Source organism: Paucibacter sp. M5-1 (assembly GCF_027498415.2).
Taxonomy (GTDB): Bacteria; Pseudomonadota; Gammaproteobacteria; order Burkholderiales; family Burkholderiaceae_C; genus Roseateles_E.
In genome coordinates, this window is record NZ_JAPZLM020000001.1 from 3,914,781 (window position 1) to 4,024,770 (window position 109,990).

110 protein-coding genes and 1 riboswitch (2 of these 111 only partly in view) are annotated in these 109,990 nt (G+C 68.9%); of the genes, 56 read left to right on the forward strand and 54 right to left on the reverse strand.

The features are described from left to right. The 4 genes from O5M90_RS18465 to O5M90_RS18480 all read left to right on the forward strand — a co-directional run. Positions 1–508 carry the 3' portion of an FAD binding domain-containing protein gene (locus tag O5M90_RS18465; protein ID WP_269839883.1) on the forward strand. 281 nt of this gene lie to the left of the window's left edge, so 508 of the gene's 789 nt are visible here — the last part of the coding sequence; its start codon lies off the left edge, out of view; it ends in the stop codon at positions 506–508. Positions 509–653: 145 nt separating this feature from the next. Next, entirely contained in the window at positions 654–1,523 is an 870-nt protein-coding gene (locus O5M90_RS18470) for an AAA family ATPase (protein WP_137943852.1), read from the forward strand. Next, complete coding sequence (locus O5M90_RS18475; RefSeq protein WP_269839884.1) at positions 1,516–2,694, forward strand: vWA domain-containing protein; 1,179 nt, start codon at positions 1,516–1,518, stop codon at positions 2,692–2,694. The genes O5M90_RS18470 and O5M90_RS18475 overlap by 8 nt, the downstream gene beginning before the upstream one ends. Next, complete coding sequence (locus tag O5M90_RS18480; RefSeq protein ID WP_269839885.1) at positions 2,685–3,236, forward strand: CoxG family protein; 552 nt, start codon at positions 2,685–2,687, stop codon at positions 3,234–3,236. Before O5M90_RS18475 ends, O5M90_RS18480 begins: the two co-directional genes overlap by 10 nt. A 3-nt stretch (positions 3,237–3,239) precedes the next feature. On the opposite strand, the gene O5M90_RS18485 is transcribed toward O5M90_RS18480, so the two are convergent. The 5 genes from O5M90_RS18485 to O5M90_RS18505 form a co-directional block, all read right to left on the reverse strand. Continuing rightward, positions 3,240–4,397 (reverse strand): FAD-binding domain-containing protein, encoded by a 1,158-nt coding sequence (locus O5M90_RS18485; protein WP_269839886.1) that lies wholly within the window; start codon positions 4,395–4,397, stop codon positions 3,240–3,242. Continuing rightward, complete coding sequence (locus O5M90_RS18490; protein WP_269839887.1) at positions 4,394–5,938, reverse strand: cryptochrome/photolyase family protein; 1,545 nt, start codon at positions 5,936–5,938, stop codon at positions 4,394–4,396. The genes O5M90_RS18485 and O5M90_RS18490 overlap by 4 nt, the downstream gene beginning before the upstream one ends. Continuing rightward, entirely contained in the window at positions 5,931–6,110 is a 180-nt protein-coding gene (locus O5M90_RS18495) for a DUF2256 domain-containing protein (protein ID WP_269839888.1), read from the reverse strand. Before O5M90_RS18495 ends, O5M90_RS18490 begins: the two co-directional genes overlap by 8 nt. Positions 6,111–6,117: 7 nt before the next feature. Next, positions 6,118–6,453: a high-potential iron-sulfur protein gene (locus O5M90_RS18500; protein ID WP_440402243.1), complete on the reverse strand. Its 336-nt coding sequence runs from the start codon at positions 6,451–6,453 to the stop codon at positions 6,118–6,120. Positions 6,454–6,557: 104 nt separating this feature from the next. Further along, a complete protein-coding gene (locus tag O5M90_RS18505) occupies positions 6,558–6,926 on the reverse strand; it encodes a thiol-disulfide oxidoreductase DCC family protein (protein WP_137943858.1) in 369 nt (122 codons plus the stop codon). Positions 6,927–7,028: 102 nt separating this feature from the next. On the opposite strand from O5M90_RS18505, the gene O5M90_RS18510 reads away from it, so the two are divergent. Further along, positions 7,029–7,685, forward strand: coding sequence for a MerR family transcriptional regulator (locus O5M90_RS18510; RefSeq protein ID WP_269839889.1), 657 nt, complete (start codon positions 7,029–7,031; stop codon positions 7,683–7,685). Between the two features lie 51 nt (positions 7,686–7,736). After that, on the forward strand, positions 7,737–8,816 hold the full coding sequence (locus O5M90_RS18515) for an acyltransferase family protein (protein WP_269839890.1): 1,080 nt from the start codon (positions 7,737–7,739) through the stop codon (positions 8,814–8,816). Positions 8,817–8,823: 7 nt separating this feature from the next. Here O5M90_RS18515 and O5M90_RS18520 read toward each other — a convergent pair whose 3' ends face one another. The 4 genes from O5M90_RS18520 to O5M90_RS18535 all read right to left on the reverse strand — a co-directional run bounded on the left by O5M90_RS18520 (position 8,824) and on the right by O5M90_RS18535 (position 12,156). After that, positions 8,824–9,351, reverse strand: a complete 528-nt coding sequence (locus O5M90_RS18520) for a lipocalin family protein (protein WP_269839891.1) — start codon at positions 9,349–9,351, stop codon at positions 8,824–8,826. Between the two features lie 54 nt (positions 9,352–9,405). After that, positions 9,406–10,344: a hypothetical protein gene (locus O5M90_RS18525; RefSeq protein WP_269839892.1), complete on the reverse strand. Its 939-nt coding sequence runs from the start codon at positions 10,342–10,344 to the stop codon at positions 9,406–9,408. A gap of 19 nt (positions 10,345–10,363) precedes the next feature. Then, the gene (locus O5M90_RS18530; protein ID WP_269839893.1) at positions 10,364–11,362 is read right to left on the reverse strand and encodes a cupin-like domain-containing protein; all 999 of its coding nucleotides are present in this window, start codon (positions 11,360–11,362) and stop codon (positions 10,364–10,366) included. A 113-nt stretch (positions 11,363–11,475) separates the two neighbouring features. Beyond that, positions 11,476–12,156 carry a helix-turn-helix transcriptional regulator gene (locus O5M90_RS18535; RefSeq protein WP_137943864.1) on the reverse strand — a complete coding sequence of 227 codons (681 nt, stop codon included), beginning with the start codon at positions 12,154–12,156 and terminating at the stop codon, positions 11,476–11,478. A gap of 69 nt (positions 12,157–12,225) precedes the next feature. Between O5M90_RS18535 and O5M90_RS18540 the strand changes: the two genes are divergently transcribed. Next, the gene (locus O5M90_RS18540) at positions 12,226–13,071 is read left to right on the forward strand and encodes a 2OG-Fe(II) oxygenase (protein ID WP_269839894.1); all 846 of its coding nucleotides are present in this window, start codon (positions 12,226–12,228) and stop codon (positions 13,069–13,071) included. Further along, positions 13,071–13,553, forward strand: coding sequence for a GNAT family N-acetyltransferase (locus tag O5M90_RS18545; RefSeq protein WP_269839895.1), 483 nt, complete (start codon positions 13,071–13,073; stop codon positions 13,551–13,553). Before O5M90_RS18540 ends, O5M90_RS18545 begins: the two co-directional genes overlap by 1 nt. Positions 13,554–13,556: 3 nt before the next feature. On the opposite strand, the gene O5M90_RS18550 is transcribed toward O5M90_RS18545, so the two are convergent. Next, positions 13,557–14,030: a DUF1203 domain-containing protein gene (locus O5M90_RS18550; protein WP_269839896.1), complete on the reverse strand. Its 474-nt coding sequence runs from the start codon at positions 14,028–14,030 to the stop codon at positions 13,557–13,559. A gap of 199 nt (positions 14,031–14,229) precedes the next feature. Between O5M90_RS18550 and O5M90_RS18555 the strand changes: the two genes are divergently transcribed. From O5M90_RS18555 to O5M90_RS18570, 4 genes are all read left to right on the forward strand, one after another. Continuing rightward, complete coding sequence (locus O5M90_RS18555; RefSeq protein WP_269839897.1) at positions 14,230–14,712, forward strand: GNAT family N-acetyltransferase; 483 nt, start codon at positions 14,230–14,232, stop codon at positions 14,710–14,712. A gap of 33 nt (positions 14,713–14,745) precedes the next feature. Beyond that, positions 14,746–16,038, forward strand: coding sequence for an NAD(P)/FAD-dependent oxidoreductase (locus O5M90_RS18560; RefSeq protein ID WP_269839898.1), 1,293 nt, complete (start codon positions 14,746–14,748; stop codon positions 16,036–16,038). Between the two features lie 129 nt (positions 16,039–16,167). Beyond that, positions 16,168–18,354, forward strand: coding sequence for a phosphocholine-specific phospholipase C (locus O5M90_RS18565; protein WP_269839899.1), 2,187 nt, complete (start codon positions 16,168–16,170; stop codon positions 18,352–18,354). A gap of 32 nt (positions 18,355–18,386) precedes the next feature. Further along, positions 18,387–19,049 carry a PEP-CTERM sorting domain-containing protein gene (locus tag O5M90_RS18570; RefSeq protein ID WP_269839900.1) on the forward strand — a complete coding sequence of 221 codons (663 nt, stop codon included), beginning with the start codon at positions 18,387–18,389 and terminating at the stop codon, positions 19,047–19,049. A 7-nt stretch (positions 19,050–19,056) separates the two neighbouring features. Here the strand turns inward: O5M90_RS18570 and O5M90_RS18575 are convergent, their stop codons facing one another. After that, positions 19,057–19,446: a VOC family protein gene (locus O5M90_RS18575; protein ID WP_137943872.1), complete on the reverse strand. Its 390-nt coding sequence runs from the start codon at positions 19,444–19,446 to the stop codon at positions 19,057–19,059. A gap of 89 nt (positions 19,447–19,535) precedes the next feature. Between O5M90_RS18575 and O5M90_RS18580 the strand changes: the two genes are divergently transcribed. The 5 genes from O5M90_RS18580 to O5M90_RS18600 all read left to right on the forward strand — a co-directional run bounded on the left by O5M90_RS18580 (position 19,536) and on the right by O5M90_RS18600 (position 27,839). Next, complete coding sequence (locus O5M90_RS18580) at positions 19,536–20,879, forward strand: M16 family metallopeptidase (protein WP_269839901.1); 1,344 nt, start codon at positions 19,536–19,538, stop codon at positions 20,877–20,879. Then, positions 20,876–22,339, forward strand: coding sequence for a M16 family metallopeptidase (locus tag O5M90_RS18585; protein WP_269839902.1), 1,464 nt, complete (start codon positions 20,876–20,878; stop codon positions 22,337–22,339). Before O5M90_RS18580 ends, O5M90_RS18585 begins: the two co-directional genes overlap by 4 nt. A 27-nt stretch (positions 22,340–22,366) precedes the next feature. Further along, positions 22,367–22,543, forward strand: a riboswitch (yybP-ykoY riboswitch). 12 nt (positions 22,544–22,555) lie between these two features. Next, positions 22,556–23,137, forward strand: coding sequence for a TMEM165/GDT1 family protein (locus O5M90_RS18590; RefSeq protein ID WP_269839903.1), 582 nt, complete (start codon positions 22,556–22,558; stop codon positions 23,135–23,137). A gap of 226 nt (positions 23,138–23,363) precedes the next feature. Continuing rightward, complete coding sequence (locus O5M90_RS18595) at positions 23,364–26,138, forward strand: TonB-dependent receptor (protein ID WP_269839904.1); 2,775 nt, start codon at positions 23,364–23,366, stop codon at positions 26,136–26,138. 126 nt (positions 26,139–26,264) lie between these two features. Continuing rightward, on the forward strand, positions 26,265–27,839 hold the full coding sequence (locus tag O5M90_RS18600) for an esterase/lipase family protein (RefSeq protein WP_269839905.1): 1,575 nt from the start codon (positions 26,265–26,267) through the stop codon (positions 27,837–27,839). Between the two features lie 15 nt (positions 27,840–27,854). On the opposite strand, the gene glpK is transcribed toward O5M90_RS18600, so the two are convergent. Both glpK and O5M90_RS18610 read right to left on the reverse strand, forming a co-directional pair. Further along, the gene (glpK, locus tag O5M90_RS18605) at positions 27,855–29,348 is read right to left on the reverse strand and encodes a glycerol kinase GlpK (RefSeq protein WP_269839906.1); all 1,494 of its coding nucleotides are present in this window, start codon (positions 29,346–29,348) and stop codon (positions 27,855–27,857) included. 19 nt (positions 29,349–29,367) lie between these two features. Further along, positions 29,368–30,132 carry a DeoR/GlpR family DNA-binding transcription regulator gene (locus tag O5M90_RS18610; protein WP_137943878.1) on the reverse strand — a complete coding sequence of 255 codons (765 nt, stop codon included), beginning with the start codon at positions 30,130–30,132 and terminating at the stop codon, positions 29,368–29,370. A gap of 210 nt (positions 30,133–30,342) precedes the next feature. Between O5M90_RS18610 and glpD the strand changes: the two genes are divergently transcribed. The 10 genes from glpD to O5M90_RS18660 all read left to right on the forward strand — a co-directional run bounded on the left by glpD (position 30,343) and on the right by O5M90_RS18660 (position 40,699). After that, positions 30,343–31,929: a glycerol-3-phosphate dehydrogenase gene (gene glpD, locus O5M90_RS18615; protein ID WP_269840099.1), complete on the forward strand. Its 1,587-nt coding sequence runs from the start codon at positions 30,343–30,345 to the stop codon at positions 31,927–31,929. Between the two features lie 3 nt (positions 31,930–31,932). Further along, positions 31,933–33,015, forward strand: a complete 1,083-nt coding sequence (locus O5M90_RS18620) for an ABC transporter ATP-binding protein (RefSeq protein WP_262971886.1) — start codon at positions 31,933–31,935, stop codon at positions 33,013–33,015. Continuing rightward, the gene (locus tag O5M90_RS18625; RefSeq protein ID WP_269839907.1) at positions 33,015–34,136 is read left to right on the forward strand and encodes an ABC transporter ATP-binding protein; all 1,122 of its coding nucleotides are present in this window, start codon (positions 33,015–33,017) and stop codon (positions 34,134–34,136) included. Before O5M90_RS18620 ends, O5M90_RS18625 begins: the two co-directional genes overlap by 1 nt. Further along, on the forward strand, positions 34,133–35,014 hold the full coding sequence (locus O5M90_RS18630) for a carbohydrate ABC transporter permease (RefSeq protein WP_269839908.1): 882 nt from the start codon (positions 34,133–34,135) through the stop codon (positions 35,012–35,014). The genes O5M90_RS18625 and O5M90_RS18630 overlap by 4 nt, the downstream gene beginning before the upstream one ends. Next, positions 35,007–35,819, forward strand: coding sequence for a carbohydrate ABC transporter permease (locus O5M90_RS18635; RefSeq protein ID WP_269839909.1), 813 nt, complete (start codon positions 35,007–35,009; stop codon positions 35,817–35,819). The genes O5M90_RS18630 and O5M90_RS18635 overlap by 8 nt, the downstream gene beginning before the upstream one ends. A gap of 10 nt (positions 35,820–35,829) precedes the next feature. Continuing rightward, complete coding sequence (locus tag O5M90_RS18640) at positions 35,830–36,138, forward strand: DUF2160 domain-containing protein (RefSeq protein ID WP_137943883.1); 309 nt, start codon at positions 35,830–35,832, stop codon at positions 36,136–36,138. Between the two features lie 163 nt (positions 36,139–36,301). Beyond that, positions 36,302–38,038 (forward strand): ABC transporter substrate-binding protein, encoded by a 1,737-nt coding sequence (locus tag O5M90_RS18645; RefSeq protein WP_440402517.1) that lies wholly within the window; start codon positions 36,302–36,304, stop codon positions 38,036–38,038. Positions 38,039–38,456: 418 nt separating this feature from the next. Further along, positions 38,457–38,903 carry a CAP domain-containing protein gene (locus tag O5M90_RS18650; RefSeq protein WP_269839910.1) on the forward strand — a complete coding sequence of 149 codons (447 nt, stop codon included), beginning with the start codon at positions 38,457–38,459 and terminating at the stop codon, positions 38,901–38,903. A gap of 108 nt (positions 38,904–39,011) precedes the next feature. Next, complete coding sequence (lepB, locus tag O5M90_RS18655) at positions 39,012–39,701, forward strand: signal peptidase I (protein WP_269839911.1); 690 nt, start codon at positions 39,012–39,014, stop codon at positions 39,699–39,701. A 119-nt stretch (positions 39,702–39,820) separates the two neighbouring features. Next, positions 39,821–40,699: a dienelactone hydrolase family protein gene (locus O5M90_RS18660; protein WP_269839912.1), complete on the forward strand. Its 879-nt coding sequence runs from the start codon at positions 39,821–39,823 to the stop codon at positions 40,697–40,699. 16 nt (positions 40,700–40,715) lie between these two features. Here O5M90_RS18660 and O5M90_RS18665 read toward each other — a convergent pair whose 3' ends face one another. Then, a complete protein-coding gene (locus O5M90_RS18665) occupies positions 40,716–41,180 on the reverse strand; it encodes a GNAT family N-acetyltransferase (RefSeq protein ID WP_269839913.1) in 465 nt (154 codons plus the stop codon). Positions 41,181–41,406: 226 nt separating this feature from the next. Between O5M90_RS18665 and O5M90_RS18670 the strand changes: the two genes are divergently transcribed. Then, positions 41,407–42,432 carry a GGDEF domain-containing protein gene (locus O5M90_RS18670; protein WP_269839914.1) on the forward strand — a complete coding sequence of 342 codons (1,026 nt, stop codon included), beginning with the start codon at positions 41,407–41,409 and terminating at the stop codon, positions 42,430–42,432. A gap of 12 nt (positions 42,433–42,444) precedes the next feature. Here O5M90_RS18670 and O5M90_RS18675 read toward each other — a convergent pair whose 3' ends face one another. The 4 genes from O5M90_RS18675 to O5M90_RS18690 all read right to left on the reverse strand — a co-directional run bounded on the left by O5M90_RS18675 (position 42,445) and on the right by O5M90_RS18690 (position 44,660). Continuing rightward, entirely contained in the window at positions 42,445–42,837 is a 393-nt protein-coding gene (locus O5M90_RS18675; RefSeq protein WP_262971878.1) for a DUF1801 domain-containing protein, read from the reverse strand. Next, positions 42,818–43,882, reverse strand: a complete 1,065-nt coding sequence (locus tag O5M90_RS18680; protein WP_440402247.1) for a 2-hydroxyacid dehydrogenase — start codon at positions 43,880–43,882, stop codon at positions 42,818–42,820. Before O5M90_RS18680 ends, O5M90_RS18675 begins: the two co-directional genes overlap by 20 nt. Positions 43,883–44,079: 197 nt before the next feature. Beyond that, a complete protein-coding gene (locus O5M90_RS18685; protein ID WP_332909474.1) occupies positions 44,080–44,334 on the reverse strand; it encodes a type II toxin-antitoxin system RelE/ParE family toxin in 255 nt (84 codons plus the stop codon). Between the two features lie 80 nt (positions 44,335–44,414). Next, positions 44,415–44,660, reverse strand: coding sequence for a type II toxin-antitoxin system ParD family antitoxin (locus O5M90_RS18690; RefSeq protein ID WP_269839915.1), 246 nt, complete (start codon positions 44,658–44,660; stop codon positions 44,415–44,417). 158 nt (positions 44,661–44,818) lie between these two features. Between O5M90_RS18690 and O5M90_RS18695 the strand changes: the two genes are divergently transcribed. Beyond that, positions 44,819–45,286: a TerB family tellurite resistance protein gene (locus O5M90_RS18695; RefSeq protein ID WP_269839916.1), complete on the forward strand. Its 468-nt coding sequence runs from the start codon at positions 44,819–44,821 to the stop codon at positions 45,284–45,286. 32 nt (positions 45,287–45,318) lie between these two features. Further along, positions 45,319–46,287 (forward strand): carbon-nitrogen hydrolase family protein, encoded by a 969-nt coding sequence (locus O5M90_RS18700; RefSeq protein WP_269839917.1) that lies wholly within the window; start codon positions 45,319–45,321, stop codon positions 46,285–46,287. Position 46,288: 1 nt separating this feature from the next. On the opposite strand, the gene O5M90_RS18705 is transcribed toward O5M90_RS18700, so the two are convergent. Next, positions 46,289–48,382 (reverse strand): RDD family protein, encoded by a 2,094-nt coding sequence (locus tag O5M90_RS18705; protein WP_269839918.1) that lies wholly within the window; start codon positions 48,380–48,382, stop codon positions 46,289–46,291. A gap of 136 nt (positions 48,383–48,518) precedes the next feature. On the opposite strand from O5M90_RS18705, the gene O5M90_RS18710 reads away from it, so the two are divergent. The 3 genes from O5M90_RS18710 to O5M90_RS18720 all read left to right on the forward strand — a co-directional run bounded on the left by O5M90_RS18710 (position 48,519) and on the right by O5M90_RS18720 (position 51,204). Then, on the forward strand, positions 48,519–49,220 hold the full coding sequence (locus tag O5M90_RS18710; RefSeq protein WP_137943900.1) for a VC0807 family protein: 702 nt from the start codon (positions 48,519–48,521) through the stop codon (positions 49,218–49,220). Positions 49,221–49,378: 158 nt separating this feature from the next. Beyond that, entirely contained in the window at positions 49,379–50,380 is a 1,002-nt protein-coding gene (locus tag O5M90_RS18715; RefSeq protein WP_269839919.1) for a hypothetical protein, read from the forward strand. Positions 50,381–50,439: 59 nt separating this feature from the next. Then, complete coding sequence (locus O5M90_RS18720; protein ID WP_269839920.1) at positions 50,440–51,204, forward strand: substrate-binding periplasmic protein; 765 nt, start codon at positions 50,440–50,442, stop codon at positions 51,202–51,204. A 20-nt stretch (positions 51,205–51,224) separates the two neighbouring features. Here the strand turns inward: O5M90_RS18720 and O5M90_RS18725 are convergent, their stop codons facing one another. Then, positions 51,225–52,127 (reverse strand): LysR substrate-binding domain-containing protein, encoded by a 903-nt coding sequence (locus tag O5M90_RS18725; protein ID WP_269839921.1) that lies wholly within the window; start codon positions 52,125–52,127, stop codon positions 51,225–51,227. A 131-nt stretch (positions 52,128–52,258) separates the two neighbouring features. On the opposite strand from O5M90_RS18725, the gene O5M90_RS18730 reads away from it, so the two are divergent. Further along, entirely contained in the window at positions 52,259–52,963 is a 705-nt protein-coding gene (locus O5M90_RS18730) for a glutathione S-transferase family protein (protein ID WP_269839922.1), read from the forward strand. On the opposite strand, the gene O5M90_RS18735 is transcribed toward O5M90_RS18730, so the two are convergent. Continuing rightward, positions 52,923–53,678, reverse strand: a complete 756-nt coding sequence (locus tag O5M90_RS18735; protein WP_269839923.1) for an alpha/beta fold hydrolase — start codon at positions 53,676–53,678, stop codon at positions 52,923–52,925. The two genes, O5M90_RS18730 and O5M90_RS18735, sit on opposite strands and share 41 nt — an antisense overlap. 81 nt (positions 53,679–53,759) lie before the next feature. Next, positions 53,760–54,239, reverse strand: a complete 480-nt coding sequence (locus O5M90_RS18740; protein ID WP_269839924.1) for an outer membrane protein assembly factor BamE — start codon at positions 54,237–54,239, stop codon at positions 53,760–53,762. A 69-nt stretch (positions 54,240–54,308) separates the two neighbouring features. Between O5M90_RS18740 and O5M90_RS18745 the strand changes: the two genes are divergently transcribed. Together O5M90_RS18745 and O5M90_RS18750 are read left to right on the forward strand one after the other, a co-directional pair. Beyond that, positions 54,309–54,767: a DUF4149 domain-containing protein gene (locus O5M90_RS18745; protein ID WP_137943905.1), complete on the forward strand. Its 459-nt coding sequence runs from the start codon at positions 54,309–54,311 to the stop codon at positions 54,765–54,767. Between the two features lie 97 nt (positions 54,768–54,864). Then, the gene (locus O5M90_RS18750; RefSeq protein WP_440402249.1) at positions 54,865–56,511 is read left to right on the forward strand and encodes a PhoX family protein; all 1,647 of its coding nucleotides are present in this window, start codon (positions 54,865–54,867) and stop codon (positions 56,509–56,511) included. Here the strand turns inward: O5M90_RS18750 and O5M90_RS18755 are convergent. Further along, positions 56,508–58,355 carry a sensor histidine kinase gene (locus O5M90_RS18755; RefSeq protein ID WP_269839926.1) on the reverse strand — a complete coding sequence of 616 codons (1,848 nt, stop codon included), beginning with the start codon at positions 58,353–58,355 and terminating at the stop codon, positions 56,508–56,510. The genes O5M90_RS18750 and O5M90_RS18755 overlap by 4 nt on opposite strands. 181 nt (positions 58,356–58,536) lie before the next feature. Here O5M90_RS18755 and O5M90_RS18760 point away from each other — a divergent pair, with 181 nt between their 5' ends. Beyond that, on the forward strand, positions 58,537–59,832 hold the full coding sequence (locus tag O5M90_RS18760; protein ID WP_269839927.1) for an acetyl-CoA hydrolase/transferase family protein: 1,296 nt from the start codon (positions 58,537–58,539) through the stop codon (positions 59,830–59,832). A gap of 11 nt (positions 59,833–59,843) precedes the next feature. On the opposite strand, the gene O5M90_RS18765 is transcribed toward O5M90_RS18760, so the two are convergent. Beyond that, positions 59,844–60,884, reverse strand: coding sequence for a patatin-like phospholipase family protein (locus O5M90_RS18765; RefSeq protein WP_269839928.1), 1,041 nt, complete (start codon positions 60,882–60,884; stop codon positions 59,844–59,846). Between the two features lie 96 nt (positions 60,885–60,980). On the opposite strand from O5M90_RS18765, the gene O5M90_RS18770 reads away from it, so the two are divergent. Next, positions 60,981–61,358: a hypothetical protein gene (locus O5M90_RS18770; protein ID WP_269839929.1), complete on the forward strand. Its 378-nt coding sequence runs from the start codon at positions 60,981–60,983 to the stop codon at positions 61,356–61,358. 56 nt (positions 61,359–61,414) lie between these two features. Continuing rightward, a complete protein-coding gene (locus O5M90_RS18775; RefSeq protein WP_269839930.1) occupies positions 61,415–62,248 on the forward strand; it encodes an AraC family transcriptional regulator in 834 nt (277 codons plus the stop codon). 4 nt (positions 62,249–62,252) lie between these two features. Here the strand turns inward: O5M90_RS18775 and O5M90_RS18780 are convergent, their stop codons facing one another. Continuing rightward, positions 62,253–63,236 (reverse strand): Bug family tripartite tricarboxylate transporter substrate binding protein, encoded by a 984-nt coding sequence (locus tag O5M90_RS18780; protein ID WP_269839931.1) that lies wholly within the window; start codon positions 63,234–63,236, stop codon positions 62,253–62,255. A 180-nt stretch (positions 63,237–63,416) separates the two neighbouring features. Here O5M90_RS18780 and O5M90_RS18785 point away from each other — a divergent pair, with 180 nt between their 5' ends. Next, positions 63,417–63,947 carry a hypothetical protein gene (locus O5M90_RS18785; RefSeq protein ID WP_269839932.1) on the forward strand — a complete coding sequence of 177 codons (531 nt, stop codon included), beginning with the start codon at positions 63,417–63,419 and terminating at the stop codon, positions 63,945–63,947. A 28-nt stretch (positions 63,948–63,975) separates the two neighbouring features. On the opposite strand, the gene O5M90_RS18790 is transcribed toward O5M90_RS18785, so the two are convergent. The 4 genes from O5M90_RS18790 to O5M90_RS18805 all read right to left on the reverse strand — a co-directional run bounded on the left by O5M90_RS18790 (position 63,976) and on the right by O5M90_RS18805 (position 68,451). Continuing rightward, positions 63,976–64,689 carry a PEP-CTERM sorting domain-containing protein gene (locus O5M90_RS18790; RefSeq protein WP_269839933.1) on the reverse strand — a complete coding sequence of 238 codons (714 nt, stop codon included), beginning with the start codon at positions 64,687–64,689 and terminating at the stop codon, positions 63,976–63,978. 104 nt (positions 64,690–64,793) lie between these two features. Next, a complete protein-coding gene (locus O5M90_RS18795; RefSeq protein WP_269839934.1) occupies positions 64,794–65,141 on the reverse strand; it encodes a hypothetical protein in 348 nt (115 codons plus the stop codon). Next, complete coding sequence (locus tag O5M90_RS18800; RefSeq protein ID WP_269839935.1) at positions 65,138–67,894, reverse strand: protein kinase domain-containing protein; 2,757 nt, start codon at positions 67,892–67,894, stop codon at positions 65,138–65,140. The genes O5M90_RS18795 and O5M90_RS18800 overlap by 4 nt, the downstream gene beginning before the upstream one ends. After that, positions 67,891–68,451 (reverse strand): ECF-type sigma factor, encoded by a 561-nt coding sequence (locus O5M90_RS18805; RefSeq protein ID WP_269839936.1) that lies wholly within the window; start codon positions 68,449–68,451, stop codon positions 67,891–67,893. Before O5M90_RS18805 ends, O5M90_RS18800 begins: the two co-directional genes overlap by 4 nt. Positions 68,452–68,644: 193 nt before the next feature. On the opposite strand from O5M90_RS18805, the gene O5M90_RS18810 reads away from it, so the two are divergent. Continuing rightward, positions 68,645–69,199, forward strand: a complete 555-nt coding sequence (locus O5M90_RS18810) for a diguanylate cyclase domain-containing protein (protein ID WP_269839937.1) — start codon at positions 68,645–68,647, stop codon at positions 69,197–69,199. 14 nt (positions 69,200–69,213) lie between these two features. On the opposite strand, the gene O5M90_RS18815 is transcribed toward O5M90_RS18810, so the two are convergent. Beyond that, positions 69,214–69,357, reverse strand: a complete 144-nt coding sequence (locus tag O5M90_RS18815) for a hypothetical protein (RefSeq protein ID WP_171018335.1) — start codon at positions 69,355–69,357, stop codon at positions 69,214–69,216. Positions 69,358–69,472: 115 nt separating this feature from the next. Here O5M90_RS18815 and O5M90_RS18820 point away from each other — a divergent pair, with 115 nt between their 5' ends. Beyond that, positions 69,473–70,435, forward strand: a complete 963-nt coding sequence (locus O5M90_RS18820) for a DMT family transporter (RefSeq protein WP_137943920.1) — start codon at positions 69,473–69,475, stop codon at positions 70,433–70,435. Between the two features lie 118 nt (positions 70,436–70,553). Beyond that, positions 70,554–72,164: a S41 family peptidase gene (locus O5M90_RS18825; protein WP_440402253.1), complete on the forward strand. Its 1,611-nt coding sequence runs from the start codon at positions 70,554–70,556 to the stop codon at positions 72,162–72,164. Between the two features lie 9 nt (positions 72,165–72,173). On the opposite strand, the gene O5M90_RS18830 is transcribed toward O5M90_RS18825, so the two are convergent. Next, the gene (locus tag O5M90_RS18830; RefSeq protein ID WP_269839938.1) at positions 72,174–73,607 is read right to left on the reverse strand and encodes an aminotransferase-like domain-containing protein; all 1,434 of its coding nucleotides are present in this window, start codon (positions 73,605–73,607) and stop codon (positions 72,174–72,176) included. A 151-nt stretch (positions 73,608–73,758) separates the two neighbouring features. Here O5M90_RS18830 and O5M90_RS18835 point away from each other — a divergent pair, with 151 nt between their 5' ends. Beyond that, positions 73,759–74,100, forward strand: coding sequence for a DUF2917 domain-containing protein (locus O5M90_RS18835; protein WP_269839939.1), 342 nt, complete (start codon positions 73,759–73,761; stop codon positions 74,098–74,100). On the opposite strand, the gene pssA is transcribed toward O5M90_RS18835, so the two are convergent. From pssA to ypfJ, 7 genes are all read right to left on the reverse strand, one after another. Next, positions 73,986–74,603: a CDP-diacylglycerol--serine O-phosphatidyltransferase gene (gene pssA, locus O5M90_RS18840; RefSeq protein ID WP_269839940.1), complete on the reverse strand. Its 618-nt coding sequence runs from the start codon at positions 74,601–74,603 to the stop codon at positions 73,986–73,988. The two genes, O5M90_RS18835 and pssA, sit on opposite strands and share 115 nt — an antisense overlap. A 15-nt stretch (positions 74,604–74,618) precedes the next feature. Next, positions 74,619–75,719, reverse strand: a complete 1,101-nt coding sequence (locus O5M90_RS18845) for a nucleotidyltransferase domain-containing protein (protein ID WP_269839941.1) — start codon at positions 75,717–75,719, stop codon at positions 74,619–74,621. A 4-nt stretch (positions 75,720–75,723) separates the two neighbouring features. Next, positions 75,724–76,632, reverse strand: a complete 909-nt coding sequence (locus tag O5M90_RS18850; RefSeq protein WP_440402255.1) for an HprK-related kinase A — start codon at positions 76,630–76,632, stop codon at positions 75,724–75,726. Continuing rightward, positions 76,629–76,916, reverse strand: coding sequence for an HPr-rel-A system PqqD family peptide chaperone (locus O5M90_RS18855; protein WP_269839944.1), 288 nt, complete (start codon positions 76,914–76,916; stop codon positions 76,629–76,631). The genes O5M90_RS18850 and O5M90_RS18855 overlap by 4 nt, the downstream gene beginning before the upstream one ends. A gap of 16 nt (positions 76,917–76,932) precedes the next feature. Beyond that, positions 76,933–77,664 (reverse strand): hypothetical protein, encoded by a 732-nt coding sequence (locus O5M90_RS18860; protein WP_262971843.1) that lies wholly within the window; start codon positions 77,662–77,664, stop codon positions 76,933–76,935. Between the two features lie 167 nt (positions 77,665–77,831). Beyond that, the gene (locus O5M90_RS18865) at positions 77,832–80,360 is read right to left on the reverse strand and encodes a bifunctional diguanylate cyclase/phosphodiesterase (protein WP_440402256.1); all 2,529 of its coding nucleotides are present in this window, start codon (positions 80,358–80,360) and stop codon (positions 77,832–77,834) included. A gap of 65 nt (positions 80,361–80,425) precedes the next feature. Beyond that, a complete protein-coding gene (gene ypfJ, locus O5M90_RS18870; protein ID WP_269839946.1) occupies positions 80,426–81,310 on the reverse strand; it encodes a KPN_02809 family neutral zinc metallopeptidase in 885 nt (294 codons plus the stop codon). A 68-nt stretch (positions 81,311–81,378) separates the two neighbouring features. Here ypfJ and O5M90_RS18875 point away from each other — a divergent pair, with 68 nt between their 5' ends. Then, complete coding sequence (locus tag O5M90_RS18875) at positions 81,379–82,287, forward strand: GGDEF domain-containing protein (RefSeq protein WP_262971840.1); 909 nt, start codon at positions 81,379–81,381, stop codon at positions 82,285–82,287. On the opposite strand, the gene O5M90_RS18880 is transcribed toward O5M90_RS18875, so the two are convergent. Together O5M90_RS18880 and trhA are read right to left on the reverse strand one after the other, a co-directional pair. Continuing rightward, positions 82,284–82,733 (reverse strand): hypothetical protein, encoded by a 450-nt coding sequence (locus O5M90_RS18880; RefSeq protein ID WP_440402257.1) that lies wholly within the window; start codon positions 82,731–82,733, stop codon positions 82,284–82,286. The genes O5M90_RS18875 and O5M90_RS18880 overlap by 4 nt on opposite strands. 23 nt (positions 82,734–82,756) lie before the next feature. Further along, on the reverse strand, positions 82,757–83,410 hold the full coding sequence (gene trhA, locus O5M90_RS18885; protein ID WP_269839948.1) for a PAQR family membrane homeostasis protein TrhA: 654 nt from the start codon (positions 83,408–83,410) through the stop codon (positions 82,757–82,759). A 38-nt stretch (positions 83,411–83,448) separates the two neighbouring features. Between trhA and O5M90_RS18890 the strand changes: the two genes are divergently transcribed. Further along, the gene (locus O5M90_RS18890; protein WP_269839949.1) at positions 83,449–84,237 is read left to right on the forward strand and encodes a substrate-binding periplasmic protein; all 789 of its coding nucleotides are present in this window, start codon (positions 83,449–83,451) and stop codon (positions 84,235–84,237) included. Between the two features lie 30 nt (positions 84,238–84,267). On the opposite strand, the gene O5M90_RS18895 is transcribed toward O5M90_RS18890, so the two are convergent. Continuing rightward, positions 84,268–86,292: a hypothetical protein gene (locus O5M90_RS18895; protein WP_269839950.1), complete on the reverse strand. Its 2,025-nt coding sequence runs from the start codon at positions 86,290–86,292 to the stop codon at positions 84,268–84,270. A gap of 134 nt (positions 86,293–86,426) precedes the next feature. On the opposite strand from O5M90_RS18895, the gene O5M90_RS18900 reads away from it, so the two are divergent. Further along, a complete protein-coding gene (locus tag O5M90_RS18900) occupies positions 86,427–87,524 on the forward strand; it encodes a helix-turn-helix transcriptional regulator (RefSeq protein ID WP_269839951.1) in 1,098 nt (365 codons plus the stop codon). 7 nt (positions 87,525–87,531) lie between these two features. On the opposite strand, the gene O5M90_RS18905 is transcribed toward O5M90_RS18900, so the two are convergent. The 11 genes from O5M90_RS18905 to O5M90_RS18955 all read right to left on the reverse strand — a co-directional run bounded on the left by O5M90_RS18905 (position 87,532) and on the right by O5M90_RS18955 (position 99,760). Continuing rightward, on the reverse strand, positions 87,532–89,361 hold the full coding sequence (locus O5M90_RS18905) for an ABC transporter ATP-binding protein (RefSeq protein ID WP_137943937.1): 1,830 nt from the start codon (positions 89,359–89,361) through the stop codon (positions 87,532–87,534). Positions 89,362–89,496: 135 nt separating this feature from the next. Then, positions 89,497–91,155 (reverse strand): alkaline phosphatase family protein, encoded by a 1,659-nt coding sequence (locus O5M90_RS18910; RefSeq protein ID WP_269839952.1) that lies wholly within the window; start codon positions 91,153–91,155, stop codon positions 89,497–89,499. A gap of 363 nt (positions 91,156–91,518) precedes the next feature. Further along, positions 91,519–92,763 carry a glycolate oxidase subunit GlcF gene (gene glcF, locus O5M90_RS18915; protein ID WP_440402258.1) on the reverse strand — a complete coding sequence of 415 codons (1,245 nt, stop codon included), beginning with the start codon at positions 92,761–92,763 and terminating at the stop codon, positions 91,519–91,521. An 18-nt stretch (positions 92,764–92,781) separates the two neighbouring features. After that, on the reverse strand, positions 92,782–93,498 hold the full coding sequence (locus O5M90_RS18920; protein WP_269839953.1) for an LrgB family protein: 717 nt from the start codon (positions 93,496–93,498) through the stop codon (positions 92,782–92,784). Continuing rightward, the gene (locus O5M90_RS18925) at positions 93,495–93,851 is read right to left on the reverse strand and encodes a CidA/LrgA family protein (protein WP_137943942.1); all 357 of its coding nucleotides are present in this window, start codon (positions 93,849–93,851) and stop codon (positions 93,495–93,497) included. The genes O5M90_RS18920 and O5M90_RS18925 overlap by 4 nt, the downstream gene beginning before the upstream one ends. Positions 93,852–93,861: 10 nt before the next feature. Further along, positions 93,862–94,953 (reverse strand): glycolate oxidase subunit GlcE, encoded by a 1,092-nt coding sequence (gene glcE, locus O5M90_RS18930; protein ID WP_269839954.1) that lies wholly within the window; start codon positions 94,951–94,953, stop codon positions 93,862–93,864. 3 nt (positions 94,954–94,956) lie between these two features. Then, entirely contained in the window at positions 94,957–96,456 is a 1,500-nt protein-coding gene (locus O5M90_RS18935) for an FAD-linked oxidase C-terminal domain-containing protein (protein WP_269839955.1), read from the reverse strand. A 91-nt stretch (positions 96,457–96,547) separates the two neighbouring features. After that, positions 96,548–97,405, reverse strand: a complete 858-nt coding sequence (locus O5M90_RS18940; protein ID WP_269839956.1) for a hypothetical protein — start codon at positions 97,403–97,405, stop codon at positions 96,548–96,550. Further along, entirely contained in the window at positions 97,402–98,568 is a 1,167-nt protein-coding gene (locus O5M90_RS18945; protein ID WP_269839957.1) for an FIST signal transduction protein, read from the reverse strand. The genes O5M90_RS18940 and O5M90_RS18945 overlap by 4 nt, the downstream gene beginning before the upstream one ends. A 6-nt stretch (positions 98,569–98,574) precedes the next feature. Beyond that, positions 98,575–99,204 carry a PhaM family polyhydroxyalkanoate granule multifunctional regulatory protein gene (locus tag O5M90_RS18950; RefSeq protein WP_269839958.1) on the reverse strand — a complete coding sequence of 210 codons (630 nt, stop codon included), beginning with the start codon at positions 99,202–99,204 and terminating at the stop codon, positions 98,575–98,577. Between the two features lie 67 nt (positions 99,205–99,271). Further along, positions 99,272–99,760 (reverse strand): retropepsin-like aspartic protease family protein, encoded by a 489-nt coding sequence (locus O5M90_RS18955; RefSeq protein WP_269839959.1) that lies wholly within the window; start codon positions 99,758–99,760, stop codon positions 99,272–99,274. Between the two features lie 42 nt (positions 99,761–99,802). Between O5M90_RS18955 and O5M90_RS18960 the strand changes: the two genes are divergently transcribed. From O5M90_RS18960 to O5M90_RS18975, 4 genes are read left to right on the forward strand one after another with little or no spacing between them, the layout of a single operon-like run. Further along, the gene (locus O5M90_RS18960) at positions 99,803–100,216 is read left to right on the forward strand and encodes a VOC family protein (RefSeq protein WP_269839960.1); all 414 of its coding nucleotides are present in this window, start codon (positions 99,803–99,805) and stop codon (positions 100,214–100,216) included. A 30-nt stretch (positions 100,217–100,246) separates the two neighbouring features. Further along, the gene (locus tag O5M90_RS18965; RefSeq protein WP_269839961.1) at positions 100,247–101,602 is read left to right on the forward strand and encodes a chloride channel protein; all 1,356 of its coding nucleotides are present in this window, start codon (positions 100,247–100,249) and stop codon (positions 101,600–101,602) included. Beyond that, positions 101,599–103,185, forward strand: a complete 1,587-nt coding sequence (locus O5M90_RS18970; RefSeq protein WP_440402259.1) for a sodium:solute symporter family transporter — start codon at positions 101,599–101,601, stop codon at positions 103,183–103,185. The genes O5M90_RS18965 and O5M90_RS18970 overlap by 4 nt, the downstream gene beginning before the upstream one ends. A 43-nt stretch (positions 103,186–103,228) precedes the next feature. Continuing rightward, positions 103,229–104,605, forward strand: coding sequence for a Gfo/Idh/MocA family protein (locus O5M90_RS18975; RefSeq protein WP_269839964.1), 1,377 nt, complete (start codon positions 103,229–103,231; stop codon positions 104,603–104,605). 293 nt (positions 104,606–104,898) lie between these two features. Here the strand turns inward: O5M90_RS18975 and O5M90_RS18980 are convergent, their stop codons facing one another. Both O5M90_RS18980 and O5M90_RS18985 read right to left on the reverse strand, forming a co-directional pair. Further along, a complete protein-coding gene (locus tag O5M90_RS18980; protein ID WP_269839965.1) occupies positions 104,899–105,333 on the reverse strand; it encodes a TA system VapC family ribonuclease toxin in 435 nt (144 codons plus the stop codon). Next, positions 105,323–105,568 (reverse strand): DUF6364 family protein, encoded by a 246-nt coding sequence (locus tag O5M90_RS18985; protein ID WP_269839966.1) that lies wholly within the window; start codon positions 105,566–105,568, stop codon positions 105,323–105,325. The genes O5M90_RS18980 and O5M90_RS18985 overlap by 11 nt, the downstream gene beginning before the upstream one ends. Positions 105,569–105,690: 122 nt before the next feature. Between O5M90_RS18985 and O5M90_RS18990 the strand changes: the two genes are divergently transcribed. The 5 genes in view from O5M90_RS18990 to O5M90_RS19010 are tightly spaced (at most 47 nt apart) and all read left to right on the forward strand, a layout consistent with a single transcriptional unit that may run on beyond the window. Further along, positions 105,691–106,629 carry a M14 family metallopeptidase gene (locus O5M90_RS18990; RefSeq protein WP_269839967.1) on the forward strand — a complete coding sequence of 313 codons (939 nt, stop codon included), beginning with the start codon at positions 105,691–105,693 and terminating at the stop codon, positions 106,627–106,629. A 47-nt stretch (positions 106,630–106,676) separates the two neighbouring features. Then, positions 106,677–107,912, forward strand: a complete 1,236-nt coding sequence (locus tag O5M90_RS18995) for a helix-turn-helix domain-containing protein (RefSeq protein ID WP_269839968.1) — start codon at positions 106,677–106,679, stop codon at positions 107,910–107,912. A gap of 44 nt (positions 107,913–107,956) precedes the next feature. After that, positions 107,957–108,622, forward strand: coding sequence for a Vgb family protein (locus tag O5M90_RS19000; RefSeq protein WP_269839969.1), 666 nt, complete (start codon positions 107,957–107,959; stop codon positions 108,620–108,622). 28 nt (positions 108,623–108,650) lie between these two features. Next, on the forward strand, positions 108,651–109,442 hold the full coding sequence (locus O5M90_RS19005) for a DUF899 domain-containing protein (RefSeq protein WP_269839970.1): 792 nt from the start codon (positions 108,651–108,653) through the stop codon (positions 109,440–109,442). A 40-nt stretch (positions 109,443–109,482) separates the two neighbouring features. Further along, on the forward strand, positions 109,483–109,990 hold the 5' portion of the coding sequence (locus O5M90_RS19010) for a hypothetical protein (RefSeq protein WP_269839971.1). It continues 47 nt past the right edge of the window; only the first 508 of its 555 coding nucleotides appear in the window; its start codon is at positions 109,483–109,485; the stop codon falls past the right edge of the window.

A 109,990-nucleotide genomic window follows, 5' to 3' on the forward strand; every position in this document is an offset into this window, starting at 1 on the left:
CGGCCGCATCGGCGATCGCCAGGTGCGCAACCGCGGCACGATGGGCGGCAGCCTGGCCAATAACGACCCGGCCGCCTGCTATCCGGCGGCGGCGCTGGCCTTGAACGCCACCATCCACACCGACCGGCGCTCGATTGCGGCCGATGATTTCTTCAAGGGCCTGTACGAGACCGCGCTGGCCGAGGGCGAGATCATCAGCTCGGTGAGCTTCCCCGTCCCGGAGAAGGCCGGCTGGCAGAAGTTCAAGCAGCCGGCCTCGCGCTTCTCCATCGTCGGCGTGTTCGTCGCGAAAACGGCCGGCGGCGTGCGTGTGGCCGTGACCGGTGCCGGGTCTTGCGTGTTCCGTGCCACGGCGCTGGAGCAGGCGCTGAGCGCCAGCTGGAGCCAGGCGGCGACGATGACGGTCAGCATCAGCGAGGAGGGCCTGAACAACGATCTGCATGGCTCGGCGGCCTACCGGGCGGCGCTGATCCCGGTGCTTGCAGGAAGGGCCGTGGCCGGCGCCTGAGCGCAAAACCCAGCGCCACTCAGCAAGGGTCTGGGGTGCGCGGCTTGGCGAGGTCAAGGAGGAGACCGAGCGAAGCGAGGGCGGGGACAGGAGCCAAGCCGCGTACCCCACGCCCGCAGCCCGCCCCATGTTTGCACGACCACCCATGACGCCAAGCTCCATCGATACAACCGTTCAAGCTCTGCTGACGCAAGGCTATGTCGCCCAGCGCGAACTGGCCACCGCCGTCTTCCTGGCCCTGCGCCTGCAGCGCCCGCTGTTCCTGGAGGGCGAACCGGGCACCGGCAAGACCGAGATCGCCAAGGCCCTGGCCGCGATGCTGGGGCGGCCGCTGATACGGCTGCAGTGCTACGAGGGCCTGGATCTGGCCAGCGCGGCCTATGAGTGGAACCATGCGCGGCAGATGCTGGAGATCAAGAGCGGCGGCCTGAGCGGCGATGAGTTGTTCGCGCGCCGCTTCCTGATCGCGCGGCCGCTGCTGCAGGCCCTGGAACAGCCGGGGGTGCTCTTGATCGACGAGCTCGATCGTGCCGATGAGCCTTTCGAGGCCTTTCTGCTGGAGGTGCTGAGCGACTTCCAGCTCAGCATTCCCGAGCTGGGTGTGATCAAGGCCGCCGAGCCGCCCATCGTGGTGCTGACCAGCAACCGCACCCGCGAGATCCATGATGCGGTCAAGCGGCGCTGCCTCTACCACTGGGTCGATTTCCCCGATGCGCAGCGCGAGCTGCAGATCCTGCGGCTCAAGGTGCCCGGTGCCGGCGAGGCGCTGTCGCGCCAGATCGTCGCCTTCATCCAGGGCCTGCGCACGCTGGACCTGTACAAACTGCCCGGTGTGGCCGAGACCATCGAATGGTCGCGCGCGCTGCTGGAACTCAATGCGCTGGTGCTGGACCCGGAGACGGTCAGCAACACGCTGGGCGTGCTCTTGAAATACCAGGACGACATCGCCAAGGTGCAGGGCTCGGAGGCGGCGCGGCTGCTGGAGCAGGTGAGGGTGGCCACGCACCATGGCTGAGTCGCCCGATCTGCCGGCACACCTGGCGGCCAATGTGATGCACTTCGCCCGCGTGCTGCGCCAGTCCGGCATGGCCGTGGGCACGGACCGGGTGCAGCTGTGCCTGCAGGCGCTGCAGGTGGCTGGGCTCGAATCGCGTGCCGATTTCAAGGCCACGCTGGCTGCCTGCCTGATCGATCGCGCGGCGCACCGGCCGCTGTTCGAGCAGGCTTTCTATCTGTTCTGGCGCGACCCCGATCTGCTGGGCCGGGTGATGGCGATGATGCTGCCGCGCGCCCAGGCCCAACCCGGCACCCCGCCACCGCCGGAGAACCGGCGCCTGGCCGATGCGCTGTTTCCGCAGGGGCAGGGCCAGAAGCCGCGCGAACCTGAAGAGCAGATCGAGATCGATGCCCGGCTCAGCTGGAGCGATCAGGAGCTGCTGCGCCAGCGCGATTTCGAGACGATGACGGCCGAGGAATGGGCCGCCGCCAAGCGCCTGCTGGCGCGGCTGAGGCCCTTCGTCGAGACCCGGCCCACGCGCCGCTTCCGGCCTTCGGCCCAGGGCCGCTTCGACTGGCGTGCCACCTTGCGCGCGCAGACCCGCGAGGAGCTGGCGCCGCCGCGCTGGCGCCGGCCGCGCGTCAAGGTCGCGCCGCTGCTGATCCTGGCCGACATCTCCGGCTCGATGAGCCGCTACTCGCGCATGCTCTTGCACCTGGCCCACGGTCTGGCGAATCCGGCCGAGCGCCGTCATGCGCCCAGGGTGACGAGCTTTGTCTTCGGCACGCGACTGACCCCGATCACGCGATTGATGCAGCAGCGTGACCCCGATATCGCGGTGGCCGCCGTCGCACGCGCGGTGGCCGACTGGTCGGGTGGCACTCGCATCAGCGCCTGCCTGCACCAGTTCAACCATGATTGGGCCCGCCGCGTGCTGAGCAGCGACACGACGGTGCTCCTGATCACCGACGGACTGGAGCAGGGCGATAGTGCGGAGGCCCTGGCCTTCGAGGCGCGCCGCCTGCGCCTGTCCTGCCGCCGCCTGATCTGGTTGAATCCGCTGCTGCGCTTCGAGGGTTTCGAACCGAAGGCCGCCGGCATCAAGGCATTGCTCCCCGAGGTCAGTGCCCATCTTCCCGCCCACAATCTCGCCAGTCTTGAAGACCTGGTGAACACGCTATGCAACTGACCGGACAAGAAACACTCCCCGTCGCCCAGGCCCAGGCCTGGGCCGCGCTCAACGATACCGAGATGCTGAAGACATCGATCACCGGCTGCGAAGCGCTGACGCCCACTGGAGAGAACGAATACGAGGTCCTGCTCGCGGTCGCGATCGGTCCGGTCAAGGCGAAGTTCAAGGGCAAGTTGAAACTCTCCGACCTGCAGCCGCCGACCAGCTACCAGCTCGCCTTCGAGGGCTCGGGCGGCGCGGCCGGGCATGGCAAGGGCACGGCCCAGGTGCGGCTGGAGACGCTGGGCCCGGCCCAGACCCTGCTGAACTACACGGTGGTGGCCAGCGTCGGCGGCAAGATCGCGCAGATCGGTTCGCGCCTGGTCGATATGGCCGCGCAGAAGATGGCCGGCGACTTCTTCGCGGCCTTCAATGCGGCGCTGGCCGAGCGCTATGGGGTGGCGCCGGCCGAGCTACCGACCCCGCCCAAGAGCGCTTTCCAGCGCTTTCTGGACTGGTACCTGGGCTGGCTGGGGCGGATCTTCAAGAGCGGGCGTTGAGGGTCAGAGCGCCGCGCTGGCCCGCTTCCACCACTGCGAGAACGAATCGCAGTGCCGCGCCACCGGCGCGAACAGCTGCGGCCTCGGCCGGCAGCGTGCCAGGCCGTGCAGGGCGGGCGAGAGATGCGGGTCGGCCACCATCTGCACCGAGCGGGCGCCCGCCAGCGCCGCCGCCAGCGTAGCCGCATCACCCCACCAGCGCAGCGCGGCCAGCTCGCTCATGCGCTGGCCGACAAAGGTCCAGCGTGCCGTGCTCCAGGGCCAGCGCGCATGCAGATGGCCGGCCTCGAAGACGGCCACGCTGACGCTGTCGGCGGGCAGATCGGGAGGCGGGTCGGCCAGGGCCCAGGCGTGGACCAGCCAGACATCGCGCCCCGCCACCGCCTGGGCATCGGGCACGCTCCAGGCGGCAGGCGGCCGCTCGTGCAAGGCCGGCGCGTCGACACCCAGAGCTTGCCGCGCTTCGGCGCCGACCGGCTCTGCGCTGCGCGCGATCGCATCGAGGGCCTCGTAGCTGGTGTCGATCACCGTGCCTGGGCTGTGCCAGTCCGGCGGCGCATGGCGCACGACATTGCCGGCATTGAAGAGATAGGGCTTGTGGCTACCGGTGCCGGCCACCCACTGCCAGCTCAGGTGGTTGCTGGCCAGATCACCGTCCAGCAGATGGCCATACATCCAGTCGGCACCGCTGCGCCAGTGGATCTTGCGCAGATGGACGATGTAGCTGGCCAGCCACAGGCGCAGATGGTTGTGCAGATAGCCTTCGGCATAGAGCAGGCGCACCGCCCGGTCGATCACTGGGACGCCGCAGCGCGCCTCGCGGATGTCGGGCGGCAGCTCGCGGGCATAGGCACGGTCGGGCAGCGGACCGGCATGCAGGGAGCGGAAGATCGCGTCGCCGCGGCGCTGCCAGACATGGTGAAAGTACTCGCGCCAGCCGAACTCGTAAACCAGCTTGTGCTGCGGGCCCAGCGGCCCGTGCCGTTCGGACAGTGCGGCCATCACCGCAGGCAGGTCCAGCAGGCCATGGCTCAGATAGGGCGAGAGCCGCGTCACCGCACCGTCCAGCGCATTGCGGCTGCGCGCGTACTCGTGCGGGTCGATCGCGGCCAGCCGTGCCCGGGCGGCGGCCAGCGTGGGCGGGAAGCCGGGCTTGCTCATGCCGCGGCGGCTCGCAAGGCCTCGGCGTGCGCGCGGATGGCCTGCCGCTGCGCATCGTCCAGCCGCGCCAGATTCCTGAGCTGCATCTGCATGCGCGGCTGCTCCGCCAGCCAGCCCTCGTGGCGCAGCAGAAAGTCCCAGTACAGGCTGGTGTAAGGGCAGGCGCGCTCGCCCACGCGCTCGGCCGGGTCGTAGCGGCAGCCTCGACAGTAGGGGCCCATGCGCTGCAGGTATTTGCCGCTGGCGATATAGGGCTTGCTGGCCATCAGGCCGCCATCGGCGAACTGGCTCATGCCCAGGGTGTTGGGCAGCTCGACCCACTCGACCGCATCGACATAGACCGCCAGATACCAGGCATGCAGCTGCTTCGGGTCCACGCCCAGCAGCAGCGCGTAGAGGCCGGTCACCATCAGGCGCTGAATGTGGTGGGCATAGCCGTGTTCCAGGGTCTGCTTCAGCGCGTCGCGCAGGCAGGCCATCTCGGTGTCGCCGCTCCAGTAGCAGGCGGGCAGGGGCTGGCGGGCGTCCAGCGCATTGCGCTCCAGATAGCCGGGCATCTGGGTCCAGTAGATGCCGCGCACATACTCGCGCCAGCCGAGGATCTGGCGGATGAAACCCTCGACGCTGGCCAGCGGCGCCTGGCCATCGCGCCACGCCGCCTCGGCCGCAGCGACCACCTCGCGCGGGTTCAGCAGCTTCAGGTTCAGTGCGGCGGCCAGCTGCGAGTGGTAGAGCCAGGGCTCGTCGGGCCAGAGCGCGTCCTGGTAGCGGCCGAACAGCGGCAGGCGCTCGCTGATGAAGTCCTGCAGTGCCAACAGCGCATCGGCGCGCGTCACCGGCCAGGCGAAGTGCGCCAGCGAGCCCGGGTGATCGGCAAAGCGGCTGTTGACCAGCGCGATGACCTCGCGGGTGATCGCATCGGGTGCGAACTCCGCACGCAGCGCTCGCAAGCCGGGGCCGTTGGCGCCGAAGGCCTCGCGGTTCTCGGCATCGAAATTCCACTGCCCGCCCGCCGGCTGGCCATCGGCCTGCATCAGCACGCCGTGCCGGCTGCGCAGCTCGCGGTAGTAGTACTCCAGTCGCAGCTGCTTGCGGCCCTTGGCGTGGGCCGCGAACTCGCGCACCGTCGCGTAGAAATGCCGGTCCTCGCGCAGCGCCAGCGGCAGCCCGGCCTCGCTGGCCACCGCCTTCAGCGCCTGCAGCATCCGCCAATCCCCTGGCGCGGTCAGCAACAGGCGCTGCGGCCGCAGCTCGGCAATGCTGGCGCTGAGCTCGGCCGCCAGCGTGCCGAGATTGCCCGCATCGTCGAGCCGCCGGTAGTGCAGCGGCCTTCCGGCGGCGCGCAGCGCGGCGGCGAAATGCCGCATCGCGGCCAGGAACAGCGCGATGCGCGGCTTGCCCGACCATACATGGGTGGACTCCTCGGCCACCTCGGCCATCCAGACCGCGTCCTGGGCCGGATCGAAGTCATCGAAGGCGGCGGCCTGCAGATCGAGCTGATCGCCCAGCACCAGCACCAGATCGCGCAGGCCCTCAGCCATGGCGGCCCGTCCTGGCGCTGCGGCAGGCGTCGGAGCAGTAGCGCAGCTCCTCCCAGACCTTGGCCCAGCGCTTGCGCCAGCTCATGGGCCGGCCGCAGGCCTGGCAGGGCTTGCTGGGCAGGTATTGCTTGTTGCCCTTGAAAGCAGCGCTGGCCCCGCCCTGTCTCTGCATCGGTCGCTCAGCCCTTCTTGGCCCAGGCGCTGCACCAGCCCTTGCCGGCCACCTGCTTGCCGGCGAACAGCGGGCAGCCGCCGGCGGCATCAGTGGCCTTGCCCTGGTAGAGCGCGCAGTTGGCGCAGTTCTGACCGGCGGCGTACTTCGGGTACTTCTTCGTGTCGGTCTTGCTGGCGTCGGCCACATAGCCGAGTGCGGCCGCCTGGGCGTCCTTCTCGTCCACCAGCTTGGCCTGGGCGCGTGCCTGCAGATGCACCCCGGCGCCCAGCATCAGGCCGCCGCCGGCCAGGCCGATCAGGAAAACACGGCGTTGCTGCGGGACGGATTGGGTTTTGGACATGGTCTTGTCTCCTCGTTCACGATGGACACAGGCCTTGGGGGTGGAAGATGTGGACCGAGGGCCGGCGGGCTCGGTGCATCTGTGAGTTCAACGCGGGCAGGGGTTCAGGGTTGACGCCTCCACAGCCGGCGGGCCAGCAAGAAGGCGCGGTACAGGCCTTCCAGCAGCGCGGGCAGTGGGCCCCGGTCCAGCAGCCGGGCCAGCCAGGCCCAGCGCGGCAGCACCCGCCACAGCGCCAGAAAGCCGCGCGCCCCGCTGACAAGCCGGCCCTGGGCATCGCGTACATGCAGACGGGCCAGCGCGGCCTCGCGGCTGAGCCCCAGGCCCAGTTGGGCCGGCGGGCAATGCGCGACATCGACCCAGCACAGCTGCTCCGCACCCCGCTCGCGCTGGTACAGCGCGATTTCGCGGCTGCAGACCGGGCAGGCGCCGTCGAAGTAGACGGTCAGCGTTGAGGGCGGGGCGGTATTCATGGGGCGAGCATAGGCAGATCGCCGACACCGAGTCGTGCCCTGCGCAATGGGGGGTGCCGCGCGTCTGATAATCCGATTCAATACCGAGTCACTGGGGTGTTCATGTCCGAGTCCGATGCAGGAGCCGCCGCGCGGCGCCACTACCGCAGTGCGGCCGTGGCCCGCATGCTGCGCATGCCGGTGGCGACGCTGCGCATCTGGGAGCGGCGCTACCGGGTCAGCGCTGCGGCCACCAGCGCGGCCGGCCACCGGCTCTACAGCGCCGCCGATGTGCGGCGCCTGGCCCTGCTGAAGCAGCTGACCACGCTGGGCCATGCCATCGGTGCGCTCGCCGCGCTGGACATGGACGAGTTGCAGGCCGTGGCCCGCACCCATGCCAGCACCGTGGCCGAGCCCTTGCGTCTGCCTGTTCTGACACTGGATCTGCCGCTGGACCAGCCGAGCGACACGCCGCCGCCACGGCGCTTCGACGATGCGGTGCTCGGCGATGTGGCGGGGCTGTCCTCGACGATTGCCTGCGAATGCCCGCAGCATCTGGCCGAGATCCTGATCCGGCTGGCGCAGTTCGAGGCCTACAGCGCCGACTGCCGCCAGCGCAGCCCGGCCGATGCCGAGCTGCATGCCTATCTGCAGCAGGTCGCGGGCCAGGCGCGCGCCAGCTTCGAGACGGCGCTGGAGCGGGTGGCCATCCACGAAGGCCTGTTGCTGGGCCCCGCCTTACAATCCGGGGCTTGCGCGCCGCCCGCGCCCCGCGACTGAGCCCCCCAAGAACAAGTCAGCGCCCGCCCGATACCGGGGCGGGCGTTTTTTATGAGTGTCCCCATTTCCGCCGTTTCCTCCCGCCTGCTGCATCTCGATGCCTTGAAGGCAGTGGCCGCGCAGCTGATCGTGCTGCATCACCTGGCCGCCTACGGCCCGGTCGCCGAGACCGTGCAGGCGCTGTGGCCGGCCCTGATCGCCTGGCTGTATGACTACGGTCGCATGGCGGTGCAAGTGTTTCTGGTGGTCGGCGGCTTTCTGACGGCGCGCGGCCTGGCTCCGGCCGGCCGACCCTTGGAAGCTGCGCCGCTGAGCCTGCTGTGGCGCCGCTACCTGCGCCTGGCGCTGCCGTTTATGGCGGCCGTGCTGCTGACGCTGGCCTGCTCGGCCCTGGTCGCGCCGCTGCTGCCCGAGCTGGTGCCGGCCGCGGTCAGCGCACCGCAGCTGCTGGCCCATGCGCTGCTTTTGCACGATGTGCTGGGCCACGAGGCGCTGACGGTGGGGGCCTGGTATGTGGCCATCGATCTGCAGCTGTTCGCGCTGCTGCTGGCCCTGCTGTGGCTGGCGCGCGGCAGCGCGGCAGCGCGCTGGCTGGGCCCGGCCCTGGTCTTGCTGCTGAGCGCGGCCTCGCTGTGGGTCTTCAATCTGGATGCCGGCCAGGACATCTGGGCACCGTATTTCTTCGGTGCCTATGGTCTGGGCGCGCTGGTGCACTGGCTGGGCTTGAGCCGCCACCGCAGGCTGGGTCTCGTTGTGTTGACCGCGCTGGCCGGCGGGGCCTTGGTCTACGAGTTCCGCGAGCGCCTGGCGCTGGCGCTGGCCACCGCGCTGCTGCTGGCCTGGCTGCAGCAGCGCCACCAGCGCGGCCTGCGGCTGCTGCGCGGCCGGGCGGCGGCGGTGGTCGCCCATCTGGGCACGCACTCGTATGCGTTGTTCCTGGTGCACTTCCCGATCTGCCTGCTGGTCAATGCGCTGTTCGAGCACAAAGACCCCGAGCACCCCTGGGCCGGCGTCGCCGCGATGGCGGCCGCCTGGGCGCTGAGCAATCTGGCCGCGCTGCCTTTCTATCGCTGGATCGAGGCGCCGGCCGGGCGGCTGCGCCTGGGTTTCGCGCGCACCCAGCGGGCCTGAGCTGCGCTCAGCGCTCCAGCGGCCGGGTCTGCGGCGTGCGCTGGAAGGCGCTCTTGTCAAAGCCCAGCGATGCCGCCTTGTCGAGCAGGCGCTGCAACTGGGCCTCGTCCATCTGCGGCTCGCGCGACAGCACCCAGGCGTATTGGCGGTTGGGTGTGCCGACCAGCACCTGGCGATAGTTCTCGTCCAGATCCAGCACCCAGTAGTCGCCGTAGAACGGCCAGAAGAAGGTGACGCGCAGCCTGGCATTGCCGCTGCCGTCCACCACCTTGGCATGGCCCTTGACGTCCTCGATCTCGCCGCTGGCCGTGCGGCAGCGGTTGATCACCTCGACGCGCTCGCCGTCGGGACGGTAGCGGGCCTGGGTGTCGGCCACGCATTGGCGCTGGAAGCGATTGGGCAGCAGCGCGATCTCGTACCAGGCGCCGGCGTAGCGCGCGAGGTCGACGCTGGCGACCGTGGGCAGCGGGGCGTCGGCGGCATGGGCGGCGCTGCAGGTCAGCAGTGCGGCGGCGATCAGCAGGGGTTTGAGCATGGCGGGAGCCTACCTGATGCGGCGGCTGAGCGTCGCTCGGCCCGGGACCGCAGGCTAGGCTCGGGAGACGTCGATGCTGGAGAAGGTCCGGGCCGCCCATCGGTATATGGGATCGCGGAGCACGGTGGCAATCGCCGAGCGTGCCGTGATGCCAGCGATGCCGTTGGCCGCCATTGCCTGGATCATGCCGGCCATGTCCGCGTTCCTGATGCGGTTCTCGGCGATCCATTGGATCCAGTCGTCGGTCAGCTGCGGCTGCCGGCGCGAATGCACGAGATCGGCCGCAACATCGAACAGCTCCTCCAGCAAGACGGTATCGAGTTCGCACCGGGCCCTCAGATGCTCGCTCACCGCATGTGCCGCTCCGGGATGCAGCCGAACGGAGGTGCCTGCGAGTGCCTGGAACCGGCGCGCGTGAAACAGGTCGAGGTTCTCGGGGCCATGTTCCGGCGCATCGGGCAGGCAGCCGTAGTGAAGTCGCAGCTTCGGATGCCCCGCGCCCCTGTCCGCCAACAGACCGAGCAGATCGGTCGAGGCGCCGGGGATGCCCTGGTCTTGCAAGGCTTGCATGACCGACATCCAGCGGCGGTCGCCGAGGCGCAGTGCCGAGGCCAGATCCATGGTCGACAGAGGGCCAAAGGCGACAACGCGCTCGACGCCCAGGGCCTGGCCATAGAGGATGGCGCCATACCCACCCATCGACTGACCGAGCATGACGGTGTGTGCGGGGCGGAGCTCATCGATCAGACCCCGCAGACTGTCCAGCGTGCTCGGCAGATCCGGCCCGAGCCCCTGGATCCCCTTCAGGTACCAGGCGAGCCGCGTGTCGCGCAGATGGATCTTCTGGAAGCTGTCGCCAAGATTCCATTCGACCTTCTTGAGCCGACCTTGATAGTCGAAGGCGGGAGGGCGCTCCCATTGCGCAAACCCGAAGCTGATGACCAGGGGCCGGCCCGGCGCGCGGTCCTCGATCAGGAAATCCGGATCAGGCATGGAGGACAAACGGCCTGCGTCATGCGCAAGCCGGATCGGCATACTCGAAGCTATTCGGTATCGTCAGCCCCGTATAGCTGATCGAGACGCTGGGTTCCAGCGCGCTGACCTGGTGCCACCAGCCCAGTGGCAGGAACAGGGTTTCACCGGGGCGCACCACCACATCCAGCACGCGCGCGGCGGCGACATCCGGATAGCGGCCGTGGTCCGGCGCGTCCAGGTCGACCGGGCTGAACACATGGCTGTGGTTGTACATGCGCGCCCATTCCAGCGGCGACACCAGACGCCAGCGCTTGCTGCCGATGATCTGGGTGTGGAACAGCATGCAGGTGTCGTGATGCAGCGGCGTCTTGGTGCCGGCCGGCCCTATCCAGAGATGGGCGGCGGCGGCAAGCCGGGCCCGGTCCGCCAAGGGCGGGAGTTCGCCGACATCGTCCAGCAGCCCGGCAAAAGAGGCCTGGCGCAGCAAGCCGTTGTTGGCCGTGATGTAGGCGTTGTTGTCCCAGGCTGTCTGCTCGACATAGGCAAGAAACTCGCCGAAGCGCATCGGGCGCTTGTGCGCGACGCTGTTCTCCTCGAAGCGAGGGTCGTCGTTGCGGCCGTCCTGGACCTCGATCATGTGCTCGCCGAAGCGGGCGGCGAGCTGCTCCCAGCGCCAGTTCTGCAGCGCCGGCCAGTCGCGCGCAGGCTCGGTCAGCACGGCGGGTCGGAAGGCATGCACATGGCGGGCGAGGAAGTCGGCCGCGTCGATCCGGCCGACCCGCGGGATCTCCGCATAGCCGGGGTCCGAGGCCCAGACCGACTGCATATTGCCGACCACCGACAGCAGCTTGCCATGCTGGCGCTGGCCGCGCGCGGCCACCGCGAAGATCGGGTCCTGGGCGACCCGCTGGATGGCGGCCAGCGCTGGATCGGCGGGCAGGCCCGCATCCACCATGCCCTGCAGCATCGAGTCGACGCTGCAGCCGCGCAGCAGATTGGTGGCTATCCATTCGGTCCAGGCCGTGCCGTCGGCCATAGACCGTGTGTCAACTTGCATGTGCTCGGGCAGACTTGCGCTATCGGTCTGCAGTGTGGCCAGCGTTGATGACAGCCTGACGAAGCTGTGGTGACGACCCTGCCGGGCTGCGCTCAGCTCCCGGCCTGCGCCCGCTCCAGATCCGCCAGGGTCTTGCCCGGCTCGTCGCGGAAGCGTTCGTCCAGCAGGGTCAGGTCTTGTATCCGGTCGACCCGGAAGCTGCGGAAGTCGCTGCGCTTTTCGCACCAGGCCGCGACGGTCCAGACCGGCCCCCAGAAGAAGCAGGCCAGCGGACGCACCACCCGCTCGGTACTGGCGCCGCCGAGGTCCAGATACTGCAGACGCAGCTTGTGCCGGCTCTCGGTGGCTTCACGCAGCCGCATCAGGCGCTGGCTCAGGCCTTCGTCCATGCCGCTCAGCGGTGCATAGACCGCCAGGCTCTCGGCCGCCGCCCGCGCCGCCGGCGACAGCACGGCCAGGATCTTGGACAGCGCGCTTTCGGCCGGCGTGATCAGGCCGGCGTCCAGCGCCGGCCGCGCCAGCCGCACCACGGCCACCAGGGCCTGGGCCTCGTCCTTGGTGAACATCAGCGGCGGCAGGTCGAAGCCGGCCCGCATCCGGTAGCCGACCCCGGCCTCGCCCTCGATCGGCACGCCTTGCTGCTGCAGCGCGGCCACATCGCGGTAGACGGTGCGCACCGACACCTCCAGGCGCTGGGCCAGGAACTCGGCGGTGGAAAGGCGGCGCCCACGAATGAGCTGGACGATCTGGAACAGGCGGTCGGCACGGCGCATCCCTCCATTGTGGCGGCTTCCGATGCTCGCTTCACACTGCTGACGCCGTGCTGTCAGTAACATCCGCCCATGTCGATTCAACAGCTGACCCCTGACTGGCAAGCCTGGCTGCGCGAGAACGTCGCACGCGGCTGCAGTCGCGACACCATGCTGCCGCTGCTGGTGCAGGGCGGTTTTGCCCAGGCCGTGGCCGAGCGGGCGCTGGACGAGCTCATCGCCGGCACGCCGGCGCTGACGGCGGCGCAGGGTCAGGCCTTGCGCAAGCGGCCCGCGCCCGAGCTGCAGGCCAACCGCATCGATTGCGCCGGCCACAGCGTGCGTGTTGCGGCGGTGCTGGATGCGCCGCAGATCGCGCTGTTCGAGAACCTGCTCAGCGAGGCCGAGTGCGCGGCGATGATTGCGCTGGCCGAGACCCGGCTGGCGCGCTCCACCGTGGTCGACGAGCAGCTCGGCGAGGCGCGGGCGCACGAGCACCGCACCAGCGCCGGGGCCTGGTTCCAGCGCGGCGAGACGCCGCTGGTCGCCACCATCGAGGCGCGGCTGGCCGCGCTGCTGCGCTGGCCGGTGGATCACGGCGAGGGCCTGCAGGTGCTGCGCTACGGGCCGGGCGGCGAGTACCGCGCCCACCATGATTTCTTCAACCCGGCCCATGCCGGCAGCCAGCGTCATCTGCAGCAGGGCGGCCAGCGGGTCGGCACCTGCATCCTCTACCTGGGCGAGGTCGAGGCCGGCGGTGGCACCCGCTTTCCGCAGCTGGGCTTCGAGGTGCGGCCCTCGCGCGGCGCGGCGCTGTACTTTGCCGATGTCGATGCGCGAGGCGTCGAGGACCCGGTCACGCTGCACGCCGGCGTGCCGGTGCTGGCCGGCGTCAAGTACATCGCCACCAAATGGCTGCGCGAGCGGCCCTATATCTGATGGCCGAGCTCGCGCTGCGCCGCTGCGAGACGCGTGACCGCCCGGCGCTGGCCCGCATGCTGGAGCTCTACCAGTACGAGCTGTCCGATATCTGGGACCAGGATCTCGATGCCAACGGCGAATTCGGCTACGACCTGGAGAGCTTCTGGCGCTCGCCCACCTGCCACGCCTTCATCGCGACGGTGGCCGGCCGCTACGCCGGCTTCGCGACGGTGGACCGGCGCGTCAAGATCGGGCCCGAGGGCTGGTGGATGGACCAGTTCTTCGTGCTGAAGAAGTACCGCCGCGCTGGGGTCGGTGCGGCGCTGGCCGCCCATGTCTTCGAGGCGCTGCCGGGCGACTGGGAGGTCGGCCAGATGCCGGCCAATCTGCCCGCCCAGGCCTTCTGGCGGCGCATCATTGCGGCCCGCGGCCACTTCAGCGAACACCGGCTGGAGCAAGGACGCTGGACGGGCATCGTCCAGCGCTTTCACAGCGCCTGACGATCAGGCGCGCTCGATGCGCGCCACATAGCAGCCATGGCCGGCGTAGTGGGCATGGATAAAGGCCGTGCGGGGCTGGCCCAGCAGGTGGCCGATCAGGCTTTCGGCCATGCGGCCCTCGACGACGCCGGCATCGACGATCAGCCCCTGCGCGTCGAAAGCGCGCAGCGACAGCAGGCTGTAGCGCAGCATCTCTGGCAGCTTGTCCACCGCCTCGAAGGCGGCCTCGGCGCCCTCCCGCACAAAGATCGCGTGGCTGGCGCGGTAGGGGCTGTCGATGTCCAGATGCACATGGTTCAGCAGCAGGCAGCTTTCGCCGGGCCGGGCCGGGCGCAGCTCGATGCGGTCGGGCAGGGTCTGGCCGGCCTCGGCGCGGCGGCGCACGATATGGCGCTCGGCGAGTTCGGCATCGCTCAGGCCGAACAGCGGGCGGAAGGGCTCGGGCGACAGGCCGGTGATGCGGTAGTGGGTCGTCATGATGCAGCGGTTCAAGGGTTGAGAAGGTCTGCAGCCTAGGTCCGCCGCGCCGGCCTGGCTGGCCGGAAGCGGACCTGGAATTCGGCGCGCTGGCACGCCGCTTGCGTACAGCAGCCCATCCCAACCGCTTTTTTGACCACCGGCCGCTGCCGGCATCGTGCCCATGTTGTCCTCCCCGTGTTCACCCGAGCCGTACACCGTGAACAGTTCTGCCCTTGCTCTCGAACTCAGCCTGGCGCGCGAGCGCCCCGATCAGCCCGAGGTGCTGGCGCTGATCCATGCGCTGGACACCTTCCAGAGCCAGCTCTACCCGGCCGCCAGCAACCATCTGCTTGATATCGAGGCCTTGCTGGCGCCCGAGGTGCGCTTTCTGGTGGTGCGCGATGCACAGGCACGGGTGCAGGGCTGCGGGGCCATCGTGCTGCGCGAGGACTGCGCCGAGCTCAAGCGCATGATGGTGCGCCCCGAGGCGCGCGGCCAGGGCCTGGGCGGCGCGCTGATCGCGGCGCTGGAGGTGGAGGCCGTGTGCGCCGGCCGGCCCTTGCTGCGGCTGGAGACCGGCGTGCGCCAGCGTCCGGCGATGCGGCTCTATGAGCGCATGGGCTATCGGCGCTGCGGCCCTTTCGGCGGCTACCGTGCCGACCCCTTCAGCGTCTATATGGAGAAGCTGCTCGGCGCCTGATCCACAATGCCCCGAAACACTGTGGGAGCATGAATGCAAAGGCCTCGGGTTCTGATCATCGGTTGTGGCTTCGGCGGCCTGGAGGCCGCACGCACGCTGGCCCATGCGCCGGTCGACATCACGCTGATCGATCGCAGCAACCACCATCTGTTCCAGCCCCTGCTCTACCAGGTGGCCACCGCCGGTCTGTCGGCGCCCTCGATTGCCGCGCCGATCCGCCATATGCTGCGGCGCCAGCGCAATGTCACCGTGCTGATGGCCGAGGTGTCAGGTGTTGACAAGGCGGCGCGCCTGGTGGACCTGGCCGATGGCCAGCGCCTGCCCTATGACCACCTGATCGTCGCCAGCGGCGCCACCCACAGCTATTTCGGCCGCGATGAGTGGGCCGCACACGCACCAGGGCTGAAGACCCTGGCCGATGCCTTCAAGCTGCGCGCCAAGGTGCTGCTGGCCTTCGAGCAGGCCGAGACCTTGCAGGACGAGGCGCAGCGCCGGCCTTGGCTGAACTTCATCGTGATCGGCGCCGGCCCGACCGGGGTCGAGATGGCCGGTACCCTGGCCGAGATCGCCCGCCACACGCTGAAGAACGAGTTCCGCCGCATCGACCCGGCCAGCGCCCAGGTGCTGCTGGTCGAGGGCTCGGAGCGGGTGCTGCAGGCCTTCAGGCCCGAGCTCTCGGCCAAGGCCCAGACCCAGCTGGAGGGCCTGGGCGTGCAGGTGCAGACCGGCGCCCGCGTGGTCGGCATCGACGCTGCGGGCATCGAGGTCGAGCAGGGCGGCGAGCGGCGGCGCATCGCGGCGCGCACCGTGGTCTGGGCCGCCGGGGTGGCAGCCTCACCGCTGGGCAAGACCCTGGACGTGCCGCTGGACCGCGCCGGCCGCGTCATCGTCGACGGCGCGCTCAACATCCCCGGCCACCGCGAGATCTTCGTCGTCGGCGACCTGGCCGCCGCGCAAAGCCATGAGACGGACGGCAGCACCAAGCCGGTGCCCGGTGTCAGCCCGGGCGCCAAGCAGATGGGCCGCCATGCGGCCCGCCAGATCATGGCGGCCATCGCCGGCCGGCAAGACCTGGCCCCGTTCCGTTATCAGGACTACGGCGCGCTGGCCACGATAGGCCGCAAGGCGGCGGTGGCCGATGTCGGGCGCTTCCAGTTCAGCGGCTACTTCGCCTGGCTGTTCTGGCTGTTCGTCCACATCTACTTCCTGATCGGCTTCCGCAACCGCCTGGTCGTGCTGATGGACTGGGCCTGGGCCTACTGGAGCTTCCAGCGCTATGCGCGCGTGGTGGCCGAAGCGGCGCCGACCGCAGAGCCCGGCCACTAGCCGCACAGCGGCCGGCCGAACGGGTCCGTTCGGCCTATTGAGATTTTGTTGAGCTTCATAAAGAGCTCCTAGATTGCGTCCCGTTCGACAACCAGAACGGGACCGCCGTCCCACAGGAGCCTTCCCATCATGAAGTCCCAGCAAGATCGCCGCAGCTTTCTGCGCAGCCTCGCCGCCGGCGCCGGTGCCTCGGCCGCCCTGGCCAGTTTCCCGCCCGCCATCCAGCGTGCGCTGGCCATCCCCGCCAACCACCGCAGCGGCACGCTCAACGATGTCGAGCACATCGTGATCCTGACCCAGGAGAACCGCAGCTTCGACCATTACTTCGGCACGCTGGCCGGCGTGCGCGGTTTCAGCGACCCCTTCCCGGTGCCGGTGCTGGACCGCCCGGGCACCTTCACGCGCAAGAGCGTGTTCGTCCAGCCCATCGGCAGCGGCGCGCCGGTGCCGGGCCGTCCGGAGTGGGGCGGCGGCCGCACCGCGATTGCGCCCTTCCACCTGAACACCGAGCAGGACTTCTCGGTGATGCGCGTGGCCGGCACGCCGCACAGCTGGCCCGACTCGCAGGCCGCCTGGGACCTGGGCCGCATGAACAACTGGCCCAAGGCCAAGCAGAACCATTCGATGGGCCACTATGCCCGCGCGGACCTGCCCTTCCAGTTCGCGCTGGCCGAGGCCTTCACCTTGTGCGACCACTACCACTGCGCCACCCAGACCGGTACCAACACCAATCGCCTGTTCCTGTGGACCGGCCACAACGACCCGCTGGCCGTGGCCGGCGGCCCGTCGACCGACAACAGCCGCGACAGCTTCAACACCAATCCCGCCACCGACTACACCTGGATCACCTATGTCGAGCGCCTGCAGGACGCGGGCATCAGCTGGCAGGTCTACCAGAACATGGCGGACAACTTCACCGACAACCCGCTGGCAGGCTTCCGCCCCTTCCGCAACGCCTGGTACCAGCGTCCCGGCTACTCGCAGGTGCTGCGCGAGCGCGGCGTCAGCACGCGCGACCTCGACAAGCTCAAGGCCGACGTGCTGGCCGACAAGCTGCCCCAGGTCAGCTGGATCGTTGCCACCGCCGAAGGCTCGGAGCACCCCGGCCCCTCCAGCCCGGCCTCGGGAGCGGACTACACGGCCCGCGTGCTGGATGCGCTGACGGCCAATCCGGAGGTCTGGAGCAAGACTGTGTTCCTGATCAACTTCGACGAGAACGACGGCTTCTTCGACCATATGCCGCCGCCGGCCGTGCCGTCCTACGAGCTCTATGACGCCGACGCAAGCCGCGCCCGCCTGGCCGGCGCCTCGACGGTGGACACGGTGGGCGAGTACCACCACCACCTGAACGGCTCGAACGCGCTGTACCACCACCGTCCCTACGGTCTGGGCCCGCGCGTGCCGATGTATGTGATCTCGCCCTGGAGCAAGGGCGGCTGGGTCAACTCCCAGGTCTCGGACCACAGCTCGGTGATCCGCTTCATCGAGGCGCGCTTCGGTGTGCAGGAGCCGCTGATCAGCCCCTGGCGCCGCGCGGTCAGCGGTGATCTGCAGAGCTGCTTCGACTTCCGCAATCCGGAGGACCAGCCCTTCATCCACCTGCTGCCCGAGACCGCTGCGCTGCGCGCGCGCGCCCGCGCACTGACCCAGACCAAGACCCCGGCGACCCCGTCAAGCCTGGTAGCGCCGCAGCAGGAAGAGGGCGTGCGCCCGGCCCGCGCCCTGCCTTACGAGCTGCAGGTGCAGGCCCGCCAGGACGGCACCAGCCTGCTGCTGCGTTTCGAGAACGAGGGCGAGGCCGGTGCGGTCTTCCATGTCTACGACCGCCTGGCGCTGGGCGCGCTGCCGCGCCGCTACACGGTCGAGGCCGGCAAGCAGCTGGAAGGCCGCTGGACCCCGGCCACCGGCAGCTATGACCTCTGGGTGTTGGGCCCGAACGGCTTCCATCGCCACTTCACCGGCTCGCTGACCGCCGTGGCCAACAAGCCCCGTCCCGAGATCGAGGCCCGCAGCGACCGCGTCTATGGCGAGCTGCTGCTGCGCCTGCACAACCGCGGCAACGTGGCGGCCAGCTTCGAGCTGCGCGCGCTTAAGTACAGCGACGAGCCGGTGCAGCTGCACAAGGTGGCCGCCGGCGCCTCGCTGGAGCTGCGCCTGCCGCTGGCCGAGAGCCGCCACTGGTACGACCTCTCGATCAAGGTGCGCGAGCTGGCCGGCTTCAGCCGCCGCCTGGCCGGCCATATCGAGACCGGCGAGGCCTCGATCAGCGACCCGGCCCTCGGCGGCCCGGCCTTGCTCGACCAATACCGCCCCTGATTCCCCATTCCCTCACTCCTACTCTTCCCATCATGAAAATCAAGAACCTTATCGCCAGCACCCTGCTGGGCCTCGTCGCCGGCCTCAGCCAGGCCGCCGTCTACGACCAGAACCTGATCGTCAATGGCGGTGCCGAACAGGGCACCAGCGGCTGGAACGGCTTTGATGACTTTGACTTCGTCCAGTCGGTCAGCTATGGCAACAACTGGGTCAAGCCCAGCGAGCCGGGCCCGGTCGACCGTGGCGCCCAGATGTTCACCGGCCTGGGCGCGCGCGCAGTGGCCTGGCAGTCGCTGGACCTGGAGCAGCTCTCCGGCGCCGGCGACAGCTTCAAGCTCAGCGGCTGGCTAGGCGGCTGGCAGGCCCAGGGCGACAACGCCAAGCTCTTCGTGTCCTTCCTGGACCTGTCCGGCCAGATGCTGGGCAGCACCGAGATCGGCCCCGTCTACGCGGCCGATCGCGGCAACAAGACCGGCCTGTTCTACCGCGAGGCCAGCGGCCTGCTGCCGACCCAGACCGCCACTGTGCAGTTCTGGCTCACGATGGAGCGCCTGGGCGGCGGCGACAACGACGGCTATGCCGATAACCTATCCTTTGTGCTGACCGCCGCGCCGGTGCCCGAGCCGGCCACCTACGGCCTGATGGCCCTGGGTCTGGTGGCCGTGGGTGTGGCGGTGCGCCGCCGCAAGGCCTGAGGGAGTATCAGCCCATCGGCGTGCACAGCTCCACCAGCGAGCCGTCCGGGCAGCGCACATAGGCGACGGTCTGGCCCCAGGGCTTGACCGTCGGTGCGGCCAGGCCGGTGGCGCCGGCGGCCACAGCGCGCTCGTAGGCGGCGGTCACGTCGCCGGTGGTGAAGCCGATCTCCATGCCCAGCGGGCGTGGGCTGGCGTCGGCCGCGACATAGTCGCCGCCGACGCTGTCGCGCGCGGTTGCATGGTCGACAAAGGCCAGCGCAGTCGCGCCGGTCTCGAGTTCTCCGTAAGCGCCGGACTCGTGCAGAAAGCGGCGCTGCAGACCGAAGGCGCGCTCGTAGAAGTCCAGCGAGGCGGCGACGTCGGCGACATAGACGAGGGTGTAGGCGAAGTTCATGGGGGCTTGCTCCTTGCTGTGGATGGGTGCGACATCTTGCGCGGCCGCTGCTGACAGCGGTTGTCAGCATTGCCCTTATGCTGCGCGCCATGACTTTGCGCCACGGTGTCCCTCGACGCAGCCTGCTGATCGCGGCGGCGGGGACAGGTCTTGCCGGCCTCGCCCGCTCTGCCGGTCTGCAACTGCCATCGCTGGCCTTCACAAGCCGGCAGCTGGCCAATGGGCTGACCGTGCTGGCCTTGCCGGTGGCCAGCACCAGTGTCAGCGTGCAGCTCTGGTACCGGGTCGGCAGCAAGCACGATCCGGCGGGGCGCTCCGGCCTGGCCCATCTCTTCGAGCACCTGATGTTCAAGAGCACGCGGCATATGGCCAACGAGCAGTTCGACCGCATGACCGAGGATGTGGGCGGCAGCAACAATGCCTTCACCGCCGAGGACATGACGGTCTACCACTGCACCGTGCCGTCCAATCACCTGGAGCCGGTGCTCTGGGCCGAGGCCGAGCGCATGGCCAATCTGAATCTGGACCAGGCCAATTTCGACAGCGAGCGCGAGGTGGTCAAGGAGGAGTTCCGCCAGCGCGTGCTGGCCGATCCCTACGGACTGCTGTTCAACGCGATCTCCAGCTACGGCTATCAGCAGCATCCCTACAAGCGCCCGGTGATCGGCAATATCGCCGAGCTCGACGCCGCGACGCTGCGCGATGCGCGCGACTTCCACACGGCCTACTACCGGCCGGACAACGCGCTGCTGATCGTCGCCGGCGAGTTCGAGGCAAGCCAGCTGGATCGCTGGGTCGACCACTACTTCGGCAGCATCCGCGCACCGCTGAGCCCCGTGCCCCAGGCGGCCAGCGCCGAGCCGCGCCGAGCGCGTGACGAGTTCCATCATCTGCCGGCCCGCGCGCCGCTGCCGGCGGCCCTGGTGATCTGGCAGGGGCCCAAGGCAGCCAGCGAGCTGGCCCCGGCGCTGCAAGTGGCCCAGGCCCTGCTGGCCCAGGGGGATTCGGCGCGGCTGAGCGAGGCCCTGGTGTACCGGCAGCGGGTCGCACAAAGCGTGGGCTTCGATGCGCTGCTGAATGCCGATGCCGGCCTGCTGGCCGCCTATGCGGTCTCGACCGGCGCCTTGAGCGGCGAGCTGCTGCTGAAGCAGTTGGTGGCCGAGGTCGAGCGCCTTGCCCATGAGCCGGTGCTGCCCGCGGAGTTGGCCAAGGCCAAGGCGCAGCTGCTCAACAAGCTGCTGGTCGAGCGCGAGACGCCCGAGGGCCGCGCGCTGGCCCTGGGCTATGCCTTGCTGCTGCGCGGCGACGCGAGCCTGGCCGAGCGCGAGCTGGCGCAGCTGCAGGCGGTCGGCGTCGCCGATGTGCAGCGGGCGCTGCGCCGCCATGTCTTGCAGGGTGCCAAGGTCTCGGTGCTGTATGGAGAACGGTCATGAGGCGCCGGACCTTGCTGGGTGGCGCACTGGCGGTGCCGCTGCTGGCCGGCGCACAGCGTTTCGACCAGATGCCCGCGCCGGGTCCGGCGCGGCCCTTGCCCCAGCCCCGGCTGCAGCAGCTGCGCCTGGGCAACGGCCTGCGCCTGGTGCTGGCGCAGCGGCGCGGCATGCCGCTGGTGACGGTCGAGCTGCTGCTGGGCCAGGCCGGCAGCCTGCTGGATCCGCCGGGCAAGGCCGGGCTGTCGCAGCTGGGCCTGCTGATGCTCAGCAAGGGCGCGCGGCGCGAGGGCCAGGCGGTCGATGCGGCCGACATCGCCTTCGCCGCCGAAAGCCTGGGCGCCAGCCTCGAGATCGGTGACGGCAGCGCCTCGGGGAGCCTGGGCCTGACCCTGGCGACGCCGCAGCTGGACGAGGGCCTGGCCCTGCTGGCCGATCTCTTGCAGCGGGCCACGCTGCCGCCGGCCGAGATCGAACGGGCCCGCGCCGAGCTGATTGCCAGCTTCCGGCTCAGCCTGTCCGATCCGGCCCTGCTGGCCCAGCTGCTGGGCCAGCGCCTGTTCTGGGGCGACAGCCCGGCCGGCCAGATCGCGACACCGGCCAGCCTGGCGCGGCTGCGTCGCGAGGATTTGCTGGCCTTTCAGCGCCAGCAGCTGCGGCCGGAATCCACCACGCTGATACTGGCCGGCGACCTCGATGGGGGCCAGGCGCGCGCGCTGGCCGAGTCGCACTTCGGTGATTGGCGCAGCCTGCGCCCGGCCGGTCCGGCGCTGCAGCCGCTGCGCGCACAGCCGCTGCCGGTGCGGACCGTGCTGCTGGATCTGAGCGGGGCCGGCCAGAGCGCGGTGCAGCTGCTGGCGCCCTATCCCGGCAGCGAGGATGAAGCCGGCCAGCGCATCGGCATGCTGGCCAATGCGGTGCTGGGCCAGGGCTACTCGGCGCGGCTGAGTCATGAGGTGCGCATCAAGCGCGGCCTCAGCTACGGCGCGGTCAGCCAGGTCGAGAGCCTGCCCGGCGCCGGCACGCTGAGCGCCTATACCCAGACCCAGCACGGCCGGGCCGCCGAGGTGGCCCGGCTGATGGCCGCCGAGTTGCTGCGCCTGGGCCGAGAGCCGGTCGGCGAGACCGAGCTGGCGGCGCGCCGCGCCAGCCTGATCGGCACCTATGCGCGCCAGCTCGAGACCACCGCGGGTCTGGCAGGCCTGGTGTCCGAGCATCTGCAGCAGGGCCGCGAGCTGGCCACGCTGGCCCAGCTGCCGCAGCAGCTGGCGGCGCTGAGGGCCGAGCCGCTGCGCGAGTTCGCGGCGCGCTACTGGCGCGCCGACAGCCTGCGCACCGTGGTCGTCAGCGATCTGAAGGAGGCCGGCGCCGACCTGCGCCAGCTCGACCCGGGCGCCTGGGTGATCCCGTTTGAGCAGCTCGATCTGGGCAATCCGTCACTGCGGCGACCGGCCGGGCGCTGAGGCCCCCCAATGACAGCGGCTAGAATAGCTGTTGTCATTGGGGAGTAGCCGCTGTAGCCACCATCCCGCTGCAGGCCCGCGTCAACACACTTGGTTCGTGAGAACCATGGCGCGGGCAGTGCCCACACCTGGCAAGACCTTTGACCATGCACCCTCGGTAACGGCCGGAGGCGGCATGGTCAATGCTGCACTTGCAGGCCGTGGAGTGTTCTCGCAATGGAAGCCTTTCTCGTCTCGACCGGCATCGTGGCCCTCGCCGAAATCGGGGACAAGACCCAGCTCTTGGCCTTTTTGCTGGCCGCGCGCTTTCGCAAGCCGCTGCCGATCTGCCTGGGCATCCTGATCGCCACGGCGGTCAACCATGCCGGCGCCGGTGCGCTGGGCGCCTGGATCACCACCCAGCTGAGCCCGCAGACGCTGCGCTGGGGCCTGGGCCTGGGCTTTCTGGTGATGGCCATCTGGACCCTGATCCCCGACAAGATCGACGAAGAAGAGGAGGGCGGCAAGGGCCTGAAACTCGGTGTGCTGGGCACCACCATCGTGGCCTTCTTCCTGGCCGAGATGGGCGACAAGACCCAGATCGCCACCGTCGCGCTGGCCGCGCAGTTCCAGGCCTTTGTGGCCGTGGTGGCCGGCACGACGCTGGGCATGATGATCGCCAATGTGCCGGCCGTGCTGTTGGGCGACCGCATCGCCGGCCGCATCCCGGTGCGCCTGGTGCATGGCATCGCGGCGCTGATCTTTGCGGTGATCGGGGTGGCGACGCTGTCGGGGGCAGGGGCCCGCTTCGGTCTGTGAGGCCTTAATCCAGTCTTAAGAGATTGGCAAGTGCTATTGGTTTGGCCCGGGTGCCTGTCGATGCGGGGTCGCAACGTCAAGGGTTTCCCTCAGCGATGGTGCGGTCTGCGAGGCGAAAAATCCGCAACGCGAACTTCGCACTCCTTCCCGAACCCGTGCACAACCCGCCGGGCTTTCGGGCACTGAACCAGCACCCCCTGTTCACTTCTCTGGAGAGAGGATCCTCATGCTGAAACCATCAAGGCTTTGCAAGGCCTTGGCGCTTGCCTTTGGCGCCGCCGCGCTGGCCCATCTGTCGCCGGCCCAGGCCCAGCAGCAGTCGCTGGAGCGGGTCACGATCACCGGCTCATCGATCAAGCGCCTGGAGTCCGAGACCGCGCTGCCGGTCACCGTAATCACCCGTGAGCAGATCGAGAAGACCGGCGCCACCTCGGTGGAGGACATTCTGCGTCGCGTCTCGGCCAGCTCGGCAATGCTGTCGGACACCACCCAGGGGGTCGGCTATGCCACCGCCAATGCCAACTTGCGCGGCCTCGGCGCCAACTCGACCCTGGTGCTGCTGAACGGTCGGCGCCTGGCCAATCATCCTTTCGGCACCATCGGCGGCAATGCGGCGGTCGACCTGAACAGCATCCCTTTCGCGGCGATCGAGCGCATTGAAGTGCTACGCGATGGCGCGTCGGCCGTCTATGGCACCGACGCGGTCGGTGGCGTGATCAACTTCATCACGCGGCGGGACTACCGCAACGGCGAGTTGATGATTCGCTACGGCGACACCGAGGCCGGCATCGGCGGTTCGGAGCGCGGCGCGTCGGTCGCGGTCGGTTTCGGCGACTTGGGCAGCCAGGGCTTTAATGTGCTGTTGACCGCCAACTTCCAGAAGAACAGCCGCATCAAGGCGATCGATCAGGGCTTCTACAACCGCGGCGTGCAGGAGATTCCGGGCTCGGATCCACCATCGTCGAGCGCGCCTTATCCCGGTTTCATCGAAGGCGCGGGTGCTGCCTTTCCCGGTATCGCTCCGGGGGCCTACCCGGAGCTGAATCCAGGCGCCAATTTCGCGCCCTGCGTGGAACCGTTCGCCTTCTCCACCGTGCGCGGCACGACGCCCAGCGGCATCGATGCACGCGGCTGCCGCGCCATCTATGCCGCGACGCTGGACAATCTGCCGGACTCGAAGAAGGGCGACATCTTCGGCCGCGCCACCTTTGCGTTGAGCCAGGACCATCAGCTCTTTGTCGAGGGCTCCTATGCGCGCAACCACACGATAGGTCGGGTCGCGCCTACCCCGATCCGCTACGGCTTCGGCCCCTTCAACGCGCAGAAGTTCGACTTCGAACCGGTGCTGATGCCGATCACCAGCAAGTACTTCCCGACCGCCCTGCTGACGCGGCTGGGATTCACGGCGGCCGACTACGATCCCGATGGCGACGGTCTGGTGGGTATCGGCCTGCGCGCCTTCCCCGCCGGCAATCGCATCAGTACCAATACCAACACCCAGAAACGCATGGTGGTCGGTGCCAGCGGCACTTTCTCTGGCTGGGACTATGACGCCGGTATCAATGTATCGCGTGCCGAGGGCCTGCTGAACTATGCTGGCTATATTCACGAGGATCGTTTTCTGGCGGCACTGCGCTCCGGCAATCTGAATCCCTTCGGACCCAGCGACGATGCCGGCAATGCGCTCTGGAAGTTGGCCGGCATGGACGGCGATATGCGCAAGTCGGCCAGCACGACGACCGCGTTCGATCTGAAGGTCAGCAAGGAGTTGATGGAGATGGCTGGCGGTCGCATGGCCGTGGCCTTCGGTACCGATCTGCGCCGCGAGAAAGCCGACGACAAACCGCTGAATGCCGACTATGCCGCCGGCAAGCACATCGGCGGCGAGGGCACGGTGCCGGCCACCAGTGCCTCGCGCAGCATCAAGGCCCTGTTCGGCGAGTTGTCGATGCCGTTTGCCAAGGGCTGGGAGGCCACGCTAGCGGCCCGTTACGACAACTACAGTGACTTCGGCTCGACCTTCAACCCGCGCGCCTCGCTGCGCTTCCAGCCGACCAAGGCGCTGCTGTTCCGGGCCGCAGCCGGTACCGGTTTCCGCGCGCCGACGCTGTGGGATGTCAACTCGCCGGTGTCCTTCTCCAATACCGCAGACACGGTCAATGACCCGGAATGCCCGCGCCCGTCCGAGGTCAACGGCCGCTGCGCCTCGCAACTGCCGACCCGATCGGTCGCCTCGGCCAATCTGAAGCCCGAGAAGAGCCGCCAGATCTCGGCCGGTGTGGTGTTCGAGCCGGCGCGCAATCTGTCGCTGGGGCTGGACTACTGGCGCATCCAGAAGAAGAGCCAGATTGGCGTGATCGCGGCCAATACCCTGCTCGAGGATCCGGTGCTGTATCAGCGCTTCAACAGCCGGGTCAAGCGTAACGCCGATGGTTTCATCCTCTATGTCGAAACACCGGTGGACAACCTCGGCGATCTGCGCACCTCGGGTGTCGATATCGATGTGCGCAGCAGCCTGGAACTGGGTGAGGGCGGGCGCCTGAACCTAGGTGTGGGTGGCACCTACGTCAACCAGTACGACGCGCAGAAGTATGCCGGTGGCCCCTATGGCAAGTTTGCCGGTTCGGGCGGCGACAGCACAGTGCCGCCGGTGCCACGCTGGCAGCACACGGCCACGGCCGAGTGGCAGTTCCAGAATTTCGGCTTCACGGTTGAGCATGTGTACACCCGGGGCTGGACCGAATCGGCCGCCTCGGTCAACGCCAATGTGTTCGTCAACGCACCGCATCGTGTCTCGAATACCGAGCGCGTTAACCTGGCGTTCAGCTATCTGGGCTTCAAAAATCTGAAGCTGCGGCTGGGCGTGCGCAACGCCTTCGATGATGAGCCGCCCTATGTGGCGTCCTCGTCATTCGGTTCGCACGCGGCCGGCTATGCTGCTTCCTTCGCCGACCCGCGTGGGCGTTTCTGGTACGGTACGGCCTCGTATCAGTTCAAGTAAGTACCGCAGGCTCTCAAGCAACCCGCCACGGCTCGCCCTGGCGGGTTTTTGCTTCTCAGGATTGCCCGCTGCGGTGCGCGCGGGCTATAAGCGCGGCAGGCCCCAAGACCTGCGGAGACAAGCGCCATGCAAGAAGCCCCCTTCTTCCCCATCATCTATGTCCGCGGCTATGCGATGACCGAGGGCGAGCGCGACGAGACGGCGGCCGATCCCTTCTGCGGCTTCAATCTCGGCTCCACCGTCTACCGCGCCAGCACCGACAAACGCGACCCGCCGAAGAAGTTTGTCTTCGAGTCGCCGCTGCTGCGGCTGGCGGCCGAGTTCGGCTATGGCGATGTCTACGAGAACGGCCTGGGCATCACCGATCCCGACTGGCAGCCGCGCGCCGGCCACACCGGCCTGCCGGCCCGTTCGGTCATCATCTACCGCTACTACGACAGCGGCTCCAGCCTGTTCGGCGACGGCAAGCCGCGCGATATCGAGGACTACTCGCGCGGCCTGTCCGAGCTGATCCTGCGGGTGCGCGAGCTGGTGGTGGCGCAGGAGGGCATCGCGGCCAAGGACTTCCGCTGCTATCTGGTCGCGCACTCGATGGGCGGCCTGGTGGTGCGCGGCTTCATCCAGAACCCGGCGCTGGGCAGCGACGAGGCGCGCCATGCGGTCGACAAGATCTTCACCTATGCGACCCCGCACAACGGCATCCAGCTGGCCGGCCTGAAGGTACCCGGCTGGTTGTCCTTCAACGACATCAACAACTTCAATCACGAGCGCATGGCCGGCTACCTGAATATGCAGGCGGTCTACAAAAAGCACCAGCGGGTCGACTTCCTGCCGCAGGAGGCGTTTCCGATCGAGCGCATCTTCTGCATGGTGGGTACCAACCGCAATGATTACGAGGCCGGCATGGGTATCTCGCGCGCCTTTGCCGGCAATGGCAGCGACGGCCTGGTCAAGGTCGAGAATGCCTCGGTCTGGGGTGTCGACAAGCAGCTCAACGTCACCAAGACCTGCGCCACCGCCTATTGCTACCGCGCCCACTCGGGCTACTACGGCATCGTCAACAGCGAGGAGGCCTACCAGAACCTGTCGCGCTTTCTGTTCGGCGATGTGCGGGTCGACATCTGGATGCAGGTCGACGAGGTGCGGCTGCCGCAGAAGATCGAGGCCGAGGCCGATGTGCAGGCGCTCTACCAGTTCGAGCTGATGGCGCGGCCGCGCGGCAAGCGCTGGTTCCTGAGCCGCCGGACCACCGAGGAGGACTCGCCCGCCTGCCGCACCCACCAGCAGCTGAGCCAGCAACAGGCCAGCGGTGGCAATATGGTCTATCTGTCCAGCGTCTTCCTGGCCAACCGCGCCAAGATCAGCAGCCATGACCGCACGCTGGCCTATGCGATGGACGTCGGCGTGCGCGTGCCCGATTACCAGGTCAACAAGCGCTTCTGGCCCGACCAGCATTTCGAGGGCAGCCACCTGTTCCGCGACAGCCTGCTGATCTCGCTGGAGCCGCCGATCAGCGCGGGCGGCGACTGGCGCATCCTGCACAGCTGGGAGAGCCAGCGCATCGGTGTGGCGACCCAGGCCCTGACCTATGAGGCGGTCAAGGGCGGCGGCATCCGCATCGAGGTGGAACTGCCGGCCGGCAGCAACAAGCCCGGCATCTCGGGCAAGGTGCTGCTGATCGTGTCGGCGTGGAATACCTGAGGCTGGGGCAGCGCCTCAGCTTGCACAAGCCTGCCGCACCGCCCGTTCCCAGTTCGCCATCAGCTCGGCCGCGCGCTCGCGCGGCATCGTCGGGCGGAACACCCGCCCGGCCTGCCAGTTGCCGCTCAGCGCATCGAGATTGCTGTACAGGCCCGAGGACAGGCCGGCCAGATAGGCCGCGCCCAGCGCCGTGGTCTCGATGACCTTGGGCCGCACCACCGGGATGCCCAGCAGATCGGCCTGGAACTGCATCAGCAGATTGTTGACGCAGGCACCACCATCGACGCGAAGCTCCGAAACCGGCGCGCCGCCGGCGGCCACTGCGTCGCGGCTCATCGCCAGCAGCAGGGCCGCGCTCTGGAAGGCGATGCTCTCCAGCGCCGCGCGGGCGATATGGGCGACGGTAGAGCCGCGTGTCAGGCCGACGATGGCGCCGCGCGCCTCGGCGTTCCAGTAGGGCGCACCCAGGCCGGTGAAGGCCGGCACGAACATCACGCCGCCGGCATCCGGCACGCTCTCGGCCAGGCCCTGCACCTCGCCGCTGCCTTTGATCGCCTGCAAGCCGTCGCGCAGCCATTGCACGACCGCGCCGCCGATGAAGACGCTGCCCTCCAGCGCGAACTCCGGTGTCGTGCTCGCCTGCGCGGCGCTGGTGGTGATCAGGCCGTTGCCCGAGGTCTGGAACTGCGCGCCGGTGTGCATCAGCATGAAGCAGCCGGTGCCATAGGTGTTCTTGGCCATGCCGGCCTTGAAGCAGGCCTGGCCGAACAGTGCGCTCTGCTGGTCGCCGGCGATGCCGCCAATCATGATCTCGGCGCCCAGATGGGCGGCGCTGACGCGGCCGAACTCGAAGGCCGAGGGATGGACCTCGGGCAGCACCGCGCGCGGGATGTCGAGCAGGGCCAGCAGCTCATCGTCCCACTCGTTCTTGTGCACATTGAACAGCATGGTGCGGGCCGCATTGCTGACATCGGTCGCATGGACGCGGCCGTCGGTCAGCTGCCAGACCAGCCAGCTGTCTATCGTGCCGAAGGCCAGCTCGCCGCGCTCGGCCTGTTCGCGTGCGCCGGCCACGTTGTCGAGAATCCACTTCAGCTTGGTGCCGGAGAAGTAGGCATCGATCACCAGGCCTGTCTTGCGCTGCACCAAGGGGGTCAGGCCTTGTTCGCGCAGCGCGGCGCAGGTCGGCTCGGCGCGGCGGTCCTGCCAGACGATGGCGTGATAGATCGGCTGCCCGGTCTTGCGGTTCCACACCACGGTGGTCTCGCGCTGATTGGTGATGCCCAGGGCCTTGATGTCGGCGGCTTTCAGGCCCGCCTTGGCCAGCACCTCGCGGGCGGTGGCCAGCTGGCTGTGCCAGATCTCCTGCGCGTCGTGCTCGACCCAGCCGGGCTGCGGATAGATCTGGCGGAACTCGCGCTGCGCCATCGCGACGATATGGCCCTCGGCGTCAAAGACGATGGAGCGGGAGCTGGAGGTGCCCTGGTCCAGGGCGAGCAGATAGGTCATGGCTTGGTTGTCCCGTCGTTCAGTCGGCCAGCACCAGTTCGACGCCGGCATCGGCCAGCAGCGTGGGGTAGGGCTCGGGCGGCGACTCGTCGGTGAAGAGTAAATCGATCTGCGGCAGCCGTGCCACCTCGGCCATCGCCGGGCGGTTGAACTTGCTGTGGTCGGCGGCCAGCCAGACCTCGCGCGAATGCTCGATGATGGTCCGCGCCACCATCACCTCGCGGTAGTCGAAGTCGCGCAGCGAGCCGTCGCTCTCGATGCCCGAGATGCCGATCAGGCCGATGTCGACCTTGAACTGGCGGATGAAGTCCACCGCCGCCTCGCCGACCACGCCGCGGTCGCGCTGGCGCACCGTGCCGCCCACCATCACCAGCTCGCAGTCGGGGTTGTCGCTGAGGATGGTGGCGACATTCAGATTGTTCGTGATCACCCGCAGACCCTTGTGGTGCAGCAGCTCGCGCGCCACCGCCTCGGTGGTGGTGCCCAGGTTCAGGATCAGCGAGCAGCCGGCCGGGATGCGCGCTGCGATCGCGCGCGCGATGCGCGCCTTGCCATCGGCCTGCAAGGCCTGGCGCTGGCGGTAGGCGATGTTCTCGGTGGTCGAGGCCGGCACGCGCACGCCGCCGTGGAAACGCGCCACCAGGCCGGCCTCGGCCATGCGCTGCACATCGCGGCGCACGGTCTGCAAGGTCACGCCGAATTTCTCGGCCAGGGCCTCGACGCTGACCGAGCCGCGTGCGCGCACTTCCTGCAGCAAATCGTTCTGGCGGGGATTCGGAATCATGGGATGGCGAGCGCGTCGACGCACTTTTTTGGGGTGTGGGCGAGCCTAAAGCGAACTAAAACGAACCGTCACAGGGGTTTTCCCTCAGATGAAACGCACCAAAACGAGCTAAAAAGAAAAAAGAAGAACAAAATAGCGAACTCATTGAACCCGCTTTTGTTCGCCAGGAGACTCGCTTTGACCGCCAATCCATCGACCGCCCCGAGTGCCATGCCGCAGGCCGCGCCGGACCGCTACGACGTGCTCGTCGTCGGCGGCGGCATCAATGGTGCCGGCATTGCCCGCGACCTGGCCGGGCGCGGCTGGAAGGTGCTGCTGGCCGAGCGCGACGACTTCGCGGCCCACACCTCGTCCTCGTCGACCAAGCTGATACACGGCGGCCTGCGCTATCTGGAGTACTACGAGTTCTCGCTGGTGCGCAAGGCGCTGCAGGAGCGCGAGGTGCTGCTGAAGAGCGCCCCCCACATCATGTGGCCGCTGCGCTTCGTGATGCCGCATGACGCGGCGATGCGGCCGGCCTGGATGATACGCATCGGCCTGTTCCTCTACGACCACCTGGCGCGTCGCGAGGTGCTGCCGGGCTCCACCGGGGTGAACCTGCGCACCTCGCCGGTCGGCAAGCCGCTGAAGCCGAGCTATACCCGTGGCTTTGTCTATTCCGACGGCTGGGTCGACGACGCCCGCCTGGTGCTGCTGAATGCGCTCGATGCGCGCGAGAAGGGCGCCGAGTTGCTGACGCGCAGCATGGTCACGGCCGTGCAGCGCGACGCGGAGGGCTGGACCGCGACGATTGCCACGCCCACCGGCGAGCGCACCGTGCGCGCCCGCGCCCTGGTCAACGCTGCCGGCCCCTGGGCCGAGAGTTTTCTGCGCGGCATCGCGCGGCCGGCGCGCGGCGAGGCGCTGGCGACCAAGAGCCTGCGCCTGGTCAAGGGCAGCCACATCATCGTCAAGCGCTGCTTCGAACACGACCACGCCTACATCTTCCAGAATCCCGACAAGCGCATCATCTTCGCGATCCCGTACGAGGGCGACTACACGCTGATCGGCACCACCGATGTCGAGCTGCCTCCGGATGCCTTGGCAGGCGCTACACCCGAAACACGCAAGGCCAGGATCGACGAGAACGAGATCGCCTATCTGTGCGAGCAGGCCAGCCGCTACTTCGCCAAGCCCGTCACCCGCGAGGATGTGGTCTGGAGCTATGCCGGCGTGCGCCCGCTGCTCGACGACGCCTCGGGCGATCCCTCGGCCGTCACACGCGACTACCTGCTGGAGACCAACACCCAGGGCGCGCCGCTGCTCTCCGTCTGGGGCGGCAAGATCACGACCTTCCGCAAGTTGGCCGAGGATGCGGCCGATATGGTCGGCGGCATGCTCGATCAAGGGCCGGAATCTGGGCGCAAGCCCTGGACCGAGCACGCCCATCTGCCGGGCGGCGATCTCTCGTCCTGGATCGGCGCGGCGCAGCGTCCCGACACCGACTTCGAGCGCCTGGTGGCGGCGGTGCAGAAGCGCCATGCCTATCTGCCGCCGGCGCTGGCGCGCCGCCTGAGCCGGGCCTATGGCGCGCGGATCTCTCGCGTGCTGGGCGGCGCGGCCAGCCTGGCCGAGCTGGGGCAAGAGGTGGCCCCGGGACTGTTCGACATCGAGCTGCGTTATCTGCAGCGCGAGGAATGGGCCCGCAGCGCCGACGACGTGCTGTGGCGCCGTTCCAAGCTGGGCCTGCATTACACCGAAGCCCAGCGCGCCGCCGTGGCCGCCTGGTTCGAGACCAATACCGTTGGGAAAGACTGAACGATGCAACTCGATATGCAGGGCATCAGCCACCGGGTCGGTGCGGCAACGCACCTCTACCCGCTGGACCTGAAGCTGCAAACCGGCGCGGTCACCGTGCTGCTGGGCGCGACCCAGGCCGGCAAGACCACCTTGATGCGATTGATGGCGGGCCTGGACCGGCCCACTGTCGGCCGGGTGATGGCCGACGGCGTCGACGTGACCGGCGTCGCGGTGCGCGAGCGCAATGTCGCTATGGTCTATCAACAGTTCATCAACTACCCGTCGATGACGGTGCGCGACAACATCGCCTCGCCGCTGAAACTGCGTGGTGGAATGGACCGCGCCGCGATTGCCAAGCAGGTCGATCAGCTGGCCGAGCGCCTGCATATCGAGATGCATCTGGACAAGCTGCCGGCCCAGCTCAGCGGCGGCCAGCAGCAGCGCGTGGCGCTGGCCCGCGCGCTGGCCAAGAACGCCCCGCTGATGCTGCTCGACGAGCCCCTGGTCAATCTGGACTACAAGCTGCGCGAAGAGCTGCGCGAGGAACTGAGTCAGCTCTTCGCCGTCGGCGGCTCCACCGTGGTCTACGCCACCACCGAGCCGGCCGAGGCCTTGCTGCTGGGCGGCTACACGGCCGTGATGGACGCCGGCGAACTGCTGCAGTACGGGCCGACGGCCGAGGTCTTCCACCGCCCGGCCTCGCTGCGCGTGGCCCGTGCCTTCAGCGATCCGCCGATGAATCTGCTGCCGGCCACCGGCCAGGGCGGCCGCATTGATTTGATGCCGGGCCTGGCCCTGGAGCTGGCGGCCGAAATGCCGATTTCAGGTCCGGTGACGGTGGGCGTGCGCGCCAGCGCGCTGCGCGTGCAGACCCGTCCGGGCGATATCGCGATCAAGGGCAGCGTCGAGCTGGCCGAGATCTCGGGCTCCGACACCTTTGTCCATGTGCACAGCGAGCTCGGCTCCCTGGTGGCCCAGCTGACCGGCGTGCATTACTTCGACCTGGGTGCGCCGATCACGCTGTACCTGCAGGCCGCGCAGGCCTATGTCTTCGGTGCCGACGGCGCGCTGATGCTGGCTCCCGACAGAAAGGCTGGCCACTGATGGCACGCATCGACCTCGACCTGGCCCACGCCTACAAACCCAACCCTCAGCAGGACAGCGACTACGCGCTGCTGCCGCTGAAGATGAGTTTCGATGATGGCGGCGCCTATGCCTTGCTGGGGCCCTCGGGCTGCGGCAAGACCACCATGCTCAACATCATCTCCGGCCTGGTCCAGCCCTCGCATGGCACGGTGACCTTCGACGGCCGCGATGTCACCCGGCTGTCACCGCAGGCGCGCAATATCGCCCAGGTGTTCCAGTTCCCGGTGATCTACGACACGATGACGGTGGCCGAAAACCTGGCCTTTCCGCTGAAGAACCGCGGCGTCGCGCCCGAGAAGATCAAGGCCCGGGTCGGCAAGATCGCCGAGATGCTGGAGATGAGCGGCCAGCTGAACCAGCGCGCCGCCGGCCTGACGGCGGATGCCAAGCAGAAGATCTCGCTGGGCCGCGGCCTGGTGCGCGAGGACGTCTCGGCAGTGCTGTTCGACGAGCCGCTGACCGTGATCGACCCGCATCTGAAATGGCAGCTGCGTCGCAAGCTCAAGCAGATCCACCACGAGCTGAAGCTGACCCTGATCTATGTGACCCACGACCAGGTCGAGGCGCTGACCTTTGCCGACCAGATCGTCGTGATGACGCGCGGCCGCGCGGTCCAGGTCGGCAGTGCCGATGCGCTGTTCGAGAAGCCTCAGCATATGTTTGTCGGCAACTTCATCGGCTCGCCGGGCATGAACTTTCTGCCGGGCCGCTTCAAGGCCGGCGTGCTGCAGATTGCCGGGCAAGACCTGGCCCTGGACTTCGGCGTGCTGTACCAGCAGCTGGAGCGCGCCGGCGAATTCACGCTGGGCGTGCGGCCCGAGTATGTGGAGCTGGTCGGCGAGGGGGCGGCCGGCGCGCTGCGCGCGACGGTGAGCAAGGTGCAGGACATCGGCACCTACTGGCTGATCAGCGCCCGCGTCGGTGAGGTTGACATCAAGCTGCGCCTGAATGCGCAGGACCGCCCGCCCGCCGCCGGCGACGCGGTCTGGCTGCAGGTGCTGGGAACGCACACCTGCTTCTACGGCCGCGATGAGCAGTTGCTCAACGGTCACCACCCCAAGCAAGAGGCTCATCAATGAAGCCCATCAATCAAAAAGCCTGGTTCCTGGTCCTGCCGGTGTTCCTGTGCGTGGCCTTCTCGGCCATCCTGCCGCTGATGACCGTCGTCAACTATTCGGTGCAGGACATCATCTCGCCCGAGCGCCGCGTCTTTGTCGGCACCGAGTGGTTCGCCGCGATGATGCGCGACGAGGAGCTGCATGCCGCGTTGTGGCGCCAGCTCGGCTTCTCGCTGGCGGTGCTGGCGGTCGAGATCCCGCTGGGCATTGCGCTGGCGCTGTCCATGCCGGCCCAGGGCTGGAAGTCCTCGGCCGTTCTGGTGATGGTGGCGCTGTCGCTGCTGATCCCGTGGAACGTGGTCGGCACCATCTGGCAGATCTATGGCCGTGCCGACATCGGCCTGATGGGCGCCGCGCTGCAATGGCTGGGCATCGACTACAACTACACCGGCAACGCCACCGACGCCTGGCTCACCGTGCTGCTGATGGATGTCTGGCACTGGACGCCGCTGGTAGCCCTGCTGGCCTTCGCCGGCCTGCGCTCGATCCCTGATGCCTACTACCAGGCCGCGCGCATCGACGGCGCGAGCAAATTCGCGGTGTTCCGCTACATCCAGCTGCCCAAGATGCGCGGCGTGCTGATGATCGCGGTGCTGTTGCGCTTCATGGACAGCTTCATGATCTACACCGAGCCCTTTGTGCTGACCGGCGGCGGGCCCGGCAATGCGACCACCTTCCTGAGCCAGTACCTGACGACCAAGGCGGTCGGCCAGTTCGACCTCGGCCCGGCCGCCGCCTTCTCGCTGATCTATTTCCTGATCATCCTGCTGCTGTGCTTCATTCTCTACAACTGGATGCAGGCCCTCGGCCAGGCTGAAAAGGAGCCGCAACATGGATGAAAAACGTTTCAAGAAGCGCTCGATTTTTCTGATCGCCTACCTGCTGTTCGCTCTGCTGCCCATCTACTGGATGGTCAATATGAGCTTCAAGACCAACGAGGAAATCCTCTCGAGCTTCAGCTTCTTCCCGGACAACTTCACCTGGGCCAACTACGTCACGATCTTCACCGATCCCTCCTGGTACTCGGGCTATATCAACAGCCTGATCTATGTGGGCATCAACACGGTGATCTCGATCAGCGTGGCGCTGCCGGCCGCCTACGCCTTCAGCCGCTACTCGTTCCTGGGCGACAAGCATGTGTTTTTCTGGCTGCTGACCAACCGGATGACACCGCCGGCGGTGTTTCTCTTGCCCTTCTTCCAGCTCTACACGACGATGGGCATGATGGACACGCACATCGCGGTGGCGCTGGCCCATCTGCTGTTCAATGTGCCGCTGGCGGTGTGGATTCTGGAGGGCTTCATGAGCGGCATCCCGCGCGAGATCGATGAGACCGCCTATATCGACGGCTACAGCTTCCCGCGCTTCTTCGTGACCATCTTCCTGCCGCTGATCAAGGCCGGCGTCGGCGTCGCGGCCTTCTTCTGCTTCATGTTCTCGTGGGTGGAACTGCTGCTGGCCCGTACCCTGACCAGCGTCAACGCCAAGCCCATCGTCGCGACCATGACCCGCACCGTCAGCGCCTCCGGCATGGACTGGGCCACCTTGGCCGCCGCCGGCGTGCTGACCATCGTGCCGGGCGCCATCGTGATCTGGTTTGTCCGCCACTACATCGCGAAGGGTTTCGCGATGGGCCGAGTTTGAGGAGCCGCTGATGTTTGAATGGATGTACTGGACCACGCCGGTGGCGGTGTTCTTCGTCTGCATCGTGCTGATGCTGGCCGGCATGACGGTGTGGGAGCTCAAGTCGCCCACCGTGATGCGCAAGGGCTTTCTGCCGATGAAGACCACGCGCGGTGACCGGCTCTTCATCGGCCTGCTCACGGCCGCCTATATCAACCTGGCCTTTGTCGGCCTGTCCGGCCGCATGGCCGAGTGGTGGGCGCTGGAGAGCGATCCCAGCATCTGGATCAGCTTCGTGATCTCGATGGCGGTGCTGGCCCTGATCATGCGCAAGGGCTGAGCGCGGACCGAGGGCAAGCCCTGCGGCTTGCCCGACGCCGTGCGAAGGATCGGGCGCCTGCAAGCGCCCGAGCTAGACGGGTTTGATGGATTCGGCCCCCTCCTCCCCCGGGGCCGCATCACGCTGTTCGGGGGATTCATCAGAGGAGACAAGAGTAATGATGATGCAGCACAAGAAGTTTTCAGCGCTGGCCGTCGCCGCCGCGCTGGCCGTTGGGGCGTCCGGCGCCTGGGCCGGCGAGCCCGAGGCCAAGAAGTGGATCGACGCCGAGTTCCAGCCCAGTACGCTGAGCAAGGACCAGCAGATGGCCGAGATGAAGTGGTTCATCGAAGCGGCCAAGAAGCTGCAGGCCAAGGGCGTCAAGGAGATCTCGGTGGTGTCCGAGACCATCACCACCCACGAGTACGAGGCCAAGACCCTGGCCAAGGCCTTCAGCGAGATCACCGGCATCACGGTCAAGCATGACCTGATCCAGGAAGGCGATGTGGTCGAGAAGCTGCAGACCTCGATGCAGTCCGGCAAGAGCATCTACGACGGCTGGATCTCCGACTCCGACCTGATCGGTACCCACTACCGCTACGGCAAGATCATGAACCTCACCGACTACATGGCCGGTGCGGGCAAGGAATACACCAACCCCGGCCTGGACCTGAAGGACTTCATCGGTACCAGCTTCACGACCGCGCCCGACGGCAAGCTCTACCAGCTGCCCGACCAGCAGTTCGCCAACCTCTACTGGTTCCGTGCCGACCTGTTCGCGCGCAAGGACCTGCAGGACAAGTTCAAGGCCAAGTACGGCTACGACCTCGGCGTGCCGCTGAACTGGAGCGCCTACGAGGACATCGCGGCCTTCTTCAGCGAAGACGTCAAGACCATCGACGGCAAGCCGATCTACGGTCATATGGACTACGGCAAGAAGGACCCGTCGCTGGGCTGGCGCTTCACCGATGCCTGGCTGTCGATGGCCGGCACCGCCGACAAGGGCATCCCGAACGGCATGCCGGTCGATGAATGGGGCATCCGAGTCGCGGCCGACAAGTGCACGCCGGTGGGCGCCTCGGTGGCCCGTGGCGGCGCCACCAACTCGCCCGCCGCCGTCTACGCGCTGACCAAGTACGTGGACTGGATGAAGAAGTACGCGCCCAAGGAAGCCACCGGCATGACCTTCGGCGAAGCCGGCCCGGTGCCCGCCCAGGGCCAGATCGCGCAGCAGATCTTCTGGTACACCGCCTTCACCGCCGACATGACCAAGCCGGGCCTGCCGGTGGTCAATGCCGACGGCACGCCGAAGTGGCGCATGGCGCCCGGCCCGAACGGCCCGTACTGGAAGGAAGGCATGCAGAACGGCTACCAGGACGTGGGCAGCTGGACCTTCTTCGCCAACCACGACGCCAACAAGACGGCCGCCGCCTGGCTCTATGCCCAGTTCGTCACCGCCAAGACCACCAGCCTGAAGAAGACCATCGTCGGCCTGACCCCGATCCGTGAATCGGACATCCGTTCCAAGGCGATGACCGATATGGCGCCCAAGCTCGGTGGCCTGGTCGAGTTCTACCGCAGCCCCGCCCGCGTGGCCTGGACGCCCACCGGCACCAACGTCCCCGACTACCCCAAGCTGGCCCAGCTGTGGTGGAAGAACGTGGCCCAGGCCGTCACCGGCGAGAAGACCCCGCAGGGCGCGATGGACACGCTGGCCGAGGAGATGGACCAGGTGATGGGCCGTCTGGAGCGCGCCGGCATGGCCAAGTGCGCGCCCAAGCTCAACAAGAAGGAAAGCAACGCCAAGTGGCTGAGCGACAAGGGCGCCCCGTGGGCCAAGCTGGCCAACGAGAAGCCCAAGGGCGAGACCATCGCCTATGACAAGCTGCTGAACGCTTGGAAGGAAGGGCGCGTGCGTTAAGCAGGCCTCGCACGACCTAGCCAAGAAGCAAAGCGTCGCCCTCGGGCGGCGCTTTTTTTCTGGGCGCGCCAGCCCAGACACGAGCTTAGGGCAGACGAACAAGCAGCCCTTGCCCGACCGGGGCGCAACAAACCGACCTGCAATCTGTGAGCCCAGCGTTGCCGACGTAAGCAGCTATTGCACGGGTGACAAATCTGGGCGAATGGCGGCATCGCGATCGGGACAATTGCTGCCCATGCATCACCCTCGAATCCTTCGCCCCACCGCTGTCCGCGTTTGGGCAGTGCTGGCCCTTGGTTTCAGCCTGCTGCTGGCAGCCTGTGGCGGCGGCGGTGGCCCTGACGAGAGCCCGAACAGCGCGGCCGAGACGTCAGCCCCTGCCGCATCCTCCCCGGCAGCATCCGCACAGACCGCCGCCGTGCAATGCGAGCTGCCCGATTTCCAGGCCGAGTTGCTGCGCCTGGTCAATGACAGGCGCGCCCGTGGCGCGGCCTGCGGCGCCGAGACCTTGGCGGCCGCGCCGGCGTTGGTCTGGCAGACCGCTATCGCGCAGGCTGCGGCCCGGCATTCGCAGGACATGGTGGACAAGAGCTTCTTCAGCCACACCGGCTCGGACGGCAGCAGCGCCGGCCAGCGCCTCAGCGCCAGCGGCTACGCCTGGAGCCGCTGGGGCGAGAACATCGCCTATGGCTACAGCAGCAGTGCGGCGGTGGTTGACGGCTGGATGAAGAGCGAGGGCCATTGCCGCAACCTGATGAGCCCGGCCTTCAGCGAGATGGGGCTGGCCTGCGTGCGGCAGAGCCAGGGCAATCCCGGCAGCACGGTGCGCTGGGCCTGGACCCAGGTGCTGGCAAGCCCACGCTAGGGCCGGCCGGCCATTCATACAAGCCAACCCTCAGCTCGCCGCCGCCGGCTCGCGGCGGCCGCCCGGGCCGGCCACACTGGGCACCATGTTCTTCTTCGGGCTCTGTCCATGAATGCAGATGTCAAGCCGGCCACCAACTGGCTCAAGGCCAACCGGGGCTTCCTAGTCTTCCTGCTGTGCTTCGGTCTGCTGCGCACGGCCATCGCCGACTGGAACCCAGTGCCCAGCGCCTCGATGCGGCCCAGCATCCTGGAGGGCGATGTGGTGCTGGTGAACCGGCTCGCCTATGACGCCAAGCTGCCGCTCAGCGAGATCAGCCTGGCCCGGCTCGGCGAGCCGCAGCGCGGCGACATCGTCACCTTTGCCGCGCCGACGACCGGCGTGCTGCTGATCAAGCGCCTGGTGGCGCTGCCGGGCGACACGGTCGAGCTGCGCGACGGCCGCCTGCTGATCAACGGCGAGGCGGCGCATTACAGCGCTGCGGAACCGGCGCTCGAAACCCTGGGGCCTGGCCGGGCGCTGGTGGCGACGCGCAGCACCGAGACGGTAGCGGGCAGCAGCCGGCGCGTCCAGCACCTGCCGGGCCTGGAGGCCGCCGGGCAGTTCGGGCCGCTGCGGGTGCCGGCCGAGCACTACTTCATGCTGGGCGACAACCGCGACAACAGCGCGGACTCGCGCGTCATCGGCGCCGTGCCGCGCCGCCTGCTGGTGGGCCGGGCCCACCACATCCTGCTGTCGGTCAACATCACCGACCGCTGGCAGCCGCGCTGGGAGCGCGTGGCGGCGGCGCTGCGCTGATCGCGGTCCGCTGCGCCGCAGGATGACTCCTGCGGTGGCGTTTGTGCGAGCATATCGCTAGCTCGCGGCACACAAGACCTGACCCTGACAGGCCGACGCTGCATCAACGGAGACAAGACATGGCCCTCATGACGACCGCTGCCGGCCGGCGCGCCCGCCTTGCCGCAGCGCTGCTGCCCGCCTTGAGCCTGACCGCCTGCGGTGGCAGCGACGATCAGGAGACCCTGGTCACCCGCGTCAGCTATCTCTCGCTCGATCCGGTCAATCCGCTGACGGTGCCGGCCGAGCTGCGCATGCCGCCCGGCCCGGCGCGTCCCGCCGTGGTCATCGTGCATGGCAGCAGCGGCATCGACAGCCGCGGCGTCTCCTATGCCAAGGAGCTCAACGCGGCCGGCATCGCGACCCTGGAGATCGATATGTGGGGGGCGCGGGGCATCAGCGGCGCGGCCGGCCGGCCCAGCGGCGTGCCCGAGACCCTGCCCGATGCCTATGGCGCGCTGAAGTTCCTGGCCGGCCTGCCCAGCATCGACAGCAAGCGCATCGGCATCATGGGCTTTTCCTGGGGCGGCGTCGTGACGATGCTGACCGCGACCCGACCCTACACCGAGCAGTACATGGCCGGCACCGGCCTGGCCTTCGTCGCCCATGCGCCCAACTATCCGGTCTGCTGGGTCTACAACCGTGTGCCCGGCTACAGCTTTGCCAGCCTGACCGGCGCCAAGGTCTTCCTGCAGGGCGGCGGGCTCGACACCTACGACCTGCCGGACACCTGCCCCAAGCTGGCCGAGCAGGCCACCGTGCCGGCCGGGCTGCTGAGCGTCAAGATGTATGCCGACGCCACCCACGGCTTCGACCGCACGGAAGACCCGGTCACGATCAACGACCCCTTCGCCCATCTGGGCCGTGGCGGCCCGGTGCTGATGACGCCCAACCCGGCGGCCGCCGCGCAGGCGCGCGCCGCCACGACGGCTTTCTTCAAGACCCAGTTCGGCCTGTAGGGCGGCTGCCGCCGCGTCAGACCGTCAGCACTGCCAGCATGTCCTCACCCTTGGCATCCGGCCCCTGCTCGACAAAGCCGTGGCGGGCATAGAGCCGGCGTGAACCCTCGTTGCCGGGGTGGTAGCAGATCTCGATCTCGCGCAGCCCGGGCCGCTTGCGGATCTCGTCGATCGCCAGTTGCAGCGCCCGGCTGCCCAGCCCCTGGCCCTGCAGCGGGGCGCTGACCATGAAGCGCCAGATCGAGATGCGCTCGGCCGTCTCTGGCACCCACATCATGAAGCCGGCGACCTGCTCGCCGAGGTAGATGGCGCGCACGACGTAGCCGGGGTTGTAGGCCGCCTCGACCAGGGACCAGCAGTTGTCGGCCAGCATGCGCTGCTGCTCGGGCGGCAGCGGCAGATCACAGACGGCCTCGTAATTGTCCTTCGTCACCGGCCGCAGGCTGATCTCGGTCGGGTCTGGGCGGGTTGCCTGGTTCATTGTTGTGTTCCTCCGGATGCGATTGTCGGGCCGCAGTCGCGCGCAACTGCCTCAGCCATTCCTTTTTGGCAAGCTCCCATAAGCAAGGACAACAGTGGGCCTTGATGCCGCACCGCCTTGGGTCATACTGGGCTGGCAAGAAGAGAAGAACTGCCTTGGGATGTCTATGACGAGCAATACACGAACATCCGCAGGCCTCCCCAGCGTGCTCAAGCAGCTGGGGAAGATGACGGCGATCCGTGACACCTATCTGGTCGAGCAAAGCCTGCTGCGCACCTTGGGGCCTTTGCTGGGGGTCAGCGAGACCTCGCTGTACCGGGTCGACGAGCATGGCGAGGTGCTGCGGGCGCTGCATCACTCGCGCCGCATCGAGGCGCAGCAGGACGGCGTGCAGCGTGTCGCCGAGCAGGTGGAAGAGGTCACCAATGAGCAGCGCCTGCCCGAGGAGGTGCAGACCCTGTTCGAGAACGTCCGGATGCTGGACAAGTCCTGCAGCCGCAGCGACGGCGGCGAGGGTTTCATCGTCTGCTACCCCATCCATGGTGGTGACGAGATTTGCGGCTACTTCGTGCTGCGGCGCGAGCGCGAGATCACGCCGATGGAGGACGCCATCGTGCTGGGCGTGCTGGAGGTGTTCACCAACTTCTACGCCCTGCTCGACACCAGCCAGCGCGACCGCCTGACCGGCCTGCTGAACCGCTACTCGCTGGAGCTCAATCTCGACCGCCTCTGGAACCTGCTCTACGCCCGCCTGCATGAGCCGGCGCCGCCCGAGCCCGGCGTGGCGCGGCGCGATCCGCTGCCGCAGCGCTACTGGCTGGGCGTGATGGATGTGGACCACTTCAAGAAGATCAACGATGGCTATGGCCACATGATCGGCGACGAGGTGCTGATCGTCGTGGCCCGGCTGCTGAAGGCGGCGTTCCGGCGCTCCGATCTGATCTACCGCTATGGCGGCGAGGAGTTCATCGCCATCATCGCGGCCAATGATCTGGAGTCGGCGACGCTGGCCTTCGAGCGCGCGCGCAAGAAGATCGAGAGCTTCAAGTTCCCGCGCGTCGGCCAGGTCACGATCAGCGGCGGCTTCAGCGGCGCCGATCCGGTGGTGCTGCCGCAGGAGGTCATCAACCGCGCCGACAGCGCGCTCTACGAAGCCAAGCGGGGCGGCCGCAACCGCATCTGCCACTACGAGAGCCTGATCCAGCAGGGCGCGCTGAAAGAGGTCAGCCCGGGCAGCGTCGATCTGTTCTGAGCAGGCGGCCGCTCAGCGTCGCGATTTGGCAGCGGCCTTCGCCGCCTGGCCGGCCTCGGCCGCCGCGAAGGCCAGTTCCAGGTACTCGCGCACATTCTTCTTGAACAGATCGCCGATCTTCTCCAGCTTGATGTGGCGCCGGTGCTTGCCCTCGCCCTCCAGCACCTGGTGCCGGTCGGCCAGCGCCGCGCCCTGGCTGAACTCCAGCGCCAGATGGCGCTCGTAGGAGAACAGCGCACAGACCGGCGCGCCCGCCGAGAACAGCAGGCCGCCGTAGCGCACCTCCTCGCGCAGCCGTGGCCCGGCGGTGTGGATCAGCTTGCGCACCCGCTCGACCAGCTCATAGCGCTGTGCATCGACACGGCGCAGTTCGTTCAGGAAATCGTCAACGGGTTCGGGATTCATCGCGGGGCAACTCAGGCACAAGTACCGATTGCACCACAGGCACAGGATGCAGCGGCCGGCCCGTGCGCTCGAAGCTCTGCAGATTGGCCAGCGTCGTCGCGGCGATCGCGCTCAGCGCGTCGGCGGTGAAAAAGCCCTGGTGGCCGGTGATCAGCACATTCGGGAAGGTCAGCAGGCGCGCGAACACATCGTCCTGCAAGGCAGCAGCCGACAGGTCGCGGAAGAACAGCGAACCCTCTTCCTCATAGACGTCCAGCCCCAGCCCGCCCAGCTGCCCGGTCTTCAGCGCCGCGATTGCCGCGCCGGCATCGACCACCGCGCCCCGGCTGGTGTTCAGCAGCAGCGCGCCGCGCTTCATGCCGGCCAGCGCGGTCGCGTCGATCAGGTGGCGCGTCTGTGGCGTCAGCGGGCAGTGCAGGCTCACCACATCGCTGGCCGCCAGCAGTTCGGCCAGCGAGGCCACATAACGCATGCCCATGGCCTCGCAGGCCGGATTCGGCTGCGGATCCAGGCCCAGCAGCCGGCAGCCGAAGCCCGGCCCCAGGATGCGCGCAAAGCACTCGCCGATCTTGCCGGTGCCCACCACGCCCACGGTACGCCCGTGCAGATCGAAGCCCAGCAGGCCATCGAGCGCGAAATTGCCCTCGCGCACCCGGGCGTGTGCCCGGTGGATCTTGCGATTCAGCGTCAGCAGCAGGGCCACCGTGTGCTCGGCCACCGCATGCGGCGAGTACTCCGGCACCCGCCCCACCGGCAGCCCGAGCCGCTCGGCCGCTGCCAGGTCCACCTGGTTGAAGCCGGCGCAGCGCAGCACGACCAGCCGAACACCCAGCTGCTGCAGCCGCTCCAGCACCGGCGCGTCCAGCCTGTCATTGACGAAGGCGCACACCGCCTGCGCCCCGGCCGCCGCCGCCACGGTGTTCAGGTCCAGGCCCGCTTCGAGATAGGTGAACTGGTAGTGCGTCCCCCCCGGATCGGCAGCCAGCCGCGCACTTTCGAGGAACTCGCGGTCGTAGGGGCGGGTGCTGAAGATGGTGAGGTTCATGCGGCACCGTAGCACGAGGCTCACAGAAAGTCGGTGCGGTGGGTGGCAGACTCAGCACAGCGAGCTCGGTGCTGTGACCCACTCCCACGCCAGTCGGCCCCGAAATCGCTGCCACGCGGACCCGAGGAGGCCATCGACCACAGGCCCCATCAAGACACTTCGGTGTTGCCTCCCACAAGGGTCTTGCTGGTCGCGCGTCAGGCGGTGTCGTGCATCCACGCCGGCACATCCCGTTTGCCATGCAGCACCCGCCACACATCGATGTAGTCGGCGCGCTCAAGGTAGAAGACCAGATAGGGATAGCGGGTCAGCGGCCATGAGCGCAGCCCGGGCAGGTTCAGCTCATGGGCATAGCGCGGCGAGCCGGTGGCCGGGTGGTGTGCGATGTGGTGATAGGCCTGCTCAAGCGCGTCGACAAAACCGAGCGCGGCGGACTCCGCGCCTTCGTTCAAATAGTGGCTCAAAGCCTCGTCGACATCGCGCTCGGCCGCTGCGCGCGATGATGGGCTTGGCTGTCATGCGGCCGGGCGGGCTAACGGGGCTTGGCTGCCTGGCGTGCCCGCTCCCGCAGCCGATCAAAGTAGGCGCCGTCCGCGGCAGTGTCGGATGGCGCCGAGCTGGCGCCCTCCAGCAGCAGCGCCCGCAATTGCAAGCGGTCCTGATCCTTGCGGATCAGCTCACGCACGTACTCGCTGCTGCTGCCATAGCCGCGCTCGCTGACCTGCTCGTCCACAAAGGACTTGAGCGGGTCGGGCAGGGAGATGTTCATCGTGCTCATGGCCGGAGCATAGTCAGCTTGGCAAATTTTGGCAAATTGCCGCACGCATTCCGGGGCCGCCTTGCGCCCTGTTCAGGGGGCAGGCGCCAGGCTGGCCGATCACCAGGCAGCTGGCGGCGCTCAGCACTGCCAGCTGCCGCCGTGCCATGATCCCGCCCATGCTGAAAACCCTCAAAGACCTGTTCGACAGCCTGCTGCCGCCGACAGCCAATGCAGATCCGGCCGCCACGGAGCATGCGCTGCAACTGGCCACCGCGGTGATGCTGGTCGAGGTGATGCGCGCCGACCCGAGCTTTCATGCCGGCGAGCGCGAGGCGGTGCTGGTGGCGCTGCGCGACAAGTTCGCGCTCGATGCCGACGAGGCGGCCCGGCTGGCCGAACTGGCCGAGGCCACGGCGAAGGACGCCACCGATCTGTTCGGCTTCACCTCGCGCATCAACGAGCGCTTCGAGATGCCGCAGAAGCTGCGCATGGTCGAGCATATGTGGCGCGTCGCCTATGCCGACGGCCATCTGAGCGCGCACGAGCGCCATGTGCTGTGGCGCATCGCCGATCTGCTGCATGTGCCGCAGGGCGCTTACGTCAACGCGCGGCTGCGGGTGCAGGCCGAGTCCGAGTCGCCATGATCGTCAACCAATAACGAAGCCGGGAGCAGAGCATGAACAGCGCAACAAGATCCGCCGACCTGCTCAAGGTCGGCCTGGTGCAGATGGCCCCGGTCTGGCTGGACCGGGCCAGAACCCTGGACAAGGTGGCCGCCTGGCTGGCCGAGGCCGCCGCACAGCAATGCCAGCTGGTGACCTTCGGCGAGGCCCTGGTGCCGGGCTATCCCTTCTGGGTCGAGCTGACCGACGGCGCGCGCTTCAACAGCGCCGCGCAGAAGACCATGTACAGCCATTACTTGGATCAGGGCGTCGTGATCGAGCGTGGCGACCTCGACAGCGTCGCCGGCCTGTGTCGCCAGCACCGCATGGCCTGCTATCTGGGCGTGATGGAGCGCGCACCCGATCGCGGCGGCCACAGCCTCTACTGCACGCTGGTCTATATCGACCAGGACGGTGTGATCCGCTCGGTACACCGCAAGCTGCAGCCGACCTATGAGGAGCGGCTCGTCTGGGCGGCCGGCGACGGCCATGGCCTGGTGGTGCACGATCTGGGTGCCTTCAAGGTGGGTGGCCTGAACTGCTACGAGAACTGGCTGCCGCTGGCGCGCTCGGCGCTGTACGGCCAGGGCGAGGATCTGCATGTCTCGGTCTGGCCCGGCGGCCTGCACAACACCCAGGACCTGACCCGCTTCATTGCCCAGGAAAGCCGCTCCTATGTGATCGCGGTATCGGGTCTGATGCGGCCCCAGGACATTCCCGAGGGCACGCAATTCCGCGACCAGATGCTGGCGGACGACAAGCCCTTCTTCGCCAACGGCGGCTCGGCGCTGGCCGCGCCGGACGGCAGCTGGGTGATTGAACCCCAGATCGGTGTCGAGGGCCTGTTCTGTGCCGAGATCGATCATGGCCGGGTGCGCGAGGAGCGCCAGAACCTCGATCTGGCCGGCCATTACAGCCGGCCCGATGTGACCCGGCTGAGCGTCAACCGGGCCCGCCAGCACACGGTGCGCTTCGAGGACTGAATCAGAGCCGCTGCAGCAGCAGCCGCTCGGCCAGCTCGCGCTGCGCCACCGGCAGCGCGGCCGCCTGGTCCAGTGTGCGCAGCACCGCGTCGCAGGACGGGGCGCGAGCGCCGCCATCCTCGACCCAGACCCGGCCAAGCAGGCCCGGCGCATGGCCGCCCAAGGTGCGACGCACCACCTCCAGCTCCAGTGCGCTGGGGGCCTTGGGCAGCCAGCGCGGCGCCGCTGCCTCGGCGGCCGCGCCCAGCCAGCGGGTCTCCTGGGCCCGCAGCTCGGCGGGCATCGCGCGGCGCAGCTCCAGCTGGCCGCCCAGCAGGGCCTGGCAGATGGCCGGGCCGGCCGCGCGGGCGGTGCGCAGCTGGGCCTTCAACACGGCCAGATAGCGGCGCCGCAGCTCGGGCGACACCTCCATCAGCAGCCCCGGCAGCCGCTCGGCCAGCACCCGCAGCGCGGCATTCTGCGGCTCGTCGGCATTGCCCGGCTGGGCCAGATGGGCGGCGCGCATGCGGGCTGCCGCGGCCGGCAGCAGCTCGGGGTAGCGTGCGCCCAGCAGATGCCAGGCCGGGTTGGCGCCCAGTGCGTCCAGATAGTCCTGCTCGGTGCTGGTGGCCGGGTCCGAGGGCAGCACCACATCCAGGGTCTGCGGTGGCGCCTCGATCAGCGCATGCAGGATCAGCTCGTCGCTGGCCGGATACCACATGCTGTCGGCCGGTGTGCGCAGCGTGCGCTGTATCAGCGGCTCGGGCAGGCCCATCTCGCGGTAGGTGGCGGCCAGCTCCTGGTTGGCGACCTCGTCGAACACCGGGTTGTAGCTGCCGCTGGAGGCGCGGTGAAAACCCAGGCGCGCGCCGGGCATCAGCTGGCGCTGCTGGCCGGCCAGAAAGACCAGGGTGCAGGCGCTTTCGCAGCCGCCCACCGCGCGGGTGGCCGCACCGGTCTTGCGCACCTGCTCGACCATGCGCTCGGCCTCGTAGACGCGCCCGCCCGGCGAGGCCAGCTCGAACAGCCGCACCGGCTGGGCCGTGCCGGCCAGCAGCTTCTGCAGCCGGGTCGCGTCGCCCATGCCGATGGGCCCGTCCAGCCGCAAGGTGCGGCCATCGGCCGAGAGCTTGAACGAGGCCTGGCCGATCGGGTCGCTGCCGCGCGCCATCTGCCAGTACTCGCCGGCCTGGGGCAGGAAGCCGAACAGCGTCGACACCACCATCTGCAAGGCGCTCAGCACCAGACTCAGCCGGGCCAGATTGGCCCACAGGGCGGAGCCGTCGATGCGACGGTAGGCATGGGCGGCGCGCCAGGCGCCGACGATGGCCCAGGTATCGAAGGCCAGGATCAGCGGCCAGCCGATCAGCATCGCGATGCTGCCGGCCTGCAAGGCCTCGCCCTTCAGGCTGATCCAGGTCATCAGCCCGGTCAGCGCCAAGCCGATAGGCAGCGACAGCAGCACATTGTTGATCCAGAAACTGCGCGCCAGGCTGTGCTCGCCCTGCCAGTGGGCCGCGAGATAGCCGCTGCCCGAATCGGCCTCGCTGCGCGGGCGGCGCAGCACCACCCGGGTGCCGGCCATGCGGTCGTGCCAGCAGCGGCGCTCGCCATCCAGCGCGGCCCAGGCAAAGCCCAGGCCCAGCGGCAGGGCCGACAGCAGATAGCCGAGCCAGCGCAGCGCGCAGCGGCCCGGTGTGGGCCGTGCGCCGCTGCGCGCATCGACCACCAGCAATCCGGCCAGCAGCTTGCCCGGCGTCGTGCCCTGCCAGGCCCAGAAGCCGATGAAATACAGCGCCGGCAGCGCCCAGTTGATCAGCAGACTGGCCGGGCGCACATCGTCGAGCCGGCCGACAAAGCCCTCGCGATAGGCCAGCCACAGCAGCGGCGCGCTCAGGCCGATCAGCGCCAGCGCATCGACCAGCAGGGCCAGCGCACGCCGGCCCAAGGTGGCCGGCGGCGGCGGCGGCGCGCTCGGGCGCGGCTTGCGGCTGGGCGGCGGCTTGAAGCCCGGGGGTAGCTCTTGCGCGGGTTTTTGCACCATCGTCAAGGGCGAGGCGAACGGGTTCTCGTGATCGGTGGTCGTGGCCACGCTGTGCTCCCAGGGTGTGGCCATGACTCTAGCGCGCCGCTTTGCCGCGACGGCGGCGCCGTTGGCGTGATTTGTCACGCATTCCCGACGAACAAGGGGGGAGTGGCGGTGCGCGTACAGTTCAACATGGCGTTATTGCCGTTTTGAGCCTGCTTTCTCGATGTCCGATGCTACGCCCCGTCCTTCCAGCACCCAGACCCTGACCGAGCTGCTGGTCACGATACTGGCGCCCTCCCTGGTGCTGATGCAGCTCAGCAGCCCCGAGCGCCTGGGCTCGGCCCGCGCGCTGGTGCTGGCGCTGGCTTTTCCGCTGGTCTGGGCGGCCTGGACCGCGCTGCGCGAGCGGCGCTTCAGCTGGATGGCGGCGCTGGGCGTGTTCAGCACCCTGCTGACCGGCGGCATCGGCCTGCTGGCGCTGGACACGCGCTGGCTGGCCATCAAGGAGGCGGCGGTGCCCGGCGTGATCGGCCTGGCCATCCTGCTGTCGGTGCTGAGCAAGCGCCCGCTGGTGCGCCTGCTGGTGTTCAACCCGAGCATGATGGATGTGCCGCGCATCGAGGCCGCGCTGGCCGAGCGCGGCCAGAGCGCCGCCTTCGAGCGCCGGCTGCGCCTGGGCACGCTGATGCTGGCCGGCAGCTTCGCCTTCTCCAGCGTGATGAACTATGTGCTGGCGCGCTGGCTGGTCACCAGCCCGGCCGGCACCGAGGCCTTCAACGCCGAGCTGGGCCGCATGAATCTGCTGAGCTGGCCGATGATAGCGATCCCCTCGATGCTGCTGACCATGGGCGTGCTGTTCTATCTGGCCAAGGGCATCCACCGGATGACCGGGCTGAAGCTGGAAGACTGCCTGCGCCATCAGTGAGCACGGACGGCCCGTCCGTGCAGTACCGCACTGTGGCAGGCCCCGACTGCGGGAAGTTCCCAGGCCTGTTGGTACGGCGCCTCGCTTACCGTCGCCCACCTGTCTAGATGGAGCCGCCAGGCCCGCAATGACGCGGTCCGGTGCCCGGGGGGATGCGAATGAGCCACAAGAGCGAGAAAAGAAGGGTCGGCGGCCTATTATTGGGCTTGCAGGGCCTGGCCGCCGCCGTGCTGGGCTGGGGGCTGTGTGCGGCGGCCCAGGCCGCGCCGCCCACCATCGGCGCCATCGTGCCCAAGAGCTGGCCCAGCGCGGCCCAGGGCGAGGAGATCCACAAAGGCATGTTGCTGGCGCTGAAGACCTCCTCGATCCAGCCGGTGCCGACCCTGCTGGTGCAGGACAGCGGCTGCGACTACCGGCGTGCCGAGGCGGCGGCCAAGCAGCTGGTCGAGGCCAAGGTCGATCTGGTGCTGGGCGGCTGGTGCGTGCTGGGCGGTGTGCCGGCGCTGCTGAAGACGGCCGGTATCCCGCTGGTGTCGGCCAATGCCGAACGCTTCCCGCTGGAGGACCCGGTGCTGCAGCTCGGCCGGGTCGGGCCGCGGGTCGGCGAAAGCGTGGCCGCGACCCTGCGCCGCGAGACCGGGCTGCGGGTTTCGGCCAGCAGCAGCTGCTGGATGGATTTCGAGCCGGTGGCCTCGGAGAAGTTCGATGCCGTGCTGTGCCCGACCGTGGCCATCGACCGCGCGCGCTGGACCCAGGTCGAAGGCCTCTACACCGCCGCCTTCCGCACCCCCTTCACAATGGCCGCCGCGCGCGGCTATGCGGCGATGGAAGTGGGCCTGGGCTATCTGCGCAAGCTGCGCAGCGGCGCCAAACCGGCGGCGGCTCTGGCCGAGGCCCGCGCCATCCAGACCCTCCTGGGCCCGGTGCCGGCGCCCGATGCGCCCACGCCGGCCGCCGCGATGCAGCTGCTGCTGACGGCCAAGCTGCCGCGCCTGGCGCCCAAGGAAAGCGCCCAGCTCAACGCGATGCTGAAGGCCAAGTCCTGCGCCTGCAAGCCGGGCTGCAACGAGGGCGAGGCCAAGTGGCGCGAGCTGCCTTTTGTGCTGGCGTCATGCACGGATGGCCGGCCGGTGGCGGCAGTCGGTAACAGCCCTCTGTAAGCAATGCGGCCATACTGCGAATGACGGGCTTGCTGGGCCCGTCGAGAGAGGAGCGGGTCATGGGCTTGCGCAGACGAGAGGCATTGCTGTTGCTGGGCGGCACTCTTGTGTGCGCCGAGGCCGTGGCCCAGGCCTCGCTGATCATCGTGGCCGGCGAGCTGCCACCCTATGTGAGCGAGCGGCGCGAGCAGAGTTTCCTGAGCGATCTGTTCGACGAAATCGGCAAGCAGATGGGCCTGCGTTTCGAGTTCCGTTTCATGCCCTGGAAGCGCTGCGAGCTGGCCGTTGAAGCCTTGCAGGCCTGGGGCGCGGTGCCCTATGTGCCGACGCCGGAACGCGAGCGCAAGCATCTGTTCTCTGAGCCGCTGTATGCCAAGCGGACCATGTTTTTCTACTACAGCCCGGGCGGGCCTCGCCCGCAAATCAGCTTCAGCGAGTTGAGCGATCTGAAGCCCTATCGTCTGGGCGGGGTGCGTGGCTATTACTACGAGAAGATGTTCGCCGACGCGGGGCTGCAGGCCGAGTTTGCGATCGGTGAGGAGCAGAGCTTCGGCAAACTGCGGGCCGGCCGGGTCGACCTGGTGCCGGCGGTCGAGGCGGTCGGCCGTGACATGATCAAAAAGCTGTTTCCGCTCGAGGAGCAAGCCCACTTCCATATGCTCGATCGACCCATGCATGTGGGCTTCAACTTCCTGATGAGTTCTCGTCTGTACCCGGGCAATCCTGGCGACACCGGTCTGTTGGCGCGTTTCAACAAGGCCTTGGCCGAGTTGCGGCGCAACGGTGTCTACAACGCCGTGGCCGCGCGGCATGGGCTGAGCTGAGCCCAATCGGCATCTGGGCCTTATCGGTCGGCGGCCCCTGCACCCAGGCACTCGACCAGAAACTCCACCGTGGCCCGCACCGCCGGCAGCTGGCCGCGCCGGTGCGGCATCAGCAGGCTGGTGCTGACGCGGCCGGCATGCCAGTCGGGCAGCACCCGGCGCAGCTGGCCCTCGCGCAGCGCGGCCCGGCACATCGCTTCGGGCAGGCAGACGATGCCCAGTCCGGCCAGCGCGGCCTGCAGCAGCACGGTCGATTCATTGGCGATCAGGCGCGGCTGCGGCGTCACCTGGACGGACTCGCCGGCGGCGTCCCAGAGCCGCCAGCTGAGCTGCTGCGGCCCGGTCAGCAAGCCCTGCTGGGCCGCCAGCTGATCGGGCTGCAGCGGCGCCTCCTGCCCCTCCAGATAGGCCGGCGCCGCGACCAGGATGATGGCCTCGACGTTCAGCAGCCGCTGCACCAGGCCCGAGTCGGGCAGGGGCGCGAAGTGGCTGCGCACGACGATGTCATAGCCCTCCTGCGCGACGTCGACAAAGCGGTCCGTGACATCGAGCTGCAGCCGCACCTTGGGCAGGGCGCTGGCCAGGCGCGGCAGATGGGCGGCCAGATCGAGCTGGGCGGTCGGCACCGAGGCGCTGATCCGGACCGTGCCGCTGGGCTCGGCGGCGCGCCGCCGCACCACCTGCTCGGCGGCCTCGGCCTCGATCAAGGCCGCACGCGCATGCTCGTAGAAATCACGGCCCAGCTCGGTCAGCACAAAGCTGCGCGAGCTGCGCTGGATCAGCCGTGCCTGCAAGCCGGCTTCGAGCTCGGCCACGCGCTTGCTGATGGTGGACTTGGGCAGGCCCAGCTGGCGCGCGGCGGCGGCAAATCCGCCCTGCTCGACGGCGGCGACAAAGAAGGGCAGGTCATTGAGTTTCAGCATCACAACGGGTGGGTGGGGGCGGCCGCAAAGTCCATGGACAGAGACTTTGCGTCTGCGCCAGACGGGCTACTCAGGCCTGGCCCGGGCTCCTACATTGACCGGACCGACAACTCTCAACACAGGATCAAGACATGACCCCGGTTCTCTTCTACGGTGTGCCCTCCGGCTGTTCCTTCGGCTCCATTGTGGCGCTGGAATGGCTGGCACAACCCTACCGGCTGTGCCGCATCGAGATGCCCGAGCTGGCCATCACCCCGGCCTACCGGCGCATCAACCCGCTCGGCGAGACGCCCACGCTGATGACGGCCGACGGTGCCCTGCTCAGCGAGAGCCTGGCCATCCTGAACCATCTCGGTGCCCGGGATGAGGCCCGGCGCATCGGCTTTGCCCAGGGCAGCCGCGACTTCGATCGCCTGAACCAGATGCTGGCCTATCTGAACACCAGCTTCTTCAATGCCTTCAGCCCGCTCTGGCATGCGCTGGAGCATGCCGGCGATGCCGCCGACGCGGCCGCGCTGCGCCGCTACGGCGCAGGCAATGTCGAGAAGGTCCATGCGCAGCTGGAGGCCATGCTGGGCGACCGACCCTATCTGCTGGGCGAGCACAAGACCCTGGCCGACGCCTACTTCATCGGCATCGCGCGCTGGACCCGCTATCACGAGGTGATTGATCGGCGCGACTATCCGGCGCTGCAGCGCCTCTACGAGCGCCTGGAGGTCGACCCGGCGGTGGTCTTCGCCCATGCGATCGAGCGCCAGACGGCGGCCGTGACGGCCGGCGGCTACCAGGGGCACCTCAGCCTGGAGCAGGCTGTTGCAGCCCTGCCGGTGCGCTGAACTGGCGCTCCGGCCAGGGCGGCGGAAAGCGCGCCACCAGCTGGTCGAGCTTGCGGGCCAGCGCCTGCGGCGCCGACAGCATGGCCAGATGGCCGGCGTCCAGCGTGTCCAGGCGCGGCTGACGCAGCCGGGCCACCATGCGGTCCTGCAGCGCCGGCGGCAGGCTCTGGTCCTTCAGCAGCTTGATATAGCTGGCGCCGCCGGGCGCCGGCGTGGCGGCGGTCGGCGCCAGATAGAGGCCGGGGAACTCGGCCGCGTAGCGCGAGATCACCAGCTCGGCCATGCTGGGCTCCAGATCGTTGCACAGCTCCTGGCGGATCATGGCCGCGCCGGGCTTCAGTCCGCGCGGCTTGAAGGCGAACAGCAGGCGCAGCAGCAGCCGCTGGACCAGGCCCAGCGCGTCGACGAAGGCGCCACCCGGTGGCGGCACGACGGCGGCCAGATAGACGCAGTGGCGCAGCCGTGCGCCGAGCCGCTCGGCCAGATCCGGCACCAGCACGCCGGCCAGCGAATGTGCCACCAGCACGACCGCGCCGATGCCGCGCCGGTCCAGTTCGGCCACCAAGGCCTCGGCGCAGGCGCCGGGCGTGACCCCCGGCTGCCGCCCCGGCACTTCCAGCGCCAGCACGGGCGTCTTCATCCGCTGGATGACGTCGTCCCAGACCCAGGCGCCGGTGCCGGCGCCATGCAGCAAGACGGTGGTGGTGGGTGACATGCGGCCTCCTGATGCTGTTGTGATGAGTGCCTGCATGCTACGAAGGCGCTGCTGACAAGTCGTGTCAGCAGCGGCGGCGACTCAATCCAGATCGGGAAAACGGTCGCTCGGGAATACCGTGCTCTGGCTCAGCCGGAGCACCCGGCCGTTCTTGAAGTGCACATTGAAGCGCAGCAGATAGCCGCCCTGCTCGGGCTGCACATTCCAGTCCCAGACATCCTCGCCGCTGAAGCGGAAGAATACCCGCGTGCGCTCCCGGCCCAGCAGGCGGCTGACCTGTTCCTCGCTCATGCCGGGCGTGATGCTGAAGCGGCTGGCCTCAAGCAGGGTGTCGCGCACGCCGACCAGCTTGCCGGCCGCGTCGAGCTTGACCATGAAGCAGGTGTTGCCGAAGGGCTGGCTCGAATATTCCAGCGTGCGGCCGCCATCGGCGTCCTGCCAGACCTGCACCGGCCGACCGTAGAAGGCCTGCACCTGGTCGGCCGTGCTGATGCCGGGCTGCAGGCGGGCATCGCGCTCCAGCGTGGCGCAGCCGGCCAGCGCGACCAGCAGTGCGGTCATGCAGAGGGTGAGCGATGAATGACGGGGCATGGTGGCCCGATTATCGGCAGCTCCCCTCACAATCGGCCCATGCTTTACGAACTCATCAAACTATTGCATCTGGTCGCCGCCATCGTCTGGATGGGCGGCATGGTCTTCATGCTGTTCGCGCTGCGGCCGGCCGCCGTCGCGACGCTGGAGCCGCAGCCGCGCGCGCGGCTGATGGAGCAAGTCTGGCGGCGCTTCTTCGCCCTGGTGCTCGGGGCCATCGTGCTGCTGTTTGGCACCGGCAGCCATCTCTACACCGCCGCGTACAAGGCCGCCGGCGGCAGCGTGCCGCTGGGCTGGAATGTGATGCTGGTGCTGGGCCTGGCGATGTTCGCGATCTTCGGCCATATCTACTTTGCCGGTTTCCGCAAGTTCCGCCGCGCGCTGGCCGGCGCCCAATGGCCGCAGGCCGCAGCGGCGGCCGGGCTGATCCACAAGCTGGTGTGGCTGAACTTCGTGCTGGGCTGGCTGGCGATCGCGGCTGTGCGGCTACTGGCTTGAGACGGGCGCACCCAGGCCGTTCGGCCTGGAGGCTGGTCACGGGCCTGCCACATCGGCGGCGCAGCATGGCGGCAGCCAACGCCACCAGGAGCCGACCATGCCGCAGCAGTTTTCCCCCCGCCGACGCCAACTCCTGCAGGGCTCCGGAGCCCTGGCCGCCGGCGGCATGGCCAGCATCCTGGGCGGGCTGCAGGTTCGCAATGCGATGGCCGCCACCGGTGGCAAGCAGCTGCTGACGGCGGTCTCGCCCTATGGCGCACTGGCCCCGGTCAATGATCTGAGCACCGGCCTGCCGCTGCTGCAGCTGCCGGCCGGCTTTTCCTACCGCTCCTATGGCTGGAGCGGCGATGCGATGGACGATGGCCGGCCGACCCCGAATGCCCATGATGGCATGGCCGTGGTCGGCGCACGCCGCGTCGGCCGCAGCAGCGAGCTGCTGCTGGTGCGCAACCATGAGCGCGGCCTGGTGGCCACGCCGGCCGAAGCCATCGCCGCGCCGCATGTCTACGCCGACAAGCCGGTCAAGGGCATCATCACCGCCTTCTACGCCGGCCTGCCGATACGCATAGGCGCCAGCGGCGTAGTCACTAACCCGGCCGCGCCGGCGCCGACGCCCTTCAGCGGCTATGTGGCCGGCGGCACCTCGACCTTGCTGATGCGCGACAACCAGTGGGTGGGCGCGCGCGGCTCGCTGGGCGGCACGCTGGGCAACTGCGCCGGCGGCCCGACCCCCTGGGGCAGCTGGCTCAGCTGCGAGGAGACGATCTATGACTTTTCTGGCATTGGCGGCAGGAAGCATGGCTATGTGTTCGAGGTCCACAGCGAGCCGGCCCACACCAGCGCCGAGCCCATCGTCGGCATGGGCCGTTTTGTGCACGAGGCCGTCGCCGTCGATCCGGCCAGCGGCCATGTCTATCTGACCGAGGACAACCGCAATATCAGCGCGCTCTACCGCTATCTGCCGAAGGACAGCAGCGGCCAGCCCGGCAGCCTGCATCGCGGCGGCCGGCTGCAGGCTGCCCGCATCCGTGCGCTGCTGCGCAAGGCGGTGCCGGCCACGCTGGCCCAGGCCAATGATGTCGGCCTGCTGGACCCGCAGATCGGCGACGAGTACGAGCTGGAGTGGGTGGACATCGCCGACCCCGATGCCGACCCGGTGGTGGTGGTCGGCCAGCCCGGCGGCGTCAGCCTGGGCTTTGCTGCCGGCCCGACCCACCAGGCGCTGAGCCAGGGCTGTGCCCGAATGAGCCGCGGCGAGGGCATCTGGCATGCCGCCGGCAAGCTCTACATCGTCGATACCGCGGCCGGTGTCGATCGCAACAACCGGCCCGGTCAGGGCGAGGGTGCGGTCTGGGAGCTGAGCCTGGCGACGATGCGGCTGCGTGCGATCTTTGTCAGCGGCGACGCCAGCGTCGGCAACAACCCGGACAACGTCACCGTCAGCCCGCGCGGCGGCATCCTGCTGTGCGAGGACGGCGGCGCTTCGGCCGATGGCTATGGCAGCGGCTCGCGCCTCTTGGGCCTGAGCCCGGCCGGCGCGGCCTATATCTTCTGCAAGAACCATCTGTTGCTGGAGGCCGGCCCGCTGCAGGCCGCCGGCAAGCAGGTGGCCGCCGGCAGCTACCTCGACTCGGAGTTCTGCGGCGCCTGCTTCGACCCCAGCGGCCGGCTGCTCTTCGTCAATCTGCAGCGACCCGGCCTGACCGTTGCGATCGCCGGCCCCTGGATGCGCGGCAATCTCTAGGCGGCCCGTAGCGTCAGCGTGAACACCGAGCCCGCGCCGGGCTGGCTGCTGACGCTGACCGCACCGCCCATCTGCTCCATCAGCAGCTTGACGATGCTCAGTCCCAGGCCGGTGCCGCTCAGATGGGCGGTGGCCGGCAGGCGCTTGAAGGGCTGGAACAGCTGGGCCTGTTCGGCCTCGGTGAGACCCTGGCCCTGATCCTCGATCGCGATCCGCACCTGGTCGCCCTGAAGCTCGGTGCGCACGCGCACGCGGCCGCCGTGGCGGTTGTATTTGCAGGCATTGCTGAGCAGATTGGCCAGCACCTGGCCGAGCCGCTGCTCGTCGGCCAGCACGCTCAGCGAGGCCGGCGGCGGCTCCAGCGCCAGCTGGATGTCATGCGCCTGCACCTCGCTGGCGACCAGCGCGGCGGCGCTGGCCAGCACCGGCGCCAGCGGCGTGGGCCGGCGCTCGACGCTGAAATGACCCGAGTCGATGCTGCTGATGTCCAGCACATCGTCGACCAGGCGCAGCAGATGGCGACCGGCGCCGCCGATCAGCTGGACGCGGCGCTGCTGGTTCGGGCTCAGCGCGTCGGCCCGGTCCAGCAGCATCAGCTCCGAGAAGCCCAGCACCGCATTCAGCGGCGTGCGCAGCTCATGGCTCAGCCGCGACAAAAACTCCATGCGCGCGGCCGCGCTGCGCTCGGCGGCGGCGATCTCCAGCTCCAGCTGCGCCTGGTGCACGCGGGCGCTGACATCCTTGATCACGCCCACCATGCGGTGGTCCTCCTTGGCCGCGCTGCGAAACATCAGGCCGCTGACCTCGACATGGCGGGCCGCGCCGTCGACGCGGATGCGGAAGCGGTGCCGGAAGAAGGGCTCGGCCGAAGCCAGGGTCTGGTCGAGCTGCAGCTCCAGCGCCGGGATATCGTCGGGGTCGACCTGGGCATGCAGCTGGCTGCGTGCCAGGTTCAGACCCTCAGTTCCGCAGGCCAGGCCGTACACGGCACAGGCGCGCGCGTCCAGCAGCACCCGGTCGCTGCGCTGCTGCCATTCGAACAGGCCCAGGCCATCGCTTTGCGCCGCCAGCGACCAGCGCTGATTGGCCGCCTCCAGCGCGGTCTCGTAGCGGGCCTGGCGGCGCAGCCCGCTGCGCGCCAGCGCGTAGGCCGTCAGGGTCAGCAGCAGCGCGGTCAGGCCGATGGCCAGGGCCAGCGCCAGGTAGGTGCTGCGCGAGGCCTCGCCGAGGGCCTGGCTGAACTGGCGCTCCAGCCCCAGCAGCTCGTTGTCCAGCTCCTCGATCGCGAACATCAGCAGCGCGATACGCGCCAGGCGCTCCTCGCCCGGCGGGCCGGGCTGGGCATGCAACTGCTGCAGCTGCTCGCCCATGGCCTGCAGCCGGAAGATATGGGCATCGCCGCGCTCCCAGGCCTGCACCGAGGGCCGCATCAGATCGCTGCGGCCGGCCCAGCGGTACAGCCGCATCATGCCGGGAATGTCGTCGGCGGCATTGCCGCCGCGCTCGAAGGCCGCCGTCGCCAGGCGCAGATCGGGCGCGGGCTTGTCCAGCTCCAGGCGGGCGGCGCGGTCGCCCAGCGGCACTTGCAGGGCCTGCTGGAAACGCTGCAGCTGCGCCGGCGCGCCGCTGGCGGCATAGGCGCGCAGATGCTTGACGGCCTGGGCGCGTGCCTTCGACCACTGGCTCTCGCCGCCCACATAGGCGCGCGTGGCCGACAGCACATAAAAGCCCAGCAGGCACAGCGCCAGCATCAGCGCGTTGCCGATCAGCAGCGGTGTCAGCACCAGGGCATAGGACAGGCGGCGCTTGCGCGGGACGCTCGCCGCCGGCTCGATCAGGGTCATGGCGCTCCCGTGTGTTGCCACGCTGGTCTTGTCGGGCCGCTGTGCGACCCGTATCGAGTTGTAGGCGACAGTATGCCGGCCCGGCTAAAGCCGCAGGCAGCGAAATATTCGGCGCCAGGGGTCAAGCCGGTGTCAGCCAGCGCGGCGACACTGGGGGCCCAGCCGTTCCGCAAGGCCTGCCATGTCCGTTCAAGACCTGTATCGCCAGAAGCTCCGCAGCGCCGCCGAGGCGCTCGATCAGCTTCGCAACGGCGACTCCATCATCGTGCCCACCGGCGTCGGCGAGCCGCCGGCCCTGCTGACGGCGCTGTCCGAACAGCGCCGGCGCTTTCGCGACATCAAGGTGGCGCAGATCCTGCCGGTGCGCAAGTTCGGCTATTTCGATCCCGAGACGACCGAGCATGTGCGCCATCTGGCCTTTTTCTATGGCGCCGCCTCGCGCGCCGGCGGCCAGGCCGGCTGGATAGACTTCATCCCCAGCTATTTCTCCGAGATGCCGGCGCTGATCGCGCGTGGCCTGATCCCGGCCGATGTGGTGTTTGCGCTGGCCTCGCCGATGGATGCTCACGGCTACTTCGCACTGAGCCTGGGGGCCGACTACACGATGGCCGCGCTGACCAAGGCCCGCGCGGTGGTGCTCGAGGTCAACCCCCATGTGCCCTTTGCCTTCGGCGCTTGCCATGTGCACATTTCCCAGGTCAGCGCCCTGGTCGAGAGCAGCGAGCCGGTGCTGGAGGTGGGTCTGCCCAAGATCGGGCCGGTGCAGCAGGCGATCGGCAAATACGTCGCCGAAATGATCGAGGACGGCTCGACCCTGCAGATCGGCTATGGCGGCATTCCCGACGCGGTGGTGATGCAGCTGACCGACAAGCACGAGCTGGGCGTGCACACCGAAATGATTGGCGACGGCATCATGAGCCTGGTCGAGGCCGGCGTCGTCACCAACAGCCGCAAGAACTACCTGCCCGGCAAGATGGTCGCGACCTTCGCGCTGGGCTCGCAAAAGCTCTACCGCTTCATGGACCGCAACCCGGGCCTGGAGATGCACCCGGTGGACTTCACCAACGATCCCTATCTGGCCGGCCGCAACGACAACTTGGTGGCCATCAACGCGACCCTGCAGATCGACCTGCTGGGCCAGTGCGGCTCGGAGAGCCTGGCCCATCTGCCCTACTCGGGCACCGGCGGCCAGGTCGATTTCGTGCGCGCCGCGAACCGCTCGCAGGGCGGCAAGGCCTTCATCGTGCTGCCGTCCACCGCCAAGGACGACAGCATCAGCCGCATCGTCCCTACCCTGAGCCCCGGCACCCATGTCACGACCGGCAAGAACGACATCAACTATGTGGTCAGCGAGTACGGCGTGGCCCAGCTGCGCGGCAAGAGCGGCAAGCAGCGCGCGCTGGAGATGATCGCCATCGCCCACCCCGACTTCCGCGCCGAGCTGCGCGAGGGGGCCAGGCGGCTGAATCTGCTCTGAGGCGCGGGGGGCTACAGAAACTCCGCCCGGATATCCACCGTCGAGCGCTTGCCCACCTGGGCGAAGTGCTCATCCAGCCAGGCCTGGGCCTGGACTCGGCCGGCATCGCGCAGCTCGCACAGATAGGGCCAGGCGGTGTCCAGCTTGCTGACCACGCCCTGGGCCGCCATCAGCTCGTCGCAGCGGATCGAGTGGATGCGCATCAGGCGGGCGTCCTCGGGCGCGAGCTTGCCGCGATCGATCAGGCCGGTGACGAAGGCGATCGCGCGCATCTCGCGCATCAGCGAGGAGTTGAAGCTGATCTCGTTGACGCGGTTGGCGATCTCGGTGGCGCTGCGCGGCACGCCGCGACGCAGCACCGGGTTGACGTGGACGATCAGCACATCGGCGCTGTCGCTGTCGTAGATCAACGGGAAGATCGCCGGGTTGCCCATATAGCCGCCGTCCCAGAAATACTCGCCGGCTATCTCGACCGCCTGGAACAGCGTCGGCAGGCAGGCGCTGGCCAGCACCGCATCCGGGGTGATCTGCGCGCCGCTGAAGACGCGGATCTTGCCGGTCTCGACATTGGTGGCGCTCAGGAACAGCTTCAGCGGCGGCGCGCGCCGCAGCGCCTCGAAGTCGACCTGGGCCTGGACGATGTCGCGCAGCGGGTTCAGGTTCAGCGGATTGAGCTGGTAGGGTGAGAACAGCTGGGTCAGCGCGGCCGTCCATTGATGCATGGGCGAAAGCTCGGGCGGCACGGCCTGCTGCAAGCCATGCATGAAGGCGTCCAGCCACGGCGCCTGCCAGCTCGCCGGCGCCCGCCCGGCCGCCGCGACGGCGCGCCACAAATCCTCCAGCGCCTGACGTGCCCCGTCGGCGCCGCCGCGCCGCAAGCCATCGGCCAGCGCTACCGCATTGAGGCTGCCGGCGCTGGTGGCGCTGAGCGCCTCCAGGTGCAGCCGGCCGTCGGCCAGCAGGCAGTCAAGCACGCCCCAGGTGAAGGCGCCATGCGAGCCGCCGCCCTGCAGGGCGAGGTTGATGGCTTTGCGGGGGCTCGTTCGCGGCATGGCAGCCACAGTATGCCCCCCAGGCTTGAGGTATCGCCAGCCTGACGCCATGGCGCTACATTGGCCTGGCAGACAACCCGAGAGAGGCGAGCCGGCATGCAAGCAAATCAATGGTTGATGACGGGTGCCGCGTTCGCGGCGTGGACGGTGCTGCTGCTGGGCGCAGTCTGGTGGTGGGCCACTCGCCAGCTGCGGGCCGCTGCGGCACGGCTCGACAAGGTCGACAAGGCCCGCCAGTTCGCGGCCCAGCAGGCGGCCCAGGCGCGCAAGCAGATCGAGGGCCTGCAGCAGGAGCTGGCCGGTCTGCGCCTGGCGGCCCAGGGGCACGGCAAGGGCAATGGCCACGCTGTCGCCGCTGCGCCGCCGGCACCGCGCGATGACCTGCTGCTGCCGCGTGCGGCGCCGGCGCGCGGCGCCGAGCCGCCGTCCGACGGATTTGCCGATACCCAGATCCTGCGGCCGCACCAGCGCTGAGACGGCGTGGCCCGGCCGCGCCGCGCGATGGCGCCGCTTCTGCCATCATCGCGGCCATGCAGTTCGAACATGCCAGCGACCAGGCGCAGTACCGCCGCCCCGCGCACCGCGCCGGGGTAGAGCTCTATCACGCCTCCATCCTGAGCCATCGCTTCGAGCCGCACACCCACGAGGCCTTCGGCCTGGGCGCGATCACGGCCGGGGTCGGCCGCTTCCGCTGGCGCGGCGCCGAGCATCTGGCGCCGCGCGCGACGCTGATGCTGATGAATCCCGAGGACATCCACACCGGCCAGGCCGAGACCGCCGATGCCTGGGGCTACCGCATGGCCTATCTGGACCGCGAGCTGCTGGCCGAGCTCAGCGGCGAGCCGGACTGGTGGTTCGATGCGGCCGTGGCCCACGACGCGGCCTGCGCCGCCGAGGTGGCAGGCCTGATCGCCGGGCTCTGGCGGGCGGGCGATGATGGCCTGTGCTTCGACAGCCGGCTGCTGCTGTTGGTGGAGGCGCTGCGCCGCCATGCCTGCGTGGGCCGGCGGCTGCGGCCCGAGGCCGCGCCCCGCTTTGCGCCAGTGCTGGACTTCATGCGCGCCTCGCTGGATCAGACCCTGAGCCTGGAGCAGCTGGCCGGTGTTGCCGGCCTGAGCCCTTTTCACTTTCTGCGCAGCTTCAAGACCCAGCACCATGCGACGCCGCAGCAGGTGCTGATGGCACTGCGCCTCATCGAGGCCAAGCGCCTGCTAGGCCTGGGCCAGCCGGGCGCCGAGGTGGCCGCCGCCGTGGGCCTGACCGACCAGGCTCATCTGACCCGTGCCTTTGCCGGCCGCTACGGGCTGACGCCGGGGCGCTACCAGCAGCAGCTGGGAGTCGGCCACCGGCTGGCGCTGCGCTAAGTCCTCAGTCCAGACCCATATTGGCTTTTCTTGCCACGGCGCCCAGGCGTTCGTACTCGGCCAGGCCCAGCGCCGTCAGCTCCTGGGCGCTGGAGCTGCGCGGCGTGAAGCCGGCCTGCAGCAGCTTCTCCTTCACGTCGGGCAGGGCCAGGGCCTCGACAAAGGCCTGGTTCAGCAGCTTCAGCACCGGCGCCGGCAGCTGGGCCGGCGCATAGACGCCGAACCAGGGCTCGACCGCATAGCCGGCCAGCCCGGCCTCGGCCAGGGTCGGCACCTGGGGCAGGGCCGGCGAGCGGCTCTTGCCGGCCACCGCCAGCGCGCGCAGCTTGCCGGCCTGGATATGGGGCAGCGATGCCGGCAGATTGTCGAACATCAGGCCCACATGGCCGGCCAGCAGATCGGTGATGCCGGGCGCGCTGCCGCGGTAGGGCACATGGGTCAGCTCGGTGCCGGTCATCTGCTCGAACAGCACGGCCGACAGATGCATCGAGGTGCCCGAGCCGGCGGTCGCATAGCTCATGCCCTTGTTCTTTTTGGCCACGTCGATCAGCTCGGCGACGCTCTTGATCGGCGAGGCCGCATTCACCTCGACGACGATGGTCGAGTAGCCCAGCATGCTGATCGCGCTGAAGTCCTTGCGCGGATCGAAGGGCACGCTTTTGTAGATGTGCGGGTTCAGCGCATTGGTCGAGATGGCGCCAAAGCCTATCGTGTAGCCATCGGGCGCTGCCTTCGCCACCGCGTCCATGCCCAGATTGCCGCCAGCGCCGGGTTTGTTCTCGATCACCACCGGCTGGCCCAGCTTGTCCGCGACCTTCTGGCCGACCGTGCGCGCCACCAGATCGGTGGTGCCGCCGGCCGCATAGGGCACGATGAAGCGGATCGGTCTGACCGGGAAGTCGGCGGCCTGCGCCGGGCCGAGCAGGCCGGTCAGCACGGCGCCGGCCAGCAGGGCGACGAGGCGGCGGCGTGGGTGGGGGATGTGCATGGCGTCGGTCTCCGGGCTGTTATCGAATGTGACCAGCTTAGCCCGCCGTCCGCGTGTAGCGCCGCAACGATGTCCGCAGGCCGCACCGCGATCGGCCGTGCGAAATGGACCGAACCCGGCTCAAGTACGGCCCCCGCCGGCCGATATACAAGGTCTATCCTGCCCTTGGGGGACGCCGCGATGCTCGAGTCCACGACCGCCGCCGAGCGCCTGGCCGCGCTGGCCGCCGAGCGCTATGCGCTGGCGCCCGAGGCACTGGGCGATGCCCAGGCGCTGGCCGGCGTCGATGCCCGCGCCGCCGAGGCCGACGACAAGGAGTGGCTGCTGGCCCGCATCGCTGCGCTGCAGGCGCGCCTGGGCGAGCAGGGCGATGGCGCGGACAACGACGACGTCAGCTGGATGGGCCCGCAAGAGCGCCACAGCCCGCCCGAGGCGCTGCGCCGCATCAAGACCCTGTGCGCGATCTTTCCCGATCTCTATGGCGCGATGCTGGCCGTGCAGCTGACCCATGCGGCCGTCTCGCGCGAGCTGCTGGCCCTGGCCATCAAGCAGTTCCGCCGCGACGCCGAATCGCTCAGCCCCGAAGACCTGCAAGGACTGCTGACCGCCGCACTGAACGGCGGCCGCCAAGGCTTCGACGCCGTGCTGCGCACGCGCAAGGGGGGTGAGCGCAAGACGGTATCCATACCGTGGGGGAGGGATAGTGAGTGAGGGGCGGGCTCGGTCAGCGCAGCAAGGGTCAGGTCTTGCGTGAGCCACGCCGGGCTGCGCCGGCCACCGCAAGCCCGCCGACCAGCATCAGCAGCACGCTGGCCGGTTCGGGCACGGCCGTGACCACGCTGCCGTTTAGCCCGAAGGGCAGGCTGACGCCGTCGCCGTTGTCCAGGATCTGCACAAAGGAGCCGCCGGCGCCGGACTGCATCGCGTTGCCCACGGCCCCGTCCGCCGTGGGCGGAATCCAGGGGCCGGAGCTCAGCGAGCCGGTCATGCTCCAGCTCAGCCAGTAGGAGCCTGCGGACAGCTGTACATCATCGATGTCGGCCACCACCCGGTAGATCGGGCGCACGGTGTTGTTCAGTGCGTTGTGCTGGACCCGGTAGCCGACCTGGCCGCCGTTGGCGAGCCCGGCGGTGCCGGAAGCCACGCGGGTACCGGTGTTGAGGTCGCCGGCCATCAGGCTCCAGCTGACCGTCTGCAGCGTGAAGGCGGTGGCGTTGTTCTGGAAGCTGAAGAAGTCGATGCTGTCGAGCAGCCAGCCTTCCCCGGTGACCGTGAAGTCCTCCGCCACCGCATTGCCTGACTTGGCCTGCGCGCCAAAGCCGAAAAAGGCATCTGAGGTCTGCCGGATCGACCGTCCCTCGGCGTTGACGACGGGGCCATTGCTGTACAGCACATCGGCCTGGCTCAGGCCGGCTGCCGCAGCCAGGCCGAGGGTCATGATCAGGGATTTCACGCGCATGCTCGTTGGTGTGTTCGGGGGGAGGAGCGTGCGCGAGTATGCCTGCTGGCGGCTGGTGTTCAAGGCGTGGGAACCCCTTCAGCCGAGGGGCTGGTTACTTAAGTTGGCAAGTTGCGGATGGTCGGGTCAACGCTGAATCGCTTGCCAGTCCCGGTTTCGATCAGATTGATCGTGAACGAGAAGTCACCGCCGCTGGTCAGTCGGTCGCGCACCGCCACCAGCGTGTCGCTGAGCAGCCAGATGTCCGGGAAATTGGCACCGGGATCGTCAAACACGATGGGGGCTTCCGGGTCGAAGGCATAGCCCGCGTTGATGATCTGGAACTGCACCAGCGAGTTGGGATCAGTCACCGTCACCAGCTCGGGCGAGCAGATGGCGGTGGGCGGGTCGGTCAGATTGCTGCCGGTGACATTGAAGGTCAGGACGGGTTTTTCGGGTGTGCTCATGGTGTATCTTTCCCTGTGAGTTGACGCGCCGCAGTGGCTGCGGGCTTGATCATCTGCAGAAGCTCAACATAGTCCGGATGCCGGTATGTTGTGGCTGCCACCTTTTCGGCCAGGGCGCGCGCTTCTTCAGGGGCGCCGAGCAAAAATCTTGTCTGAGCGTGCAAAGTCACCGACTGGGCATCGAGGGTTGGTCCTGCGGGCCGCAGATATTCCTCAGCTGCATGCCAGTACCGGGATGCCTGGGCCGCAGTCTCGGGAGTTTGGGCTAGCAGGCGCCCGAGCCGTAAGGCCGCCCGGCCGACGGCAAGCCGCTGTTCTGCATTGAGCGTCTTGTCCCCGCCTTCAATGTCTTGCATTTCTTTCAGATAGTGGCGTAGCGGCTCTATCGCTGCGGTGCCATCCAGCTTTGCTTGCAGGGTTAGCAACTGACCCCGCAGTAGGCATTGCAAGTCAAGCTTCCCAGGATTTGCGCTGATCAGCCTGGAAACATCGGTGTGCAGTGTGGCCGCTAGGGCTTGGGCTTGAGCGAGTTGCCCCAGATGATTTAGCACTTCAGCTTGCCGCAGCTGTATCGCGCTCAGACTTTGCAGCCACTCTAGATTGTCCCGATCTAGCGACACCAACGCTTGCTGCGTCTGCGCCGCTCTCTCTGCCCAGAGGAGGGCTTGTTCTCCCTGGTCGAGAAAAAAGTGCATTCGACTGATTTGATGCTGACTGGATGCGAGCAAACTTTGAACCTCTCGGTTCTCGGTCGCTCCAGGGGTATTGCGAAGGGCCTCGATCCTTTCCTTATCAGTCGCCAGTGCCGCAGCATAGTCACCGAGCATGAAGTTAGCGCGCGCGATCCAACCCAGAGTGTTGGCCTGTTCGAGATAGAGCTCCGGTCGCTGCTCGACGACTGAACGCCAGCTGGCATCGGTACGCCGGAACTCATCGAGCGCGGCCCGCGCCCGGCCCTGATCCAGTGCCAACACGCCCAGATTCTGCTGCGCGAAGGCGCGCTCGGTGCGCCAATCCACATTGCCGGGTTCCAGTGCGCTCAGTCGCTCTGCCAGCTGCAGATACTGCTGGAAATGCCTTTGTGCTTCCTCCATTTGGCCGCGGCGGCGTGCGATGAAGCCGACCCAGTAGGCGCTTTGCGCGTGCTCGAACACTACTGCACCCTTGTCCGGGTGGCGGGCCAGCAGTTCGCCGGTGCTGGCGGCGGCCTGGCGGAAGAGCTGGTCGGCTTCGTCGAGCTTGCCGCGTTTCTCGGCGATCTCGCCCATCAGGTGCAGGGCGCGGGCGCGCCGCCCCAGCGAGCTGGCGTCCATGCCCGAGAGCTGCTGCTGCGAGTAGTAGCCTAGCGCCTTGTCGCCCACCGCGTCCATCACGTCCAGCCGCCCCACCGGCTCGAGTTTCTTGCGCAGATCGCCCAGCATGAACTCGATCAGGCCTTCGGCTTGGTCGCGCTGGTGCTGGGCCTCGCGGCCTTCGTGGATGGCAACGCCCAGGCCCAGGCCCAGTGCCAGCACGACGCCGCTGCCGGCCGCCACGCCCAGGCGGTGGCGGCGCAGAAACATCGCGCTGCGGTACCAGGCGCTGTCGGGCCGGGCGCTGACCGGCTCATGGGCCAGCCAGCGGCGCAGATCGGCGGCCAGCAGCTCGGCGTTGGCGTAGCGTTCGGCGGGCTTTTTCTTCAGCGCTTTGGCGACGATGGTGTCCAGGTCGCCGCGCAGCGTGCGGGCACGCTCGGCAATCACTGGATTGGCCTGGCGACGCGCGGCCTCGGACAGGCGCTTGGGCTCGGTCTCGACGATGGAGCGCATGCGCTCCAGCGGCGTGGTCGAGGGCTCGGCCTTGGCCGTGGGGTGGATGCCGCTGAGCAGCAGATAGAGCAGCACGCCCAGCGCGTAGACATCGGTGGCGGTGCTGACCTCGCCGCCTTGCACCTGCTCGGGCGCGGCGTACTGCGGTGTGAAGGCGCGGCCGGCCTGGCGAGTCAGCTCGGTGGCGGCGCCGCCCGCGCCGTCCTCGGCCTCGCCGTCCAGCAGTTTGGCGATGCCGAAGTCCAGCAGCTTGACCTCGCCGGCGCGGTTGACCAGGATGTTGCTGGGCTTGAGATCGCGGTGCAGGATCAGCCGGTTGTGCGCATGGGCCACGGCGGCGAGCACGTCCAGAAAAAGGGTGATGCGCGCGCGGGTGTCGAGCTGCCGCTCCTCGCAGAAGGCGTCGATGGGCTGGCCGTCGACATACTCCAGCACCAGATAGGGCTGGCCGCTGCGGGGTCCGTCCTCGGCGCTGATGCCGGCATCGAGCAGCCGGGCGATATGCGGATGCGAGAGCTTGGCCAGGATCTGGCCCTCGCGGGCAAAGCGGCCGGCACTGCCGGCGCCGAACAGGCCGCTGGCCAGCAGCTTGATGGCGACCTGGCCTTCGAAGCGCCCATCGGTGCGCCGGGCCAGCCAGACGCTGCCCATGCCGCCCTGGCCGATCTCGTTTGCAAGTGTGTAGGCGCCGAGCGTCTGGCCGGGCAGGGCGAGCACAGGCTGGTCCAGCATCGGAGGCAGGGCGGGACGGGCCATGAAATCCTGGCCGCCCAGCGCCGCGTCGCGCGCCAGCAGGGCCTGTAGGTCCTCGGCCAAGCCCGGGTCCAGGGCCTGAACTGCTGCCAGCCGTCCGGCGCGCGCCGGCTCGTCCAGGTCCAGCAACTCGTCCAGCACCGGGCTGAGCTGCAGCCAGCGCGCCTTGTCGATCGGGCGGCCGCCGCTCATGAGCCCAGTGCCAGCGACAAAAACATCCGCGCCTTCTGCCAGTCGCGCTGCACGGTGCGCTCGGTCACGCCCAGCGCGTCGGCGATCTCGGCTTCGAGCAGGCCGCCGAAGTAGCGCATCTCGACCACCTGGGCCAGGCGCGCATCGACGGCGGCCAGCTCGGCCAGCGCCTCGTGCACACGCAGGATCTCCTCGTCGCGCTGCGGCGGCAGCTCGGCGACGGCGGTGTTGAAGGTGACCTGCTGCAGCTCGCCGCCATGGCGCTGGGCCTGGCGGCTGCGGATCTGGTCGATCACGACGCTGCGCATCGTGCGCGCCGCATAGGCCATGAAGTGCTGGCGGTCGGCAAAGTCGAGCTGGCCGGCCTGCTGCAGGCGCAGCCAGGACTCGTGCACCAGGCCGGTGGCGTCCAGCGCGGTGGGCTGGCCGGCGCCGGCCAGGCGCAGGCGCTGGCCGGCCAGGCGACGCAGGTCGGCGTAGAGCAGGGCGACCACCTGGTCGGCGGCCAGGCGGTCGCCCTGGCCGGCGGCGCGCAACAAGGTGGTGATTTCGCTCATGCAGGGCCGGACTCTAGCAGCCGTCCATGGCTTAGGGATGGCGCTTTTTTCGGTGGCGTGTCGGGTTGGCGGCGCGGATCGCGTTCTACAGAAGAGAGGGCATGGCGGGCTGGGCTCCGGTCAGGGAGGTCGGGTCACGGCCGGTCATGTCCCTCTCACCGTGTTTCCCCACCTTTTACCGACCAGACTTCCCATGAAGGACAACACCCTGAGCGGCAAGAACCCCGCATGCGGCCCGGCCGAGCGGCCGACGCTGCGCGCGCAGCTGCAGCTGCTGGAGGACTTGCCAGCTTTCGCCGCGCTGCTGGACCGACAGCTGGGCCATTGCCGCCGCCATGGCGCGCGCGCCACCGTGCTGCTGATCACGGTGGATCCGCAGGCCGGCGTCGCCGAGGCGCCGTCGCCGGCCACGCTGAAAGCCCTGCTGCAGGCCATTGGCGCGCGGCTGCTGGGCCGGGTGCGCGGCAGCGATGTCGTGGCCCAGGTCGGCGAGCGGCGCTTCGGCCTGGTGCTGATGGACGCCGGCCGGGCCGAGGCCGATGTGGTGCGGGCGCGCCTGCACAAGGCCTTGTGCGGGCCTTATGGCGTGGAGGAGCAGCGGCTCTATGTGGCGCTGCGCATGGGCGCGGCGGTCTACCGCGAGGCCGGCATGACCGGCGCCGAGCTGGCCCAGGCGGCCGAGGGCGCGCAGCGCAGCGCCGATGTGCTGGGGGGCGTGCGGGCGCCGCTGGCGGTCGTCAAGACCTGAGCCGGCGCGGGCGCTCAGCCGCCGATGCCGGCATCGGCCATCAGCAGCATGCCGGCCAGCAGCAGACCCAGCAGGGCCAGCAGCGTGCAGGCCCACAGCCCGGCCAGCAGATGAGCTTGCAGACGCGGCAGCGGCGGGAACCAGGGTGGCTTGTGCATGGGGATCTCCCGGTGCAGACCGGCTGTTATTGAGCACCCGACCGACCGGCGGGGTCAAGCCCGGCGCAGCAAGCCGGTACAAGACCGCCCACCGGGCCTGCGTCATAGTGGCGCCATGTTTGCTGGAACCCTGTTTGCCCTTGCCGCCGGCCTGATGTGGGGCCTGGTCTTTGTCGCGCCACTGATGCTGCCGGACTATCCGGCGGCGCTGCTGACCGTGGGCCGCTACCTGGCCTTCGGCCTTATCGCGCTGCCGCTGGCGGCGATCGACTGGCGCGATCTGCGCGCGCTGACGCGCAGCGACTGGCTGGAAGCGGCCAAGCTCAGCGCGATCGGCAACTTTCTCTACTACCTGTGCCTGTCGGCGGCGATCCAGCGTGCCGGCGGGCCGCTGCCCACCGTCATCATCGGCACCCTGCCGGTGGTGATCGCGATCTGCTCGAATCTGCGCGATCACCGGCGCGATGGCCATCTGCCCTGGGCCCGGCTGGCGCCCTCGCTGCTCTTGATTGCCAGCGGCATCGCGCTGGTCAACCAGGTGGAGCTGGCCCAGTTGTCGGCGCAGGGCTCGGCCGAGCAGCTGCGCCGCTATGCCGAGGGCGGGCTGCTGGCGGTGGCGGCGGTGGCCTGCTGGACCTGGTATCCGATCCGCAATGCCGACTGGCTGCGCGCCCACAAGGACCGCAGCCCGCGTGCCTGGGCCACGGCGCAGGGGCTGGTGACCCTGCCGATGGCGCTGGCCGGGCTGGCGCTCTTGCCGCTGCTGCAGGCCAGCGGCCTGCTGGCCGCCGAGTTCGCGCTGCCGCTGGGGCCGCGGCCCTGGGCTTTTGTCGGCCTGATGCTGGCGGTGGGCCTGTGCGCCTCCTGGCTGGGCACGCTGTGCTGGAACGAGGCCAGCCAGCGCCTGCCGACCTCGCTGGTGGGGCAGCTGATCGTGTTCGAGACGCTGGCGGCGCTGGCCTATGCCTTCATGCTGCGCGGTGAGCCGCCGCAAGCCCTGACCCTGGCGGGCATCGTGCTGCTGGTGGCCGGCGTGATCTGGGCGCTGCGGGTCCGGCCGGTCGTGACTTCTTCCTGATTCGGCCACCCTCTCAAGAGGGAAGTGCGGCGCCCGGGCCACAGCGGGCCCGCTGGCTGCGGGTATAACCGCGAGCCAGAACAGCCGGTGCGCGACAGCACCGGGCGAGGGAGCGGGAATGAGCGTAAGAAGACAGATCAGGGCGGCCGGCTGGGCGCTGGCGGCGGCCCTGGGCCTGCAGGCCTGCGGCGGCGGGGGTGGATCGGCCGGCGAGCCCTTGCTGGGAGGCAGTGGCGGAGGCAATAACAACGGCGGCGGTGGCGTGGTGGTGACGCCGCCCACCGGCCCGCTGCCCGCCAGCGAGACCCTGGCCCAGCAGTGCGCGGCCGGCAACGAGCTGGCGCCCTCGGGCCGGCGCAACAGCAGCCTGGAGGTCGAGAAGCGCTGGATACGTTCCTATATGGACGAGGACTATCTGTGGCGCGAGCAGGTGCCGGCGCGCGACCCGGCCGCGCCGCGCTACAGCGGCAGCGAGGTGCAGCGGGCGCTGGCCGCCTATTTCTACGATCTGCTGACACCGCAGCTGACCAGCAGCGGCGCCGAGCGCGACCGCTTCAGCTTCATGGTGGCCGAGAGCGAATGGCAGCGCGTGATGCAGGCCGGCGTGTCGCTGGGCTATGGCCTGGAGTGGACCCAGGCGGCCAGCACGCCGCCGCGCGGCCTGCGCATCGCCTATATCGAGCCCGATGGCCCGGCCGCCCGGGCCGGTCTGCGGCGCGGCGACCGGCTGCTGTCGGTGGACGGCATCAGCAGCGACACCAATGACGAAGCCCAGTGGCGCCAGCTGCAGGCCGCGCTGTACCCGAGCGAGCGCGGGCGCAGCCACCAGTTCCGCTTCGAGCCGCGCGGCGGCGGCGGCGAGCGCCAGCTGACCTTGGGCGGCACGGAGATCAGCCGCACGCCGGTGCCCCAGGCCCAGGTGCTGACGGCGGCCGACGGCGCGCGGGTCGGCTACCTGGTCTTCCATGACCACAATCTGCCGGCCGAGGCTCAGCTGAGCACGGCGCTGCGTCGCTTTGGGGAGCAGGGCGTCAGCGAGCTGGTGCTGGACCTGCGCTACAACGGCGGCGGCTATCTCTTCATCGCCTCGCAGCTGGCCTATATGATCGCCGGCCCCGGGCCGACCAGCGGCCGGGTGTTCGAGCGCCTGCGCCACAACAGCCGGCGCCAGGCCGAGAACGAGGACATGGGTTTCCGCGGCCAGTCCTGCCAGCCGCAGAACGGCCAGTGCAGCCAGCAGCAGGCCCTGCCCAGCCTGAATCTGCGGCGGGTCTACGTGCTGAGCCAGTCCGGCACCTGCTCGGCCAGCGAGTCGCTGATCAACGGCCTGCGCGGCATCGATGTCGAGGTGGTGCTGATCGGCGGGCGCAGCTGCGGCAAGCCCTATGGCTTCAGCGGCCGCGAGAACTGCGGCAACCGCTATATGGCCATCGAGTTCGAGGGCGTCAATGCCAAGGGTTTTGGCGACTATGCCGACGGCTTCGTCCCCGGCGGCAGCGGCGGCAGCGGCGTCGGCGCCAGCGTCAAGGGCTGCGAGGTGGCCGACGATCTGGGCCGCGAGCTGGGCGACCCGCAGGAGGGCCAGCTCGCCGCCGCGCTGCAGCACCGGCTCAGCGGCCAGTGCCCGGCACCGCAGGCCAAGATCCAGTCCCATCGGGGGGGCGAAGGCGGCCTGGCGGCGCAGCTGCACAAGCCCTGGCTGCGCAACAACCGGCTACTGGGCCAGTAGGTTCGGGCCTCAGGCGGCCAGTGGCGCGGCGTCCAGCAGCTGCTGGGCCAGTGCGCCGATGCGGCGCAGCGCGCGCGGATGCTGGGGCCCCCAGTGGCCGCCGACGCCGAGCCGGATGCAGTGGCGAAAGCGCGGGCTGGCACTGAACATCAGGCCCGGCGCGATGCAGATGTTCTCGGCCAGGCAGGCCTCGTACAGCGCCACCGAGTCCAGCTGCGCCGGCAGCTCGACCCACAGGATGTAGCCGCCGGCCGGGTCGGTGACCCGCGTACCCTTGGGGAAGCTGGCCGAGATCAGGCCGCGGGCCGCGTCGACCCGGGTCGCCACGGTGGCGCGCAGCTGGCGCAGCGCGGCGCCGTTGCCGGCCTGGTTCAGCAGATCGGCCAGCGCCAGCTCCAGCACGGCGGTCTGCGCGCCCGACTGCACGGCCTTGGTCTGCCGCAAGACCTGACCCCAGCGACCGGCCTCGACCCAGCCCAGGCGCAGGCCCGGGGCCAGGGTCTTCGAGAAGGAGCCGCAGATCATCACATGGCCGCTGCTGTCGAAGGCCTTGACGGCGCGGCGCCGGTCTTCCTGCTCGGACAGCTCGTTGTAGAGCACGTCCTCGATCAGGGCCACATCGTGCTGCGCCACCAGCTGGGCCAGGCGGCGGCGTTCCGGCACCGGCATGCTGGCGCCCAGCGGGTTGGACAGGGTGGGCACGACCAGCACCGCCTTGACAGGCTGGGTCTCCAGCGCCAGCTGCAGCGCATCCAGCGAGATGCCGTGGCGCGGGTGGGTCGGGATCTCCAGCGCGCGCAGATGCAGGCTTTGCAGGATCTCCAGGAAACCGTAGTAGCAGGGCGATTCCAGTGCCACCACATCGCCGGGCCGGGTGACGCTCTTCAGGCACAGGCTGATCGCTTCCATGCAGCTGTTGGTCATCACGATATCGTCGGCATGCAGCTCGCAGCCCAGGCCCAGCGCATGGCGGGCGACCGCGCGGCGTGCGGCCTCCATGCCGGGGCCCGAGGGGTATCGGCACAGCAGATCGCGATGGCGCAGCACCGCGCGCGCCAGCGCCCGGCGCACCCGTTCCTGGTCGAACAGCTCGGGGCCGGGGCAGGCGGCGCCGAAGGAGATGATGTCGTCCCGGGTCGAGAGCTGCAGCACCTGCTGGCCCAGCTGGTCGAGCCGGACCGCGCGCGAGCGGCTTTCGGGCCGCGAGGCCTCGGGCTCGGGCAGGCGCGGCGGCCGGCTGGAGACAAAGTAGCCGGAGCGTGGCCGCGCCTCGATCAGCCGCGCGTCCTCCAACCAGCGGTAGGCCTGGACGGCGGTCGACTGCGACACGGCCTGGCTGGCCGCCAGCTCGCGCACCGAGGGCAGGCGCTCACCGCGCTTGAGAGTGCCGGCGCGGATCGAGCGGGCCAGGCGTTCGGCGATTTGCAGGTACAGCGGGTCCATCGCCCCATTCTGTATGGTGGTCGGCGGGTCAGGCCAGTACAGATCGGGGCCAAGCCGGCCAACACAGTGCTGCTCGCTGCGCTGGCTGTGCGCTTGCCTTGGGCCCCGGCTGTCGCTGGCGGGGCCGGGCCGGTCTTCCTAAGCTGGGGCCATGGACACGATCAGCACCCCACAGCGCATGAACTACCAGCAGGCGCCGCGCTGCCTGCAGCTGGGCGAGCAGCAGCAGCTGCTGCTGACGGTGCAGGCCGGCCGGCTCTGGCTGACCCGGGAGGGCGAGGCCGAGGACCGGGTGCTGGTCGTCGGCGAGGCGCTGCGACTGTTCGGGCCGGCCCGCCTGCACCTGGGCGCCTTCGACGCCGCAGGGGTGGACTTTGTTCAGAGCTTGGGGATGCGGATGCGGCTGATCATCAGCGAACCCGACAGCGCAAACAGCAGCACCAGCGGGTGGAAGAAGAAGCCGGCGATCTCCAGCTTGCCGAACCACAGCTGATCGCCCAGCGCACCCTGGGCGGCCGCCACCCACATCACGAGTACCAGGGTCAGCGAGGTCGGGATCGGCGTGCCCTCGAAGTACTTGACCTTGTCCGAGCCGGCGCTGAGCTCCTCGGCCGTGACGTTGTAGCGCGCCAGTCGCGAGACGCCGCAGGCGACGAAGAAGACCAGGATGATGCGGTCGTACAGGCCCTGCATGCCGCAGCCGTAGGCGATGGCGGCGGGCGCGACACCGAAGGAGATGATGTCGGCCAGCGAGTCGAGCTCGCGGCCCAGGCTGGAGCTCTGCTGGCGCCAGCGTGCGATGCGGCCGTCCAGCACATCGAACACCAGGGCCGCAGGGATCAGCGCGCAGGCGTAATAGATGTGCAGCACCTCGCGGGTCTGCAGATAGGTCATCACCGCGAACAGCGCGCCCATGCCGCAGAAGGCATTGGCCAGCGTGAACCAGTCGGCGAGATGGAACTCGCGGATCATCGAAAAAGGCTTAGGGCGATTCATGCCGCAAGCATAAGCTCAGCGCGGCTGCTCGCCCTCGGCCGCCGGTTCGCGGCTCGGCCACAGGGCCTTGTGCGCCAGATGGTAGGCCAGCAGATGGGGCGGCATGCGCAGCCAGTGGGAGCGCAGGTACAGCGCCTGGCGCGCCAGCCGGGCTGCGGCCGAATCGCAGCTGGCATGCAGCGGCAGCAGGGCCCGGGCGTAGCAGGCGTCCATCAGCGGCAGCAGGGCTTGCGGAGGCGCCCCGGCGCGGCTGGCGTCCAGCACCTCGGCCGGCACCGGCGTGTCGAGCAGGCGGTGGGCGTAGCGCAGGGCATAGAACAAGGGCTGCTGCAGGCCCAGCGTGGCGGCACGGGCCAGCAAGCGCTCCCAGAAGCCTGTGCGCTGACCGAAGTCCAGCATCAGGCCGCGCAGATCGAACAGGTCGCGGGCACCGTGCTCGAACTCGCCCTCATGGAAGAGGTGGGTGGCGCTGTGCAGCAGCATGTCCGCCGGCGCCAAGGTGAACAGGCCGGGGTAGGCCGGCAGGGCCTGCAGCTGGTCGAACAGCGCTGCCGTGTTCACTTTCAGGCGGGCGGTCTCGGGCAGGATGGCGTGGTGAAGATCCAGGCTGCTGCCGCGCCGCTCGTGGTACAGCGGCGGAATCTCATGCATCCAGCGCCGGTAGTAGCGCTGGTCATAGTCCGAGACATCCTGGGCCCGCCAGCCGGCCCGCAGGCAGGCCGCCTCGGCCTGATCGAGAAAGGCCTTGGGCACCAGGATGTCCACATCCGAGAACAGTCGGCCCTGTGCCATCGGCAGCTCGCCGAGCAGATAGGCCGCGCCCTTGAGCAGCACGACCGGCGCCTGCAACTCGGCCATGGCCTTGCCGATGCAGACCGCCTCCCAATGGATGGAGAGCTTCTGGCGGGCGGCAATCTGCTGGGCCGCACGCAGGTGCGGCAAGACCGCTGCGGGCACCGCGTCCAGCATGCCGGCCGACTCGAGTTCGCAGGCCAGCTTGGCCAGCAGATTGGCGCGGCGGCTCTGACGGATCAGCAGGTCCCACTGCAGCGCGCTCAGGTCGCGCGCTTGTTGCGGCGCCAGCAGGATGTCGAAGACGAGGGGGCGGGTTCGCATCGGATCAGGCGGCGGCCAGCGCATCAAAGGTCCTGACGGCGTCTTCAAGCGCGCTATAGCTGAACTGATAGCAGTCGCAGCTGTCGATGATGCTCTCGACGGCCCGGAAGGCGCGTTGGCCATGGATGTCGTAGTTGTAGGACTGCTCGGCCACCAGCAGAAAGGTCTGTGCCTTGCTGTGCAGCTCCAGCGTGGCCGCTGCATCGGGAACATAGCGGGGCAGGACCAGCCAGCGCAGGCGTGCCGGCTCGGTACGGCGTCTCACGCTTTCGTCCGGCGGGCGCATCAAGGCCACCGTGCCCTTGCTGGTGTCGGCGACCGGCGCGGTGAACACGGCCTCCGGCGCAAAGCGCTGGATCACCTCGATTGAGCGGTTTTTCAGATTGACCGGGCGGGCCATGCCGTGGACCAGGCCGCTGTCCATATCGTAGAGCGCGAGCTCATCGCTGAGCAGTCGCCAGCCCCGGTTCACCAGACCGGCACACAAGGTGCTCTTGCCCGAGCCGGGGGGGGCCGGCAGCAGGGCCGCCATGCCGTTCTTTTCCACCACGGCGGCATGCAGGATCAGGAATTGATGGCCATGCGAGGCGACACACCAGTTCAGGCCCCACTCGAACATCACCGGGGCGTGATGCGCGGGCAGCGGCACGAAGGCCGCACGGCCATCGACCGAAAATCGAGCCTGCGGCCGGTACCAGCGGCGCAGACCGGGCTCGCGACTGACCTGCACATGGAAGTCGCTGAAGCCGTCGTCGGGCAGGCAGGCGAACTCGCCGTAGAGAAGGCGCAATGCAGAGGCCGCTTCGGGCACGTCGGATTGCAGCCTGGCGCTGAAGGGATGGATGTCGAGCCGCAACTGACCCCGCGCCAGACGGTCGCGCAAGTCTTCCAGGGTCAGGGATGCAATCTTCACGACAGCTGCTCGTGCAGCAATCCAAGTGCTTGCAAATGGCGCAGCGCGGAGTGGACACGGAATTCCGCTTCGCCGTCCTGCAGGGACGGCGCGTCGTCGAACAGCAGACGACTCAGGGGCTCGACCTCCAGGGGCTGACTGTCCGCCAACTCGAGCAGTTCGAAGGCCAGCGCATCGAGAAAATGGGTGTCGCCGGAGGCTTGATCAAAAACCACGCCGCCGATATCACCGTCCCAGTACCGGCGAATCTGAGCAATGCCTGACGGCAACCATCTGCTGGACAAGCTGTGCTGCCGACCGTCAGACGACCAGCCAGTTGCTTTCCAGGTACTGCTTCATCTTGGCCCAGTTCCAGGCCGGCGAGGTGTTGGGCAGGCCCGTCGGCACATAACGATCCGGGCCCTGCTTGGCCATCCAGGTGACCTGATCAACGCCTTTGCTATCGCGGAAGCAGGCCTGCAGACGAGTCTTGTAGATGCCGGGGGTCAGCAGCATATTGAGCTTGGCCACGGTCATATAGGTCGCGAACTCGGTGGCGCCGCCCAGGCCTCGCACCGCGTCCCAGACCTTGAGGCTGTTGCTGACGCCATACAGACCGCCGGAACCGAAGATCTGACCGATCGTGCACTGCTCCTGGCAATTTTGCACCGCAGACTTGGTGACAGTCTTGCCATTGACCACGGTCGAGGTTTGCTTGTAGCCGCAGTATTCGGCGAGCACCTGGAACGGGGTCTTGGAGGATACCGTCCCGTAAACCGTGTTGTTGCGCCAGTGACTCTTGCCCCAGGTCTCGGATCCGGTCACCACAGCCGCGTCCATGCGCGCCTTGACACTGGCGGCTGTCGGCACGAGCTGTTGTGAACCCCAGGCCGAGGTGGTGTTGCAGTGCCAGGCCATCACCGGCCGGCTGGCCAGGGTCAAGGTGACCGGCACGGTCGATGCACCCAGCTTGATGAAGCGACGTCGCCGAACCGCACTCAGTGCCTTGGCTGCTGCTTGAGCTTGCTCTTGTGCTTGAATGTCGTCGTTCATTTCGTTTGCCTCTTATGCACGCCGCTACGCCTGCCATGGGCATGCGAACCACGGCTGCTTTTTACTGACAAGCAGTGTTCCACACAAAGCCCGGCCAGGAAAGCGCACAGTCCCCCCTGAACGAGTGGCAGGAAACCGTCACATCTTTCGCCTTAAGTTTGCGCTCACTAGCTGACCAGGCGAGCATCTTCGAGCTTGGTCGGTCGCCCGAACAGATATCCCTGGGCCAAGGTGCAGCCCAGCTCCCGCAAGCGCATGGCCTCGGCCTCGGTTTCCACCCCCTCGGCCACAGCCGTCACACCCAGACCCTCGGCCATGCGCAGCACGGCGGTCACGATGGCCATGTCCTGGGCGGATTTGGACAGATTGCGGATGAAGCTCTGGTCGATCTTCAGGCAGTCGAAGGGCAGGCGCTGCAGATAGGCCAGCGAGGAATAGCCGGTGCCGAAGTCGTCGATCGCGATCTTCACGCCCAGCGCGCGGATCTGGCGCAGCCGCTCCTCGGTGACGCTGTCCTGGCCGATCAGCAGCGACTCGGTGATCTCCAGGGTCAGGTGACGGGCCGGCAGGCCGTTGTCGCGCAAGGCCTGTTCCAGCGTGATCGCGAAATCGGACTGGATCAGCTGGCGCACCGAGACATTGACATGCAGCTCGAAGTCGCTGGCCAGGCGCGGCAACAGGCCGGCGATGTCCCGCATCGCCTGGCGCAGCACCCAGTCGCCCAGTGCCAGGATCAGATCCGACTCCTCGGCCACCGGGATGAACACCCCCGGCGAGACCAGGCCCCGCTCGGGGCTTTGCCAGCGCAGCAAGGCCTCGACGCCATGGACGGCGCCGCTGGCCAGCTCGACCACCGGCTGGTAGTAGACCCGCAGCTCTTGTTTCTCCAGCGCATGGCGCAGCTCGGTGGCCAGGCGGGCCTTCTGCACCGACTGCTCCATCATCGCCAGCTCATAGACCACGCAATGGCCACGGCCACGGCGTTTGGCCTCGCCCAGGGCGATGCTGGCATTGCGCAGCCAGTCGCCCAGGGCCTCGCCGGGCAGCAGTCCGCCGACCGCGCCGACCGAGGCGCTCATCAAGACCTCGTCCTCGCCCGAGGTGAAGGGCAGCGCAAACAGGGCCAGCACCTGGGCGCCCAGCACGGCCGCCTGCTGCTCGGCCTGCTGAACGCCCAGGTGCAGCACGGCAAACTCGTCGCCGCCGATGCGGGCCAGCAGCAGCGGCCCGGGCAGCTGCGCGCGCAGGCGTTGCGCCATCACCTGCAGCAGCCGGTCGCCGGTGGCGTGGCCGACGCTGTCATTGATGGCGCGGAACGAGTCCAGCGCGATCAGGGTCAGCACCGCCGGCCGGGGCTGCGGCCAGTCGGCCTGCTCCAGCAGGCCGCGGCGCGTCAGCAGCTGGGTCAGCTCGTCATAGATCAGCTGCTCGCGCATGCGCGCGAACGAGCTCTGCAGACGCTCCGCCATCTCGTTGAAGGCCCGCACCAGCAGCGCGGTCTCGCGCAAGGCGCTCCCCTGCTCGATGGCGTTACGCCCGCCCTCATGGCTGAGCCAGCGGCCGCGTGCCAGCAGATTGGCGGCCGCCGCCGTTTCCAGGATGGGCCGGGTGATGCGGCCGATGCCCCACAGCCCCAGCAGGATGGCCAGCACGGCGATGCCGGCCATCATCAGCATGCTGCGGGTCTGGGCCGTCCGGATTTCGCCCAGCAGGGCCGCCTCGGGCACCAGGGCCACCACCCGCCAGTCCAGGCCGCGGGTGTCGGAGTAAGGCGTGACGCGGCAGAAATACAGCTCGCCCTCGTGCCGGATCGTGAAGCCGGCGCCGCTTTCGGTCGGCGCGGCGTCGATCTGGGCGGCCACCGCGCGTATCAGCGGGTTGGCGCTCTCGCGCATCAGCAATCGGGTGCCGCTGCCGGACTCGGCGAGCACCGAGCCCGGCTCGGAGTGGGCCACCAGGCGGCCGTCGAGCTCGGTGATGAAGATGATGCCGCTGCCGCGCAGCGGCTCGTCGCGCAGAAAGCGGTTCAGCCCGTCGAGCTTGACATCGGCCGCCGCCACGCCCAGCCACTCGCCGTTGCGCAGCACCGGCGAGATCGCCGAGATCGCGACCTCGGCGCGCTCGTCCTTGTTGATATAGATCGATGACCAGCCGGGCCGGCCGCTCAGCGCGACCGGTCGGTACCAGGGCCGGCCGCGCGGGTCGTAGCCCGGGAACTCGGCCACCACCGTGCCGGGACGGTCGCCCTGGTAGATGCGCAGGCTGTCCTCGGTCGCACTGTCCTTCAGCATCAGGGTGAAGTCGCCGCCGGTTTCGCGCCGCAGCCCGGCGTAGTCACCGGCCTGGCTGCCGAAGCTGAGCACGCTGAGCTGCTGCTGATCGGCGAACAGCTCGCCGTAGACGCCGCGCAGATAGCGCTGGACCGGGCCCATATCGCCGGGTCTGTAGAGATCGTGCCGCGCGATCGCGTCGGCCACCATCAGCTGGGTGCGAAAGGGTTCGTCCAGGAACAGCGCCAGGCGGTTGCGCGAGCTGGCCGTCAGCGAATCCAGCAGCCGGCTGCTCTCCTGATGGATCAGCCGCTCGATCTGCCGCTGCTGGGTCAGCGCCTGCAAGGCCACCGTGCCGGCAAACAGCAGCACAAAGGGCACGGCGATCGCGGTGCGCAATGTGGGGCGGTGGGTCAGGAAACGCATCGCCGGGATTATCCGGGCCGGTGCCCGGCGCCGCGCGGGGAACTGGGGGTGGTTTTCCCGCCTGCTCAGAGCTGGGGTGCCTTGAAGCTGTCGCAGGCACCGAGCTCGCCGGCCTCCAGCCCGCGCTTGAACCAGCGCACGCGCTGGGCACTGCTGCCGTGGGTGAAGCTCTCCGGCACCACGGTGCCCTGGGACTGGCGCTGCAAGGTGTCGTCGCCGATCTTGGAGGCCGCGTTCAGCCCTTCCTCGATATCGCCGGCCTCCAGCCAGGCCGCGCCGCGCTGCGAATGGTGGGCCCAGACCCCGGCCAGGCAGTCGGCCTGCAACTCCAGCCGCACACTCAGCGCGTTGTACTCGCGCTGCGAGACCCGGCCGCGGGCCTGGTCCAGCTTGGCCGAGATGCCCAGGATGTTCTGCAGATGGTGGCCGACCTCATGGGCGATCACATAGGCCTGGGCAAAGTCGCCGGGCGCGCCGAGGCGCTCGCGCAAGGTGGTGTTGAAGCTCAGGTCGATATAGACCTTGTGGTCGCCCGGGCAGTAGAACGGACCCATCGCCGCCTCGCCGATGCCGCAGGCGGTCTCTTTGGTGCGGCCGCTGAACAGCACCAGCTTGGGGGGCTCGTAGCGCTGCTGGCGGTCGGCGAAGTATTTGCCCCAGACATCTTCGGTGTCGGCCAGCACCACGGCGACAAAGCGGCCGGCCGGGTCTTGCGGCTTGGCCGCCGGCACCTCGCTGCGGCTCTCGGCCGGCTGCGGCAGGCCCGCGCCGCCGCCGTCCAGCAGGCCCAGCACCGTCATCGGGTTGATGCCGAAGGCCCAGGACGCCAGCAGCGCGATCACGATGCCGCCCAGGCCCAGCCCGCGCCCACCGCCCAGGCGCCGTGGACCGGGGTTGGCGCCGCGCTGGTCTTCCACGTTGTCGCTTTCGCGCCGACCGTCCCATTTCATAGTGCGCCCTCAGGTTTGCTGCCGTGGCTGCCGATGTTACGGTCTGGGCACCGGAAAAGAGGAAATGAATGAGCGCAGGCCAAGCGCCCGACTCCTTGGCTGAGGTCTTGCTGAGTTTGCAGCAGGACAGTCAGCTGCTGCTCGCGCTGTTCGATGAGCGCGATGTGCTGCGCCATGCCAACACGGCCTTCCGCCATGCCTACAAGGCCGAGCCGGACGGGCGTCTGGTCTGGGCCGAGATCATGCGGGCCAACCATGCGCTGAGCCAGGGCGCCATCATCGAGGCCGACGATATCGAGGCCTGGCTGGCCTCGGCGGCGACGCGGCGTGGCAAGCTGCCCTGGCGCGCCTTTGAGGTCGATCTCTGGGACGGACGCTGGGTCTGGGCCACCGAAACCGTCCATGCCAATGGCTGGCTGCTGTTCGTGGCCAGCGACATCACCGGGCTCAAGCAGGAGAGCCGGGCCCTGCGCCAGGCCCATGTGAAGGCCTTGCGCGCCTCGCAGACCGACGCGCTGACGGGACTGAGCAACCGCCGCCACAGCCTGCAGCAGCTGCAGCAGCTGCTGACGCAGAGCGAGTCCTGGCCGCTGTGTGCGGTGATGCTGGACCTCGACAATTTCAAGCGCATCAATGACGAGCTGGGCCACGCGGCCGGCGATCTGGTGATCCGCGACTTTGCCCGCCAGCTGCAGGCCAGCATCCGCCGCGAGGACGGCTGCGGCCGGCTCGGCGGCGAGGAATTCGTGCTGATGCTGCCGAACGCCGGCCGCGGGCAGGCGGCCGCTATCGTCGAGCGCCTGCTGGCCCGGGTGCGGCAGGCGCGGCCGCTGCCGGCCGAGCGCGGCTACACCTGCTCGGCCGGTCTGGCCGAAGCGCAATGGGGCGAGACCGCCGAGGCCTTGCTGGAGCGTGCCGATGCGGCGCTGTACCGGGCCAAGGCGGCCGGGCGCGACCGCATGGAATTGGCCGACTAAAGCTGCTCGCGCAGCCAGGCCTCGGCATCGCCGAGACGCTCGAAGGCGGCGAAGCGGCGCCCGTGGCGGGCATAGATCCTGGCAAATATCGGCAGCATCAGGTCGCGGCCCTCGACCTCGGGGGCGACCACATAGGCCACCGCCAAGGGGGCGGTCTTGGCCTGGCTCATGGCCTGCAGGAACTCCTCGAAGCAGGCCAGCGCGTCGGGCGAGGCCATCAGGCTTTGATGCATCACCAGGATGTCGCCGAAGCGGCCGCCGATCGGCACGCTGGCGAACAGATCGCGCATCGCCAGCCCCATCGCCAGCACGCCTTCACGGTTGAAGGGGCCGCTGGCCTCCAGCCTGACGATAGAACCCTCGGCCCAGATGTCGACCTGGCCATGGGGTCGGAAGATGCCGGTGGCGAAGGCGGCGCTGGTGCGTTTGGACTGCTCGATGTTCACGGCCGGCATGGTAGCCGGCCCGGCTAGATGGCGTACCAGAGCGCGGCGAAAAAGTGACAGGCAGACCCGCCCATCACCAGCAAATGCCATACAAGATGCGCATAGCGCACGCGGTGGTCGAGCAGGAAGACCAGGGCGCCGACGGTGTAGCACAGCGCGCCGGCCACCAGCCAGCAGATGCCGGCGGCCGGCATCTGCGGCAGCAGCGGCACCAGCGCGGCCAGCACCAGCCAACCCATCGCGACATACAGGCCGGTCGACCACAGCGGATGGCGCAGCCGGTCCATCAGCTTGGCCGCCACGCCCAGCGCCGCGCAGGCCCAGACGGTGCCGAACAGCGACCAGTCCCAGGGCCCCCGCAGCGCCCCGAGCGCAAAAGGCGTGTAGCTGCCGGCGATGAAGAGGTAGATGGCCGCGTGGTCGAGCCGGTTCACCCAGCTCTTGGCCCGGCCCTCGGGCAGCGCGTGGTAGAGCGCCGACACCAGGTAGAGCAGGATCATCGTGGCCGAAAACACACTGGCCGCAACCACCTTGCGAGCCGAGCCCTGCTGGGCGGCGAAATATGTCAGTATCGGCAGCGCAGCCACGGCAAGCAAAAAGCCCAGACCATGACTGATGCAGTTGGCGAGCTCCTCGCCGAAGCTCTGGGCCCGCGCTTTGATCGGCTGTTCGTTCATCTCATTGTGGATGCTCGCCGCGAACCGATGGCACCTTGATGACAAGCCCGAGCCCTTTTCGTCGCGATGGCAAGCAGCGCCGGCGCTCGCTGCTGGGCCTGGGTCTGGCCGGCCTGCTCGGCGGCGCCCGGGCGCAGCAACGCCTCACCGTGCTGCTGGAGGAGTTCGCGCCCTATTCCTTCAGCGACGCCCGGGGGCAGGCGGCCGGCTATGCGGTGGAGCTGGCGCGCGAGCTGCTGGTGCGGGCGCGGATCGCGGGCGATTTCGAGTTCAGCTCCTGGCCCCGCGTCTCGCGCCGCGCCCAGCTGCAGGCCAATGTGCTGCTGCCGGCCATCGTGCGTCTGCCCGAGCGTGAGGCGCAGTTCCACTGGGTGGCACAGATCTCGGTGCGCCAGGGCTGGTTGTTCAGGCTGCGCTCGCGGCCCGATGTGCGGCCGCGCGACCTCGACGCGGCGAGGGCCTATCTGACCGCCGTGATCAAGGACGATGTGTCCGAGCACGAGCTGGTGACGCTGGGCTTCTCGCCGGACCAGCACCTCGATCGCAGCGCCGACTACGACATCATGCTGCGCAAATTCTTTGCCGGGCGCAGCCAGCTGCTCGCGCTGAACCGGGTGCTGGCGCCGGAGCTGCTGCGCCGCCATGGTCACGACCCCCAGCTGATCGAACCGCTGCTGAAGTTCTCGGAATCGCGGCCTTGGATTGCGCTGAGCCTGCCCAGCAGCGCGGTGCTGGCCCAGAACCTGCGGCTGGCCTGGGACGGCATGCGCCGCGACGGCACGGTCGCGGCGCTGGCGGCACGCTATGGCATGCCGCTGCCGGACTGAGGCGGCTTTTCCGGCCGCCTCAGGGCCGGCTCAGGGCAGGGACAGGGCCTGGCCGAGCGCCTCGGTGGCCTCCAGATTCAGGCGCAGCGACTGGCCGACCTTGAGCTTGTCGCGGAAGCCGTAGAAGACCTTGCCGCCGCGTTCGACGAACAGACGCTCGAAGCCCAGGCCGGCGGCCTGCGGCGGCAGCTTGGCCAGGCGCAGCACGCGGGCATCGCCGAGTGTCTCGATGCTGTAGCTGCCGCTGCCCAGCTTGTCGCAGTTGCGCGCATGGTCGTCGCTGGCGCGCAGCACGCAAGTCCAGTAGGTCGTGGTGTTGCCGGGGCCGAAGGAGACCCGCAGCCGACGCAGTCCGCTGCGGTAGTAGCTGCTCGGTGCCGTGAAGGCGGCATCGCTGACATTGCCCAGGCTCAGCGAGGTGGCGCCCCAGGCCTCGTTGCGGCTGCCGTGTACGGCCGGGTTGGCGGTGTAGCTGCAGGGCGTGCCGGGCACCGCGGCGACCAGGCTCTCCAGATCGGTGGCCAGGCTGCGCAGGCTGTCGGCGGTGGCCGCGGTCCAGCCGTCGCAGCTGGCACGGTCGCCCTCGCGCAGGGCCTGGACATGGATGTAGACCCGGTCGGCGGCGGCCGTGCTGTAGGCATCGGGGTTGCTGAGCTGCCGGCTGTCCTGCGTGATCAGCACCGAGCCGGCCGGGAAGGGGGCGGCCAGCTCGGCGGCATAGCGCTGCGGGTCCGGACCCCAGCCGGCGAAGCTGCCCTGGTCATCGGTCGGTGGATGGGCGCGGATCTGCTTGACGATCTCGCCCATCGCGATGCCGGAAATATCGCGCAGCGTGCGCTTGTTGCCGGACTTGAAGGCCTTGCAGTACAGCGATTCGCTGCGTCCCTGGGCGTCCCAGGGCGTCGCCTGATGAAGATGCTCGGCCGGGCAGTCGAACCACTCGCTGCCGGTCCAGAACACCTGGTTGCGCAGCCAGTTCTTGCTGCCCTCGCCGAGGCGGTTGACGCCGAACTCCTGATGGCTTTTCAGCACGCCACCGACCGTGGTCCGGCTTTCGCGGTATTCGGTGTAGTGGCGCAGTCCCTGGGCATCGGGTGTGTTCTGCGCGGCGGTGGATTCGTAGGTACGGATGTAGTAGTTGCCGGGATCGCTGAAGCTGAACCAGCGCAGCGACAGGCCGGCCTTGGGCGCCGACGCCGCCTCCTCGGGGGCGCCGGGCGCCTTGCTCTGGGCGATCAGCGTGGCGATATTGCTCTTGCTGAGACCGGCGGCCTGCGCCAGGTCCTTGGCGGCGGCCAGCATGGCGGCCGCGCGGGCCTCGGCCGTGGCGGCGTCCTGCAGCGCCGGGGCGATGGCCGCCCCCATCAGCTCGGGCAGCAGGGCCACCAGGCGCTTGTTGATCTCGGTCTCGATATCGGCCTTGCTCAGCGGGCTGCCGGCGCTGTCGGTGGCGCCGGCCGTGTCGCCGAGCTGCTGCTGCTTGGTCAGCACCAGCAGGCGGGCCAGATCGGCCGCCAGCTTGGCGCCGGCATCGCTGCCCTGGCTGAAGTCGCCCAGCAGCGGGGTGTCGATGCTGAGCTGCTGCTGCAGCGCCTGCTCGGCCGCCGCCGTGCTGCTGCCGCTGCTGGCGGCCTGGATCTGCACCAGGGTGCTCAGCGGCGAGACCACGCTGCCGGCATCGGCCGGTGCCGTCATCATGAAGGCGGTGGAGACAGGGCCGTGGTCCTTGTCGATCGCGTCGGTGCCGATCTGGGCCAGCACCACATGGCGGCTCATCTCGGCGCTGGGCACCTTCAGCGTGACACGGCCCTCGGCGTCGCTGCGGCCCTGCACCTCGTCGCTGTCGCAGCTGCTGTTGCCATTGGCATCCAGGCATACCAGTGCGTGCTGGATCGGCCCGTCCAGCACGCGGATACTCATATCGGTGGTCTGCGCCACGGCGGGTTCGGGATCGGAGTCGCTGCCGCCGCCGCAGGCGATCAGCGCGGCGGCGGCGATCAGGCCCGGGCTCAGGCTGCGGAGGCCGGGTGGCGAGGAGAAGCTGGGCTTGGACATGGGGAGCTCCCTTGGCGTGAGTGGACGATGGGGTGTGGGCTTGCGCCACGTCCAGACACTAGACAGCCGGGCCGGCGTTCTCGCCCCCTCGATAGGGGGCGACATCGAGCCGGCCTCATGAAAGCATGGGACGCATGAAACACGCTGCCGACATGGCCAAGCTGCGCACGCTCGCGGCGATGGGCCTGACCGCGGAGGTCTTCATCCCGGCGCTGCTGGAGCTGCTGCATGGCCTGATCCCGTCCGACCGCAATCTGTTCGACTGGACCGATGCGCGCGGGCGCCTGCTGCGCTACTACTTCGAGGGTGATGTCGACCACGAGATCAACCGCCACTACTTCGAGGCCTTTCACAACCGACGCGAGGCCGAGGTGATGATGCCCTTCCACGAGGCGGTGACCAGCGGCGTCGTCGTGCACAGCGCCGAGCGTCTGGACAGGCCCGAGTTCTTCCGCTCGGCGCTCTACAACGAGATCTGGCGGCCGCAGCGCCTGCACACCCGGGCCGAGGCGGTGGTGCGCGGCGTCAGGGGCGAGCCGCTGGGCTCACTGGTGCTGTATCGCGGCCCCGGCGAGCGCAAGTTCAGTCGCGCCGAGGAGGGCTTGCTGGCGCGCATCGTGCCCTATGTCGCGCGCGGCCTGCAGGCCCCGACGGCCGAGCTCGGCGGCATAGCCTATGTGGCGCGCCGCGACCGGCGGGGCATTCTCTGCCTGGGCACCGACGGCGAGCTGCTGCATCTCTCGCCCGAGGTCTTGAAGCTGCTGCTGCTCGCGCATGGCGGGGTCACGCCCGAGAACGCCAGCGTCAGCCCCAGGCGCGAGCACTTCCCGACGCTGACGGCGCTGTGGGAGCAGCATCGGCGCAGCCCCGGGCTGAGTCGGCCGGGCAGCAGCGTGAGCGTCGAGAACGCCAGGGGGCGTTTTCTGTTCGAGAGCTGCCCGCTGCAGACCCTGGGTCAGGACCGGGCTCCGCTGCTGCATATCACGGTGCAGCATCATGAGCCGCAGGGGCTGGCACTGCGCCGCGTGCTCGACAATCTGGCGCTGACGCCGACGCAGAAAGACGTCTGCCTGCTGTTGCGCACCGGCCACTCACAGCTGGAGATCGCCCGGCTGATGGCCGTGTCGCCGTCCACCGTGGCCGACCATGTCAAGAAGATCTATGCCCGCCTCGATGTGCATTCGGTGCACGAGCTGGCCGGGCTGATCCAGCGCCTGGTCGGCACGGCGTAGCGGCGCGCTATTCCTCTTCGCCCAGAAAACCGCCGCTCTGGTGCGCCCACAGCCGCGCATACAGGCCGCCCTGCGCCAGCAGCTCGGCATGGCTGCCCTGCTCGACGATCTCGCCGCCGTCCATCACGATCAGCCGGTCCATCGCGGCGATGGTCGAAAGCCGGTGCGCGATCGCGACCACGGTCTTGCCCTGCATCAGCCGGTAGAGGCTGGTCTGGATGGCCGCCTCGACCTCGGAGTCCAGCGCGCTGGTGGCCTCGTCGAGCAGGAGGATGGGTGCGTCCTTCAGCATCACGCGGGCGATCGCGATGCGCTGGCGCTGGCCACCGCTGAGCTTGACGCCGCGCTCGCCGACATGGGCGTCATAGCCTTTGCGGCCCTTCGGGTCGCTGAGGCTCAGGATGAACTCATGTGCTTCGGCGCGCTCGGCGGCGGCAATCATCTGCGCATCGCTGGCCTCGGGCCTGCCGTAGAGCAGGTTGTCGCGCACCGAGCGGTGCAGGAGGCTGGTGTCCTGGGTCACCATACCGACCTGGGCGCGCAGGCTGTCCTGCGTGACGCCGGCGATGTCCTGGCCGTCGATCAGGATGCGGCCCTGCTCGATGTCATAGAGCCGCAGCAAGGTGTTGACCAGGGTCGACTTGCCGGCGCCCGAGCGGCCCACCAGGCCGATCTTCTCGCCCGGCTTGATGGTCAGGTCCAGGTTCTTCAGCACCGGCTTCGTGCCGCCGTAGGCAAAGCCGACCCGCTCGAAGCGGATCTCGCCACGGCTGACCTGCAGCGGTTTCGCATCGGCCCGGTCGCGCACGCTGACGCTCTTGGACAGGGTGCTGATGCCGTCCTGCACCGTGCCGATGTTCTCGAACAGCTCGGCCATCTCCCACATGATCCAGTGCGAGATGCCGTTCAGGCGCAGCGCCATCGCGGTGGCCGCCGCCACCGCGCCGACCCCGACCTGGCCCTGCATCCACAGCCACAAGGTGACGCCGGCGGTGCTTGCGATCAGCAGCATGCTCAGCACATGGTTGATCACCTCGAAGCCGCTGATCAGGCGCATCTGGCGGTAGGCGGTGGCCAGGAACTCCTGCATCGCGCCGCGCGCGAACTGGGCCTCGTGCTGCGAGTGCGAGAACAGCTTGACGGTGCCGATGTTCGTGTAGGCATCGGTGATGCGGCCGCTCATCAGGCTGCGCGCATCGGCCTGCTCGCTGGCGGCCTTGCCCAGGCGCGGCACGTAGTACCACAGCGCGATCAGGTACAGCAGCAGCCAGGCCAGGAAGGGCAGCAGCAGCACGGCGTCGAAGCCGCCGACCACGGCCATCATCGTAACGAAGTAGATCGTGATGAAGACCAGGATGTCGGTGACGATCAGCCAGCAGTCGCGCACCGCCAGTGCGGTCTGCATCAGCTTGGCCGAGACCCGGCCGGCGAACTCGTCCTGGTAGAAGGACAGGCTCTGGCCCAGCAGATGGCGGTGGAAGTTCCAGCGCAGCCGCATCGGGAAGTTGCTCGACAGGCCCTGGTACTTGCTGATGGCCTGCAAGGCGATCAGCAGCGGGCTGCCCAGCAGGATGGCGGCCAGCAGCAGCAGATTGGCTTTCTCCTGCTCCCACAGCTTCTCGGGCGGCACGGCGGCCAGCCAGTCGACCACCGAGCCCAGCATCGCGAACAGCAGCGCCTCGAAGGCGCCGAAGGCGGCGGTCAACGCCGTCATGCCGATGATCAGCGGCCGCATGCCCTGGGTGGCGGCCCAGACAAAGGGGAAGAAGCCGGCGGGCGGCTGCGGCGGTGGCGTCTGCGGATAGGGGTCGACGCGTTTTTCAAACCAGCTGAACAAGGGAGTACCTGCAGGGAGAGGAGTCAGCCGGCAAGCGTAGCGCAGCCCTGCTGCCAGGCGATGTCAGCAAGCGGCGAATGGCAGAAGAGGCCGCATCGGCGGCCTCTTGCTGGGATCGATGGGAGTCAGCGCGAGTCAGCGTGGCAAGGGCAGCGGCCTGCCTTGCGACTGCGCCGGTGCCGGCACCTGCAGGATGGCGGCCAGCGTTGGCGCGATATCGGCCACCTCGACGCGCTGCTTCACCTCGCCGCGGCCCACCCAGGTCGGGCCCCAGGCGAGGATGGGTACCTGGGTGTCGTACTCATAAGGCGTGCCGTGCGAGCTGCCGCCACCGCGCGAGCTGTAGAGCCAGTTGGGCTTGACGACGATCTGCAGCGGCGCGGCGATGTCCGGGTGCCAGGACTTGCGCATCGCTTCGAGATAGGGCGTCTTCGTGTCGCTGCCCTGCATCTGCTCGAGCGTGAAGACATCGGCCACGCCATCGACCTGCAGCAGCAGCTTCTTGGCTGCGGCGTACACATCGGCCGACTTCAGGCCGCGTGCCTTGATTGCCTTCTCGTCGAACAAGAGGCCGGCGGCCGAGTAGCCGCGCGCCAGCTTGGGCTCGCCGAACTGCTTGGCCAGCTCGGCGTTGAGCCAGCCCAGGGTCAGCGCCGGGTTGATGCGCTCGGCATCCTTGCCCTGGCTCTTGGCCCATTCGGGCGTGTCAGCAAAGCCATGGTCGGCGGTCAGCATCGCAACATAGTTGCCGGCACCGACCTTGGCATCCAGATACTGGAAGAAGGCTTGCAGATAGCGGTCCAGATGCAGCAGATGGTCGTGCGAGAGGCGCGACTCGGGGCCGAAGGCATGGTTGATGTAGTCGTGGCTGGACAGACTGACCGAGAGGATGTCGGTCTTGTCGTCGGCGCCCAGCTGTTCGCCCTCGATCGCGGCACGGGCGAAGGCCAGCGTGATCTCGTCGCCGAAGGGCGAGGGGATGATGTTGGCGTAGAACAGCGGACCGGGTTTCTCGTGCTTGTCGCCGATGACGGCGGGCAGCTGGTTGCCATTGCCGCCGGTGCTCTGCCAGGGCTGGCCGTCGGGCACCGAGCGGGCATAGGCCGACTCGGGCAGCAAGGGCGCCCAGCTCTTCTTGAAGAAGGCGTCGGCCGGTTTGGCGGCGTTGAAGCCGTTGACCCAGGCCGGATGGGCGGCCATGTAATAGGTGCTGGAGGCGAACTGGCCGCTCTCGCTCATATACATATAGGCCTGGCCCTTGTGGCCGGCCGGCAGGATGGCGCCGCGGTCCTTGCCCGAGATGCCGATCACCTTGGACTCGGGCTGCAGGCCGCGCAGCACATCGCCGACTGTCTCGACCTTGTAATTCTTCGGGCTGGTGCCGGCCAGCGGCGCGGTTTTGTGGCCGATGTACTGGTGGGCGCTGTCGCCGGTGCAGTAAACCGTCTCGCCGGTCTCGCGGTCGCGCCATTCATTGCCGATGATGCCGCTCTTCTGCGGATAGGCACCCGACAGCATCACCGCATGGCCGGCCGCCGTGACCGTGTGGCCATGGCCGTAGTGGGCGTTGGCGAACCAGGCGCCGCGATCCAGGAAACGCTTGAAGCCATCGGGCTGCAGCTGGTCGCGATAGCTCAGCACCTGGCGCTGCGGCAGACCGTCGACCACCAGGAAGACGATCAGCTTGGGTTTGCTGGCGGCGGGCGCCACGCTCGCTGGGCCGCTGGCGCAGCCGACCAGCAGAGCGGCGGCGCTCAGCAGCAAGGCGCGGCGGGTGTAGGGGGCTGTGCTCATGGACGGGCTCTTCGGGTGGGTCTGGACGAGGGGCGAGCTTAAGCTGCGCGACTCGCCGGGCTCGCCCGAGCGCCTCGGTGATTACCCGGGCTGTGCGAATAAGAAGGCCGGGCCCGCATCGCTGCGAACCCGGCCCTTTTTCTATCTGGCAACGCTGTGTTGCCGCAGCTGGGGTCTTGATGGGTGGCTGGCTCGCTGGGCCGGCTCGCGGCGGCGCTGGCTGGCTCAACCCCTGGCCGCTCGGTCTTCCCCTCCTAGGGATGGGCGTTATTCTGGGGACAGCTTGTGACGCTTCTCTCCACATTTGCCCTTGTTTGGGCGCAATTCGCACAACTGGAGAGGGGGTGGTCTGCTCCCGACGAATCAGCCCAAAGCCTCGTCCAGCACCTCCACCCAGTGCCGCACCGGGGTGGAGCACCCCCCCTGCAGATGCTGGATGCAGCCGATATTGGCCGAGACGATGGTGTCGGCCTGCAGCGGGGCCAAGGCCTTGAGCTTGCGGTCGCGCAGCTGCTTGGACAACTCTGGCTGCAAGACCGAATAGGTACCGGCCGAGCCGCAGCACAGATGGCTGTCGCTGGGTGCCAGATCGATCGTGAAACCCAGTTCGCGCAGCGCGCCCTCCAGGCCACCACGCAGCTGCTGGCCGTGCTGCAAGGTGCAGGGCGGGTGGTAGGCGAGCTTCGGGTGGGCCTTGGTCTTCAGCCGCGCCTTCAGCGGCGCCACCAGCTCGGGCAGCAGCTCGCTGAGGTCCCGGGTCAGCGCGCTGATGCGCTGCGCCTTGTCGCGGTAATCGGGGTCATGGGCCAGCGCATGACCATATTCCTTGACCGTGACGCCGCAGCCGGAGGCATTCATCACCAGGGCCTCGACCTTGCCGGCCCCGGTCAGCCCCTCGACCAGCGGCCACCAGGCGTCGATATTGCGGCGCATATCGGCCAGGCCGCCGGCCTGATCGCTCAGATGGCTGCGGATCGCGCCGCAGCAGCCGGCACCGTCGGCCACCAGGGTCTGGATACCGGCGGCGTCCAGCACCCGGGCGGTCGCGCTATTGATATTGGGCATCATCGCCGGCTGCACGCAGCCCAGCAGCATCAGCACCTTGCGCTTGTGGCTGCGGGTCGGCCAATCGTGGGCCCGCGCCGGGGCCTTGGCCGGCAGCTTGTCCTTCAGTGCGGCCGGCACCAGCGGCCGCAGGGCCTGGCCCAGCTTCATCGCCGGCTTGAACAGCGGCGAGGTCAGGCCCTCCTTCAACAGCCAGCGCAGGGCGCGCTGCTGGCGCGGCCGCTCGACCTTGGCCTCGACGATGTTGCGGCCGATTTCCAGCAGATTGCCGTACTGCACGCCGGACGGGCAGGTGCTCTCGCAGTTGCGGCAGGTCAGGCAGCGGTCCAGATGCAGCTGGGTGCTGGCGGTGGGCGTCGCGCCCTCCAGCACCTGCTTGATCAGATAGATGCGGCCGCGCGGACCATCGAGCTCGTCGCCCAGCAGCTGGTAGGTCGGGCAGGTCGCGGTGCAGAAGCCGCAGTGCACACAGCGCCGCAGGATCTCCTCGGCCTCGCGACCTTCGGGCGTGGACTGGAACTCGGGGGCGAGATTGGTCTGCATAAATGCTCGGAAAAGGTGTCAGATCAGCCGTGCCGCCAGCGGCATCAGCAAGGCCGCCAGCAGCACCTGCAGGCTCAGCGCCAGGCCGGCATAGGCGCCGGCGTCGGGATGGACCTGCAGCGCGCGGGCCGCGCCGATGCCGTGCGAGGCGGTGCCCAGCGCAAAGCCGCGCGCCTGCGGCAGCGTAATGCCCAGCAGGTCGAACAGGTACTTGCCCAGCAGCGCGCCGGTCAGCCCGGTCAGCACCGCCAGCACGGCGGCCAGCGCCGGGATGCCGCCCAATTGCTCGGCAATGCCCATTGCCACCGGCGCGGTCACCGACTTGGGCGCCAGCGAGCGCAGCAGCTCGGGCGGCAGGCCCAGGGCCCAGCCGATCAGCACCGCGCTGCCGGCCGCCGCTGCGCCGCCGGCCAGTGCCGCGATCAGCACCACGCCCAGGCGCTGGCGCAGCTCGGCGCGCCGCTGCCACAAGGGCCAGCCCAGCGCGACGACCGCCGGGCCAAGCAGGAAATGGATGAATTGCGCGCCGGAGAAATAGCGCGGATAGGGCGTGCCGCTGAGCATCAGCAGGCCGGCCAGCGTCACGACGGTCCACAGCACCGGATTGGCCCAGGGTGCATGGCCGCTGCGTTGGTAGAGCGCCAGCGCCAGCAGATAGGCACTCAGCGTCAGGGTCAGCCCGAACAGCGGCGTGGCCGACAGATAGACCCACAGCTCGACGAAACTGTTGCTCATCGCTGAACCTCGCGGCCGCGGCTCAGCAGCAGTTGCAGCACCCAGGCGCTGACCGCCAGGCCGATCAGGGTCGAGGCCAGCACGGCCAGCGCCAGGCGCGGGCCGTGGGCAGCGATCAGGTCCAGATGGGTGATCACGCCGACGCCCACCGGCACGAACAGCAGCGACAGATGGGCCAGCAGGCCCTCGGCGGCCGCCTGCACCGGCGCACGCGTGATCGGAAGGCGCAGCAGCAGCATCAGGATCAGCATGCCCAGCACCGGGCCGGGCAGGCCCAGGGCCAGCACGCGCGTCAGCAACTCGCCGGCCGATTGACACAGCAGCAAAATCGTCAGGCCGCGCAAGGCATCCATGGTGGCGGCCTCAGAGGTCCGGGTAGAGCCGGCCGGGGTTGAACAGGCCTTGCGGATCGAAGGACTTCTTCAGCTCGCGATGGATGCGCAGCAGCGGCGCCGACAGCGGCGAAAACGTGCCGGGGCTCTTGTCCAGCGCGCGGAACAGCGTCGCATGGCCGCCGGCCGCCGCCGCGGCCTCGCGCACCTGGGCCGGCGGCTGCGCGCTGGTGACCCAGCGCTGCGCACCACCCCACTCGACCAGTTGCTCGCCGGACAGATGCAGCACCGGCGCGGTCTGCGGCAGCGACAGCCGCCACAGCCGCGCGCCGCCCTGCACCGCGCGCTCGGCACCCTGGAAGAACTCGTCGCTCTGGTCGCGCAGACCTTCCCAGAAGGGCAGGGCCAGGTCTTGCGGGATGGTCTCGCCGCCCAGGCTCCGGACGGCCGCCGTCACCGCCGCCTGCGCGCCGGCCAGGCGCAGGATCAAGGCCCCGTCCCAGCAGGCGCTGGCCTGGATGGGCAGGGGCAGGCCGCCCCAGCGGTTCAGTTCGCGCAGGGCCTGGACCTGGTCCATCTCGAAGCGCAGCGTGGTGCTGGCCACCGGACGCGGCAAGACCTTGATCGAGACCTCGGCGATCAGGCCCAGCACGCCCAGCGAGCCAGCCATCAGGCGCGAGACGTCGTAGCCGGCGACATTCTTCATCACCGTACCGCCGAAGTTCATCGCCTCGGCGCGGCCGTTGATCAGGGTCAGGCCGAGGATGTGGTCGCGTACCGAGCCGGCCGTGGCGCGAGCCGGGCCCGAGAGCCCGGCGGCCACCATGCCGCCGACGGTCCCGCGGCCACGTTCGCTGCCCCTAAAGCGCGGCGGCTCGAAGGCCAGATGCTGGCCCTGCTCGGCCAGCAGGGCCTCCAGCTCGGTGATCGCGGTGCCGGCCTTGGCCGTGACGACCAGCTCGCTGGGCTCATAGCTGGTGACGCCCGAGAAGTCGCTGATGTCCAGCGCCTCGCCGCCGGGCGGCTGGCCATAGAAGGCCTTGCTGCGATGGCCGTGGATATCCAAGGTGGCGCCGCGCGCGGCGGCGTCCTTGATGCGTTCTTGCAGCTGCTGGATCGTCATCGATCAAAACCTCGGCAGTTCGGGGAAGGCCAAGAGGCCCTTCTTGACATGCATGCGACCATACTCGGCGCAGCGCTGCAGCGTCGGAATCACCTTGCCGGGGTTCAGCAGCGAGTGCGGATCAAAAGCGCGCTTGAGCGACAGCATCTGCTCGCGCTCCTCGGTCGAGAACTGCACGCACATCGAGCCGAGCTTCTCTATGCCAACACCATGCTCGCCGGTCACGGTGCCGCCCAGCGCGACGCTGTACTCCAGGATCTCGGCGCCGAACAGTTCGCAGCGGTGCAATTGATCGGGGTCGTTGGCATCGAACAGGATCAGCGGGTGCAGATTGCCGTCGCCAGCGTGGAAGACATTGGCGCAGCGCAGGCCATACTTTGTCTCCATCTGCTGGATGGCCAGCAGGATGTCGGCCAGCTTCTTGCGCGGGATGGTCGAGTCCATGCACATATAGTCCGGGCTGATGCGGCCCGAGGCCGGGAAGGCGTTCTTGCGGCCGCTCCAGAACTTCAGGCGCTGGGCCTCGCTGGCGCTGACCTCGCAGCGGGTCGCGCCGCTGGCCCACAGCACCGCTTCCATGCGGCCAATCTCTTCCTCCACCTCCTCCGGCGTGCCGTCGCTCTCGCACAGCAAGATCGCCTCGGCCCCCAGGTCGTAGCCGGCGTGGACGAAGTCCTCCACCGCGGCCGTCATCGGCTTGTCCATCATCTCCAGGCCGGCCGGGATGATGCCGGCCGCGATGATATGGGCCACCGCGTCGCCGGCCTTGCGGATGTCATCGAAGCTGGCCATGATGCAGCGCGCCAGCTGTGGCTTGGGTATCAGCTTGACCGTCACCTCGGTGATCACGGCCAGCATGCCCTCGCTGCCGACGATCAGGCTCAGCAGGTCCAGACCGGCGGCGTCCAGCGCCTCCGAGCCGAACTCGACCGCCTCGCCCTCCACCGTGAAGCCGCGCACGCGCAGCACGTTGTGCAGGGTCAGGCCGTACTTCAGGCAGTGCACGCCGCCCGAGTTCTCGGCCACATTGCCGCCTATGGTGCAGGCGATCTGGCTGCTCGGGTCGGGCGCGTAATAGAGGCCGTGGGGCGCGGCGGCCTCGGAGATGGCCAGGTTGCGTACGCCGCATTGCACCCGGGCGGTGCGCGCGCTGGGGCTCAGATCGAGGATGCGGTTGAACTTGGCCAGCGCCAGGGTCAGGCCCAGCGCATGGGGCAGGGCGCCGCCGGACAGGCCGGTGCCGGCGCCGCGCGCCACCACCGGCACACCCAGACGGTGACAGGTCTTGAGCACCGCGGCGACCTGCGCCTCGGTCTCCGGCAGGGCCACCGCCAGCGGGCGCTCGCGGTAGGCGGTCAGGCCGTCGCATTCATAGGGCACGGTGTCCTCGCCCTGCCACAGCAGGGCATGGGGCGGCAGCACCTCGGCCAAGGCGGCCACCAGCTCGGTCTGACTCTGGGCGCGTGAGGTGGCAGGTGTTACGGAGCGGGCGGCGGCGTTCAACTGGGGTCTCCTTGGCGGCCGTCAACTGTAGCTTGCGGTGCCGGCCGCAGCTTGCGTGGAAGTTCGTACTGCTTTGACCGCAGTGCCGGCTTCAGCGGGGCAGCTGGAACCACAGCTCCTTGCGCTGCAGCGGCGTGGCCGCCGGCAGTGCCGGATTGGCCAGCTGCAGCTGACGGCGCTGGGCCAGCTGGTGCCGCGCGGCCAGCGCGCCGAACTGCTGCTGGAAGGTGCGCTCGAAGCTGCCGTCGGCCTGGGCCGCCTCCAGCCCCTGGCTCAGATCGGCATGCAGCTGCGGCCGGCGCGGGCTGACGAAGAAGTACAGCGCGGTCGGGTAGCGCAGCAGCAGATGCGGCTCGATCACCAGGCCGCGGTCCGCATAGGCCTGGGCTTCGTCATCGATCTCGATGATGGAGCGCGGCAGGTAGTCGACCGCGCCCTCGGCCAGCTGCGCGAACAGGCTCTGGAAATGGCTGTGCGTGCGCACCCGCAAGCCATTGGCGCGCAGGATGGCGGTGTCGGGCCAGTCATGCAGCTGGCCCGCGATATGGGGCGCCAGGTCCACCAGGTCCTGCAGCGCGGCGAAGCGCTCGCGGTCGGCGGCGCGCACCAGGACCAGACGCCAGCCGATCAGACCCCTCTCCAGCGGGATGCGGATCGGCAGCAGGCGGCGCTCGCGCTCGGCTGTGGTCATGGTCCAGAACAGATCGATGCCGGGCTCGGGCCGGGCCAGCTCCAGCAGCGAGCGGCTTTGCACCATGGGGCGGTCGCTCGCCTGCAGCCGGTAGCGGCGCTCGCAGCGCTCCAGTGCCAGCCGCAGCAGGGCCAGCACATAGCTGACCTGCGGTCCTTGCAGGGGTTCGTGCTGCGGATAGAGGATGCGCAGGTCTTCGGCGGCGGCCGCCCCGCTCAGCAGGCCCACGCCGGCCAGCAGAGCCTGCCGCCGTTTCATGAGCGCATGAACACCGTCAGCACGCCGGTGTAGCCGTAGAGATTGGCATGCGCGATCTCGCCGCCGGCGAAGAAGCCGACCAGGGGCACATCGCCCAGGCCGTGCTGCACCCATTGCGCCTCGGCCGAGGGCGCGCCGAAGTGTGGGCCGCCGCGACCGGCGCAGCTGATGTAGAGCGCGCCGGCGATGGCCGGGCCGCCATCGGCCGGCGGCTGCTCCTCGCCCTCGGCGCGCAGCTCGGTGCAGATGCGCAGCAGATCGCGCCGCGCCGCCTCGGGATTGCGCTCGCAAAAGCTCAGGCGCTGGCCGACCTGCAGCTGGTCGCCGATGGCCACGCCGCGCCGACCGGGGTCGATGCCCACCAGATGGCGCACCAGCACCTCGGCGCCGTAGCCGCGCCCGGCGGACTTTTGTGTCTTGCCGACCGGGCTGATGCCTGCCAGGGTCTTGCGAAAGCGCGGCAAGGCCTCGCGCAGCTCGCCGGGCTGGCTCAGCACCGGCAGGGCCAGGTCTTGCAGCAGGCAGTCCAGCGCCGGCTGGCCGTCCAGCTCCAGCAGCAGATTGCCGTCGCAGGCGCTGATGCGGCGCTCCACGCCCAGCGGCTGGCAACCCTGGCTGACCCGGGAGAGCACGCGCAGGCCGGATCCGAAAGCCACGCCCGAGAGCCCACCGCGCCAGACGCCGTCGGCCAGTTGCACGCCGCCATGCCGCCCTAGCGCCAGGCCGCCGAAGGCATAACTGCTGTCGGTCTGCGCCGCCAGCTCGGCGATCAGCTCCTGCAGGTCTATGGTCGCCGGGTCGGCATGCACCTGCAGCAGCTCGGCCGGCCAGCCGGCCAGCGGCCGGGTGCCGGAGAACACGCGGAACTGATCGGCGGGCAGCTCGGCCAGCATCAGGGCCAGCGCCGGCTCATCGAAATACTCGACCCCGCTGGCGCAGATGCCCGGCCCCGCCGCGCCGACCCAGGCCACACCGGGCCAGCGCTGCCGCAGCTCGGCCAGCAAGGCCTCGGCCTGCGGCGCGAAACCGTCGCAGAAATACAGCCAGCCCAGGGTCGGTTGCAGACCGCTGACCTGGCGCTGGGCTTCGATCTGCGCCGCCGCCAGCGCCAGCGCCATATGGGCGTCGGGGTGGGTGGCGTGGGCGTGGGCAAAGGGTTTCATCGGTACTCAGGGTTTGCGCGGTCGGGTGGCCGGCTTGGCCGCGGCTTTTTTCTTCGCGGCCGGGCGGGCGGCGACTTGGGTGGCGGCCTTCTTGGCCAGGGCCCCCGGCATCGCGGCGGTCTTGCGCAGGGTCTCACCGGCGGCCTCGAAGCTCTGCTTGACCAGGTTGCCGGCCAGGTTCTTGGCGGCGTCGGTGGCGCTGTCCTTCATCGCGGTGGTGGCCAGCTGGGTGAACTGCTGGCTCAGCGCCGACCACCATTGCATCGGGTCCACGGCCGCCGGCGCGGCGGGTTTCTCCTCGGCTTCGGCTTCGGGCTCCGGCTCGACCTGGGCCTTCGGGGTGGCGACCTTCAGGCTGTCACGCAGCTCGGCCAGCGGCACATTCATCGACTTCAGCGTCGACAAGGTCATGCGCTGCACCTCCAGGGCCTGGATGGTCGCGCCCAGCATGCGGGCGTTCTGCTCCAGCCAGAACTGCACGGTGCGCAGCTCCTCGATGCGTTTTTCCAGCTCCTCGGGGTTCAGGGTCGGCGCTACCCACTGGCCCATGCCGGGCAGCGCGGCGCCGGCGTTCTTGACCAGGCCCTGCAGAAAATCGAAACCGGGGACGAACTTGGTGAAGCTGTTGTCGGCCATGGAGTCTCCTGTCGGTGTTGTCCGGCCCATGGTACGCCGCAGCGCGCCCGCTGTGCCTGCTGGTTTATCAGGGCGCCTCGATGCTCAGCACGCCGTCCTGCTGGACAAAGCGCAGCCGCGACAGCAGGTCCATGCCCAGCAGCGGCGCGCCCAGATCGGGCAGCACAGTGACCGGCAGGCGCTGGGCCGAGACGCCGCCCTGCAGCTCGATGTCGGCGCGCGCCCGATAGCCCTGCACGACGCCGCCGGCCGTGTGCGAGCGCACCTGGCTCTCGGGCGTCAGGCCCGCGCGCTCGGCCAGGCCCTGGGGCAGGGCGGTCGAGGTGGCGCCGGTGTCGACCAGGAAGTCCACCGTCACGCCATTGACCTGGCCGCGCCAGTGGAAGTGGCCGTCGGGTGCGCGCTTGAGCAGGATGCGGCCCTGATGCAGCTCGATGCTGCTTTGCTGGCGGCTGTGTTCCAGGCCCTTGATGCCCAGGAAGACCGCCAGCATCACCAGCAGCCAGATCGTGACCAGCTTGAGGCTGTGCGGCAGGTCCTTGTTGCTATTGCTCATGCCGCTACGATGCCACGATTTTCGGACTCGACGAGGCAAGCGATGCGCAGCATCTTCCATCTGGCTTTTCATGTGCGTGATCTGGACCAGGCGCGCGCCTTCTACGGCGGCGTGCTGGGCTGCCGTGAAGGCCGCAGCACCGCGACCTGGGTGGACTTCGATTTCTTCGGCCACCAGATCTCGCTGCATCTGGGCGAGCCCTTCGCGACCTCCCGCACCGGCCAGGTCGGCGAGCATCTGGTGCCGATGCCGCACCTGGGCCTGATCCTGGCCCTGCCCGACTGGCAGGCACTGGCCGCGCGGCTGGAGGCGGCCGGCTGCGAGTTCGTGCTTAAGCCCCAGGTCCGCTTTGCGGGCCAGCCGGGCGAGCAATGGACCATGTTCTTTGTCGACCCCTCCGGCAATCCGATCGAGATCAAGGGCTTTGCCTCGCTGGAGTCGGTGTACGCGCACTGAGGCCCCCCAAGGCTGTTAAGGTCGGGGCCCATGCGAGATGTGGAACCGGACTTCTGGCGCAATCTGAGGCTGGAGCTGGCCGGCGGCCGGCAGTGGGTGGATCGGGCCGTGGTGCTGGCCTATGCGGTGGCCACCGGCCTGGTGGTCGTGGGCTTCACCTTGCTGGCCGAGGCGGCCAGCCATGGCTTCGAGGCGCTGCGCAGCAGCCACGCCTGGGCGGCGCCGGCGATGCTGATCTGGACGCCGACGTTGACGGTGACCGTGCTGTGGTGGACCCGCCGCTTTGTGCCGGGCGCGCTGGGTTCGGGCATTCCGCAGGTGGTGCGCGCGCTCGACGACGAACTCGCGCCCGAGCAGCGCAGCCGGCTGGTCTCGCTGCGCCTGTCCCTGCAGAAGATCGGCCTGGTCTCCGGCGGGCTGTTGGCGGGGCTGTCGATCGGCCGCGAGGGCCCGACCGTGCAGGTGGGCGCCGGTGTGATGGCCCATGCGAAGCGCTGGCTGTCGCCGCAGGCCGGCATCGACAGCCATGACCTGATGGTGGCCGGCGCGGCGGCCGGCATCGCGGCGGCCTTCAACACGCCGCTGGGCGGGGTGATCTTCGCGCTGGAGCAGCTGTCGCGCCGGCGCAGCAGTTCGCATAGCGCCCTGATGATCACGGCCATCGTGCTGGCCGGCCTGGTCGCGGTCTCGGTGTTCGGCAATCTGACCTATTTCGGCCGGCTGCGCGTGCAGCAGCTGGACTGGTCGCTGCTGTGGCCGGGCCTGCTGGTGGCGGTGATCGCTGGCCTGGCCGGTGGGCTGTTTTCGCGCCTGATCATCGCGTCGATGCGCGGCCTGCCGGACCGCTTCAGTGCCTGGCGGCGGCTGTTCCCGCTGCGCTTTGCGGCCGGCTGCGCCTTCGTGGTGGCGCTGATCGGCCTGGTGGCCGACGGCACGACGGCCGGCGCCGGCTACGCGCCGACCCGGGCCTTGCTGGAGGGCCAGCAGCCCGGCGGCGAGCCGGGGCTGTACACCTTGCTGAAGTTCTGCGCCACCTGGCTCTCGGCCTGGACTGGCGTGCCGGCCGGCGTGTTCGCACCTTCGCTGACCATTGGTGCCTCGCTGGGCAATGATGTGGCCTGGCTGACCGGGGTGCGCGGCGACGCGGCCATCCCCTTGATCGCGCTGGGCATGGTGGGCTTTCTGGCCGCCACCACCCAGGGCCCGATCACCGCCTTCATCATCGTGATGGAGATGGTCTCGGGCCAGGCCATGGTGCTGAGCCTGATGGCCTGCGCGCTGCTGGCCAGCGGCGTGGCGCGGCTGATCACGCGGCCCATGTATCTGGAGCTGGCGGCGCTGCTGTTCCCACCTGCTCAGCCGCAGCCGCCGCCGGCCCGCGCATGACGACGCCGGACTGGCTGATCATCGCGGCCTATCTGGCCAGCACCCTGGGCCTGAGCGCCTGGCTGGCGCGCTCGCAGCATACGGCGGCCGACTACTACGTCGGCGACCGGGCCATGCCCTGGTGGGCGCTGGCGATCTCGACCCTGGCCACCCAGTCCTCGGCCAACTCCTTTCTGGGCATTCCGGCCTTCGTGGCCCTGGTGCCCGGCGGCGGGCTGACCTGGCTGCAGTATGAGCTGGCGCTGCCGCTGGCGATGGTCGTCGTGATGCTGGTGCTGGTGCCGGTGTTTCGCGGCCTGGCGCTGATCAGCGTCTATGAATACCTGGAGCGGCGCTTTGACCGGCCGACCCGGCTCGCGCTCAGCGCGGTCTTCCTGCTCTCGCGCGGCCTGGCCACCGGTGTGGCCCTGTATGCGGCGGCCGTGGTCGTGCAGGTCTGCACCGGGCTGCCGCTGGCCTGGTGCGTGGTGCTGATGGGCGGGCTGACGGTGGTCTACGACACCATGGGCGGCATGCGTGCCGTGGTCTGGACCGATGTGCTGCAGATGGCCGTGCTGCTGCTGGGCATCGTGGTCTGCGGCTGGGTGGCCTGGGGCCAGCTGGACGGCGCTGCGGCCCTGCTGGCCGCCCACGAGCCGGCGCGGCTGGCCGCGATCGAGGCGGGTCATGGCCTGGGCGATGGCGCGAAGGCGCCGTTCTGGGGTTTTGTCGTCGGCGGCCTGGTGCTCTACATCAGCTATTACGGCGTCGACCAGAGCCAGGTGCAGCGCCAGCTGGCGGCCCGCGATGTGGCCGGCGCACAGCGCGTGCTGCTGTTCAACGGCCTGGCGCGCTTCCCGCTGACCCTGCTCTATGCCGGCCTGGGCCTGGCGGTCGGTGCGGTCTACTGGCAGAGCGAGGCCTTGCGCGCGGCGGTGCCGCCGGGGCGGCTGGACTATCTGATCCCGCGCTATATCGAGCTGTTCCTGCCGGCCGGTCTGCGCGGCCTGCTGGTCGCGGCCATCCTGGCGGCCGCGATGTCCAGCCTCGATTCGGCGCTGAACAGCCTTTCGGCCGCGACCCTGCGCGACTTCGTCGAGCCCCATGTGGCGCTGCGCCGCCAGCTGCTGGCCGGTCGGCTGGTGACCGTGGGCTGGGGCCTGCTGATCGTGGCCTTCGGGCTGACGGTGGGCGACCTGGCCAGCAGCGTGGTCGAGGGCATCAACCGGGTCGGTGCGCTGTTCTACGGTCCGCTGCTGGCGGCCTTTGCCTGCGGCATCCTGGACCGGCGCGCGCGCGGCCCGGCGGTGCTGATGGGGGTGGCGGCGGGCCTGCTGCTGAACCTGGCGCTGGCGCAGTGGCTGGGCGCCCGGCTGTTCTGGATGTGGTGGAACCTCAGCGGTCTGCTGGCCGCCGTGGCGGTGACCTGCCTGGCCAGCCGCTGCATGGCGCCGCCGCGCGCCGAGCAGTTGCAGGGCACGACCTTGAGCACGGCCCAGCTGGCGCAGGGCCTGCGCGCGCAGCGCCGGCTTTATCTGTGGTTGCTGTGCTACGGCGCGCTCGCGCTGGGCGTGGCATGCTGGTTGGGCGTGCGCGCGGCCTGAGCGACCGAGTCAGCCTGGCGGCCCGACACAAGGAGTTGTTGATATGTCCCTGCGCCAGTTCATGGCCTCCCGACCGCTGGCCCGCGGCCTTGGCGCGATGCGCAATTCGGTCGTCTACGGCTGGGGCGAGATCGCCCGCACGCTGGGCCTGCATGAAGACCTTTACGCCGACCCGCGCCACAAGCCGCTGGCACGGCCGGTCACTGCGGTGCTGATCGGGGCCGGCCATCGTGGCTCGATCTACGCCGACTTTGCGGCCAAGTATCCCGAGGAGATGCGCCTGGTCGGCGTGGCCGACCCGAACTCGCAACGCATGCACAAGCTGCGGCGCCTGCACGAGCTGCCGCTGCAGCACTGCTTCTCCAGCTGGGAGCAGGTCTTCGCCCAGCCCAAGATGGCCGATGCCGTGATCATCGCCACGCCCGACCAGCTGCACACCGAGCCCTGCCTGGCGGCGTTGGAGATGGGTTATGACGTGCTGCTGGAAAAGCCGATCGCGCCCACCGAGGCCGAGTGCCGGCTGATCCTGGCCAAGGCGCAGCAGGTGGGCCGCATCGTCGGCGTCTGCCATGTGCTGCGCTACACGCCTTACTTCCGCGAGCTCAAGGAGCTGCTGGACGCCAAGATGATCGGCGAGCTGATCAGCGTCCAGCATCTGGAGCCGATCGAGCATGTGCACATGAGCCACAGCTATGTGCGCGGCAACTGGCGCAGCAGCAAGACCGCCACGCCCATCATCCTGGCCAAGTCCTGCCACGACACCGACATCCTGCAATGGCTGGTCGGCGACTCGGCCGACAACGTCCACTGCTTCGGCAATCTCAAATGGTTCAAGGAAGCCAATGCCCCGGCCGGCAGCACCGAGCGCTGCACCGGCGGCTGCGCGGTCGAGCATGAGTGCCCCTACTCCGCGCTGCAGATCTACTACCGCGACCGCAAGCGGCTCTATGTCTTCGACCTGCCCGAGGACAAGTCCAAATGGGACGGCGTCATCATGCAGGGTCTGCTGACCAGCGACTACGGCCGCTGCGTCTACCGCATGGACAACGACCAGCCCGACCACCTGACCGTCAACATCCTGTTCAAGCAGGGCGTCACGGCGGCCTTCTCGATGGAGGCCTTTGTCTCCTACGAGGGCCGGCGCACCCGCATCATGGGCTCGCTGGGCGACATCAGCGGCGATATGGAGAGCTTCACGCTGACCACCTTCAAGACCGGCAAGCGCACCAGCTGGAGCATGAAGACCGACGCCCACGGCGGCGGCGACCATCCGATGGTGCGCGACTGGGTCCAGGCCGTCGGCCAGCAAGACCCGACCCTGTTGAGCTCATCGATCGAAGCCTCGGTCGAGAGCCATCTGATGGCCTTCGCGGCTGAGCGCAGCCGGCTGAACAAGACGATTGAGGATGTGAGGGTTTGAGGGGAGAGCGGCGCCTCAAGGCTTGGCCCGTTGCCGCGACCGCAGCGCTTGATGTGCCGGGAAGTCCTCGCGGTGATGAGCCAACGCTGCCCTGCCGCGCCATGACAGGCGCCTTGGAAATGCCCCTACTTGGTCTGTTTCAGATGGGTTGATTCCGGCTGGCCACGAATCTCTCTCCAGTACTCAACCCTTGCGTCGTCATCAATGTCGATCACGCCGCCATACAGCGTATCGCCCCCGTTCTTCTTCGGCCCAGAGATCTAGACAACATGGGTTTTCGACGCCGGCGAAGCTCAGGGCTTCAAGAGCGTGAACCGCGTTCGCGCCAGCAACTTCTTAAAGTCTCGATCGAAACTGACCAGGTGCTCGGCCTGCTGGTCCACCGCAGCAGCCAGCCATCCGTCAGGCAAATCATTGCCGCTCAGTTGTTTTTCCAGGCAAAGCTGTCGCAATCTGGGCCACTCCGTGCCCAAAGACGCCAGCTGAACACCAGGCGCGGCCAGGATCGCATCGACGAAGGCGACGGCGTCCGCGACCGGGGTTGGCTGCACGAAAATTTTCGGGCTCGTCACCAGGCGCAAGAGGCTGGCGATCACCATCGGCATCAAGGTCAATACAGCGCCACTCTCGGCGGCCGCAAGCGCGTCTTCCAGCCATGTGCGCGCAACGGTGTGATGCGGATGATCGCTACGCGACGCCGCCACCAGGACGTTGACGTCAGGCGTCATCACCCAAGGCCTCTAGCAGCGCCTTGTTGCTTCGCGGCTCCACGCCCGCGACCAGGCCACCTTGCCCATTGAAGACGGGCAGGCGTGTCTGGCCTCGCGCAGGGGCGTCGATCTTGCTGCGCAGCCGCAACTGCAGCCCCTCTTCGATCAAGCGGGTCAGGCTGGTTCGCTGCTGCGCTGCCAGTGCCTTGGCATTGGCGAGCAACTGGTCGTTCAGATCGAGCGTTGTCTTCATGAAATTAGTATACAGATTTCTGTATAAAAATGAAGGGTCGCCCGGTGGCCGCTGAGCCCCTCACTTTCCCACTGCTCTCCCGGTGTATCGTCCGCAGCTCCACCCCAGCACGGACAACCTCTGTGAGCACACCACCCTTGACCCCGCCCTATCCGATCGGCACGCCGGGCACGCCCTGGGGCGTTGCCGAGAAGGCTGCCTGGCTGGCCCGCCAGCGGCTGCAGCGCAGCTATGCCGCCGAGGTGGTCGAGCCGCTGAAGGCCGGCTTGCCGGCGCAGGCCGAGCTGTTCCAGTACGGTTCGCTCGACTATGCCCGCCTGGGGCTGGACGGTTACCCGCTTTATGCGCTGCGCAGCCGCGCCTGGCATGCGGATCGTCCCGTGGTGCTGGTCACCGGCGGGGTCCATGGCTACGAGACCAGCGGCGTGCAGGGCTGCCTGCAGTGGCTGAAGCACGAGTTCGGCCGCCATGCCGAGGCCGTCAATCTGCTGGTCCTGCCCTGCATCAGCCCCTGGGGCTACGAGACCATCAACCGTTGGAACCCCGATGCGCTGGACCCGAACCGGCAGTTCAAGCCGGACAGCCCGGCCGCCGAGTCGGCGCTGGCGATGGCCTGCGTCGCGGCCACCTGCAGCCGTGTCGATCTGCATATCGACCTGCACGAGACCACCGACAGCGACAACAGCGAGTTCGGCCCCGCCAAGGCCGCGCGCGACGGCAAGGACTTCGACTGGCATGCGATTCCCGATGGCTTCTATCTGGTCGGTGATGTCGAGCGGCCGGTGCCCGAGTTCCAGCGTGCGCTGATCGAGGCCGTGCGCCGCGTCACGCACATTGCCGAGGCCGACGAACAGGGTTGCATCATCGGCGAGCCGCTTCAGCAGCCGGGCGTGATCAACTATGCCAAGCGATCGCTGGGCCTGTGCGGCGGCATCACCGGCGCGCGCTTCGTCAGCACCACCGAGGTCTACCCGGACAGCCCGCTGGCCAGCGCGGCCCAGTGCAACGAAGCGCAGGCGGTGACGATCACGGCGGCGATCGACTATCTGCGGCGCGCTTGAGCGCAGAACTACCCACCGGACGTCCTGCAAGCCCATAGGCTGCATCGATGGACTCGCTGATCGCCGCTTCCGCGCGGGCGCTCGCCGCCGGTGACCCGCTCGGCGCGCTCAAGCGTGTGGCCCTGCGCGAGGATCCGCCGGCGCTGGCGTTGCGCGGCATCGCGATGGCCCAGCTCGGCGAGCACCTGCGGGCGCGCGAGTTGCTGGGCCGTGCGGCCCGCGGCTTCGGCAGCCATGAGGCGCTGGCGCGGGCGCGCTGCCTCGTCGCGCAGGCCGAGGTCGCGCTGGCGATGCGCGAGCTCGGTGGCTCGCCGCACCTGCTGACGCAGGCGGTGCTGACGCTCGAGGCTCATGGGGACCGCGCCAATGCGCTGCATGCGCGCCTGGTCGCGGTGCGCCGGCTGCTGCTGCTGGGGCGCCTCGATGCGGCGGACCAGGCCCTGGCGCCGCTCGATGCGCGCGGCCTGCCGCCGGCGCTGGCGGCGGTGGCCGCGCTCAGTGAGGCGGAGCTGGCGCTGCGCCGGCTGCGCACCGGCGCGGCCGAGGCGGCCCTCGATCGCGCGCAGGCCGCGGCTGAGCAGGCCCGGGTGCCTGCGCTGCAGGCTGAGGTGGCCGAGGCCCGGGCCGCGCTGCACAGGCCCGCGGCCCGGTGCTTGTCGGCGGGTGCCGCGCCGCGGATGCTGCGCCTGGCCGAGGTCGAGGCGCTGCTGAGCTCGCCGGTGCTGGTGGTCGATGCCTGCCGCCGGGGCCTGCAGCTGGCCTCGGCCGAAGGCGCCTTGTGGCGGCCGCTGGCGCGCCGGCCGGTGTTGTTCGCACTGGCGCGGGCGCTGGCAGCGGCCTGGCCGGGTGATGTCGATCGCGAGGGCTTGATCGAGACGGTGTTCCGCAGCCGCGATCCCGACGACACGCACCGAGCCCGGCTGCGGGTCGAGATCGGCCGGCTGCGCGGGCTGCTCGCGCCGCTGGCCGGCATCGACGCCACGGCGCGCGGCTATGCGCTCAAGCCCCGCGACGGCCGCGCGCTCGTGCTGCTGGAGCCGCCGATCGCCGGCGAGCAGGCCGCGCTGCTGGCCCTGCTGGCCGATGGTGCGGCCTGGTCGACCTCGGCGCTGGCGCTGGCCCTGGACGCCAGCCAGCGCACGGTGCAGCGGGCGCTGGCCGAGCTTCAGGCGCAGGGCCAGGTGCGCGCCATCGGGCGGGCGCGGGCACAGCGCTGGCTGGCGCCATCGCTGGCGGGATTCACGACGATCTTGTTACTCCCTGCCGCGCTGCCGATTGCATAGAGTGGCTGCCAGGCGCCGATTCCGAGCGCCATCAGGAGAGCCCCATGACCCTCAAGACCCATGAAGCCCGCGTGCAGGCCGCCGAGATCGTGCGCGAATACGGCCCCTTTGCCGGCGCCGACAAGATCGCCGGCGTCACCCACGACGGCCAGCGCGTCTGGGCCGCCACCGGCGCGGCGCTGCTGGCCTTCGACCCCGCCAGCGGCGAACCGACGCGTCGGCTGGACTGCCCCTGCGATGCCGGCACCGCCTTCGACGGCACCCATCTCTATCAGATCGCCGAGTCGCGCATCGACAAGATCGATCCCGCCAGCGGCCGGGTGCTGGCCTCGATCCCGGCGCCCGGCCAGGGCAGCGACTCGGGCCTGGCCTGGGCCGAGGGCAGTCTGTGGGTGGGGCAGTACCGCGACCGCAAGATCCATCAGATCAACCCCGAGACCGGTGCGCTGCTGCGCACCATAGCGTCCGACCGCTTCGTCACCGGCGTGAGCTGGGTCGACGGCGAGCTGTGGCACGGCGTCTGGGAGGGCGAGGAGAGCGAGATCCGTCGCATCGACCCGGCCAGCGGCACGGTGCTAGAGCGGCTGCAGATGCCGCCGGGCACCGGCGTCAGTGGGCTCGAATCCGACGGGGCCGAGCTCTTCTACGCCGGCGGCGGCGAGAGCGGCAAGGTGCGCGCCGTGCGCCGCCCGAAGTCGGCCCGGTCCTGATCCATTTCTTTGCAGCAAGGAGCATCCCATGAGCACTGTGATGGCCGATACCGGCACCCATTCCGTCGTATCCCGCGAGCGCTGGCTGGCCGAGCGTCTCAAGCTGCTGGCCCGCGAAAAGGAGTTGACCCGTCTGCAGGACCAGCTGGCCCGCGAGCGCCGCGCGCTGCCCTGGGTCAGGGTGGAGAAGGACTACCGCTTCGACACAGCCGACCGGGGCCGGCGCACGCTCGCCGAGCTGTTCCAGGGCCGCCGCCAGCTGCTGGTGCAGCATTTCATGTTCGCCCCCGGCTGGGAGCAGGGCTGCAAGAGCTGCTCCTTCATGGCCGATCACCACGATGGCATGAGCGTGCACCTGGCCCAGCGCGATGTCAGCCTGCTGGTCGTCTCGCGCGCGTCGCTGGCCGAGATCGAGCGCTTTCGCCGGCGCATGGGTTGGCGGTTCATGTGGGTGTCCTCGCAGGGCAGCGACTTCAACCATGACTTCGGCGTCAGCTTCACCCCGCAGCAGCAGGCCGCCGGCGCGGTCCCCTACAACTACACGTTGCAGCCCTTCCCGCACGAGGAGGCGCCCGGCATCAGCCTGTTCTATATGGACGATGTCGGCGATGTCTTCCACACCTACTCGCGCTACGGCCGCGGCGTCGAGGTGATGATGGGCACCTACCAGCTGCTCGACCTGACCCCGCTGGGTCGCGGCGAAGATGGGCTCAGCTACGGCATGGAATGGCTGCGCCATCACGACCGCTACGAGCCGGACCCGCTGGCGCAGCAGCCCCGGTCGGTGGCCGGTGCCTGCTGCGGCGCGGGGCGGGCCTGAGAGCCTGGGACGCGGTGGTCGGAGCGTGAGTGAGTCAGCGATGAGCGAACTTTGGCCTTGGCTGGCGGTCGCGGGCGTCGGTGTGCTGCATGGCTTGAGCCCCAGCTCCGGCTGGCCGCTCGCCGCCGCCTGGGGCTTTTTCCATGCGCGCGGGCACTCGCGGGCGCTGCGGGCCTGGCTGCCGCTGGCGCTCGGGCATCTGCTGTCGGTCGCGCTGGTGGCGGCCCTGGTGGTGACGGGCCTGGCCATCGATCGCCGGCTGCTGCTGGGGCTGGCGGCTGGGCTGCTGATCGTCGTCATGGTGCTGCACCTGTCCAGACCTGGTGGCGCCCGCCGGCTGCCGGTTGGCTCGCTCGGCCTGGGGCTCTGCTCCTTCATGATGGCCACCGCCCATGGCGCCGGGCTGATGCTGGTGCCCGCGCTGGTCTCGCTGTGCGTCGCGGAGGCACCGGGTCGGGGGATCAGCGCGTCGGGCCCCTTGGCCCTGGCGCTCGCGGCCCTGCTCGTTCACACCGCCGCGATGCTGCTCAGCGCTGCGGCAATCAGCC

Coding starts and splice junctions, on each gene's coding strand:
- O5M90_RS18625 (WP_269839907.1), top strand. CDS start 33,015: ATGGCACGCATCGACCTCGACCTGGCCCACGCCTACAAACCCAACCCT.
- O5M90_RS18950 (WP_269839958.1), bottom strand. CDS start 99,204: ATGGCCGACAACAGCTTCACCAAGTTCGTCCCCGGTTTCGATTTTCTG.
- O5M90_RS18775 (WP_269839930.1), top strand. CDS start 61,415: ATGCAGTTCGAACATGCCAGCGACCAGGCGCAGTACCGCCGCCCCGCG.
- O5M90_RS18740 (WP_269839924.1), bottom strand. CDS start 54,239: ATGACCGCACTGCTGGTCGCGCTGGCCGGCTGCGCCACGCTGGAGCGC.
- O5M90_RS18745 (WP_137943905.1), top strand. CDS start 54,309: ATGCTTTACGAACTCATCAAACTATTGCATCTGGTCGCCGCCATCGTC.
- O5M90_RS18785 (WP_269839932.1), top strand. CDS start 63,417: ATGCTCGAGTCCACGACCGCCGCCGAGCGCCTGGCCGCGCTGGCCGCC.
- O5M90_RS18970 (WP_440402259.1), top strand. CDS start 101,599: ATGACGACGCCGGACTGGCTGATCATCGCGGCCTATCTGGCCAGCACC.
- O5M90_RS18575 (WP_137943872.1), bottom strand. CDS start 19,446: ATGAACTTCGCCTACACCCTCGTCTATGTCGCCGACGTCGCCGCCTCG.
- O5M90_RS18520 (WP_269839891.1), bottom strand. CDS start 9,351: ATGCTCAAACCCCTGCTGATCGCCGCCGCACTGCTGACCTGCAGCGCC.
- O5M90_RS18500 (WP_440402243.1), bottom strand. CDS start 6,453: ATGTCCAAAACCCAATCCGTCCCGCAGCAACGCCGTGTTTTCCTGATC.
- O5M90_RS18670 (WP_269839914.1), top strand. CDS start 41,407: ATGACGGCGATCCGTGACACCTATCTGGTCGAGCAAAGCCTGCTGCGC.
- O5M90_RS18510 (WP_269839889.1), top strand. CDS start 7,029: ATGTCCGAGTCCGATGCAGGAGCCGCCGCGCGGCGCCACTACCGCAGT.
- O5M90_RS18940 (WP_269839956.1), bottom strand. CDS start 97,405: ATGAAACGGCGGCAGGCTCTGCTGGCCGGCGTGGGCCTGCTGAGCGGG.
- O5M90_RS18590 (WP_269839903.1), top strand. CDS start 22,556: ATGGAAGCCTTTCTCGTCTCGACCGGCATCGTGGCCCTCGCCGAAATC.
- glpK (WP_269839906.1), bottom strand. CDS start 29,348: ATGACCTATCTGCTCGCCCTGGACCAGGGCACCTCCAGCTCCCGCTCC.
- O5M90_RS18825 (WP_440402253.1), top strand. CDS start 70,554: ATGAGCGTAAGAAGACAGATCAGGGCGGCCGGCTGGGCGCTGGCGGCG.
- O5M90_RS18830 (WP_269839938.1), bottom strand. CDS start 73,607: ATGGACCCGCTGTACCTGCAAATCGCCGAACGCCTGGCCCGCTCGATC.
- O5M90_RS18570 (WP_269839900.1), top strand. CDS start 18,387: ATGAAAATCAAGAACCTTATCGCCAGCACCCTGCTGGGCCTCGTCGCC.
- glcF (WP_440402258.1), bottom strand. CDS start 92,763: ATGCAGACCAATCTCGCCCCCGAGTTCCAGTCCACGCCCGAAGGTCGC.
- O5M90_RS18515 (WP_269839890.1), top strand. CDS start 7,737: ATGAGTGTCCCCATTTCCGCCGTTTCCTCCCGCCTGCTGCATCTCGAT.
- O5M90_RS18530 (WP_269839893.1), bottom strand. CDS start 11,362: ATGGCCGACGGCACGGCCTGGACCGAATGGATAGCCACCAATCTGCTG.
- O5M90_RS18980 (WP_269839965.1), bottom strand. CDS start 105,333: ATGACGCCTGACGTCAACGTCCTGGTGGCGGCGTCGCGTAGCGATCAT.
- O5M90_RS18875 (WP_262971840.1), top strand. CDS start 81,379: ATGAGCGCAGGCCAAGCGCCCGACTCCTTGGCTGAGGTCTTGCTGAGT.
- O5M90_RS18525 (WP_269839892.1), bottom strand. CDS start 10,344: ATGCCTGATCCGGATTTCCTGATCGAGGACCGCGCGCCGGGCCGGCCC.
- O5M90_RS18810 (WP_269839937.1), top strand. CDS start 68,645: ATGAAGGACAACACCCTGAGCGGCAAGAACCCCGCATGCGGCCCGGCC.
- O5M90_RS18820 (WP_137943920.1), top strand. CDS start 69,473: ATGTTTGCTGGAACCCTGTTTGCCCTTGCCGCCGGCCTGATGTGGGGC.
- O5M90_RS18860 (WP_262971843.1), bottom strand. CDS start 77,664: ATGAACGACGACATTCAAGCACAAGAGCAAGCTCAAGCAGCAGCCAAG.
- O5M90_RS18540 (WP_269839894.1), top strand. CDS start 12,226: ATGTCGATTCAACAGCTGACCCCTGACTGGCAAGCCTGGCTGCGCGAG.
- O5M90_RS18865 (WP_440402256.1), bottom strand. CDS start 80,360: ATGCGTTTCCTGACCCACCGCCCCACATTGCGCACCGCGATCGCCGTG.
- O5M90_RS18925 (WP_137943942.1), bottom strand. CDS start 93,851: ATGGATGCCTTGCGCGGCCTGACGATTTTGCTGCTGTGTCAATCGGCC.
- O5M90_RS18660 (WP_269839912.1), top strand. CDS start 39,821: ATGGCCCTCATGACGACCGCTGCCGGCCGGCGCGCCCGCCTTGCCGCA.
- O5M90_RS18545 (WP_269839895.1), top strand. CDS start 13,071: ATGGCCGAGCTCGCGCTGCGCCGCTGCGAGACGCGTGACCGCCCGGCG.
- O5M90_RS18680 (WP_440402247.1), bottom strand. CDS start 43,882: ATGAACCTCACCATCTTCAGCACCCGCCCCTACGACCGCGAGTTCCTC.
- O5M90_RS18835 (WP_269839939.1), top strand. CDS start 73,759: ATGGACACGATCAGCACCCCACAGCGCATGAACTACCAGCAGGCGCCG.
- O5M90_RS18770 (WP_269839929.1), top strand. CDS start 60,981: ATGCAAGCAAATCAATGGTTGATGACGGGTGCCGCGTTCGCGGCGTGG.
- O5M90_RS18710 (WP_137943900.1), top strand. CDS start 48,519: ATGTCCGATGCTACGCCCCGTCCTTCCAGCACCCAGACCCTGACCGAG.
- O5M90_RS18475 (WP_269839884.1), top strand. CDS start 1,516: ATGGCTGAGTCGCCCGATCTGCCGGCACACCTGGCGGCCAATGTGATG.
- O5M90_RS18470 (WP_137943852.1), top strand. CDS start 654: ATGACGCCAAGCTCCATCGATACAACCGTTCAAGCTCTGCTGACGCAA.
- O5M90_RS18480 (WP_269839885.1), top strand. CDS start 2,685: ATGCAACTGACCGGACAAGAAACACTCCCCGTCGCCCAGGCCCAGGCC.
- O5M90_RS18720 (WP_269839920.1), top strand. CDS start 50,440: ATGGGCTTGCGCAGACGAGAGGCATTGCTGTTGCTGGGCGGCACTCTT.
- O5M90_RS18995 (WP_269839968.1), top strand. CDS start 106,677: ATGGACTCGCTGATCGCCGCTTCCGCGCGGGCGCTCGCCGCCGGTGAC.
- lepB (WP_269839911.1), top strand. CDS start 39,012: ATGAATGCAGATGTCAAGCCGGCCACCAACTGGCTCAAGGCCAACCGG.
- O5M90_RS18635 (WP_269839909.1), top strand. CDS start 35,007: ATGGATGAAAAACGTTTCAAGAAGCGCTCGATTTTTCTGATCGCCTAC.
- O5M90_RS18890 (WP_269839949.1), top strand. CDS start 83,449: ATGACAAGCCCGAGCCCTTTTCGTCGCGATGGCAAGCAGCGCCGGCGC.
- O5M90_RS18735 (WP_269839923.1), bottom strand. CDS start 53,678: ATGTCACCCACCACCACCGTCTTGCTGCATGGCGCCGGCACCGGCGCC.
- O5M90_RS18985 (WP_269839966.1), bottom strand. CDS start 105,568: ATGAAGACAACGCTCGATCTGAACGACCAGTTGCTCGCCAATGCCAAG.
- O5M90_RS18900 (WP_269839951.1), top strand. CDS start 86,427: ATGAAACACGCTGCCGACATGGCCAAGCTGCGCACGCTCGCGGCGATG.
- O5M90_RS18750 (WP_440402249.1), top strand. CDS start 54,865: ATGCCGCAGCAGTTTTCCCCCCGCCGACGCCAACTCCTGCAGGGCTCC.
- O5M90_RS18755 (WP_269839926.1), bottom strand. CDS start 58,355: ATGACCCTGATCGAGCCGGCGGCGAGCGTCCCGCGCAAGCGCCGCCTG.
- O5M90_RS19005 (WP_269839970.1), top strand. CDS start 108,651: ATGAGCACTGTGATGGCCGATACCGGCACCCATTCCGTCGTATCCCGC.
- O5M90_RS18640 (WP_137943883.1), top strand. CDS start 35,830: ATGTTTGAATGGATGTACTGGACCACGCCGGTGGCGGTGTTCTTCGTC.
- O5M90_RS18730 (WP_269839922.1), top strand. CDS start 52,259: ATGACCCCGGTTCTCTTCTACGGTGTGCCCTCCGGCTGTTCCTTCGGC.
- O5M90_RS18600 (WP_269839905.1), top strand. CDS start 26,265: ATGCAAGAAGCCCCCTTCTTCCCCATCATCTATGTCCGCGGCTATGCG.
- O5M90_RS18965 (WP_269839961.1), top strand. CDS start 100,247: ATGCGAGATGTGGAACCGGACTTCTGGCGCAATCTGAGGCTGGAGCTG.
- O5M90_RS18760 (WP_269839927.1), top strand. CDS start 58,537: ATGTCCGTTCAAGACCTGTATCGCCAGAAGCTCCGCAGCGCCGCCGAG.
- O5M90_RS18675 (WP_262971878.1), bottom strand. CDS start 42,837: ATGAATCCCGAACCCGTTGACGATTTCCTGAACGAACTGCGCCGTGTC.
- O5M90_RS18610 (WP_137943878.1), bottom strand. CDS start 30,132: ATGATTCCGAATCCCCGCCAGAACGATTTGCTGCAGGAAGTGCGCGCA.
- trhA (WP_269839948.1), bottom strand. CDS start 83,410: ATGAACGAACAGCCGATCAAAGCGCGGGCCCAGAGCTTCGGCGAGGAG.
- O5M90_RS18895 (WP_269839950.1), bottom strand. CDS start 86,292: ATGTCCAAGCCCAGCTTCTCCTCGCCACCCGGCCTCCGCAGCCTGAGC.
- O5M90_RS18560 (WP_269839898.1), top strand. CDS start 14,746: ATGCAAAGGCCTCGGGTTCTGATCATCGGTTGTGGCTTCGGCGGCCTG.
- O5M90_RS18715 (WP_269839919.1), top strand. CDS start 49,379: ATGAGCCACAAGAGCGAGAAAAGAAGGGTCGGCGGCCTATTATTGGGC.
- O5M90_RS18725 (WP_269839921.1), bottom strand. CDS start 52,127: ATGCTGAAACTCAATGACCTGCCCTTCTTTGTCGCCGCCGTCGAGCAG.
- O5M90_RS18975 (WP_269839964.1), top strand. CDS start 103,229: ATGTCCCTGCGCCAGTTCATGGCCTCCCGACCGCTGGCCCGCGGCCTT.
- O5M90_RS18945 (WP_269839957.1), bottom strand. CDS start 98,568: ATGAAACCCTTTGCCCACGCCCACGCCACCCACCCCGACGCCCATATG.
- O5M90_RS18920 (WP_269839953.1), bottom strand. CDS start 93,498: ATGAGCAACAGTTTCGTCGAGCTGTGGGTCTATCTGTCGGCCACGCCG.
- pssA (WP_269839940.1), bottom strand. CDS start 74,603: ATGAATCGCCCTAAGCCTTTTTCGATGATCCGCGAGTTCCATCTCGCC.
- O5M90_RS18910 (WP_269839952.1), bottom strand. CDS start 91,155: ATGAGCACAGCCCCCTACACCCGCCGCGCCTTGCTGCTGAGCGCCGCC.
- O5M90_RS18505 (WP_137943858.1), bottom strand. CDS start 6,926: ATGAATACCGCCCCGCCCTCAACGCTGACCGTCTACTTCGACGGCGCC.
- O5M90_RS18955 (WP_269839959.1), bottom strand. CDS start 99,760: ATGAGCAATAGCAACAAGGACCTGCCGCACAGCCTCAAGCTGGTCACG.
- O5M90_RS18780 (WP_269839931.1), bottom strand. CDS start 63,236: ATGCACATCCCCCACCCACGCCGCCGCCTCGTCGCCCTGCTGGCCGGC.
- O5M90_RS18585 (WP_269839902.1), top strand. CDS start 20,876: ATGAGGCGCCGGACCTTGCTGGGTGGCGCACTGGCGGTGCCGCTGCTG.
- ypfJ (WP_269839946.1), bottom strand. CDS start 81,310: ATGAAATGGGACGGTCGGCGCGAAAGCGACAACGTGGAAGACCAGCGC.
- O5M90_RS18550 (WP_269839896.1), bottom strand. CDS start 14,030: ATGACGACCCACTACCGCATCACCGGCCTGTCGCCCGAGCCCTTCCGC.
- O5M90_RS19000 (WP_269839969.1), top strand. CDS start 107,957: ATGACCCTCAAGACCCATGAAGCCCGCGTGCAGGCCGCCGAGATCGTG.
- O5M90_RS18845 (WP_269839941.1), bottom strand. CDS start 75,719: ATGCGAACCCGCCCCCTCGTCTTCGACATCCTGCTGGCGCCGCAACAA.
- O5M90_RS18665 (WP_269839913.1), bottom strand. CDS start 41,180: ATGAACCAGGCAACCCGCCCAGACCCGACCGAGATCAGCCTGCGGCCG.
- O5M90_RS18490 (WP_269839887.1), bottom strand. CDS start 5,938: ATGGCTGAGGGCCTGCGCGATCTGGTGCTGGTGCTGGGCGATCAGCTC.
- O5M90_RS18800 (WP_269839935.1), bottom strand. CDS start 67,894: ATGAGCGGCGGCCGCCCGATCGACAAGGCGCGCTGGCTGCAGCTCAGC.
- O5M90_RS18495 (WP_269839888.1), bottom strand. CDS start 6,110: ATGCAGAGACAGGGCGGGGCCAGCGCTGCTTTCAAGGGCAACAAGCAA.
- O5M90_RS18705 (WP_269839918.1), bottom strand. CDS start 48,382: ATGGCCACACCCTGGGAGCACAGCGTGGCCACGACCACCGATCACGAG.
- O5M90_RS18960 (WP_269839960.1), top strand. CDS start 99,803: ATGCGCAGCATCTTCCATCTGGCTTTTCATGTGCGTGATCTGGACCAG.
- O5M90_RS18700 (WP_269839917.1), top strand. CDS start 45,319: ATGAACAGCGCAACAAGATCCGCCGACCTGCTCAAGGTCGGCCTGGTG.
- O5M90_RS18620 (WP_262971886.1), top strand. CDS start 31,933: ATGCAACTCGATATGCAGGGCATCAGCCACCGGGTCGGTGCGGCAACG.
- O5M90_RS18695 (WP_269839916.1), top strand. CDS start 44,819: ATGCTGAAAACCCTCAAAGACCTGTTCGACAGCCTGCTGCCGCCGACA.
- O5M90_RS18765 (WP_269839928.1), bottom strand. CDS start 60,884: ATGCCGCGAACGAGCCCCCGCAAAGCCATCAACCTCGCCCTGCAGGGC.
- O5M90_RS18630 (WP_269839908.1), top strand. CDS start 34,133: ATGAAGCCCATCAATCAAAAAGCCTGGTTCCTGGTCCTGCCGGTGTTC.
- O5M90_RS18815 (WP_171018335.1), bottom strand. CDS start 69,357: ATGCACAAGCCACCCTGGTTCCCGCCGCTGCCGCGTCTGCAAGCTCAT.
- O5M90_RS18485 (WP_269839886.1), bottom strand. CDS start 4,397: ATGAGCAAGCCCGGCTTCCCGCCCACGCTGGCCGCCGCCCGGGCACGG.
- O5M90_RS18595 (WP_269839904.1), top strand. CDS start 23,364: ATGCTGAAACCATCAAGGCTTTGCAAGGCCTTGGCGCTTGCCTTTGGC.
- O5M90_RS18795 (WP_269839934.1), bottom strand. CDS start 65,141: ATGAGCACACCCGAAAAACCCGTCCTGACCTTCAATGTCACCGGCAGC.
- O5M90_RS18645 (WP_440402517.1), top strand. CDS start 36,302: ATGCAGCACAAGAAGTTTTCAGCGCTGGCCGTCGCCGCCGCGCTGGCC.
- O5M90_RS18690 (WP_269839915.1), bottom strand. CDS start 44,660: ATGAGCACGATGAACATCTCCCTGCCCGACCCGCTCAAGTCCTTTGTG.
- O5M90_RS18805 (WP_269839936.1), bottom strand. CDS start 68,451: ATGAGCGAAATCACCACCTTGTTGCGCGCCGCCGGCCAGGGCGACCGC.
- O5M90_RS18580 (WP_269839901.1), top strand. CDS start 19,536: ATGACTTTGCGCCACGGTGTCCCTCGACGCAGCCTGCTGATCGCGGCG.
- glpD (WP_269840099.1), top strand. CDS start 30,343: ATGCCGCAGGCCGCGCCGGACCGCTACGACGTGCTCGTCGTCGGCGGC.
- O5M90_RS18565 (WP_269839899.1), top strand. CDS start 16,168: ATGAAGTCCCAGCAAGATCGCCGCAGCTTTCTGCGCAGCCTCGCCGCC.
- O5M90_RS18535 (WP_137943864.1), bottom strand. CDS start 12,156: ATGCGCCGTGCCGACCGCCTGTTCCAGATCGTCCAGCTCATTCGTGGG.
- glcE (WP_269839954.1), bottom strand. CDS start 94,953: ATGACGATCCAGCAGCTGCAAGAACGCATCAAGGACGCCGCCGCGCGC.